The sequence below is a fragment of the Niallia sp. MER 6 genome (genome assembly GCF_023714395.1).
Classification (GTDB): domain Bacteria; phylum Bacillota; class Bacilli; order Bacillales; family Cytobacillaceae; genus Niallia.
Genome location: NZ_JAMAUK010000009.1, coordinates 1 through 115,343, shown reverse-complemented (window position 1 = coordinate 115,343; position 115,343 = coordinate 1). Strand labels below are relative to the sequence as shown.

Here is a 115,343-nt window from a genome sequence, read left to right as displayed (position 1 = left end):
CCCAGAATTGTGTTGCGATAGGAGAGTTTTGAATTACCCCTTTGCCGTACAGCAATCCGTTGATGATCGCTTCGCGGTCAACAGCATAAGCAATTGCCTGACGGACTTTTTGATCGGATAGCTTCGTATTTTCTGTCCATTTTGATGGATCGATAGATGTGTCGCCTTGTTCACGATGGTTAACCATCATACCTAATACTTGGTAACCGAAATCTGGCTGTTCAATAATTTCAACATTTTCATTTGCAGCAACTGTCTCATAATCTGCAGCCTGGATACCAGTTGGATCTGCTACAAAGTCCACTTCACCGCTTTCAAGCATACCTAGGATGACAGATTGGTCTACAACCTTCCACACGATGCTGTCAAGTTTAGGTGCACCTTGCCAGTAGTCGTCGTTTTTCTCTAAAACATATTGCTCGCCTTCTACAACGTCCGTTAATTTAAATGGACCAGTACCAACAATTTTGCCTGCTTTTGTTGTGCCTTCAGCTTTTGGCATGTCAGCAATGGCAACATCTTTAAAGATATGCTCAGGAATGATTGGGAAGCTTGAATCAGAAAGGGCCAATACATTCGGCTCAGCGAATTTGAATGTTACAGTGTGGTCGTCAACTGCAACAACACCTTGGAATTCATCTGTTTTGCCAGTAGAGAAATCCTCATAGCCTAACAGTCTTGAAACATATTGTGTACGCAGACCGCCAGCCTCTACATAACCAGGGCTTGCAATCGATTTGTATGTAAATACAACATCGTTTGCTGTGAATGGCTCGCCATCATGCCATTTCACGTTTTCTTCTAAGTGGAATGTCACTTCTGTTTGGTCTTCGTTAAATTCCCAGTCTTTTGCTAATTTCGGAATAAAATCAAGGTTCTTATCTTGTCCTAATAATCCTTCATGCGTTAAAGTTAAGATATTGTTTTCATATGCATCAGCATAGAAAATTGGGTTGAATAAACCAGCAGGAGCTGTATCCATCGCACCAGTTACCGTGCCTCCATCAACTGCTTCGCCAGGCTCAGAATTCGTGTCGTCGCTTGAGTTGCTGCACGCCGCCAAGATCCCGAATATTAAGGTAAAGCCTAATACAAGTAACCAATTTTTCTTTTTCAACGTCTTTCCCCCTTAAAATAATTATCTGTAGAAAAAGCAAACCAAACTCAAAATCGACACACCACCTCCTTAAACGGCAGAATACTCAGTCTTCCTTCGTGTATAAGTGACAAGCAACGAAGTGGCCTTCTGACACTTCCGTCAAATCAGGGCGCACGATTGCACATCTTTCATGCGCTTTCGGACAGCGTGTTCTGAATGTACAGCCTGTCGGTGGATTGGACGGGCTTGGCAAATCCCCTTTGAGGATAATCTTTTCTCTCTTTCTTGTTACATCCGTTGTCGGAACTGCGGATAAAAGCGCCTGTGTATATGGATGAAGCGGTGTTTCATATAGACCTTTTTTCGGTGCCAATTCCGCTATCCTTCCTAAATACATGACTGCGACACGGTCACTTATATGTTTAACAACACTCAAATCATGGGCAATAAATAGATAGGTTAAATTGAATTCTTCCTGAAGATCTGCCATCAAGTTAAGCACCTGTGCCTGAATGGAAACATCTAATGCAGAAACTGGCTCATCACAGACAATGAATTTAGGATTCAGCGCTAGTGCTCTCGCGATGCTGATCCGCTGTCTTTGTCCACCGGAAAACTCATGAGGATACTTCGATTTCGCATCTGCCCGAAGCCCTACCTTCTCAAGTAAGCTGATTGCTTTTTCTTCCCGCTCACGTCGGTTTAAGTTCGTCTGAACTAGCAGCGGCTCTTCAATCAGCTCTTGAACACTCATTTTTCCATTTAATGAGGCAAATGGATCTTGAAATACAATCTGCATATCCTTTCTAATGGGGCGCATCTTTCTGTTGTTTAAAGTTGAAATATCCTTATCTTCAAAGACAATGCTGCCTTCTGTCGGATCAAGGAGTCTTAGAATAACTCGTCCTAGCGTAGATTTTCCAGAGCCTGATTCACCTACAAGTCCAAGCGTTTCCCCTCTGATAACATTTAATGAAATATCATCGACCGCCTTAACGTTGCCAACTGTATGCTTTAGGACTCCGCCCTTAATTGGAAAGTATTTTTTTATGTTTTTCGCTTGAAGTATGTAATCTTCTTCTGTCTTTTTTCGTAAATCTTGCTCCATTAATGACATAAAATTTTATTCCTCCTATTCATACAGGTAGCAGCGCACCTTATGGTTTTGTTCCACATCTAGAAGATTAGGATTGCTAACACGGCATTTATCCATTACATGTTTACAGCGGTCAGAAAAGCGGCAGCCAACAGGAAAATCATAGGCAGGCGGTACTGTCCCTTTAATAACACCAAGTCTGCTTACGTCATCCTCTAATTTCGGCAAACTTTCCAGAAGTCCATTCGTATACGGATGCTTCGGCTCAATGAACATCTTGTTTACTTCCGCCTGTTCAACAATCTGTCCGCCATACATAACCATGACCCTGTCAGCATATTCAGCTACGACACCTAAGTCATGCGTTATCAGCAGTACTGCCATGTTGAACTTTTTCTTCATCTCATCTAACAAATCAAGAATTTGCGCTTGAATCGTTACATCAAGAGCGGTTGTCGGCTCATCAGCAATCAGCAGCTTCGGCTCACATGAAATGGCAATAGCAATCATCGCACGCTGACGCATCCCTCCGGAAAGTTGGTGTGGATATTCATTAATTGTCTCTTCAGCCCTTGGGAAGCCGACAATTCTTAATAGCTCAACGGCTCTGATTCGCGCTTCTTCCTTTGAGACTTTTTTATGCTTGCGAATTGTTTCCATAAGCTGATTTCCAATCGTGAAGACTGGATTTAATGCGGTCATCGGCTCTTGGAATACCATGGCAATCTCACTGCCCCGCAGCTTTGCCATCTGTTTGTTAGAAAAGGGGACAATATCCTCGCCGTTAAAGCGAATCTGCCCTCCCTTAATTTTTCCAGGCTTTCCGACGAGCTTCATTATAGACAGTGAGGTTATACTTTTGCCTGAACCTGACTCACCAACCAGCGCCACTGTCTCACCAGGATTTATAGAGAAATCAACGCCATCCACAGCTTTTGCAACTCTGTGTTTATCTACTTGAAAATACGTTTTTAAACCTTCCACTTCTAATAACGCATGTTTAGTCATATACTCACCTCTGCTAAAATCCTTGAATTATTGTGTTTTAAGTTTAATTTCTTGGGTAGTAATAAATTGGTAGGATGAAATCTGATAATTAATTTTGAATTGAGGGAACTTTTTAATTAAAAAAATTATTCTGAAAATAGAAACCGTTTTGATAAATAATATAATACCTTTCTATTATTCTTGTAAAGACAAATTTTTCAGAAAAATAGATTTTTTGTAGAATCATCTAGGTTTTTAGTAGAAATCCCCACTGTTTTCCTCCATTTCTACTATTGTAGATACAACTCTCTAAAACGAAATACAGTATACAAATATAATAACTATTCTAAACAGCTATCCATTCATGATTTAAATCCTGTGCAACTAACAACTAATATAATTATAGTGAAAACTTGATGTAACTGAATGAGAAACAAAAATCGACAATTAATAAAGACAATTGTTTCTTTAGGGTGGACAACAAATGTCCACAACTAAACCGATAAAATATATTGATATAACAATAAAACTCCTACTAAAATACCGTTTAGTCTTTCTAAACTTAAAATAATTAAATTATCCTTTTTATATATTAAAAAAGAAATTTAACTATAAATACGTCCAAACATTATTAAATATGTGTAAAAAAACGTTCAGGTGAATAATATTATTCCTTTTTATTGTTATCTATTTAAAGGATTAACGGGGAAAAGGAAGCCAAAAAAGCCTCCTTCATAGATAGGGGGAGGAGATAGTTTTGGATTATTGCAGTATGTATGTAAACTAAGAGATGATTATCGGGACATAAGCTTATCCATAATATCATCGCTAAGCTCCTTCATGATTTCCTGTTGTGAAATGAGGTCGGCGTCCTTCATCATCTGCAAATAAAGAGCCGTTTGCAGCAGCAAAGATTTTGCTTCCTCTTCCGAAAGGTCTTTTATGTTTTTTTGAAGCTCACTAATCATATATACCTCCATCATCAGCATGTCACTATATCGCCAATTACTTATTTTAACGAAATATTATAGAATTTTCCATTAGAAATGCCAACAAATCCTCTAGGTATTGCTTTAATATAGATAAATTATTTTGAGCAAAAAAAAGAGCCTATAGATAGACTCTTTTTCGTAATCTTATTTAAAAACGCCAAAAGGTTTTCCGATTGGCAGTACCGTTTTTCCAAAATGAGTATTCAGCACAATCGCGCCACATCCATAGAAGGATAACAGGGCAATACAAAGCTCTGCCACACCTGCAATCATATGTGTCACTTCATACATCACATCAAAAGAACTTAAGGACAATCCAATAAATAATATATCAATAAAAACAAAGATAAAGAATAATACCTTATGTGTTTCCATTGCCCCAATTGTCATGAAAAGGCTGAAAATTAAATAGCCGATAAATGCAAAGCCCAGCTGTTTAGGGTCAACATTTTGCGCCAATACCTCGCCAAACGCTCCAAGTTGGATTAACCAGGAAAAGCCTACGCCAAACCAGAATAGACCAAATGCTGCAAAAGCAGTTGTTCCAAAAATATTATTATGCTTCGCATCAAGCAAAGCAGCGATCAATTGAGCCAATCCACCCAAAAAGAACGCCCACGGCAGAATAAAAGATAACCCTTCTGTTAAACCAAGTTTTTGTGAAGATGCCACCAATGTCACCATTGCCAGACCGAATAGTCCAAGTGCAGATGGATCTGCCGTCACCATTTTTACTTGGGTATAGTTCTTGTTGCTCATAAATTCCTCCTATAATAAAAAAACATACTTATGTAATGTATAAGATTAGCAGGAGTGTGTCAATCCTATTTTTCATAAAAAAACATCCTTGCAATAGTTGCAAGGATGTTCAAACTTTAATAAAAGCTTTGTTCGAGTTCATCTATTAAGCTGCCAACATAAGCAACCGCTGTACTGATAGGTTCAGGTGTCGACATATCCACATTTGCAAGCTTCATTAATTCAAGAGGTTTTACTGTTCCCCCTGCCTTAAGAGCCGCAAGCCAACGATCTACAGCAGGCTGACCCTCTTTTTGAATCATTAACGCAGCAGCAGTGGAAGCTGTCAGACCTGCTGAATACGTATACGGATAAAGACCCATATAGTAATGCGGCTGGCGCATCCAAGTCAATCCTGCTCCCTCATCCAACTCCACACTGTCGCCCCAAAATGCTGCAAGCAGCTCGAGATTTTGTTCACATAACAGTTTGGCGGTTATCGGTGTTCCTGCTTCAGCAAGTTCATAAATACGGCGCTGCAGCTCTCCCTCCAATATATGTGTCACAAAATTATGGTAGTATGTCCCGAGTGATTGGAGAATAACCCAACGACGCATTCTGTCATTATCCGATTTTTCTAAAATATGTCTGCTGAGCAGCATTTCGTTCATGGTTGACGGTGCTTCCACAAAATACCGTGATGGACGTGTATTAGAAATGGACTGATTCTGTCCTGCCAAAACGAAATGTCCTGCATGTCCGAGCTCATGTGCAAGAGTAAATGCATTTCGCATGGAATTATTCCATGTCATCATAATATACGGATGTGCTCCATATGGACTTGAACAAAAGGCGCCAGATCGCTTGCCAATATTATCTGCTCTGTCTACCCAGCGGTTCTCCAGTCCTTGTCTCATAATTTCTGCATAATCCGTCCCCATTACCTGCAGTGCTTCAAGCACAAGCTCTGCTGCTTCATCATATGTCACTTCAGGATTAAAGTCTGAATCAAGAGGAGCTTTTAGATCACTGTACAGCAATTTATCAAGACCTAGTGCTTGTCTTTTTAATGCGGCGTAGCGGCGCATATGAGGAGCAAGCTCTGTTAATATTGTGTCAAGCTGGTTATGGTACATTTCCTTTGTTACTTGCTGTTCAAATAACAGCATATCTGTAACAGAATCATAGTTACGCAATCTGGCTTCAACCACTTGCTTCTTCACTTCTGTTGCATATGTAGCTGCATATGTATTTTTGTACTGATTTAATGTTTGAATGAAAGCGTCATAGGCATTACGGCGAATTTCCGTATCAGGCGACTCCTCATACTTTGCATATAAATTAAATGTTAAAGGATACTCTGTTCCATCTGCTGTTGTAAAAGATGAGAAGCTCATATCTGATGTTTTGCTGCGCTGGTAAATCATATAAGGAGCTTCATGAATCTCACTGTATGCAGCTAAGGCTTCCTCTGTTTCTGGGGAAAGTATATGAGCTTTCGCCTCAAATAAATCCTCCAGTGTTTTTTTGTAATCCTGCAACCCGCTTTCTTGATTCATAAACTCACGGACTTTCTTCTCCGATAGAGCAAGTATTTCTGAATCAATAAAGGAATTATTTGCGCGTGCAGCAGCATAAACAGATGCCGCAATCGCCTCATTTGCTTGATTATTAGGGTCTGTCCCATCGGCGGATTGAAGCAAGCTTGCATATGTAAGTACACGGGAAAGCCGTTCAGATAATGAATCCCTTTCAAGAAGGCACTGAAGTAAATTTATCGCACTGTTTCCAAGACTTCCTCTATATTCAGCAAACTTTTCCATGTCTTGGGTAATAGCATCGAGCTCCATTTTCCATGCTTTTTCACAAGGAAATAAATCGGTTAAGTTCCACGTTTCTTCAACAGAAACATCCTTCCTTGCCAGCGTCTTACCTTGCAGCTTATTCATGTAAGCTTCTCCCCTTTTTCATATATTTCGCCATTCGAAACGAATAACTTTATTATATAAGAAAACTGTAAATTTTCAAATAATTTACTAAATTAATTTATAATAGCAAATTCTTTACACTTTTCTACAACTTACTCCATATAAACATGTTATTTTATAAGAGCATTTAATTTTTGTATGGGAGGCAAAAAATGAAAAAAAGCTCAAAAATTTTTGTTTTGCTTGCAGTAATCGCTGCTATAGCGGTGTCGTCTTATTTCACAGTTTCACCGAGAGCAGCCACTCTTTCCGTAACGAATGCAATTAAAACTCAAAACGGGTCAGTTCAGACAGTAGAAGGTTACATAGTCGGAAAGCCCATTTCAGCTTCCTCCATTCAGACGAGCAGCTTCTCTGACGATTATGCCCTAGCACTCGCAGACAGTCCAGCAGAGAAAGCAACTGGCTCCATGCTTTATGTTCAAATTCCCTCCTCCTTTCGAGGAAGCTTTGGACTAAAAACGAATCCAGAATTAATTGGCACGAAAATAAAAGTGACTGGCAGCACTGCCGCCTACTTCTCTCATCCTGGTTTAAAAAATGTAACAGCTATGTCAATAAGTGCTGCAGGGGAATTGCCCGAAGAGCCTGAAGAAGATACAGGAAGCACACCTACACCTTCTGAGAACTATGAAGGTTACTATAACAGTGCCTCAGGTAAAACTGGCGAAGCTTTAAAAACTGCTTTACATGAGATTATTGATGATCATACAGAGCTTTCCTACAGCGCGGTTTGGGATGCGCTGCGTCATACAGATGAAGACCCTAACAACAGCAATAACGTCATTCTGCTTTATACAGGCAGATCGCAAAGCAAAACGACTAACGGCAGCGGTGTCGATTCATGGAACAGAGAGCATGTATGGGCGAAATCCCATGGTGACTTTGGCACAGCAATGGGAGCAGGAACAGATCTGCATCACTTGCGACCTACTGATGTTTCCGTTAATTCATCACGTGGCAACAAGGATTTTGATGATGGAGGAACTGCCCAAAAAGAAGCGCCAGATACATATGCTGACAGCGATTCTTGGGAACCGCGGGATGAAGTTAAAGGCGACATTGCACGTATGATATTTTATATGGCTGTGCGCTATGAAGGTGATAGCGGCGAACTTGACTTAGAGGTAACAGAAAGTGTGAATAACGGTTCTGCCCCGCTCCATGGCAAACTGTCCACATTGAAGCGCTGGAACGAACTTGATCCTGTTGACGATTTTGAAAGAAACAGGAATGAAGTAATTTATCAAGATTATCAGCATAACCGCAATCCATTTATCGATCACCCTGAGTGGGTAGAAGTTATTTGGTAAAAGCAAAACGGGCCGGCAAACAGCGGCCCGTTTTGTTATTGACGTTTTTTTGTTTTCTTATTATTAAGCTTTTCTGCTGCAGACAATGGTTCATTTGCGAATTCATGGTCGTAAGCTTTTGAAAAGTTCCCTTTTATGTCTTCTTGCTTATCACGTTTTTTTGTAGTCATAATCTTCACCCCCAAAGCTTATTGTACGTAACAAATTTTATTATTATGTACAGCATAAGCAGTGGGTGCGATTATCCTTTACCATGCATGACTTTTTTAAATACAGTCTGCTTTAGGCTGTCATCCTTCTGATAAGCAATCGCTGCTGCTGCCAGAAGCATAACCCCTGTCAAAATGAAAACACTATATGCAGGGAAAATACCTCCTAAAAATCCACCAACCATTGGACCAATCATACCGCCAATTTGGTTGGCCGTCTGGTTCAAACCAAAAGCTCTGCCGCGGAAATCCTCTGAAGTTGATCTAACGACAAGTCCGTTCAATGCAGGGAAAACGGCGCAGAAGAAAATGCCGAAGATAAAGCGGGTAATGGAAAAACCCCAAATATCTTGGAAAATGATTTGCGAAAATGTGCCTAATCCGCCTCCAAGGAGGCCGATAAATAATATTCTGTTGAAGCCGATCTTATCAGCCCATTTCCCCCAGTACGGAGCAAACAATACACTAGCTATCCCAGGCAAAGAGAAAACAACCCCCGCAAGCAAAGAAGCATTTTCTTTAGAGCCGCCAAGATCAACAATGTACAGCGGCAAAATAGGTTCAATCGAAAGGATTGAGCAAGAAGTGACGACTGTCAACAGCATGACAAGCATAAGCGGACGGTTTGACCACGCAACCTTAATGTCATTTTTGACAGAGCCCTTTTCCTTGCTAGGCTTGAAATTCTCTTCCTTCACAAAAAATATAATCAGGAATGTTGCAAGGAAAACAATGAACCCAGCACTCGCAAATGCCAGCCTGTTGCCGACTAGCTCTGAAAGCAGTCCGCCAAGCAGCGGACCGACTATTCCTCCTGTAGCACTTGCGGTGGAGATCATCGATAAAGCGTAACCTACTTTCTCTGTCGGTGTATTCGTCCCGACTAAAGCAATTGCCCCTGGAATAAAGCCGGAAAGAAGCCCTTGCAATATTCGTAAAACCAATAACTCATATGGGTTAGTCACAAAAGCAGCTAATGTGTAGATAATAAATAAAACGAAGCCTGCTCTGACTATCATTGGCTTTCTGCCATACTTATCTGCTATCCTGCCCCAAAACGGCGAGGAAAGCGCTCCTGCAAAAAAAGCCGAACTGAACAAAATGCCTGCCCATAATTCTGTATGGTCATGAACATTAATCTCCAGCAGGAAAATCGGCAAAAACGGGATGACCATATAAAAACTCGCTGCCGTAAAAAACACTCCGACCCATAAAACAAGCAAATTACGCTTCCACCTTAACATGCCGTTCGCGCTCCTAAGCTGCATCAGAGTATATCTGATGAGTAGTTTCAATATTCTCAATAATAACATATATAGGAATTACTTTCATTCTCGAAATTTATGTTTCACGAAGAAAAGGCTGCTGCAATGGTTACTCTGCCTACCTTTAGAAGCTTTTCGACTATTTTGTGAAAATTTTTCGTGTAAAAAAAATGTACAGAGCTGTCTGTACATTTCCCTTACATAATATTATAACTCTGAATCCTGTAAAGCCTTTTTCAGTTTCAATACCTCGTCCAAATCAAGGGTAACCCCCTTGCCCATTTTCTCATGATTTGGAGCCCAGTCCCGAATATCGTACTTCGGTTCCCGTCCATTCCAGCTAATTAGATTCAGCTCTTTCGTCCAGCCTTTCGGCGATTCAGACAGGACTGTAATATGCTCGGTGATTTCAAATTTTATCTCTGCCACAAAACTACCTCCTAATATGTATATGAATGCTTAAATTATTTAACGTATATATTCTTATATTATATATCTTCTGCAAAGATTTAGGCGCTTATTTACATGCAAATAAAATAGGCGGGCTCTTACCCGCCTAAGAAAAGGTTGTCCTTGGCTTTAATGACGCATTGTCAGCACAATAAATAAATAGTAGAGTATCCAAACTAAAGAAGGAAGAGCTTCAGGAAACATCATTTATTCCCCCTTCCTTTTATTATTAATACATCATATGTTCACCTCTACTGTTTTGTAAGCGTATTCCTATAGTTTTTCGACTAATTTTTTAAAAATAGGTTCAAAAAAAAGCACTCTTGGAAGAGTGCTTTGCAGCCTTTAACGATCTCTATTTACAAAGTAGTCTAATAAGTGCTTTAGGAAAGCCGGATTTCGGGGGGCCTGTTCTAATGACTCCACAGCAAGGCAATAATGCTCCCACATTGCTTTTTTCGCTCCTTCAATCCCGAGTATAGATACAAACGTTGTCTGGTTGTTGTCTGCATCAATGCCAGCCTGTTTGCCAAGCAAGCTAGTATTACCTTCCACATCAAGGAGATCATCCTTAATTTGAAAAGCGATGCCTGCATGGTAGGAGAATTTTTTCCAAATGTCCATTTCCGCTTCACTTGCTTGTGCAAGTATAGCCGGCATCAATAAACAAACCTCAAATGCCATGCCTGTTTTGTAAAAACTCTTTTTGTTCAATTCCGCAAGAGTCAGCTGTCTACCTTTCGAGTCAAGATCCATCGCCTGACCTTTACACATATCCGCCGTTCGTTGAGATGAATATTTAATCAGCTGCAGTACTGCCCGCGAATCGAAGGAGTCGATTGAGGTCTGCTCCTCAACTGCCTTTTGTGTCAGAAAAAGGCCCGTCAATTCAGCAACCGCCGTATTAGCAACTTGATGCAATGTTTCCTTCCCTCTGCGAATATTGGCATTATCCTGTGACGGCAGATCATCAAAAATCAATGATGCTGTATGCATATATTCCAAGGAACGCAATAGCGGCATCAGTGCTTTATCGTCCAAGCCATAGCCTTGTGTGCCCATAAACCATGTCATAATTGGTCTTAACCGTTTACCATCGCCAATAAGACTGTAGTTCGCCCCATCAGTAAGAGGCTCATGATGCGGACCGTCAGCTGATTTTGTAATCGCAAGTGCGCTGTTAATTTGACCTCGGACCTCTTTAACCTTTTCAAAAAACTCCTCCCGCTCCCTCTTATCGCTTTGGAGATTTTCAACCATATGATCTCTTAAAAGCTTATCAAAGAAATCAACATCATCAGCCTTCTTGACCATCTTTTGAATGAGACGATTAAACTCTGGCATACGAGAGGCAAAAAGCTCCATTGTTTCATTATATTTATCATTGCCCCACTTTTTCTTAAACCGTTTCAAGCCATTAATGGCCCTGTCTAATATGACCTCACATGTCTTTTTATCTGAATGATAGACGTTGTGAATCAAATGGGATATCACTGTCCAATACAATTCATACGGATTGACTAAGTCAGGGCGTACAGTATGATGCTTCATATAATACGTATACGGAGTCACAGCTCCTTCCTGCCAGTCATCAAACATATCAGCAAAATCATCTGCAAGCTGATTGTATATACCATAGAAAAACGACCGCTTTTCAAAGCCTTCTTCAAGCTCCGCACTAATCACAGACCTGACAATCAGCCGTGAAGACGCAGATTTTAAGATGACTGGAATAAACAACTCTTCATTTGTATATTCGCTGTTGGAAAGGTCCTTGTCACGATCAATCTCCTGTGAATGGAAAAACACATATGCCTGCTCTAAAAATGGCTGAATCGTTTCTTCACGCTGATTGGTCTTAATATATTCAAATGCTTCCCGCAGTTCAGTATGAACATAAGCAATCAATTCTGCATTGGCACCAGACCAGTCACCTAATTCAGGCACACTGCCTGTTGTCAGTGCCGTACGGATTAAACCTGCATATCGTCTTTCCTCATCTGGCGACAATATCTTCGCATCGAAAAGGTCATCAATAAACGGATAAGTTAAGCCATAAGAGTAACCAAGCCTAATTGCTTCTCCAAGTCTTTGGGAGCGGACAGCCTGAGCAGTATCTTCAGGCAAATCGTCAAGAACATGCATGATAACACCAGCAATAATTTTGATGAGCTTGCGCTGTGCATTTGCTGCATCCATTCCCTCTGGAATATGAATGGAGACGGACTCAAGCTTAGCCATAAGCCAAATCATTGTCGGTTCTATTCCTTCCTTTTCCGCAAACCGGTATAAGCCAGCCATGCTGAATACCCCGATTTTTTTCTCATTACTGCCAGTGAGATGCTTTTTTAAACTTTCAACAGAGCGACTTATGCCTCTAAGCGTTGCCTGTGATTCTAAAGATTTGCCCAAGTCCCTCATATAGAGGTAGGAAATGCTCCGATCGAGATAATTATCAAGCTTGCCTGTGTGCTTAAGCCACTGAATATAGGGCAGATATCCTGACGGTGATTGTTTGCCCTTGCTTCTTGAAAAAAAGGAGAAAAGAGAAGGATGGTGAATATGATTATGCTTCCATTGTTGAATATCATTAGTGAGGATAGGAATAAAAGCCTTTTTTGCAACCTGCCCATAAAGCTCCTGAAAATATAGAGACGCCTTTTGCTCCTCTTTAGAGAAACAAACCTCGGCATTAATTGTAAACTCCTTATTCATACGGTAAAGTACCTCAAATCTTTTCATTTAGCTATCTACTTAATAATATAGTACTAGAAAAACAGGTTTATAACCAGAAAGGAGTACCTAGCAAAAATACCCGTTTTGTTAGGGGTGAATTGAAAGCCTTACCATATCCAGACTATGTAAAATCCATTGCTTCGCTATAGCTTTTCGCTATATCCACTTATCTAAATTAACAGTTACTCTATACTTGCTTTAACATGCTATTATACAAGCACAATCTTACATAACAAGGAGAACAAAGAATGACAACAAAATCAACTACGCTTAAAACACGCAGCATCAACCCGTCTGATGTAATTGCGGCAAGCAAGTTCAATCGCTTTCATTTATTAGTTTATTTATGGTGTGTATACGCAATTGCATTTGATGGTTTTGATATAGCCATGTACGGTGTTGGCCTGCCATTAATGATGGAGGATTTTAACCTGACACCTGTCGAAGCAGGAGCTGTCGGGAGCTATACCCTTGTCGGAATGATGCTCGGTTCCTTCATTCTCGGTCCTGTAGCTGATATTATCGGCCGGAAAAAGGTGCTGGCAATCTGTATGTTCCTGTTCAGTGTATTTACACTTGGTTCTGGATTGGCACCTTCGGTTACTATCTTTACAATCATGAGATTCATCGCATCAATCGGAATGGGCGGACTGATGCCAAATGTTATCGCTATGATGACCGACTATTCCCCTAAGAAAAATAGAGCATTAATTGTTGCAACAATGTACTGCGGTTATTCTGTCGGAGGAATCTTAGCATCGCTGCTGGGCATGTACTTGCTGGAGGACTTCGGCTGGAGAATATTATATTGGCTTGGCATTCTGCCATTATTCACATTGCCAATTTTCATGAAGAAATTCCCTGAATCAGTATCGTACTACTTATTGCGCAAGCAAAATGACAAAGTAGCAAACATCTTGAATCAAGTAGACCCAAACGGCAATTATCAATCAACAGATAACTATGTAAGTACAACAGGAAAAGAAGCCGAAAGCGGCGCACCAATCAAAAAGCTGTTCTCAAACGGCCGTGCAATCAGCACATTCGCTTTCTGGATTTTCGTAGTCTGCAGTCTCTTAATGGTATCAGGCCTAAACACATGGCTGCCAAAAATCATGCAGGAATCCGGCTATGGCTTAACATCCGCCCTTTCCTTCACACTTGTGTTAAGTGTCGGCCAAATTATCGGCTCATTGCTTGGCGGCTATCTCGTTGACAAAATCGGCCATCGCAACGTGTTAGTATCCATGCTGCTGATCGGCGCAGTCTGCTTCGTTGCATTAAGCCTGACATCAAATGTAATCCTGCTGTACGTATTAATCGCACTAGGAGGAGCTTGCACAGGCGGAACCCAAAACCTGGCAAACCCGTATATTTCTGAGTTTTATCCGAAGGAAATCCGCTCTACAGGAGTCGGCATAACAGTAGGATTCGGCCGGATTGGCTCCATTCTTGCCCCGACCGTTATCGGCCTGCTGCTGGCAACAAATCTCGAACCGAAAAGCGCCTTTATGGCTTTTGCGATTCCGAGCATTCTTGGAGGAGCTGTCCTATTATTGGTGAGAGAGAAATACGGCAGCTTTGACCGACTCGGTGCTGCATCGCGTGATAATGTGGTGTTAAAGGTGACAGATGAGGTTGGGAGCAGATAGGCAACAGATGAAGGCAACGGCTAGTTCGTTGCCTTTTTTTATTACATATTTTTTAAGCTTAGCTATTCTGACTAAATGTTAAAAATTACTTGTCCTGCCACTTAGTAATATTCGCTACCTAAATTCACCATCGAATCCCGAGCTGCTATGTCCCATTTTTGAAAAGCAGCAACCCATTAATGAAGCTCCAAAAATTCACACCAATAAAAAACCCCATAAAGCAAATAAAGTTACCTCTATCCGCCTTATTGGAGCAGCAATTTTTATTTTTTATTTTGCATTTTCATCTGGCTGATGAATCCCAAAAACATTCCCCTCTGTATCCTTATAATAGCCTTGCCAAGCCATTCCAGGCAGGGCGTATTTCGGCAAAGCAACCGCGCCGCCATTTTCGAGAATGATTGCTTCAGTATGATTGTAATCTCCTACTCCCATCGTACAGGCAAAGCCGTTTAAAGCTTGATTTCCTTCAGGAGCTGAACCTTGCCGCTGCACTAGTGCTCCATTTATTCCCGGCTCTTCCTCTGTCCCTGTTACTGCCCCAAAGTAAGGCATTCCTGCATATCCCGTCCAATCCTGAAACGTCCAGCCGAAGACCTCTCCATAAAACTTCTTTGCCCGCTCCATATCACTTACATGAATCTCGAAATGTACTAATCTTCCCATGGTTTCCTCCTAGGTATATTAAAAATGAGACTGCTATTATTAATTCCGTATTTCTTATAATTTTTCCTATTCAAAATGCAGAGTCTTGAAAAGTTTTTCATCCTCTATTATTAGTTGAAAGGGCAATTTTAAAACCCCAATAAATGATTTATTGGGGTAATCCCGTTATCCCTTTAATAGACTCCAGAGATAAACAATAATTACGGGAAGATTATATGCTTCTGCCACCCTCACCGAATCGGAACACACAACTCACAATAATGCTCCTCAACAAGCTCAAGGCTGTACCTCTCCAACACAGGCCTCGTTTCATCATGCTTTAACCCTTGTTCATCTAATACTAAAGGAAATTCAACCCAAGCCTTTTGAACAGCTTCTGCAGTGTGGGCAATTTTAAAGACTGCGTACTTCCCTCCACTCATATGCCCAGTTTTGACTTCCTCCCTATCTGTTACAAACCCTTGTGGGACAATTAAGCATGTGTCGTATCGGCAATCTTGTGGTGCAGTTAACAGTGGATTGTCTTGGGCAATACCGAGAATGCTAGATTTCTGATTCAGTAAGTTATTAGCCTTCAGCCAGCCTTTGAACTTCTTCATTAATTGTTCGTTTCTACGTCCATACGGACCAATTTGTCTCATATAGGCTACTAGGCAAGACGGCATGTTTTCGATTCTAAGTTTCATTTCATATCCCTTTCCAATTAAAGTACATCGATGTCTGAACACATCGTATAATGTACTAAAATGGAAAACAACTGGAATTTAAAAAGTTTTCGTTTTTTTTACCTTCCGAGCTCGTCAGGAGCAGCGATTACTTGGATATTATGCTTTTCTAGCAGTTCAAGCATATTTTTCGGTATTTCTTTTTCCGTAATGACTATGTCGATGTCTTCTAAGCCGCATACTTTTTGAAAAAAGGTTTTATTAAACTTCGTAGAGTCTACAAGGACAATAACTGTATCAGCACACTTTACCATTTCACGGTTAAGAAGACCTTCCTCTTCAATAGATGTAGACAGACCAGTTTCAGATATACCGCAAGTTCCGATAAAGCATTTGTTCACTTTATAGTCTTGAATATCTTTCATTGCCCGTGATCCGTATATAGCACGGTGATTCTTTGACAGAGTTCCGCCTAACAGGTTAATGCGGATGTTTTCTCTTACTAATAATTCATTGGCCACATCCATTGAGTTCGTTACAATATTATGGTTCTGGCTTGTTAAGTATTTTGTTAAAGCGAGTACTGTTGTTGATGCGTCCAAAATAAGATGGTCTCCATCACGAATCAATGTGGCTGCTAGTTTGCCAATCTCATTTTTTGCTTTTAGTGCCATTTCTGCACGCTCATCGAAATTATAAACCTCGTTGGATAATTGTGCTCTTTTTGCTCCGCCTCTGATTCTAATTACTTTTTTTGCTTCTTCTAGCAGTATTAAATCTCTTCGTGCTGTATCTTTAGATACATGATTCATTTCACAGATTGTTTCTATATCAACTCTCTCATTTACATGTAAATATTGGACAATTGCTTCGAGTCTTTCATCTTGTAACATTATTTCACCTCGTTCTTTTATTATAAGTTTTTTTAAGTCAATTTGCAAAATATTGCATTTTATTTAAGTTTTTTTGCTTGAATATGCATTTTTAGTTCGTTATGATTACTGTAAACAACTATGTATAACTTATTTCTCCTTAACTAATTATCACAAAGAAAGTGGTGACACAATGTCTTCATCCTACTGGCTAACAAATGTATGTTTAGAAAAAGGGTATCGCTATGAACATGGGGCGATTATTGGCACAATAACGGAAAACTGCCACCTGTTTGTCGAAAATGGCAAAATCGCCAACATCATCTCTGCTGATACGTTGCTGGACGATCATTTACCAAAAAAAAATGTTCATAATTTATTAGCTTTACCCTCCTTTGTTGAAAAGCATGTTCATTTAGACAAGACATTACTTGGAGATAAATGGCGTGCAGTTACACCTGTTTCAAGCATTTTTGAACGGTTTGAACTTGAAAAAAACGTGTTGCCCACCCTTCCAACGACAACAAAAGAAAGGGCTCAAGCACTTATTGAAGTTCTGCTACAAGCTGGTTCTACACATATTCGCACACATGTGGATATCTATCAAGAAGCAGGCCTAAAAAACTTCTTTGAGGTTCAGGAAGCACTTGCAGAATATGAAGGGAAATTATCTTACGAGATTGTTGCTTTTCCACAGCATGGCTTGCTATTGAATAACTGCGCAGATTTAGTAAGAGATGCTGTCCGCAATGGAGCAGGCTTAGTGGGTGGTGTTGACCCTGCCAATGTTGATGGAAATATGGAAAAATCCTTACAGCAGATGATGGATATTGCTGTGGAAGAAAATGTAGGTATTGATTTGCATTTACATGATCCTGGTCAGCTTGGGTTAGCGACAATTAGAAGGCTGGCAAAACTGACAGAAGAGGCCGGCTGGCATGGACGAGTGGCCATCAGCCATGCTTTTGCATTAGGAGACATGGTTAAAGGGGAAGCTGATGAAATGGCACAGATGCTTGCTGAACTTGGCATTTCCATTATTACTAGTGTACCAATTGGCAGAACCATCCCCCCCGTCAGCTTTCTTCATGATAAAGGAGTTCAAGTTGCAGTTGCTTGTGACAATATTTTTGACTCATGGTCGCCCTTTGGCAATGGAGATATTTTAGAGAGAGCCAGCACATTAGCCCAGCTTTCCGGCAGATCAACAGAACAAAAGCTTGCAGAAACTCTTGGTTTTATAACAGGCGGAATTACACCATTGAACAAAAATGGAAAGCAGGTTTGGCCGAAAATCGGCGATGAGGCAAGCATTGTCTTTACAGAAGCAAGCTGCTCTGCTGAAGCAATTGCCAGAAGATCAAACCGCCCAGCAGTTCTGTATAAAGGAAAATTAGTAGCAGGTGGATTTACGAAAGGATGATTCATAGATGACACATTCTTCTTATTGGCTGAAAAATGTCCGTTTAGAAACAGGATATCAATTTAAAGACGATATAGTTACTGGCACAAACACATCCATTTTCCATATTCTCATTGAAAACGGAAAATTTGCTGAGATTGTTCCTGAGTCAACATTCATTAGTGATGATGTTATCAAGTATGATGCAAGAAAATCTCTAATGCTGCCAACATTTAAAGAAATGCATATTCACATTGATAAAACTTATTATGGCGGTCCATGGAAAGCTGTTACACCAGCAAAAAACATCTTTGATCGCTTTGCAGAGGAAAAAGAACTGCTGCCTCAACTGCTGCCGACTGCCAAAGAAAGAGCAATGAAAATCTTAGATTTACTGATTGGGTTCGGTTCAACCCATGTCCGCACCCATGTTAACATTGATCCTGTCATCGGACTGAAAAATTTAGAAGCTTCACTAGAAGCTCTTGCTTCCTTCTCGGGAAAGATTTCACATGAGATTGTTGCTTTCCCTCAGCATGGTTTGCTTCATTCTGGTGTAGCGAGTCTTGTCAAAGAAGCACTAACAAATGGTGCTACACATGTTGGCGGAGTGGATCCACATTCAGTAGACAGGAATATAGAAAAATCGTTGAATACGATTATAGAGATGGCCGTTGATACTAATTCAGAGGTGGATATCCATATCCATGACAGAGACCATTTAGGGTTGTTTACAATGAATCGATTGGCTGATTTAACGGAGCAAGCAGGTTTGCACAACAAAGTAACCGTCAGCCACGCCTTTGGATTTGCCGGTGTTCCTGATATAAAAGCTGCTGAACTGGCCGAGCGCTTTGCTCATCTTGGAATCGCAGTGACTACAACAGTCCCTATTGGTAAATTAATCATGCCTATTCCATTATTAACAGAGAAAGGTGTTCCAGTATTACTAGGCACAGACAGCCTTACTGACCATTGGTCCCCGTTTGGCAACGGCGATAATTTAGAAAAGGTTGGCCGTCTCGCAGAGCTTTACGGCTATGTGGATGAATGGTCTTTATCACAGTCACTGCGGTTTGCGACTGGGGGAAAAACACCGTTAAATAAGCAAGGCAAACAAGTTTGGCCAATTGTTGGAGATGATGCTGATATGAATCTTGTTAAAGCATCATGCAGTGCTGAAGCAGTGGCAAGACGGGCAACTAGAGAAGCAGTCTTTTATAAAGGAACATTGCTATCAGGGTCTCTTTCCCGCTAATACCGACAAAGGATAAAGGAGGGAAAATTCTTTTTGCGAACTCTATTAATCTTATTTTTAACCACAATCATTTTGGTTGGTTGTCAAGCAGCTCCAGAACAACAGAAAACGGCTAACCAAGACAAAGAGAACAACTCAGAAGAAACAATGATGAAACATAAGGAGGCTGACTCAGAAGAACCGATGAGTAATCAAGAAAAAGAGCAGTTTTTTCAAGCAGTGGAGACTGGCAATATATCTGAAATTACGAATTTCATAGAAAAGGGAATCGATATTAACAGTGTCGGTCAAGAGGGCCGGACTGCAGCAATGGTTGCTACTTACAACAATGATCCTGAAACAGTAAAGCTTCTGATTGAAAATGGTGCTGATGTTAATATTCAAGATAATATGAAAAATAACCCTTTCTTGTATGCTGGGGCAGAAGGATATTTAGAAATTGTTAAGCTGACTATAAATGCTGGAGCAGATCCAAAGCTGGTAAATAGATTTGGCGGAACAGCATTAATTCCTGCATCTGAGCACGGCTATGTGGATGTTATTAAAGAGCTTCTCGACAACACGGATATAGATGTTAACCATGTTAATAATCTTGGCTGGACAGCTATGCTAGAAGCAATTGTGCTTAGTGATGGCGGGGAAAATCAACAGGAAACAATTCAATTATTAATAAAGCATGGAGCAGATGTTAACATCCCTGACTCGAATGGGGTTACTCCCCTTCAACATGCAAAGGAGCTAGGTTTTACGGAGATAAAAGATATTCTTATAGATGCAGGCGCTAAAAAATAGGAAGAGGGGCAAGTTATAATTGGATAACTTGCCCTCTTCCTATTTTTTTGTGAATAAATTCACATAATATTATATTATGCTTCCTTCTTAAAAGACTTAACAACCGCTTGTGTCTTTTCTGAAATATTATACCAATACGCAGCACCTACAAAAACAGCGCCTCCGATAATATTGCCAAGTGTTACTGGCAGCAAATTAGCAAACATCCCCCCAAAAGAGACTGTCTCAGGATGCGGGATGATTAACGCAATAGATAGCAACGTCATATTTGCAATGCTATGTTCAAAGCCAGAAGTGATAAATGCAAAGAGACACCAAAATATCATAATTAATTTAGCCGTTTCATCCTTGAGCTTGACGGAGCACCATACAGCTAAACAAACTAATATATTACAAAGAATGCCGCGGATAAGCAATTCCATAAAAGGAGCATTCATCTTTGCTGCTGCTCCACTTGTTACAAAATCAGCTACACCGCCAATAGCTAAACCAGAATAACTGAATAATAATGCCACAAGGATAGAGCCGATAAAGTTGCCGATATAGCTGAATCCCCATACTTTGCCCGTGTCTTTCCAGGTCACTTTATTTTCCAGCATCCCAATTGTCATCACCATATTATTGCCAGTAAAAAGATCTGCGCCTGCCATAATCACTAAGCTCAAAGCAATACCAAAGGAGACTCCCATGATAATTTTTGTACCAGCAAACTCAGCTGGAGCCAGCATACCGCCAATTGTAAAAATAAGAATTATCCCTAATCCAACGAAAAAACCAGCAAGCATTGAGCCTACTATATACTTACTTTTGTTTGCATTAAGTGCATTTGTCTTCATTAATGCAGTGTTACTAAAAGCTGTAATTACATCTTTCATGTTAAACACTCCTCATCTTGCTTCATTTCCCCGTTCAGCCATTATTTGCTCTTGCATCCTTTCTAACAGCACCTGCTTCAGGCGTGAATCGTATTGCAGCGGATCACAAAGAATGACCTCTTGGCGGCTGTTCGCAACAGCACTTTCCATTCTTTTTAACAGCATACCTGTAAATAATAGATATGGGACAATATAAATTTTGCTGTACTCTTGCTGAAGTTTATTCAACTCATTAACAAAGTCCGGCTTACCAGCAGTTAAAAAGGCAGTATAGACAGGTGCATCTAATCTGCGGTAAATATGATGGCTCATTTCCAACAGCTTCAGAATTGGTTCAGGATCACTGCTGCCTCTGCCGACAATTAGAATACTTCCTTCATTGTCGATTCGTTTTTCTTGAATTCGTTTTATGACTAAGTCTATCATTTTGGGATGAACATCAAATGGTCTAGAAACATAGAAGTTTACCTCTGGAAATATCACTTTCATTTTAGCTAGCTCTTCTGGAATATCTCTCTTAAAATGAGTTGCCGCAAACAGCAAAACAGGAACTACTAAAATATCTTTTGCTCCGCCTGTAATTACCTTTTTCATTGTTTCGGAAATTGATGGTGAAACAAGCTCTAAAAAGGCAACTTCTTGAACCTGTATATTCACTTCTTTTTTTACTTCTTCAACAAACGTTGTAAACTGTTTGTTTCCTATAGGCTTAATGCTGCCATGTCCAATGTATACAATTGCGTCCATTCGTGATCACGCATCCATTCTTTTTTATCTAATTCTTGCTGGACCTTCTCATCTACACGCCTGAATCCCATTTGTAATGCATATTTTTTTACTGATTGACCTATTGCAGCAAAAGACAATTCCTTAGGATCTCTTTTAGTATAATAATTCCATTCTTGCAGAAAGAGATCGATTGAGCGTTTATTCGAAAAAACAACTGTTTCCCAAGCATCTTCTGTCAATAATCGTTCATTTATCTCATCAAATCTAGTATCGATATCCACATGATGACTTGGTATTACGAGCAAATTATTCGAAAATGTATTTTCAGTTAATGCCTGCATGTCACCAATTAAAACCGCTTTGCTTCTATCAAAGGATGCCTTATTACTGTGCACTCCTCTTTTTTGTAGCTCTTCACGGACTTTTTCAGACAGATGTTCAATCCGCCGCGGAAGATTCCTTATATCATACCCAGCCTTAAATAGCTGGGAGAATAAGATATCTATTCCTTCCGGAGAAGCAAAAATTAATCTTTCAGCTTCCATCACTATTTGCAATTCTTCATTTGAAAAGGAATGAGGGATTGTTAGTAAAGCAGGAAATGCATAAGCTTCTGCTCCGTTGATTGTAAAATGCCTTTCAAGGATGCTTTCTTCTTGGTCACCTGCAATCAGCAGCTTTCGTTGATAAAAAGGTTTTTTCTCAAACCAAGCAATGCTTGACCGCAGCTTGACCACATCACCAACTATCGTTAAAGCAGGGTTTTTCACATTTGCTTCCGTTACCTTTTCAACAATTGTCTTTAACGTGCCTTCTACCACCCTCTGTTTTCCTAAAGTCCCCCATTCAATAACAGCTGCCTTTGTATTACTAGCATAGCCTTCTAATAATAACTGCTCGCAGATGTCCGGCAAGCCTTGTACCCCCATATAGTACGCTAGTGTTTCTCCTGCCGCTTCCTGCTTAGGTAAGGATGTTAAACCTTCATTTTTCTTGCATCTATGCCCTGTTCTAATCGTAAAACTATTGCTGTAATCGCGGTGCGTTACTGGAATGCCTGCATAGATGCTCGCGGCAATGCTTGCTGTTATTCCAGGCACTATCTCAAACGGTATATTGTATTTGGCAATTGCTTCTGCTTCTTCGCCGACTCTGCCAAAAACAGAAGGATCACCGCCTTTTAACCGGACTACATATTTTCCCTTTAATGACTCCCTTACTAATGTTTCATTAATCTTTTCTTGCCGCATAATATGATGATTTGGCAGCTTTCCGCAGTATATGAAAACACAGTCATTCTTTGTGAAGCGTAAAAGCCGCGGATTGGCGAGACGGTCGTACAAAACAACATCCGCTTTCCGTAAGCACTCCATCCCCTTTGCAGTAATCAAGCCAATATCTCCAGGTCCTGCTCCCACAAATGCTACATACCCCTTGTTTGTTTTCATTTTTTACACCATTACATAAATTTCGTCGTCTTTTATTAATGTTTCATATACTTCTACACAGCCCTCGTCTGGTTTTTGCACGAGCCCTGTAACTAAAGAAATCTTCCAATCATGCAGCGGGCAGAAAACATACTCTCCAGACACAATACCCTCTGCCAAAGGGCCATTTTGATGTGGGCAGCGGTTCTCTATCGCTCTTACTTCACCATTAGAAAGATGAAATAAAGCAATTGATTTTCCTTTCAGATGCACTTCTTTGCCGATTTGAACTGGCAGATCCGCTTTTTTCATAATTTTCGTCCATTCTTTTGTTGCTGTCATTTTTACTTCCCCCTCCATTTTTATCCTTAACGATTATCCTTTAATTACTTCATACATTTCTCGTTTCGTTTCATCACTCAATATGGAAGACCAAGCCTCTTTATATGTTAATCGCGCCTTTTCAAAACGGCTTACAAACTGTTTAACATTCTCTTCATTTAATAGTGTTTCTTTCACCTTATCAGCGCCTGTGCGCTCTACCCATGGAGCTGTTCTTTCTCCGTAATTCGCATTTTCCCGGTAATATTGTACATATGCTTTTGCAAATGTTATAACCTCTTCTTCTGTTTTAACAGTAGTTAAGCTGTCACACTCTCGAACTTCGGTGCCTCCATTTCCGCCGAAATACAGCTGATAGCCATTTTCTACACAAACAACCCCAAAGTCTTTTGTCAGCACTTCAGCACAGTTACGCGGACAGCCAGTAACTCCCATCTTCATTTTATGCGGCGTATCCACCATCTCTATCGCTTGTTCAAGTTTAATGCCAAGCCCTAAAGAGTCCTTAGTCCCAAAACGACAGAATGTTGAACCGACACAGGATTTGACGTTTCGAAGTGATTTAGAATAAGCATAGCCAGAACGCATTCCTAAGTCTTCCCATACATGTGGTACATCCTCTTTTTTCACTCCGTACAGTCCGATGCGGCTTGCACCTGTAATTTTCACTAACGGAACATTATACTTTTTCGCTGCTTCGCCCAGTTTAATTAATTCGTCTGCCGTCGTTGTTCCGCCATACATCCGAGGGACAACAGAAAATGTACCATCTTTTTGAATATTTCCTTCCATCTTTTCATTCACGAATCTTGATGCTTTATCATCCTCGTATTCTTCCGGGAACAGCATGCGCATATAGTAATTCAAAGCTGGACGACATTTAGAACATCCTTCTTCACTTGCAAACTCAAGAACCATTCGCACTTCCTTCGGTGATTTCAGCTGCTTCTCTTTTATTTGCGCGACTACTTCGTCACGAGTTAATGCTGTACAGCTGCACATTCCTGTCTTTTGCAAAGATGCATCAAAACCGTCTCCAAGGGTATGTGCTAAAATACTCTCTACCATTGGTTTACATTTGCCGCAAGATCCGCCTGCTTTTGTACAGCCTTTCACTTCTTCAAATGTGCTTAGTCCTTGCTCTAGAATGGATTGGACGATTGTTCCTTTTGTTACCCCGTTACAGCCGCACACTGTATCTTCCGCACTCATGCTTGCAACTAAATCTTCTTCTCTTTCCTGACCCGCTTTACTCAAAACAGACGAGCTTGTGTATTCACTGATGTCTGCCTGTTTTTTCAGCATATTAAACAGGCGATTGCCGTCTGAAGCGTCTCCGTAAAGAACAATCCCCACGATTTTATTCTCTGTTACTAAGATTTTTTTGTATAATCCTGCAAATTGGTCATGAACAATAATTGCTTGCGTATTTTCATCTTCATGGATCTTTCCACCTGAAAATAAGTCACAGCCGGCTACTTTCAGCTGAGTAGAAAGCACACTTCCTTGATAGCCCTCACTCTGTCTCCCTGTTATATAATCAGCTAAGACAGTACCTTGCTCATAAAGAGGTGCAACTAATCCATATGCTATCCCGTTATGTTCCGCACATTCTCCGACTGCATAGATAGAAGGATCAGATGTTACCATATAATCATTAACAATAATTCCGCGGTTCACTTCTAAGTCAGCTTCTTTAGCAATTGCAATATTCGGACGAATCCCGACAGCCATCACAACAAGATCACATTCAACAGATGATCCATCTGTGAACGTTAAGCCTTGCACACGGTTCTCTCCATAAATTTCAGCTGTTTGTTTTTCCATCAAAAACTTCATACCTTGTGCTTCCAAATCTTTTCTTAAGAGATCCGCTGCTGCTGCATCCAGCTGCTGCTCCATTAAGGTCGGCAATAAATGAACAACATGGACATCCATGCCACGGTCAATTAACCCTCTTGCCGCTTCTAATCCCAATAAGCCACCGCCAATAACAACAGCCTTTTTATAGTTTTGAGCTGTTTCCAGCATTTTTTCTGTATCTTCAATCGTCCTAAATCCGATAACTCCTTCTAATTCACTTCCGGGAATCGGCAGGATAAAGGCACTCGATCCTGTAGCAATAATTAGCTCATCATAGTTAATGAGTTGGTTTTTATCTGTGATTAGTTCTTTTTTATTTCTATCAATCTTAATAACCTTTTCTCCCGTTATTAAGTGAATGTGATTTTCCTCATACCAGCTCCAGTCATTAATGTAAATATCATCGACCGTCGTCTTTCCTTGCAAAACATTTGAAAGCATAATGCGATTATAGTTTGGATAAGGTTCATCTCCAATAATGGTAATATCAAAGCTATCAGTATTTCTCTTTAGTATTTCTTCAACAGTTCGGACTCCTGCCATGCCGTTTCCAATCATGACTAATTTCTTTTTCATTGTCTTCCCCTCCAAGATAAGGACTAGAAAATCGATATGATTGTGAAATGAATCACATATATAGTTGTTACACTTAAACTATAAGTTTTTCAAAACTATATTGAATATTCCCCCCTAAATACAAAACCTTATAAAGAAGTAGTGGAAATGCATCTTTTATAGTTCCATTATATCTGCTTCATTAGGTAGAAAAGACTTAAAAATTCGACGATTTTATGACAACTACTTTCATACCGTTAACCTAATAAAAATTTCCAACGCCGAAAAAGCCTTTAAACACTATTGAAATAAGGCTTTTCATTAGAAATCTTGCGCCATGTTAGCCTATAATAAATAGAGGTTTATTATTCACACAATTGTCACAATATTTAGCACAGTAAATTGTAAGCGTTATTTTTTTAGAGGAGGTTATCATTTTGTCAAGATTAGCGAACAAAGTAGCCCTTATTACTGGAGGAGCAGGCGGAATTGGGAAAGTAACAGCAAAACGTTTTTTAGAGGAAGGTGCCAAAGTAGTTCTAGTAGATTTATTTCAAGAACCTCTTAATCAGGCAAAAGCAGAATTAGAAGCCTTCGGAGAAGTTATCGTTATACAAGCAGACGTATCCCAAGAGGAAGATGTGAAAAACTATGTAAAGAAAACTGTCGAGAAGTTCGGCAGAATAGATGTCTTCTTTAACAACGCAGGAATCGAAGGTAAAGTAGCTCCAATCACAGAACAAAAAGTAGAAGACTTAGACAAAGTTCTTGCCGTTAACGTTCGCGGCGTATTCTTAGGACTAAAACATGTGTTAGCCGTCATGAAGGAACAAGGAAGCGGAAGTGTTATCAATACTTCTTCTGTAGCCGGACTAAGCGGCAGCCCGAACGTAACACCTTATATCGCATCCAAACACGCAGTCGTCGGCCTAACAAAAGCCACTGCAGTAGAAGTTGCTCCATACAAAGTACGTGTCAATTCCGTTCACCCGTCCCCAGTGAACACAAGAATGATGCGCTCATTAGAAGAAGGCTTCGCACCAGGACAAGCTGAAGCAGCGAAAGCAGACATGGAAAAATCAATTCCATTAGGAAGATACGGAGAATCCGAGGACATCTCCAATCTCGTTCTATTCCTTGCTTCGGATGAAAGTGCGTTTATTACAGGTGTGCAGTATCGGGTTGATGGTGGTATGGGGGCTTTGTGATTTAAATAGAGAAATAGTCAGTTCCTCGTTTTTGTGGAGCTGGCTATTATTTTAATTACATGGAATTGTAATTCACTTAAACTTCACTTTTGGAAAAAAAATAGACACAACCCCTGCAAAGCTTTTACAGGTGTTGGTCTATTTTTTTATCATTATTAATTGTAAAAATATTATCTTATCTTAACTGAAAGTGTCGTCTTTTTACTTCTCTAGCAAGTTAACAGATTTCTCCATACTCTCTATCACTTCTTGCAGTGATCTATCTGCCATACTCGCTAATTTCAAATGATAATTCTCGAATGGAAGATGCTCTGTAATTTTATTTGGAACTACTACACAGTTTAGACCGGCTGCAAGTGCAGCTTTAGAACCATTAGCTGAATCTTCAAATGCTATTGCTTCTTGCGGATTAACTCCTAAAAGCTTGATTGTATTTTTATAAAGCTCTGGATCTGGCTTCACTTTTTTGACATCATCTCTTGTTTGAATAACATCAAAATAATGAAGGATGTCCAACTCCTTTAAAAAATGTTCAACCCAATCCCTATAAGAGCTTGATGCCAAGCCAATCTTTAACCCTAGCTCTTTAGCTGCTTTCAAATAATTCTCGATTCCATCTCGTGCAAAAGGCTTACTCAATTTTGCTTTATGTAAAACAGCTGATTTTTCGATGATTTCGTCTCTTGTTAAAAGCCCATTCGATTGGCTTTGGATAAAATTATAAAGGCTGCTAGAATCAGTGCCAATATGGACAGCATATTCACTTATTGGCAGTTTTCCTGGTTCCATTTCTAAAATATCACAAAAACTTTCATATAAAGCGTATTCTGTATCAATCGTTAATCCGTCAAAATCAAAAACAATCGCTTTTATCATCTGCTTCCCCTTCTTTCCACTTAATCCAAAAGGCTTTTATTTCCGTATAATTCATACCATTCTCTACTGAATGTTTCTACATTCTCTTTAATAGATGGAACTTTAAGAAATGCTTCAATAATGTCTGGAGAAGCTGTAACCCCATGTGCTCCTGCTAGGCAAACCTCTAGTACTTGTTGGGTATTTTTAAAACTTGCTGCTAATACTTCACAATTAAAATTAGATTTTACGAATATTTCTACTATATCTTTGACAACTTGGATACCGTTGCCTGTCAAGTTATCAATTCGGTTCACATATGGAGCTACATAGTTTGCACCTGCTTTGGCAGCTAAGTATGCATTTAAGGGAGTATAAACTGTTGTTGCTAATGTCCGAATTCCAATGCCGCTCAACAATTTAATTGCTTTTAAGCCTTCGCTTGTCACAGGTATCTTGATTACTATATTCCCTTGTAATGACTTCTGAATGTACTCTGCTTCTTCCACTATGTTTTCTGCCTTGTCAGCAATTGTTTGCACAAAAAGTTCCTTCTCTACGCCTAGACTGCTTTGGATTTCTTTTAGTAAAGGTAAAAAAGGTTTGCCTTCTTTAACGATAATACTTGGGTTTGTGGTTACGCCGTCAATAGAATAGTATTCAGTAAGCATTTTAATTTTGTTTATGTCTGCAGAATCAATGAATAGTTTCATATTTCCACTCCCTTTAGGAAAAAATAAAATAGCTTAACTTCCGACGACCATTTATCTGATTACCTAGAAATGTTAAGCTATTAACTTTACTGAAAAAAAATAATTAATATATTCGGATGATGTCGCCTTGCTTCACATCAGCTATTTCACTGTCTTCTAAATATAGAGTTCCTGGTAATTCTGGATTCTCCGATCCATCAAATTTGAGAGTGATATGTCCTAGGGCTGTCAGGTTTTTTTCCACAGCATCTCCGACCGATGTAATTGTATAGTTTTTATCCCCTAGTTGAAGTGTATCTCCTGCTTTTATTTCATTGTCAATATTATTTACCGTAATGGATAAGCAATAATCAGCAAGTTCTGCTGGTGCATTTTCTCCAAAAAGAATCAACATTTTGTCGCCAAGAAATGCGGATACTGAAGGACCTATTTTATTAATGACTGTTTCATATTTCTTTTGCATGGTTTTTTACTCCTTTTACTCTAAAATTTTTTGTGCTATTCAAACTGTGTTGTTATATGGTTATTCATAAAGTCCAAAACTAGCAAGCCAAGCGATAAAAACGGTTGGCGCTCCTGTCAAAAACCTGCCATACAGCACAGCCGGCACTCCGACTTCCACTGTCTCAGGCTCTGCCTCAGCTAATCCTAACCCTACGGGAACAAAGTCGGCTGCAGCTTGTGAATTGATTGCAAATAATGCAGGAAGTGCTAAGTGTGGTGGAATATTGCCTTTACCGATTTCTACACCAATTAGCGTTCCTACTACTTGAGCAATAACAGCACCAGGTCCTAAAAATGGTGATAACAGCGGGAAGGAACAAACAAGTGCTATCGCCATCAATCCCCAAACATTACCGATAAATGGTGATAAAATACTTGCAAAAAGATCGCCAATGCCTGTTTCTAAGATAATTCCAATTAGCATGGCAACAAAGGCCATAAATGGAAGGATCGTTTTAATTACGGTATCAATTGCATCTCGGCCTGCTTGATAGAAAACACTTGTGATATTCCCCATTCCCATGCCAACTCTTGCCATTAAACCTTTTGGTTTCTGTTGCTCACTAATTTTTTTGCTGGAATCATATTTATATTCTTTTTCTTCCGTTTTCTCAGCAGGAGTATTCGCTGTGTTTTGCAGCACTTCCCCGTCTGCAAGCTGGATATTATCTTTTTTTACACCTGACACATAGATGTCTTCCGTAATATGTTTCGCCAATGGACCACTTTGACCTGTAGGCATTATATTAATTGTTGGTATGCGTTTTTGCGGGTATAAACCACAACGCAATGTTCCGCCGCAATCAATAATGACACATGCCATTTCTGTTTCAGGAACACTTGTTTTAAAACCATTCACTAATTCACAACCAGTTAATTCAGCAATTTTATCTGCAATATCAGGTTTTTCGCCACCTGTAATATACACAACCTTATTTTTTTCTTCTGTTGGTGTAATGACTAATGGTCCGCCAAATCCGCCTGAACCTTTTGATATTTTAATAGCTTGATATGTTTTCATTTTCCTTCACCACCATTTATTATAGTTTAACAGTATCTTTTAATTTTACATTTTGTTGTTTAGCTACATAGGCTGTCATATAATCTGTGATCCAGCCTCGCAAGAAGTTCGTTACAATACCAACTAGGAAATAACGAAGAGCTAATTCTGCAGTATCAAAACCTAGTGCCGTAATCCCTGCTGCAACACCTAAGAAAACAAATAATTCTCCTGGGTTAACATGCGGGAATAACCCGTTATGAGTGTGGCATGAATAGGAAGCAGCTGCGTAATAGCTTGGCTTATATTTTTCAGGCAAGAACTTGCCTAATGATAATGTCATTGGATTAGCTAAAATAAATGTACCGATGATCGGTAAGATAAAATAGCGGGTAAATGGGTTTTTCGCAGACTTTCTTGCCAGCTTCTCCACCCTTTCTTCCCCTACCAAACGGACAAGTGCATTCATCGCAACCAGCAGCATGATTAACAAAGGAACAATATCTGTTACCATTCCTATAAATGTCTCGCCCCCATGCCGGAACAAGTCCATAAATTTCTCTGCGCCTTTAATTAAGATATCCATATACTAATCTCTCCTTTTCTGTCAGCTTTTTTTAGGAATTAGATAATCAATCCAGCCTTTTTTAACTCTTAACTCTCCGCCTTTAGAAATAACATCGTAGCTTTTTAAAGCATCTTCTATTGCATACTTTGTTAATTTGTTTATACCTTTATAATCTCCATCTGAAATTTTCAATAGATTTTTCCCTTCAAACCCTTTTAGTTCTCGCACTCGGGAAAACACCGTAACTCCTTGCATTTTAGCGGCTTTTATAATGTTATTTCGCTTATCAATGGCGAACATAACAACCGTTCCTGCTCTGAACATACCGGTTTTTTTGCCAATAGCTACACGGCCTAAGCGCCTTAATTCACTATACTTCCTATTGAAATGTTTAATTTGTAGAAAACCAAAAATACTTTGTAACAGCCATGCAATACCAATCAATATAATAAATCCTAAAAACATTTCCTTACCCCTTTTCATTAAATTCTCCAGCTGCAAAGATAAACGCTTACAAAATATTGCATAACGATTAACTAAACTTACTAATCTTTTTTAAACATTCTGATACATCCTCATAATTTGCTGCACTAGCTAGCTGGTTTATCACCTTTTCGTCATTTGCTATTCGAATAATTTCATCATAAACACTCACTAGCTGATGTTCGGTCATTTCAGATTGTGGTTCTGGAATGCCTAATAAGAAAATAAGTTTTATATCTTTTCCATCAGAGATTACTGTATCGGGGAAAACTCCTAGTGCCAGCTTAATTTGATCAGATTGATAATTAAAGGTATGTGGTATTGCAATGTAACGATCAAATACCATTGATCCTTTTTTCTCTCTTTCCTTAAGTCGGTTTATGAACTCATGATCCAAGTGTCCGGTCTTAACCAGTTCATCCACCATCGTGTATAAGTTATCATGATAATCAACCTTACTATTTAAAAGGAAGAAGCTTTCTTTGCTTATTAAATGATTTAAAATGGATGAATGCGAATTAGAATCAGCCTTTATCCTAAACGCTTGCATATATGCTACTTCGTCTATTTTTCGAGAAATAGCTTGTTCATCAAAGATTTCATTTATCAAAATAACCGGTTTGCTAGTTTGAATAGAAAGTTTTACTGTAGAAAAGATAATATCAAACTCATTTAGAAGTTCTTTTGTTACCTCTGTTTCTGAGAAAAGTTTTAATTCTGTCTCTTTATTGAGGATGCGCTGCAGCTGATTGGAGACTAGCTTAGCTGTTCCTCTTCCTGTTCCACAGATAACTGCTGCTTTTCTAATGCTTTTAACCTTCACTTCACTCTGCGAAATGAACACCCCAAAATAGAAAGCGATGTAACCGAGTTCATCATCTGAAACATCTAAATCATATTCCTTGTTAATGATGTCCCCTGCAATCTTTGCCATTTGAAAAGCTACTGGATACTTTTCTTTGACATCCATTAACATCGGATTTTCTATTCGCAAACCAAACATTAATCGGTTAATCATAAATGTTAAATGATATTGCAAATCGATAAAGAATGATTCATTTTCTTCGATAATATCTTTTTTGAAGCCAATATTTTCGACAATTAACTCTAGTAATATCTTAATCTCACCTGGTATTGCAATATTTTCTATTGAGCGATTATTTGTTGGCGTCCTTCTCCCCGCGATTGGAATAGTAATGAAAATTATCTCACTTTCCGGGATTGTGATTGGAAGACATTTTTCAATGACGGCGGCAATCTCTAAACCGATTTGATAATCATGCGTATGCTTGAGCTTTAAATGACTGTCCTTTACTTTTTTTAATGGTTGATTTTTCAACAGTCGATCGAGCATTACTATTACAAATTCCATCAATCGCTTTTGTGTACTAGATTCGAAATCGTGGCGGGCAGCAATTGTTGTTATTTCTTCTTCGATGTCTTGATCTAATGGATAGGACCTGTAAATCATTTCAAAGACATTATTGATGATAAAAAAGCGAATATCCAGCTCGACACCATCTAAGCTAATTCCTGTATTTGGTTTACCATGAATTTTAAGATTATAGGCTTCCAACGATACAGAAGCTTTTTTCAATTCATTTACGAGTGTGGTTCGGCTTATATTCATCTCGTAAGCCAGCTCATCTAAAGTGATTATGACCTCATTATTAATAAGCCTTTCAATGATATAAGCTATACGGCGCTTCGATGAATCCATTAAATTTTTTTTAGAGCTGATGTGATTCATTAGAAGGTCAAAGCTAGATTGATCTTGTATGGATAACCAGAAGCCTTTGCCTCTTTTGTTATCAAGACATGCAATGCCCTCTAATTCCTCATTTACCTTCTTGATATAGTTTCGGACAGATCTAGTTCCTACTCCTAAAGCTTCTGCTAAAAACTCTAAAGAGCTATAGTCTCTTTGTTGCGATAATTCTATAATCTGAATTACTTTATCCTCTAATGTAAAGTCAGACATTCTACCACCTCTTTGCTAAATGAATGCCAAAACAGCAGGTTAGAAAAACTTAAAGTGAATGACAGTCAACCTCGTTTTAAACAATCATTAAAGGCATTCTGACTTCACTGTTAACCTCTAGATTTTCCTCCTGAAATATTCAATGTTGTACCCGTGATATAGCTGGAACGATCGGAAGCTAAATAGGTTACCAAATCGCCAATCTCTGTTAGTTTGCCTTCTCTTCCAAGAGGAATGGATTTGCTGTAATCTGTGGATAATCCATCTACAGTAACGCCGCGAGTGTATGCTAACGCTTCATTATAAGCATCTGTTCTTAAACCTGTTGTTTCAATGATACCGGGAGCAATACCAACAACTCGGATATTAAACTTTCCAAGTTCCTTTGCCCATGCACGAGTGAAAGAAATAACGGCACCTTTTGTAGCAGAGTAACAGCTTTGCCCAGCAGAACCTTCTTGACCAGCTTCAGACGAAACGTTAATAATGACACCTTTCTTTTCCTTTAACATTTCCTTAGCAGCAGCTTGAGCAAAAAGATAAGGACCTTTTTGATTTACTGCTACCATAAAGTCAAAATCACCCTCGCTCAATTCATACTCCGGTCTTTCCCCTTTATCATCCACTAACAATCTTGGCAAGTTAACACCAGCATTATTTACTAAGATATCTACAGTGCCAAACATTTCAACTGTTTTAGAAACAGTTTTATCAACACTTTCTTTATTTGTCACATCACATTTTAGAAAATAAGAACCATCTTCTCTAGCTCCTTCTTCTCCATTTAAATCTGCAACTACAACTTTAACTCCATTATTTAAAAGTCCCTTCGTAATTTCCAAACCAATACCAGAGGCACCGCCTGTTACGATCGCAACTTTTCCTTTTAAATTTAACCATGTATCACTCATTAGTAATTCCTCCTCCACATTTGTGTTTTGAAAGCACTTTCTATCACTGATTTCAGTATAGGAGGAATACTAAAATAATTTAATACAGACTTTTTCACACAAAAGTGAAAAAGTCTGTATTATTACTCTGTTTAATTAAATACATGGTTAATTAGGCATTTTGTTAGTGAAACAATACTTAAAATAAACCCTACAATCGCAAATTATTTTACGAAAGCAGGGTCTGATTTGCTTTATGTGATTGTTATTTTAATACGAGCTGTGCCACACATTCAACGTGTGTGGAGTACTGACGGTAGATTAAAACACAAAAATTAATGAGATGTAGTGGTGCATCTTTATTGTTAATTTGCTTTATTCATAATGACTTAATAAAATAAAATAAATTAATTTAATTCAACTAAGCTGATTTTAGTTTTAAGGATAACGACTTAGGACTTTTTTATATTAATTTCTGAAATTTAAACCTATTATATTAACTCAAATTAGTTCAAATACATACGGTACTACCTTTAAAATTATTATTTTATTTTCCCCGCACTTTAAAATACTTCAAAATAAATATTAATTAACTGTAAAGCATAGATAGTGCTTGTATTGCTCCTGTATTCCCTTGATTCGCCGCTTCTTTCCACCACTTCTCCGCTAATAGTGGATTTTTAGCAACACCTCGTCCATTTATATAAGATAATCCTAAATTAAATTGTGCTTCTGAATTCCCTTTCTCTGCTGCAATCTTAAACCATTCAACTGCTTTTTTATAGTTTAAATCACAACCAGTTCCAGTAGCATAGAATGACCCTAAAAGGCTTTGAGCTTTCATATTGTCCCTCTCCGCCTCCTTAACCAAGATATTAAACGCTTTTCTTGGATCTTTTTTTGTTCCTATCCCCCTTACTAATAAGTCTACCAAACTGACATTGGCATCCTGATCTCCACTTTTAGCAGCTAATGAGATATATTTAAATGCTTTATCAACGCTTTTCTTTACCCCTACACCTTCAAAATACATAGTTCCTAAAATATATTGTGCTGAAGCAATTTCTTGCATTGCAGCCTGCTCCATATATTTAAATGCTTTATTTAAGTCTTTTTCAACATTAATTCCAAATCTATATAACAATGATAAAACTATTTGGCAGTTCCCGTTATTGTCTGTATCAGCTACAAATTTTAGGTAATCAATTTGTGTATGATTTAATGTTTCAAGCGTGAGACCCTCAGTATCAGTTAACTCTAAGTATCTATTTAAAATGCTTAATAGAGGATTAGCTTTAGTTTTGATATCTTTTTTAATTTCTTTATTTACTTTATTCATAACGACTCCCCCATTATATATTGTTATTTAAATTTAAAAGCTAAAATAAAATAAGTATATTTTGTGTTAAAATACTGAATATATTTTTCTTTGATACAGTTTAAATAATATATAATTTTGTTCTTTTATTCTAACTGCAAATTGCTTATATGGAATAAGCTTTGAGTAATTACATTTTTCTAAATCATTCAACGAAGCAATCGTTACATTTAAAACATTTTAATATTTTCAGATGAATACGATGTTAAACAATTGTAGTAACACTAATTGTTTATTGTACGCTAACTAAAGATATCATCTAAAAAATCTTTAGCGCTTTTTTTCTGATTTGCTTTTTCTCGATGAATATCTACATTAAATGTTTCTAGCAAGCCTTGCCATTCATATCGGTTCTGATCAAAGCTATGAAAACTTTCCTTAGTAGAATGCTGCTCGAATAAACTAGTAGCTTTAACGGTCACTTTGTTATTGTTAAAAAGCATCAATAGATCTCTGGATTGAGTATCATCCACTGTAAACAATTCATAAATATGAATAGGTTCATTACCTTTATAAAAACATCCTGAAATAAATAACGTTTGTTTTAATGCATAATCATAATCAATTAACGAATAAATCTCATTCCCTTGCTCTTTAACACTAGAACTTGGTGATAAATAATGCTGACGATACAAAATTTGTCCGTCCATTTTTGTTACAAAATAAGAAATATTTCCAACCATTCTTATCCCATATTCTTCTTCTAACACTGTTAAGCATTTAACTAATTGATTTGCATCATCAATATGCCATCCAAACTTCAAAATTGCTTCGTACTCTTGTAAATGGTCATAATTTTTCGTACGTGCTAGTAAGTTATTACATTGTTGGATTTCTTCATTTTCCCCGGCTTTCGTAAAGGCATCAATTGCTTGCTCATATTTTCCTAATAGTTTTAATTGAAATCCTTCTTGTAACCATTCTTCCTTCGATGTTTCTGTAGCTGGTTCACATAAGAGTGAATCTAAACTTGTTTGTTCTAGATATGGCATTTGTACATTTAATAGGCCACTTGTTTCCACTTCAATAAAACAAAGCTGTTCAATAGCTCTTGAAGCTGCTAAATATAGTTGATTAAGATACACACTATTTAGTTGTGCATGTTTCCTCGGTGTTTCTTTTAACTTCAGATGTTTATCACTAAATTTCATTATATTAATGCAAAATACATTTTCATACTGTAGTCCTTGTACCTCATCAATTATAAAAATTCGGTCAAAACCATATTGTTTTATTTTTTGTTTTTCGTTTACATTCGCTACAATCACAATTGCATTGGCGTTTTGATTTATGTGGGTAGCCAAGCTTTGCAACTTTATCGGATTAATGATTACTTTTGGTATGTTGCTTTCACGAACAGCTACTTCTTTTTCAGGAATTATTGAGGGATGATATGACTGTTTTAATTGTTTAATTTCATTTAATAGTTTGACAGTGTTAGAACCCGACCTGAAGTTTTTCGAAATTGATATAATTTCGTAAGGCCAAGCTTTTTCTGCTAGATGTTGTTTTAGTTGCTCAATAGAAAACTTATAATTCTGCAACACTTGATAGTAATCACCAAAAACCATTAATTGATTCGGTCCATTTGCCAAATGGGTAATACTGTCTAATTGTTTTTGGGTTAACTCCTGCATTTCATCAACAATTAAACTGATATACTGTCCTTTATTCTTCAATACCATAGTTGCAAGATCATTTAAATCAACGTATTTATTAGTTTGTAGCCATTGCTGATAAAGACTTACTATGAAATACACAAACTTTTTCTCTGTAATGGATAAAACAGACGAGCTAACTAAATATTCATCTAAGCTAAGTAATTCTTTCTGTTTGGCCTCCCCCTTTATCACTGTATTAATTTCTAGAAAGACTGCTTGTGGGGTTAAAGCAATTTGCTCATTTTGTAATCTATTTTGCTCATACCATTTTATAAAGTCTTGTAAACTTACAACTGTAAACTTTCTTTGTAAAACACGTTCATATAGTTGCTGTAACGAACAAAACGAGATGTGTTCGGGCTTGCTTATATAAGAAAAAAATGTTTCCTTCACTGTATTCATTAAATATGATGAATGACTTACATATATCGTTGGAATAGCCAGTTCTTCGTTTAGGAGTAATTTTCGTAATCCAATACTTGTTTTCCCACTTCCGGCACATCCATGTATTACTACGACCTTTTCCAAAAATGTAAGACATTCAAATTGTTCTCGTGTTAATACGTTAGATGTATGCAACAATGGATTTTCAATCAATAAGGAAATATATTCTTCATCTAATACATCTTGTTGCTCAATTACATACAATTTCGAGAGCAATTCTTGTGTTGCATACTGATCAATTTTGATGTCAATGTCTTCATCTGCATATTCTGCCATGTTAATTTCATACGCTTCTAAATCCACATCCTGAAATGATCGAGCAGAACGTACTTGATCATCATGCGTTTCATAGCTCAAGAAGTTGATAGTTCCATCAGATTCGCCAAAACGAAATAAAATACGGTCTCCACTATTAACACGAAACTTGTAAATATTCGTTCCAATAATTCTTCGAATCCAAAATCCTTTCGGGACATCTGAAAACACTTTGGATTTTGTTATAGCTTCAGCAAATTGATTCAATTTATTTTGGACAATTTTTCGCTTTTCTATTGGAACATGCTTGTAAAAGTCTTTTGCAATCTTCATATTATACCTTCTTATATCTCTACTTGTTCATTCATATAAGATATAGCTGATTGTACACATCTCTTATCATATTCAGTCATTTCAGACTCTTTTGCACGTTGTAATTGTAGTCGATAATATGGATCTACCATTTTACGATACGTTGCGACAATATGAGCCTCTTTTTCGCTTACATCCTGATCGATTAATGCATGTCCTAAATGACGCATTGTTTCTGTTTTGTCATAACCTAATTCCAAAGCTGTTTTAAATGATTTAACAGCAGCTTTATACTCTTCCTGAATATATAGTAATTTCCCTAAGTTATAGTAAGCAATAGAACGCTTTGGATATAACTGAATTGCTTTAATATAATATTTACGTGCTTGATCGTAATGTCCAGCACGTTTATACATAATACCTCTATCTAAAATAGCTACATAATTATCATCTTCAGTTATATTCATTGTCAGCTTTTGACTTTGACTTCCGTTCATACAGCATTTTTTATACTTTTTCCCTGATCCACATGTGCAGAGATCGTTTCGTCCTACCATTTTGAAAACCTCCTTATGATTTTTATTTATTACCCTCTATAAATCGAACATATTTAACTGTTCAATATTTTCTTCTAAAATTTGCTTTGATATTTTTTCTTCTTTTTCAAAACGCTCCTTGTGTTCCCTATCTAACCGTAATTTGTATTCCTTTAGCTCTTCATGAATAAATTCGTAAGACTCTTTATCTTTTAATACGGCAATTCCATTTTCAATCAATACAATATTACCTTGAACAGCATTCTCATGTTCATCTTGTTTTAAAGGAATGGGTGTAAACAAATAGCGTTTTTGTTTTCTTGCAAATTCAATGGTATGTTGAGTACCACTTTTTATTGGAGTTTGTACTGGACAAACGCCCAAAGATAATCCACTTTGAATGCGATCTCGCTTCACAAAATTGCCTCTAGTATTTGCCTGACCGATTGGGGTTTCAGAAAGCCATAATCCATTCCGTTCTAATATTTCCATTGCGAGTTTTTTATTTTTTGCCGGATAAATTTGCATTAAGTCCCCTGCCAAAACCGCAATAGTTTTGCCATTTTGTACTTTTAATGCTCCTTCATGACCAGCTGTATCTATACCTAATGCTAGCCCACTCACAATTGTATAGCCCATTGTAGCAAATGTCGCCGCAATCTTTCCTGCAGCCTTTATACCTATTGCAGTGGGTTCTCTAGTTCCAACAATGGCGATTGTATTTTCATCTTTTAATAATTCTAAATTCCCTTTTGCATATAAAATTGTTGGCGGATCTTCAATTAAGCGCAAATATTTAGGATACAATTCGCTAGAGATCGGTATAACCTCTATTTTTTTTTCTTCATGTGATTTAACTAAATTTTCAGCACGTTTCTTAGCAAATTCAATATTCTCAACTGTTAGCAATTTGATTAAACTTTTTTTATTAATAGTATTTATATGTTCATTGAGATTATCAAAATTTAACATTGGATAATTTTCATATAGTTCAATTACAGTTTTATTACCTACTCCCTTAATACAACTAATTGTTATCCAAAATAAATCATTCAAGTTTTTCACTCCTATTACGTTGCTAAACCTTGTTTTTTATAAATTATTTTTTCTAATACATTTGTCGAAATTACTGTATTAATGTCTAAATTCATCATTCTAGCATTATTTCCAGCTTCAATATCCGACAGTTGGTCTCCTATATTTAATACATATTCTGGATTAACCTTTAGTTTTAAAGCACATTTTAATAAAGGATCAGGAGAAGGTTTGCTCCTTAATGTATCTTTTGCTGCAACTAAATAATCAAATGGATATTGACAGGCTGATAACAACCTTATAGCGTAATTTCTAGGGGAGCTTGTAACTACCCCAATACGAATTCCTACATGTTTCAACCTCTTCAATAAACTAGGATCTATAATAATATGCCCTTTATTGATAAGAGATAAATTTTCAATACCTATATTTCTCTGTCTATAAAGTTCTAAATGATCCGTATGTATTAATGTATTATCTAAATCAAAAATAATTGCTTTCACTTCTTTTTTATCAGTATATTCCTGCGTCCAACCTAGTTTAGTAGACCAATAACCATGATATTCTAGGTATTCTTTGTTTACTAAATGAAAATCCCGATAATTATATACTCCATTATCATTTTTACTATACCAATATGCGCCTGAGTCATTATTTCGAAAACCTATAAAATACTCATTAGCTTCTGAATCAAAAATTACTGGCATAATAGATTGCTCGTGATAATTCACAACTTGAGTAAAAGCCAATGGTAAAATGGTAACTTTATTAGCACCAGCTTTATATAAAACTCTAGCACATTCAGCAGTAGTTGCTCCAGATGTAAAAACATCATCTATTAATAAAACATGCCCGGCAATTTTTCTTTTACATCCTATATTTCCATAAACACATTGATATTTATCTACAAATGTAGAATATTTTTTTGGAGATGGATAATCATTAATAGAAAACAATAAATCATACTCCAGATTTCTATTAGTACGAACAAAATTTTCTAAACCCATAAAACGGCTATTTTTATTGGGTCTTGGTGGTACAAATGTTATATGAGAAACTGTAGAATCATGCATTAAAGTACTATCTATCAATTGACCAAATGTTCTCTTGACTGCAGTAACACAACTTGATAAATTATTTTTAAACCCTATGATGGCCCTAGAAAGTGGATGATTATAATTTCGATTGTCTTTCAATGTAAAGTATCGTCCTGTAAAAATAACATCAGATTTGTAATTAGTATGGGGTATATGCATAATATTTGAATATCTAATTAAATTGGTTTGTGGCAACATAATATTCGGGAATCCTGTTTTTTCACTGGTGTAGGTTAATCTATAATTTGTATTATCTACAAAACTATTAAAAGTATTATAATTCCAAACTTCATCAGGCATATAGCCCCACTCTTTGTATGACTCCCAGTTGTCTGTCAATAAAACTGTATTGAAACCTAATTCTATCCACCTTCTAATATGCGCGATATTATTTGAAATTATTAATATACCTGATTGATCAGTATCCATATCATCAAAAATAATCTGGGTCATACTATCTACTGAATCCACAAAATTATAGTGTGACTCTGGCAATATTCCCTCTATGTAAATATTGCTTACATAAACAATACTCTTTTTTTGAGCCAATAATGATATTTGCGCTAAGAAACCTTCATTCGTATTCCAATTATCTGAACCAGTTAAATCTAATAATATTTGGAAGTCTGTACCACAATATAAAATCATTTAGTCAGCCCCTTATATTCCCCATATTAATGACTAAAACACTTTTTAGCAATATGACGCCGAAACTAATGGTCAATTGACTGTATTCTTAGTCTTATAATTTGGTATGTTGTTACTTTAGTTATCGGCAAAGAAATGAAATTAGTAAATATAAATTTACCAACAATAACCACAAATGCATTCTCAGTAATATCCTTTTAGGTATTATGATATGAAATTATGACAATTCCTTCAAATTAAGAGCTAAGTTTAGTATGGTAATTGAAGATGACTATATAAATCAGCAACTACTAAAATGGTTAGAAAACATACAGTATAAAAAAATTAAACACCTTTTAGCAGGAGCAAGTCTATTAACATGGAGGATTTCATTCTGTGATTTCTTTATCAAATGCTAGAAAAGAACACTAAATTAAACCCAACAATAGGAGCTTATGCTACAATACCCCTTTCAAGAAAATCTAGGAGGGGAAGCTATTTGTAACCGCTATAAATTTTAGCAAAATAAAATTCAATTTATTAATGAGGTATATCATGATTGTAATAGAAACTAATGTAAAAAGTATCGTGAAAGGTAAAACTTCTAAATTTACTGTTAGTTATATAGAAAACGACTCGAATTCAATAGTTAAGGAAATATTTATTCTGCACGTTTATAAAGGTCTACTTTCTATCGAATGGAATGGAAGAACAATTCATTTACAACCTATCACCGTAAACTGGGGTACTAGATGCTTTCAATTGAGAAATGTGCATAGGTTGGGAAAACCCGAATTAAAAGTCGAAGAAATTAAAGATAAGCTTAAAACATTAAAAGGAATAGAGAAAAAGGATTTTGCAATATACTGCTTAGAAATTCTAAAAATATACAAGTATATTGTAGAATTACTAGGTGAATATAAAATTGAAAGGTCAGATGACGAGTGGTCTAAACATACTTGTGTTCAACTTCGTACGCCCTACTCCACAATTGAGATTGGTTCGATACAAGGAAGTATGTCTGGACTAAATCCTTCTATTGATCGGATGCAAGACCTATTCATTAAAGAGTTAAATATTAAATAGCACTCTGCTACTAAGTAAATTAGCAGTACAAGAGCTAGTTATTAATATTAAAAAAGGCGAGTGCTATAAAATAGCCCTTATCGCACTTTGTTATATTTATTAAACTTTATCCGAGTACTATCATAGCCCATTTGGCAACCTCACTGCATTAAATAGTTATTTAGTGTAGTGAGTATATTTCTCTAGATGTTTTCATCCCAAGAAATTTCTAAATGCTCACTTCTTTAAATATACCTTTTTATCATTAAAAATAAATACTAATCTTGTATTTAACCATCAAAAAACAGACAGAATACAAATTTTCTGTCTGTTTTGTTCATTTATTGGAATTCTTAAATACTAGTAATACTGGATGCCTTTAACCACCTATAAAACTATAGAGCAATCTCTATCTAATTAATTTAATTTTGCTTGTATGTTTCAGTAATACACACCATACTAAAGAGCATTAATTCACTAGATTACCCTTTTTGATTAAGTCAAGGAGTCCATCAGCTCGCTTCTGAAACTCACTTATTTTTTCTTCTCTTACGCTTCTTCGTTCTTCCATTATTGTATTCATTGATTTACTTTGATCTATACTTCTTGGCCACTGATTAATATTAACTATCTTCTTGTACATCCCTACACATCACTTTCTAAAAAAAGTCTCACAGTTCTTAGGAATAACAAAAGCAGTGAACTCCTTACCGATTCCTTCATTCGGTTGATCTTTAATTGCTTGTATAAATGATGGGTTAGAAAATCCAAGAGGTACCGCAGACTTTCCCGTATATTCAGCAAGCTGCTGGTTTATATATTTCCCCTTACTTCTTCCGCAACTGCAACTCTTTTCTGACAGGTCTAGATTAAATATATCATTACATTCAAGGCACATTAGAAGCTTCATTTGCATCCCTCAATCTTTATTAGTGTTCTTTTCCTTATCAATCATTTCTTGAATGTGGGTTATTACTTTGGGATCTTTTCTATACTCTGTTATTTTTTCAGTTATTAGCTTGTTTTCAAACATGCCTCTTAACAGCCTATAGTTATTAGCTTTCATTTTAAAATTATAAGAGTCATCGAGTATTAGCTTTGCAAGTAACGTCATAATAAACTCTTCTTCCCGAATTCCTACAATCCATAGCCAAGCATCTTCTGTAAGAAACATCCGAAACTTTTCAGTAAGCATCTTTCCCAGTATTAGCTTCATCGATCCAATTTCATACCCATACAACCGTTCTTTAATTTCAGGATTTTTGGTTAAAAATTTTTCAATGCTATATGCTACTGTTTTTAAATGAAAGTCCTGCTCTTCGGAAAGCAAAACTGAATGATTATTAAAATAAAGAAAAGCATCTTCATTATCCAAAATACTACCTTCGCTTTCCTTCTCATTATTAAGAGCCAACATAGGAGCAATACTTCTATAGAATTCCTGAAGTTCTTCTTCTATCTTACTATTACCTTGTTGCAATAGAAGGCTCGCTTTATTATCCCATTCCGGAAAACAATTGATAAACTTCTCCATAACCTCATTTAAAGGTATATAGGTTTTAATTTCCCTGCCCGGAAATTTGATATCCATTACCATCATTCCAAATGTTCTTTCAACAATGGCTGGATGACCTTCAATTTTGCGAAAGGCTTCCAAAAAATCGTAGTTTTGTGGAGGGATACTTACCCAAGTAAGAGTAATTGCCCTTAACATTTCTTCAGGTTTATACTTGGGGCCACCTTCCTCCTTGCAAGCCATAGAAATCAAACTATTAATATCCCTAACTAGATTCAGATAATAGACTAAGAGCTTAACAGCTCCAATTTGTGTTGGAGAAGAGTACTTAACTAATTTTTCCTTAATCCACTTGTGGAAAGTTTCTTTATCAGAGTACGTATAAACTAGTTCTAAGATTTTTTCCTGATCTGCAATTGTCCATTTTTCAACCAATTCTATTTTTTCACTTTCATTTTTAGGAGAAAATCGGTTAAGCAACTGCCGTGGATCAACGCGTACCGGTAACTTTATTGGGGTTGAGAGATGAGTGTCTGCCCATTGTTTTGCTTTTACACACTGCAGATGGTCTATATCTCCACTTACACTAGCAAATTTGGGGAACCGGCTCTCAATTAGCATAGCTATGGCTAATATATAAAGATGGTATGGATATCCTTGAGTCTTAGCATTATAAACAACAACTGAGCTTTCGTATCCCTTTAAAATATCTGTTTCATTATTAGAAGCTGGCGTAGCCTCCCTATACATTTTAATATCAGAGTAAAGCCTGAAAGTTTCTGCAAATTTCTTACTGCCTAAGTTCCCACATGTTCTCCAATATCGAGAAGGCTCTTCATGTTCTTCGGATTTAACATATACAGGGATCTGAATATCAAATAACTTTTTTTCTCCTAACTCTGCAAAATCATAAACTTGCAGTAATTTCACTGTTTCTTTATAAACATTTATCCAATCATGTTGTGAAATCTGATGAGGAAGAATAGACAGACGAACATACGTACTCACCCAAAACCACACCCCTTTTTTCAGTTACAATTAAAAGAGAACTCTCTTCTCCTTTATTGCGATGTTTTAATATCGCAATAAAAAGGCTATCTCAACATTAATAAGATAACTTTTTGTTGTGTTCTAGAATTGCCTGCACAGCCCAGAATTATAAAAAGCTGCAAGCCCTATATTATTTGCACAATGTTACTCAATTGTATAAGTTTCTCTATTGGCTTTGTTATATACTCGTTGTACATCTTTCTTGGATTGTTCTACATATGACTTAATCATTGAATAATCGTTCGGGTTAGCATCTTCTACTTTCTCCAATGTTGCTCCTACACTTCCAGCCAAATATCCAGCTGCCCCCAGTATTGTTCGCAGTTCTTGTGTCACTTCTGAAGTTAATGCTTCATGAGCATTATTTTTCATAATGTTTTCATCTGCATCATCAACAATTGTTGCTAAATCTATTATCAATTTTCCTGAATATATCTGCACTTCAGATACCTCCCTCATATTACTATTTTATAGTCTTCCCTAGCGCTCACCTTTAATAGCGAATATACTGCTTTTTTCAGCTGTTATTTTCCCTCTCTATTCTCTTACCTGCCTTTATAAGTGACAGGTGAAAAATATCCTTTTTCTTGCAGTCTTCACTACTAGTAAAATTAAAAATAAAGTTATCCGTTACAACCTCGTACTTTGCTAGGACGGTTATTATATCATCTAAAAGTTCATCATAAATATCAGTACGAGGATCCTGAAATATTTCTGTAATTCTATATAAGTCGACTTGAATAAATCCTAAATGTTTAGAATATGCCAAAGATAAACCTCCCATTAAAACATTTTCTGCGGATTTACTAATGTGTTTATAGCAAACACAAGGGCATCATTAAAAGCAGTGCGATATGCTAATTTCGTTTGGATATGTACCTGCTCAAAAATGTTAGCTCTAATATCATCAATAAATTCATCTTTTTTTGTTTCATCCTCAAACTTCCCAAATTGGGCAAGTTTTTCATCTAGATCTTTATGAAGTAATTCTGAATACATCACATACTCATCACTTGTGATAATTTGTTCGAGCCTGTCTTCAATTAACCTATTCACAACCTTTTGAAATCCATCAATCATAAAAAAACCACCATCCTTTATTCTAATAAAGAATATATTCATAATTAGAATATAACACGATATATATTGATTGTAAAATTCAATAACGATACGATTACTAATAATGTTGTGTAGAAGGTTGGAATTGAAATATGAGTGATTTATTAATTGGAAGACTAATCAAGGAACTTAGAAAGAAAAATAATATGACAATGGTTGACTTCGCAAAAAAAATAAAAATATCACAACCGTCCTTATCTAAGATTGAATCAGGAAGACAAGAAGTAACGTTTTCCCTGTTGGAATCTATATGTAAGGAATTTGGAATTACAAGAAGTCAATTTTTTCAAATGCTTGAAAGGGATAATATATATCACCAAACTTCTTTGACTTTGAATTTCGAGGAATCTGTGGATGCAAACAAAGAAATTGAACATAAAATAGGAAAGTTAGTTTCAAAGATGACGTTTGAACAAAAAAGAGCATTGTTCATTTTTTTATTTTCCAATAGCAGGGAATAGTAATACTCTTCAAAACTTTAACTTTTTATATCAACAAGACCTAAATCAACGGAACCTCTTTATCCGTGATTCAGGTCTTTTTCTTTTGCAGCATTGTTCTATTCTATCCGCATCACTCCCATTGTTACCCAGCATTTAAGGTATTTAGGGTACTTTCGTAAATGTTACTCCCCCTAACTTCTCTCCTTGATAGACTTACTTTCAAGTGCAATTAGGGTACTTAGGACCCTTTTAGTGAAAAAAACTATATTTTTTTATAAAAGGGGTTCGAACGAAAAAAGACTGGTGGTATCGTATTACAGCTTCGGCAAACAATATATTACTATCAGAAAGGTACGGTTTAACTAATGAGAAAAGAAAACGTAGTAAAAAGCCAAAAAGAATATTTAACAGTCGATGAGAAGTTGGCTATGCAAGAAAACAGAAAGAAATCAGAAGGAAATACTGAACTCTTTAATGATGTCGTAAAGGCATTGGAGACAGACCGTGTAAGTAAACCATCTTTATCTGAAGAAGAAGAGTGGGCAATGCCTGTAACTTTTGATGAGTACGATACAATTCCATTTCCAATCGAAATTTTTCCAGCCACCATTCAAAAAATGGTGAAAGCAGTGGCTATCGATACTCAAACTCCAATCGATTTAGCGGCGATGGTTTGCATTGGAGTGTTATCGACTGCATTAAGTAAGAAATTCGCAATTGAACCAAAAGCCGGTTGGAAGGAACCATTAAATACGTATACAGCAACACTTTTACCTTCGGGATTAAGGAAATCAGCTATTTATAATGCTATGACGAAAGTTTTATATAAATATGCCCAAGAACTTTATGAAGAGATGGAACCAAAAATCGAAAAAAGGAAATTAATGAGGCAGGCTCTCGAAAAAAGGATTGATAAACTTCAAACCGATTATGCAAAAACGAATAATCCTGAATTACTACAAGAAATTGAAGCCATCAGCGACGAACTGCAAAAACATCCAGAGCTTTCAGCGCCTAAACTAACGGTCGATAATGAAACTTCCGAAAATTTGGTTATAGAATTAAAGAAGAATAACGGAAAAATTTCTATTATGTCCCCCGAAGGTGACTTATTTATTAAATTTAATGATCCAGCTGAAAAAGGAAAGCATGATGTTTATCTTAAAGGATATAGTGGAGATCACCTCCAAGTAGGCCGAGTTTCACGACCGGGGGAAATTTTAACTGAGCCGTTATTGACCATCTGCATCGTAGCGCAGCCAACAGTAGTTCAAAATTTCCCATCCTACGTCCATGAAAGAGGAATACCTGCAAGGTTTCTATTTTCTATGCCAAACGATAATCAGGGCTTCCGTGAGCCTTTTCCTCCTTCAACAGCAGTTGAAATTTCTAGGGCATATAAAGAATTGATTAGAAAGCTGCTGATGTTTACGCCGAACGAAACAATTTGCTTACGGTTAAGTGAAGACTCTATAAACATTTTAAAAGATTTCATTATGGATATTGAAAAAGAGTTCAGAGACAATGGCATTTTCGAAGGTCATCTAAGGTTTTGGGGAAGTAAATTGGTTGGCCAGATTTTACGGGTAGCTGGGTTATTGCATGTTGCTCATTCAGCTGATTCTTCTAATCTGGAGGAAATAACATCCGAAGTCAGTCTGGACATTTGCAAAAAGGCCTTTTTGCTAAAAGATTACTTCATTACTCATGCACAAAAGGTATTTGGGGTGATGAAACGCAATGATACATTCAATGACGCAATTTATTTACGTGATAAAATCTTAAATGAGAAAAAACTAGTAGTCGATAAACAGACAATTCATCAGAAGACGAAAAAGAGAATTCAAGGCAAAGACCGGTTTTCACGTGCTTATGACCTGCTTGAATATCACTCTTACATTAAACAAGTGAAAGGCGGTAAATACGGAAACAAGGGAATGATCCTAGTAAATCCTGCTCTATTGAAAAATGATAGCAATTAAGGTCCTATTCCCCCTAAAATACTGTAAACTATTGATATCCCTACTCAAAAACAAGGGGATGAGAGAATCCTAAAGTTCCCTCATTCCCCTAATTTACATAACGGAAAATGTATTTCTTAAACTACTAGGAGGATCAACAATGAAATTCAAGTTCTTTAACGATACTGGCAGAATAGTAACAATACATCAAGCTACATATGAACACGGCTGCTATGTTGATAATAGTGATGCAATTATGCCATTACAAGAACGCTTATTTTTTCTGCCAGACGGTACCTATCCCTTCGTCAAACTATGGAACTACGGGGCAAGAAATGGACTTCAGCTACTCGTTTCACCAATAGAGTAATAAAGCGTTGTCATTTGAGGCTCCTAAGTATAACTTTTCTAAATATCTAAAAAGGAGCGCTTTTCAGCTGCCCCCTTCAAAAAGTATTTAAAATCCTAATTGCTTCGCAACCCACTCTTGACCAGCTTTCCCTTTCATATCTTCCCATCCGGAAAATCTACTATGGTTTCGTACGTACTCATCAAGCTCACTTTCATTAATTTTATCAAAGTCTTCTTCAGTCAGAATCTCAAAAGGACTCTTATCAAAGAATTCATCAATATTATTAAATTTAGTGTGTATCTGCATGAACCGGTCGTTAAATAAGTCTGTAAAGCTTACTGTTGTTCCTTTTTCCAATTCTTTTGCTTTATTACCCATTTTCTTTAATCGTTTGTTGAAATCGTCGAAACCCTTTGTTTTTACACCCATTCAAAATCCTCCCAATTTTGTTTTAGAAGAAAATATCCTCAGATGAAATCACTATTTCTAGTATATCGCATAGAATTGGTGACATTGCAACTTTTAGAAAGGGGATTTTTGAATTTCAATCTAATCGATGTCTTAACTGCTTTAGACTTTACAAAGTCTAAAGAAAGTTTGAATGTATAACTGGATTTTCTATGGCAGTGCGAAACTAAAATACTCTCTCCCTTATTGATGAATAGGAAGGGAATTCAACAAATAATTCCATATTGATAGATCCGTAAGTCCTTTGAAAATTTTACTTTTGAGTAAATTACCGTTCCGATAGAATTTATTAACTACCTGAAACACTTGTTAAACATCAAATCTAATTAAAGTTAGCTATAACTTAAATGAAATTAAACTGAATCTTAATTAAGTGAACTAGAAACGATTATTTTTCATTTGATTTAAATATAACTCAATAATAGTTCAACCTAAATTTTAATTTAAGCCAATATTTTTTATTCCTGCTCTTCGAATAGGCTTAATTCCAAGCTAAAATGTTTTTACCTTTAAGTGAAAGGAGGGAATAATTAAAATGGAAATAGACATCGATAAAGCAACTTTACAAGATATCATTTCACTAATTGAAGGTGGAACTACAGAACAAGAAATCTGTAACTCGAAAGGCTACAAAGCCGCTTCGACTGTTTCTAAAAGATTAAAAGCCGTTGGAGCCACCTGTGAGATTAACGGCGCATGGAACTTCACCAAAATTGATCCAAGAATCCTTACTAAGCAATTTTGGACAATATCTTATTCAAAAGATAGATCAAAAACCACCTTTGAAAATTTCGATTTGAATGAACAGGAAATAACCACCCTAAAGAAAATTGCGGAAGAATATATAAAAGGGAATTATGAAAGGAAGACTGAAACGCTAAAATACGAATTGTTTGGAAAACTTCTGTTTGAACATGCTGCTTATAGGAATACAGATTCCTTAACAAAACAGCTGAACGTTCCAGTCCAAGAGCATGTAATGCAGCGACTAGACGACTTTGCCAACACTAGTGGACTTGAGAAGAAGTTTATTGTTAACAAAGCACTTGAGACATTTTTAGATTTATATGATGGCAATTTCCAATAATAAACTTATAGTGCAAAGAGGCATATAAAAGTTAAATCAAGCATGCTTTTCAAGCAACAAAAAGGATAAATATGCACGTTGAAGTATATCCGTTAAAGGGGTCCGTTCAACGAGTATACTATCTCTTTCTCTAATACCAGTAATATCAATGGTTTATGTGCCATATGGACAATCCTTTTAAATTCCGACTATATAGAAAAAGAATGACCTTTTTGATATAAATTAAACCTACACAAATTAATCGCATCCAATAACCTTTACTAGTTTGTTACTAGGATGCTCCTAATTTATAATCGGGAAATATAGTCAGAATATAATTTAAGGGAGGACAGCTCATGGACTTCAACAAAATAATACAATACGCTAACATCCTAGGTATCTGTTTTACTGTGGCTCTGACATATACAATTGTGGTAACATTTTCGTTGGCCTCCCTGTTCAGCCTGTTGCTGTTGCTATGCTTGCAATTGGATATGTAGTCATGATAAAAAGAAATACACTATTTCAAGAACTTCGGGATAGGTGGTTCTCCGGCAGAAGAAAGTAAAACACTTTTTAACTTCCTTTAAGTGACATGTCATTTTAATTAAACCATTCATAAAATCGTCGTTACGTGTAATTTATATAAATTTAAAATGGAATAAGGGAAAGCCCCATTGCTGAGTTTAAACGAACGTTCTATTGCGTTTAAACATCATTATGGGGTTTTTATTTTTGCTTAAAATATATTGGAGGAATCTATGTGATATTAAATAAAAAGGATTATGATGCGCTTTACGAAGAGCTAATGCTAATTAATGAAGAGAATTATCAAGGAAAATTTTATGTAACAAATGTTAAGGATCTAGAAGAGCAAGCGTTGCAATTTTTAATCGATGAAAATTACATTGATGAGAAGGACAAAGATATTGATGAGAACCTTTCCTTGAAAATATCTTGGAAAGGGGAAGGCATGTACTGTTTTTCTGGGCTTGGATTCATTCATGAATATTCACTTAAAAATGTTATCGATCTTTTCGAGACTGAAACTGAGGTAAGCCACAAAATATTTTTAGGTGACCATAATGAAATTGAGAAGGCAAAGAGTAAATTCACAAATGTATATGTCGAATGGAATATAGATATCTTCAGTCAAACCTTCTCTATCAAAGAAATTATTGAAGATAAAAAAGCCATCAATAATTCAAGATCCCTTAGCAATAAAGAAAACAGTCAACAAAAAAATTGCGAATTTGAAAGCATAAAGGAAATGGATAATAACACCTTTTATGAGTTTTTAAAGCAGTATAACAAACACTTGCTAACTTCATAGAGAACGAATAACCCGATGGCACATTTTCCTCTAGAGATTGTGCCTGTATCTTTTGTAAGGAAAAAAGGAGAATAGGAATTTGAAAGTATATTATTATTTATCTAAATCGAAAAAACGGCGTATTCAATTAGAAAGCGTCGATATATACGCACTTCTTTTCTTGAACGAACAGGTCATATTATCACAACCTCAGTTTTATGAATTTTATTCTCTCTTAAAACATATAAGTGATGCTGCTTTCCGTAGAAAAATGAGTCGGTGGGACAATGCTAACATTATAGAAAAAAGTAAAGAAAAAATGCAAAATGGATATGAAATTGCAATTATCAACTTAACACCTGCAGGCCAAACAATTCTCAAAAAACTCGGCTACTTGGGTATGGAAGAAAAACTGAAATATCAAGCAAAAAGCAACTTAGATCATACCCTCGCTATTAAACAATCGGTTATAGAAGTTTTAAAATGCGTTAGTCAAAAAGAGCCTTTTTATATTGCTGATGGAGGAAAATATGTTATTCCGTTCAGAGAAGATAAGGATGAAGAGTTAGAAGAACCTATCATTATTTTTAAGAAGCAAAACTTCGGTAATGATTTTATTCCTCCATTAAAATCGTTATCACAGTACAAGGCTACATTTATCGACAGACACAAAGAATTAGATGTGCTACAATCTTTTGTCCCACAGGAATTCACCCTTATTAATAAGCAACTTGGTGAAAAGACTAGATTAATACCAGATTGGATATTCAAAATTAGGGACACATACCTCTACATCGAAGTGGATAGTGGAAATGAAAAAATAAAAACTAAACGTGATCATACCAATACTATAATCGAAAAGCATGATGTTAAATCTATCGAAGGAAAATTGTATCGCTATGAAAAGTTGGCTAAGAGCGATAGGGAGCATAACCACAAAGTCATCTTCGCTTTAATGGATGATAGTGACGTGGTAATAACCAAGAACATCCATAGCAACAAAGACATTCGTATTGCCAACTTAAAACATGAAATTGCTCATATGAACGACTACAAAGACTGGAAAATTGAGGTTTATGTTACCGGTATGAAAAGATTTTACACAGTTGTTGAAGCAGTATATCTAGAACTGTTCAATAACATAAAATCATATTCCTATGAAGTTTACAAAAAAACATTTATCACTTTAATTAAGGCAGGGTTGAAACCAAATTGGAAAAATTTAAAGTTTATGGTTGTCACTAAACACTTTTATCCAACTCTTGGCATATCGACAAACAGTCTAAACTTTATTCCAGATTTTTTGTTTAGATACTATCAGGATTCAGAAGATAAATACGAACAATACTTTATTCCTGTATTTATTAGAGAAGGAAGCGTAAAAGACATGGAGAGGTTGGCTTATTATACAATTCCTACAGCAAATGGCCGGTTCAAGTACAATGCAAAGATCTTGGCATTGTATGAAAGAAAAGAAGAACTATTCAATGATGTCATTAGGAAAACAAAGAAAGTAAATACCATTAAGATAACGAGAGAAATAGTTGATAATAACGGAATGGATATAGACAATATAGTATTCGCTGCTATAGATGAAATATCCAACGGTAAACTCCTTCTTTACAATGCTAATAAGAAGCAAATCGATAAAAGCCAGTTATTCTAGTCTTATGAATAACTGGCTTTTGTATATACTTCTTCCTAAAAAGTTCTCCATTTTGGTGTACTCTCTTGCCTTGTAAACACCTCGCTGGCTGGTAGTAGTTGAACGGTTTTTTATCCATGAAGTACTCTTTTTGTACATTTTCTCTTAAAAAGTTCTCCATTTCGGTGTACTCTCTTACCTTATAAACATCCGGCTGATAGCATTTATAATAGGTTTTTTCCCTAAGATCTCTCTTATCAGCGCATTTTATCTTAAAAAGTTCTCCATTTTGGTGTACTCTCTTTACCTTATGTACATCCGCTGTTAGCAATTATTATGGATTTCCCCCCCCTAACATATGTATTATCAGCGCATTCATCTTAAAAAGTTCTCCATTTTAGTGTACTCTCTTTACCTTGTGCATTTTGCTAAAAGGTTTTATTGCTAACAGACAATTTATGTAACTGAATAAAATAAGAGTGCGATAATAACTACTTTCGCACGCAAAGTTCTCTACAAAAAACTAATTTACCTAATATACTTTATATTAAAGGCCAGTACAATTTTTAATTTCTACTTGTGTATAAGCAGCTTTTTTCTTTCCTCTTACGATCAAGGTTCCAGAATATAAAGTATAATGTTCAACTTTCCTAAAAATTTCTTCATATGAAGAGATATTTTCAAATTCACAAGAATCTGCAAGAATGGTCGCACCATTACTATTCCCACCAATAAAGTAGTTAGAAAGTCCCCAATCACTACCCTCTAAATCAATGTTTTTAAATATACAATCCTTGAATAGACTATTTTTTCCAACCTCTATTGGTATTGAAACAGAATAATTATAATGATGTAGATATGGGACTGCCTTTTCTAGGTTCCAATTAGTTAATATACAATGTTCCATTGTTACTTGCTCACGTGTTTGAAGAATCATAAAACCTTCATTAATTGTAGTGTTCCTCATGTAAAATGGTCTTACTGCATTACTTAACAATCCTTTACAATTTTCTAATCTACAGTCGATAAACTTCACAGCATACTTTTCATCAAAACCCTCACCTGTAAAAATATCTACACAATTTTCAAAATAACTATCTGTTATTAAAATTTCTTTAGCACCACCATTATCACAAATGGCCCCGTTACAGTTTATGAAACTAGAATCAGTAATCTCAATCAAATCAATCGAATCCATATCGTTTGGATTAAAATTAAAAAAGGTAATTAGACTTGGAATATCAAGAACTCCATATTGAAAGTTAGAAAACTGACAATTTCTAACCACTAGGTTAGGTGCTGAGAATGCATATTGACGATTTTCATAAAATTCTCCGTTACCATCATTCGATGAAATAAAATCACAATCTGTCAACCGCAAGATATTTCTCTTCATGTCTGAAGTCACCTGAATCCCAAGATTATTACTTACACAATGGCTAAATTCAATTACGGTATCCTCTGTTGTATGACTAAGTAATCGATGACAGTCTACCAATTCAGTGTTCTGAATTAATAATTTGGAATTTTTCGCCGTAAAAAACTGTTTATCATCAAGCCCAAAATAGTCAATAACGCATCCTGAAATAATGACCTCCGCATCATCTGATAAAATGGCTGTATCCAAGGTCCTTTTTGTTTTTATTGTACAATTATTAATTACTAATTTACCACCTTTATTGACCGTTATACATTCTTCAAAAAGGAGATTAAGATTTTCAAAGGTTTTAGTTTCGCTCGTATTAACTGCCAAACCTTCTGAAATTTTAAGGTTTGGAAAATCAGAATAGACCCTTTTTTCACTACCAAGATAATTATTATTAGTATTTTGAACCGGCTCTTCTGGTACATATCCATAATTTTCAGCAATACCTTCTAACCCAGTTGCTTTATATATTTTATCAATACAATCCTGAATTTCTCTTATTCCTTTTTTGTTAACACTAAAATATTCCATCACATCACTGTATTCGTCCATATATCCATGACTAGCATTTTCAAGAAAAAGAAATTCCATAACAGTCTGAAGAATAGCCTTTTGGTCATTAAGATTTTCAATATTTTCAATGACCGATAAATCAATAGACGATTGCCTACCTATGACCTGAAGATGATTTTTTACTGACCTTAAAAACGCCTGTTGGTATTCTGTTACATATTCTGTCATATCTACTAACGTATATAAAATAGCCATTAAAAGCTCTTTTTCATCATCGCCTAAGTTGGCGATATCAATTAACGTATTTAAATCATATAGACGTTTCTTTTCCATTGCATTTAATTCATCAATAATTCGATCGTTTGTAAAACTAAAGTCATCAAGCTTATTGTTGATAGATTGAGCTAATTCTTCAAAAGCCTGAGACTGTTTTTGGAATTTCTCTTCAAATGGTTTTGCTGCTGCTTCCATTCCTTTATAAAAATCTTTTCTTGACATATCTTCTCCACCTAACCCTCCAAATTAACCTTCACCCATAACAATATTGTAAAATTCCTGTTCTAAAAACTCTTGCTTGACCTCTTTAATAAATTTATGGTCATTGACAATGCGATAAATTGTTAACATTATTCCACCAATATCCAAATAATTAAGTGATTTCTTCACCATAGCCGGATTTTCAGTAAATATCCCTATTCCAGAAGCTATAGCAACAGCAATAACATTACTTGTTGTTGCTAAAACATTTGAATAGCTCAATATTTTTCTAGTTTTCACCGAATACATATTCCAGCTGCTATATTTACTTTCATCATAAAATAAGCCATGAATCATCGCCACTAATGAATTTATTAACACCGCATATCCAGCTTGTTTCCCTACTTTCAATGTATTTCCCATATCTAAACCATAAGTAGCCAATTTACGCGCGAATTCCACTGATATTGGAGAAATTAAAGGCAAAGGTAGACTTGCTGTTGAATATAAATCAGACTTTAAGTGTAATGCTTCCTTTATCAATGAAGCGCCAATTATTTCTTTTCCCTTTTTTCCCTCGTCCATAAGTTTACTTTTGGAATAAGCAAAAACTTTAAGAGTGTCTGCATTACTATGAATCTTATCTCTTGCATCACCACGCGCTGTTTTCCCTGTCTTAATATGATATGATTTCGGGATTCCTAAATCAGCAACTGTCATTGTACTTGTTGCAATGTTCATTGTTCCGAATATCCACCCTAATATTGGATCATGGCCTAAAGTTTTAGCTCGATGAGTAAATCCACCACCTATTCCTAAATTTAATTCTTTACTGCCAAAAATTGCATCAAACGGAACCGGATTTGTAAATATTTCTTCTATACTTGGCTTATATAATTGGTGTGACCTGTTAGATTGCTCTTTTTCATAGCCCTTAATTTTTTTTGCAGCAGTTTTATCATCAGTCCTTTGTGTAATAGTTCCTATTATGTATTGTCGTACACATTGAAGTGCAGTTGCAAAGAATAGAAATGTTATATCTATGCCATCTAATTTTGTAGCTTGTTCAAATTGTTGATCTAGATTAGTAATAATGATGTTTACATTCTTACTTATTTCGGCTACTCTTTTAGACTCTGTACCAAGTTTTTGAATGTTATTTGTTCTGATCTTTAAATCTGATATGGCATCTTCCTTTTTCTGTTTTAATTCATCATATTTCCGCATAAAAACACCCTCTATATTCGTTGTAAAATAATTTAACCATAATACTACATATTACCATTTAATCATATAGCAGAATTAGTGTAATTACAGAATTGCGCCGTAGTCTTATCTAGTTAAAAAAACGAGTTTTTATGTACGTTTAAATACTTTGATACTGAGATTGATTATGTTATTTAATAGAAAACAAGAGTGCGATAATGGTAATTTTCGCACTCTACCTTTTCTACTATAAAAATGAAGGGTTGGTAAACCACCCTACATTTTTGTTTTCTAATTCTAATAAAGTTATCCAGCGTTTATCTCTTTATATACTTCCGCAATAATCTTATCAATGAAGTATGACTGGAATTCTTGATCGCCTAAAATTTTATGTGTGTATTTTTCATTTGCTTCCATACGATCAATAACAAAATCAATGATACGTTCTTTCATTGCTAATCTAAAGTTATCATATGAATTGTTTTTAGCTCTTACTTGTACATCTTCACTCTTTGTCATCGTTGACACTACTTGTTCATCAAACAATAAATCTTCTTCAGTAAATTCTGTACCAAATCGGTCATTTAACTTTTCCAATATACTAGACAACTTAGTTTTCTCATCTTCTACTGCTCCACCAGCACCATGTCTTTGTGGATCTAATTCAAAGCCACCTGTTTTTTCAAGCTCGATGCTCCCTTCAAATACTTTTTGATTGCGGTAGTATTCTAGTGCAACATCATCTGCTAAATACACGTCTTTATCGTTTTTGTCACGCGGAAGTTTGCGTAGTAGGTAGTTTAAATAGATATATAACTTGTGTAGGTCTACATCAATAAACGTCGCAATTTGCAAAATGAACCCATACGTACGAGTGAACTTTGTTGCAGCCGTTTTAAAGGCCTCTTTCTCAGCTATTGAAAGTTTTTTAAATCGTTCAACACTTTTATCAATTTCCGCATTTAACGCGGTTTGTGCTGATGTAGATTTCTTTACACCACCATTTAGTTCTATCTCGTTTACCTTCTGTACTTCTTCTTCCGTAAAGATTTGATATGGCTCTAATTCACCTTGTAAGTCATATAAAATGTTGGGATCTGTAACTTCCGAAAGACTTGTTGACTCATAATACGGTTGGAACGACGCCTTAATATCTTCTGGATCATTTACAAAATCTAAAACAAATGTATCTTCTTTACCCGGACAAGTACGATTTAAACGAGATAATGTCTGTACAGCTTTAATCCCACTTAACGGTTTATCTACGTACATAGTATGAAGCAATGGTTCATCAAAGCCTGTTTGATATTTCTCTGCTACAAGCAACACTTTATACTCATCTGAATTAAACTTTTCAGGCAATTCTTTTTCAGAGAATTTGTTCATATCCGGCTCTGTATAAGAAATTTCGCCGTCCTTTACAGTACCCGAAAATGCTACGACTGTTTTTAAATCATCGTAACCCTTTTCATCAATGTACTTATCAAACGCTAATTTATACCTCACTGCATGTAAACGACTCGCTGTGACCACCATCGCCTTTGCACGACCACCAATTTTACGTTTTACAAAATGGCGGTAATGTTCGATAATGATTTCCGTTTTCTGTGCAACGCTGTGTGGATGCAATGAAACATACTGAGCTAGCTTTTTGGTAGCTTGTTTTCTTGATACTTCTGGATCATCTTCAATCGTCTTGGCAATTTTCCAGAACGTTTTATATGTTGTGTAGTTTTGTAAAACGTCTAAAATAAACCCCTCTTCAATGGCTTGACGCATCGTGTACTCATGAAACGCACGTGGTTTTCCATTCATGCCAAGTGTACCGAATTTCTCTAATGTTTTTGGCTTCGGTGTAGCGGTGAAAGCAAAGAACGATACATTATCTTGCTTACCACTTTTCATAATGGTTTCGATAATTTGTTCATCAAGAGATTCTAAATTTTCTTCGGCAATACGATCTTCATTGTAGGCATCTTCTAATGTCTTGTCCGATAAAATATTCGTTAATGCCGTTGATGCTTTTCCTCCTTGTGATGAATGGGCTTCGTCAATAATCACTGCATACTTTTTACGATCTAATCCCGCTACTTTTTCCATAATGAATGGGAATTTTTGTAGAGTGGTAATAATAATACGTGTTTCATTACTAATCGCATTGGCAAGCTGCGCAGAGTCTTTATTAATACGTTCGACCATCCCCGCCTTATGCTCTAACTGATATACAGCATCTTGTAATTGCTTATCTAATACACGACGATCTGTAATCACTATAACGCTACTAAAAATCGATTCGTTATTTTCGTCATGCAGCTTTGCTAAACGATGGGCTAACCATGAAATCGAATTTGTTTTTCCGGAACCTGCACTATGTTGAATTAAGTAATTATGCCCAACAAGACGTTCTTTTACATCTTCTTCAAGTTTACGCACTGCATCTAACTGATGGAATCGAGGGAAAATCAACATTTTGCGTTCCTCAATTGTTTCACCGTTTGAGTCTAAAATATCGTCCTTCTTAATAAAGACAAAACGGAATAAAATATCCAACAAGCTATCAGGTGCTAATATTTCTTCCCATAAATAATGCGTACGGTAGTTTTCATATACAAGTGGATTTCCTTTTCCACCTTGGTTCCCTTTATTGAATGGTAAGAAATACGTTTTCCCTTTTTTCAGCTCTGTCGTCATAAATACTTCATCTGGGTCAACCGCAAAATAAACAACAACACGTTCATTAAATTTAAACAACTGCTCTTTTGGGTCTCGATCAAATTTTAATTGTTTCATTGCATGTTCGACTGTTTGGTTTGTTAATGGGTTTTTCAGCTCCATTACCACAAGCGGTAGGCCATTTAAAAACAGCACCATATCTAAACTATTGTTATGTTTGTCGCTATAGTAGACTTGGCGAGCAACATTAAAACGATTTTTCGAATACCACTCATTCGTTAATTGATTCATCGTTGTAGCTGGTTTATTGTAAGCAAATTTTATTGTCACACCACGATCTTTAATCCCTTTCCGTAAACATTCCACAAGCCCTTGCTTATGTAACTGATCAACAATACGTTTTAAAACCTGCTCTTTATAATCTGGACCGTACGACTTCTCTAAAGCACGTAAAGACTTGGCTTGCGTACCTTCTAAGAAAGCAAATAACTCTTCTACATCAATCGCATACTGTTTAAAAAGCACACTTGCCCGACCTTCAAGCACTCGCTTTTTATAACCATTTTCAATCAATACTGCTTCAATATTTGTTTCAAACCCTTTTTCCGACGTATCCACTGCCATCTAAACTCACCTCACTTAATTAAGTTCCAATTCACGTACATCAATTTTTCCTGTTACTGCTTCGTAGATTAATGATTGGCGGTATTCTTTGAGTTTTTCGATCTGTTTATTAACTAGCGAAATACTCTCATCAATTGAATGGGTTTTCGATTCTAAATATGACGCTATTTGCTCTTGTTCTTCTAATGGTGGTAAAAGCACTGTAAAGCCTCGAAGTAATCCTTGTCCTAATGAAGCCCTAGTAACAAGATTCATTTCTTTTACAAAATAACGTCTACCTAAATTGCTTCTAAAATAAAACCTTGCAAAATGAGGACTTAATCTATTTGTTGTAGGTCTAAAACGGATTAAAAAACCTGCAAATGTAGCATCTTCAATAGTTTGAAGACAGGTCGAAGCTATGCCAATCTCGTCTACTGTTTCAGAGGTGCGAGTAAAGAAAACATCGCCATATTGCACTGAATATAATTTTCTATCCTCTTCAGATGCATTTACTAAACCACTAGCTACAGTAGGTAAGACTTCATTTTTATATACATCTCCATAGCTAACGAAAGGTGTTCCATAGCCAAATTCCTCTGAGGATTTACTAATACCATTTTGTAGTCTACCTAAATAACCTATTTTACTAAAGAGCCAATGCTCAGGAATCTCACCAATCCACTCAACACCTGAATCTTTCATTTTCACATTTGGATTTAATCCTTTTGTAACAGCTTCTGTGATAATTGATTGGCGTTGATCACTAAGCATTTCAAGTTGATTTTCCTTTAAACGTATTAAAGTGTTTAAACTTTTTTCTTTGTAGTCCAAATATTCACCAATAATCTTTTGTTCACTAAATGGAGGAATAGGTAACTGCAAACTACCAAAATCATCTTTTCTCGTACTCCATAAATCTGAAACAATCCCCCTTCCCCATCTAAAAAACTCTTGAGAGAACATATTGTTTCTAAATAAATAATGCATATACTTTTCATGTAAGATATCTTTATACCTTGCCTTTAATACGTGACAGATCATTGAAACAGAACCGTCATAATTAGAGATACCACAAGCACCCGGTCTATCTGCACGACTATTTATTACAAAATCCCCTTTTTCTACACGTTTTCGAGAATCTCCATTTTGAGTTTTAGCTACATTCTCCATTTGAGGTGTGATTCCATACTTACTACTTACTGTTAACGCAGGATATTCAGTATCGCTTACTTTTACACTAACAAATTCGTAAACTTCTTTAACTTTTTTCACACTCCAATTAACGGGAATTTCTTTAATCCAGCCAGCATTAACTTCTTTTAACTTTAAACTCATCCCATCACCTTCTTCAACTGCTCAGCAATCTCCGCCTCTAGCATTCGGATTTCTTCCATAATCTCAGTTGAGCTGCGTAATGCTGTATATTTATAAAAATGACGAGTAAATGGAATCTCGTACCCAATCTTTGTTTTGGATTTATCAATCCATGCATCTGGAATATGTGGTATTACTTCACGTTCAAAGTATTCATGAACATTTTCTTTAAGCGGTACATTTTCTGTATCACGTAAGTCGGTATCCGGTTCCATTTCTGTTTTATTTTTCATACAAGGATCAGCTGTTTCATCTTTCTCAGAAAGACCATTTAAAATCGCTTTTAATACTGGCGCACCTACTGTAATTCCTGCTTCTTTAAATGCATCTTTTAATATTTTTGTAAATGCTTCACGATTTTTATATAATTCATTACTCACTAAGCTGCGTAATACATTAATAATTTGTGTTTGCAATTCTTTTCCTGCTTCAATTTCTTTAAGCCCCGCTTCACCTTTTTTCTTCGATGTCGCAAGATTCATAAACCCTTTTTCTTCTGTAATCCGTGCAATCCGTTCTTCGTTTACTTGGAAATTTAAGCGTAATGGACGTTCTACTGTAATTTTGGCATAACCGAGATCTTCATTATCAAAGATTTTTACATATTCTCCTTCTTGGAAATCTCCATATAAACTAACGATTCTATTAATTTGTTCTTCTGTGATTTCATTCCGTTTGCTGCCCATACTTTTCTTCATTTTCCTATAGAAATCAACTGCATTGACTAACTCTACTTTCCCTTTACGTAATGGTGCTTTATTATTCGTCAAAATCCAAATATATGTGGCAATCCCTGTGTTGTAGAATAAATCGTTTGGTAATGCGACAATGCCTTCTACTAAATCGTTTTCTAACACATACTTACGAATTTCGCTTTCCCCTGATCCTGCATCCCCTGTAAATAATGGAGAGCCGTTCATAATAATCGCTAAACGTGACCCTTGTGGATTTTCAGCAGTGACAGGTTTCATTTTAGACAGTAAGTGCAGTAAGAATAATAATTGCCCATCACTTGTACGCGGTGTACCGGGACCAAAACGACCATTAAATCCCTGCTTCTCATGTTCATCAACAATAGGCTTTTGATAGGATTTCCAATCTACTCCATAAGGTGGGTTACTAATTAAATAGTCAAATTTATCATATGGGAATTGGTCATTCGATAATGTGTTCCCTAATCGAATGTTCTTTGCATCTGCACCTTTTATTAAAATATCTGCTTTACAGATTGCATACGATTCACCATTAATTTCTTGTCCAAAGAATTCTAAATGTGCGGAAGAGTTTACACTTGATAAATATTCTTGAGCAACTGAACCCATGCCCCCTGTTCCTGCTGCACAGTCATATAGTGTTTGTGTTAATCCGGGCTTTGCTAAAATACTTGCATCATCATGCAAGAATAATAAATGCGTCATTAAGCGAATCACTTCACGTGGGGTATAGTGGTCCCCTGCTTCTGCATTCTCATTGAAACGACGAATTAATTCTTCAAAAATATAACCCATTTCTACGTTAGAAACGACTTCTGGATGTAAATCAATTTCACTAAAACGTTTTATCGTCAAATATAACAGATTATTTGTTTCTAACTTGTCAATTTGTCGGTCAAAATCAAAATGATCCATAATATCTCGTGCCGTTTTTGAAAAGCCATTTATGTAATCACGCAAGTTATCTGCTATGTTATCGGAATCACTTAGTAATTTGTTGAAATCATATTTACTTATATTATGGAAATTTTGTTTTGCTACACGGTTTAAAATTGGCTCTCGTGCCTCCTCATTCATGGAGGCAAACTTTTCTGTCGAAGCTAATATTTCTTCTTTTGTACTATCTAATACGCAGTCAAAACGGCGTAATACAGCTAACGGTAAAACCACTTTCCCATAATCTTCTGGCTTGTATGGACCTCGCAAAATCTCTGCAATGGACCAAATAAAACTTACTTTATCCTGAAAGTTAATCATGTTTTCTCATCCTTTAAATATATTTATATTTATATTTTACATTTATTGAGTAGTTCTTAAAAGCTTTAAAAAAAGTTAGCCAAAATCCCCAACAGACGGGGGGAATTTCCAACGAGGACGAACATCCGTTAAGCACAAACCTACTAGTCTATCTAACCGATAAAATTTTTTGCTACACCAATATAAAGCACATATTTTTGAACATAAGTATTGATTATGCTTAACAGCCTAATCTATAGTACTAGGAAATCATGTTCAATACTTTGGAGTTTTGAGCAAATATGTAGACCTTTTCACTTAATTCTTCAAAGTTATAAACAAAAAAGGACTGAAAAGGATTCAGTCCATAAGGTTGTTAAGCTTCTTTTTTCTTCACTTTGTAAAATAAACCGCCAAAAAGGCCAATTAAACCTCCCAATGAAAGAATAAGAAATGGAAATGTAAAACCATGAGTAATTATATTGTACATCCCGCTAAATAATAGAAGGAGGCAGCTAATTATACTAATAAGATATCTTATCAATTGTTTTCCCCCTTAACTATTTGTTCTAGCTTAAATGATTTGTTATGATTTTTCTCCCGGTAAGTGAACCACTTATTGAAACAGACACTTTTCAAGGAAGGTGATTTTAATTCAAAACTTCTATTGAGAAAATATTATTTTTCTCGAAATCAGTTATTATTTCCGGAGACAATAGTAATCTCAATTGTTCTTTAGTGGCCCACTTGAAACTAGAATGTTCCTTAGAAAGAATAGCATTACTACTATTACTACGACATAGATAAGTCAAAATAACAACTTGTCTTGTTGGGTCAGTTTTGAAGGTAGTAGCATATAAAAGTTTCTCTACTGTAACAGATAATCCTACTTCTTCTTTAATTTCTCGTAAGAGTGCAGATTCTAAGTCTTCTCCAAACTCTATTTTTCCACCAACACATTCCCAAGTCCCACCGCCGATTTTATCTTCTTTTGCACGTTGAACTATTAATACCCTGCCTTCATTTACAATAACACCTTTAACAGCAACAACTATTTTATTTGAACTTTTCATTCTTCATACTCCTGTTTATATTCTTATCTCGGTTAGTAACTATGGGGCAAAATTTTGCACAACATCTCTGATAAACATAATTCCACCAATAGTAAGCAGAAACAGTATAACAGCTAAAACTAGGGCTAATTTTTTATTGTTTCTCTTTATAACAATTAGAATGATTAATACCATAAGAACTAAGAAAAATAGTAAAAAATACATATCCGCCCTCCGTCCCCCTCTTACTTTATAAAAAGAAATCATATAATTGTCATTTTAGAGCAGTAAATAAATAATCCACCCCGCTACACTTTGAACCGTTAGGGTGGATTATAATGCTCTAAATCCACAATGGCACAGCCATTTGGATAGCAAGGGGTTTTATCCCTTACTTTCCTCATTTTAACATTTTATATCACCCCTTTCATCTTTTTAAAAATCTTTACAGTCAATTTATGCGAATATAGATTTCCATAATATCATCCATAAAAGTAACTCAAAGAAATAAAAAAGAATCACTCCCTTTATTTCTTACTTTCATTTTTTAAAATATCTGAAAATAAAAATTTTTTATCCCCTATTAAAATATATAAAATCCGAGAGTATCATGTTTCAGCTAGATCAGAAAGCCGGCTGAAACATCTAGCCACCAAACTTAAATGGAGGCTAAGTTAAAAATGAAAGTAGAAAGAATTTATTCTGGAGAAATTACAATAGATAAAATCTTAAAGGAATTATTAAACACACAAATTGATAACCTTATTAAAATTCAGTCAAACAATAATGATGCGAATCACGATTTCGTTAAAGGAAGTGAAAAATCATGAGATTCGCAATGGCAAATGATGTATACAATGACAAAGCTAATAAAATACTTGAAGATTATCTATTAGGAAAGCCTTTGCGGGTTGCTGTAATAATAAGGGTATCTTCTACTAAAGAGGAACAAAAAACATCTCTTGCAAACCAAGAGAAATTATTTAAGCAAATGATTGCGGAAAAAGGATGGATTTTATATGACTTCTATGCCGATGTCAAATCTGGTACTAAATACAATAGAAAAGGCCTAGATCAATTAATTCAAGATGCTAAGGATGAAAAATTTGATTTAATTTTATCTAAAGAACTTTCACGTTTAGCAAGAAACGTACCACTTTCTTACAAATTAAAAGATATAATTAGCAAAAATAATATTCATATCAAAACACTTGATGGGGCAATTGACACTTTAAATAATAATCAAGATAACTTCGGATTATACGCTTGGCTTTATCAAAAAGAATCTCAGAATACCAGTGATAGAATTAAACAAGCACTTCGAACTAATGCAAAAGATGGCGAATTCATAGGTTCACTAGCCCCGTATGGATACTATGTAAAAAATAAAACTCTATATATAAGAAATGACAATACGCCTGAAATTGTTAGACGTATTTTTCGAGAATATATAGAGGGTCGCGGATTTGATGCTATTGCAAGAAATTTATATAACGAAGGAATCCCCACACCATCTCAAATTAGTGAGAAAATTAATGCTAGCGATAAATGGCATGGCTCGACCATCAAGAAAATATTAATGAATCCTCATTATATTGGGATGCTAGTTCAATGTAGAGATACAAAACCATCAGTAATTGATGAACGGAAAAAAGTACAAGAAAAAGAATATGCAATTAAAGAAAATACGCATGAGGCAATAGTGTCTCCTGAAATTTATTGGGCTGCACAAGATTTAATCATTTCTAGAAGCCGTACAAAACCACAGCAAGAAAAACACTTTTTCACTAATACAATTTTTTGTGAAGATTGTGGTAGAGGAATGCATTATAAAAAAAATAGAAAAGGGTATGTATGCGGTAATTATAATAAGCATGGTGAAAAAGCTTGCACACCTCACTATATTAAAGAGGATCAAATAATTAATGTCATCTTGAATGATTTATCAAAAGTTTCTTTACAAATAAGATTAGAAGACAAGTTTGATATCATTAAAAGTAAAATTAATAAGAAGATTGCCAACGAAACTAAAGAAATAGCTCGTGCGGAAAGAGAATTAACAACTTTGAAGAAAGATATCATAAAACTAACAAAAGATTACTCAAAAAAGAAAATTCGTCCAAAGGCTTATGAATTAACAATCAACGATATAGAAGAAGATATCAATAAAATCGAAAAGAAAAAACTTGAACTAGAACTCAAAATTTCTAATATTAAGCAAAAAATCAATATCAATAAAATTCAAGATGAAATCAATGATTATATAAGATTTGATCAATTAACTTCCGAGTTAATACACTTGTTAATTAATAGAATTGAAGTAAAGGATAATGGTGATATTAAAATTTATTATCGTGTATCCGAAAAATCATTTATGAATTAAATAAAAAAAATTATTAGATCCACTCGTTATCGCTTGTTATAGAGATTCGAGTGGTTTTTTATTTTCAGCTATAACGCCCATTATCTAAATTGACGGAATACAAATAAGTAATTATGATTACTATACACCACTACATCTCATGAAAAACGAAAGGACAGAAATTTCATGAGATGCGCTATAGTAGTAAGGGTTTCAACAGGACGTATAGAACAAGAGTCGTCATTAGAAAATCAGCAAAGAATGTTTTACAAATATGTTGCTGATAACGGTTGGGATATTTTTGATTTTTACATTGATCAAAAATCCGGTACAACTGAAAAACGTGAAGGGCTTCAAAGACTATTTGAAGATGGTATTAATGGCAAATACGATATTATTTTAGCAAAAGAACTATCTAGGCTAGCGAGAAATGTTTCATTAGCATACAAAATAAAAGATATGGTTGAGCAGCATAATTTGGATTTGATTACATTAGACGGCGCAATCAATACCCTTGAAAAAAAGGGAAATATGTTTGGATTATATGCATGGATCTATGAACTTGAATCACAAAACACTAGCGAACGCTTAAAACTCATGTTTAAAACGAAAGCACAGATGGCTGAATTTAATGGTTCTAATCCTCCGTATGGTTATGAAGTCGTAGATAAGAAACTTAAAGTCCGCAACGATTCAACACCCGACACAGTAAGAAGAATCTTTTCAGAATATATTGCTGGAAAAGGCTTTGATGCAATAGCAAGGGGATTGTATAACGAAGGGGTCACTAGTCCCTCGCAGCTTGCCCGCAAAAAGAACGCTACTGACAAATGGCACGGATCTTCAATAAGAAAAATTCTCGAAAATCCTCACTATACTGGGACACTACAACAATGCAGAGAATATAGACCGAGTGTTACCAGTAAAAGAAGAAGGTCAGTTAATGAGGAAAACCAAATAATTATTGAAAAAAGCCACGAACCAATCATACCTTTAGAAGACTTTCTTATTGTACAAGAGATTTTAAAAACTAGAAAAAGAAGGAGACCTCAAGCTGAAGTACATCTCTTTACAAATACTGCGGTTTGCAAAGATTGCAGGAAGTCAATGCATTTTAAAAAGAATCGAAAAGGTTATATTTGTGGAAGTTATAATAAACATGGTTTAAAAGCATGTAGTAATCATTACGTAAGTGAAATAGATTTAACTGATAAAGTAATATCCAACCTAAATAGGATATATTTGAAATTCAGTAAGGAAAATTATTTTAAAGAATTAAGTGAAAAAGCGTTAAAGTATAAAGAAAAAATCGAATCTAAGATAATCGAAATTAATGAAAAATTAAACGATAAAAAGAGAGATAAATCCAATTTAGTTATCTCTCTTGCTAATGGTGTTATATCTAAAGAAGATTATCAATTAGCCATAAATATCACCAATGAAGACATTTCAAATTTTGAAACTACCCTTCACCAACTATCTAAGGAGCTAGAATTTCAAAAGATTGAAAAAGAAATAATTGATTTTAAAAAGAGCTTAGATAAATTCATGAAGGAAGGTACACTTACCCCTGAAATGCTTCATTTGTTAGTAGATGAAATAGAAGTACATGCAAATGGAACCATTGAAATCAATTATCGTTTTAGAGAACCAACAGTTCCATCAGCATAGATTTTTGACTATTTATTCTTTTAATTTTATCAACGCACAGCACTCCACATGCGCTGTGTGCGGGAACATGTCCACAGGCTGCAAATACTCTACCTTATAATCCTTGCTCAAATAATCAATATCCTTCGCCAATGTTGATGGGTTGCAGGATACGTAAATAAACTTTTTCGGCTTGACCTTTTTGATGGCGTCAAGCAGCTTACGGTCACAGCCGGTTCTTGGCGGATCGACTACTACTACGTCTGGGCGCCAGCCTTCTTCGACCCATTTTGGAAGCCAGTGCTCAGCTGTGCCGGTTACGTATGTGGCGTTTTTGATGCCGTGTCTATCGGCATTTTTTTGGGCATCGAGAACGGCTGCTTCGATTGTATCCATGCCGCGGACTTCGCTGGCACCGTCTGCAAGCCATAAGCCGATTGTTCCGACTCCGCAATAGGCGTCAGCAATCTTCTCTTTGCCTGTCAGTCTGGCTGCTTTTTTAACTTCGTCGTACAGCTTGACTGTTTGCACTGGATTCAGCTGGAAGAAGGCGCGGGCTGACAGCTCAAAGTTCAAGTCACCGAGTGTTTCCTGGATAACTTCCTCTCCTCTTAGATGAATCGTTTTCTCGCCAAATATTAAGGATGTTTTGTTGCCATTAATGTTTTGCACGAGTGACTTCACTTCAGGCAGACGTTTTTGAATTTCCGCCATAATTTGCTTTTTGCGCGGCACTTCTTTTTGGGTCGTGATTAAGACGACCTGTACTTCTCCTGATTGGAAGCCTGCTCTTGTTACAATGGTACGGACGATGCCTTTTTGGGTCCGTTCATTATAGATTGGCACCTGTAGCTCTTCTAAGATGTTGCGGACTTCTTCTGACACTTTGTTAGTGAGCGGGTGCTGAACCATACAGTTTTGGATTGGCACAAGGCGATGGGAATCAATACCGTAAAGCCCTGCGATCACTTTGCCGTTTTTTTGCTGGCCGATTTGGAATTGGCTTTTGTTACGGTAATTCCATGGGTCTTCCATACCGATTGTCGGACGGATTTCGAGATTTTCAATTTTCAGCTTAGTATGTCTTTCAAGTGATTGAATAACAATATCGCGTTTTTCGCGAAGCTGCTGATCATAAGCCAAATGCTGAAGCTGGCAGCCGCCGCATTGTTCATAAAAAGGACAAGGTGCCTGTACACGGAATGGTGATGCTTTGCGGATTTTTTTGACCTTTGCCTCTGAGAACTTCGGCATAACTTTTGTTGTCTCAACAACAACCTCTTCCCCTGGAAGGGCGCCTGGGACAAAAACGACTTGCCGTTTAAAATAACCGACACCTTCTCCGTTAATTCCGAGCCGCTTAATTGTCAGTGGGAAGGTTTGTCCTAGCTTTATTTTTACCGTGCTTGTTTGTTTAATATCATTCATTCTTTTGCTCCTGTAATTAGGTTCTATTTTTTATTCATTATAATCAGTCTAATCTGCAACCTTTATACTAATACTTCTTTATTCGATAATCTAGTTATCCTGCAAATAAAAATCCCTCAAAATGAATTCTTTGAGGGATTTTTTTCTTATTCTATTCTAGCCCTTTTCTTTTTAAAAAGAAACGCACATGCACCAATCACAATCATGGCAATACCTGCCAGTAAATAATTGAAGGTATTTGTTGCCGTATTAGGCAGTCCATGTCCTTCCCCTTTCACACTGTCCTTCTCACCATCTTCCGTCGTATTACTGCTTCCTTCTTCGTTATCATTCGTGTCATTGCCGCCACTTTCTTGACTGCCGTTATCGTCCGGTTTATCTGTTCCATCTTCTGGACTTGGCGTGCCGTTCTCATCCGGCTTGTCTATTTCTTCTTCATCATCTGGAGCTGGTGTTTCTGGTTCCGCAACTACTGGAATTGTTCCAGTAGTGTAATAGTCCTTAACCGCATCTTCTGTCAAAGCAACAGAATCATACACAAGCACTTCATCCATCAGCCCTTTGAATGGGGTGTCCCAATAATTCACACCTAGAGCGAACAGGGCATTTTTGTCTGTGAAAACATTAAAGAATTCTGTGCCGCTGAATGCTTTTTCGCCATTGATATAAATATTGATTTGTCCGTTATCAACAGTAAAGGCAATATGAGACCATTCATTGACGGGAATTTGTGTGCCTGCATCTGCATCATACCAACCGTCGCTATTCGACCAGATCATGCTGTTATTGCTGACAGCATCATTGCCTTTCGGTACAAAACTAATCCAGTTTGCATCTGTTTTGGCTCCAAAAAACGCAGACGTATAATTAGTAAGCTGCTCAGGGTTCAGCCAGAAGGATACGCTGTATTTATTGCTGGAAATCAGTCCCTTTGGCAATAGTACGCCTGATGCACCGTCAAAAATTGCACCTTGGCCAGTTTTACCTTCTGTGTAAGAAATTGTACCACCTGTGTTAGAAATGAGATTTCCTGTTGGCTGTCCATCTGCTTGCGTGCCTGTGCTGTCCTTTAAATCGCCTTCAAACGCATAGTGTGCAGCAAGTTTGCCTTGTTCCTCTGGCAAGACCGTAATCTCAAAGGCTTTACTAGCCGTAGCTTCCCCTTTTGTGATTGTTGCCGTCAATGTCACTTTAACAGCCTCTCCATTAGTCGGTCTTGTGACTTTTCCTTCACTTGTGACAACCTCTTCATTGGAGGAGCTCCAGCTAATAACCGCACCGCGCAGCCCTTCTGTTACAAGCTTCAAGTTGCTGATAACAGCTGTTGTATCACCTAAATCAAGACCAGCTTTCACTGCCTCGACTATTTCTTCATCTGATTTACTTTCCGCTTTGCTGCCCCAGACAGATACACCTTCATCTGATGTAGCTGTAAATGTCATTACATTCGATTTCGAAGTTGGGTCCCACTGGCTGACAAACACGCCATTGTATACCTTACCGTCAATCGTCAGCTCTGCTTTATTAGAACCTTGTTCCTTCCACGTACCTGAAACCTGACCGGTAATGCTTCCATCATTGTTCAAACTTATTAAAACAGACTGTTTAATGTCTGCTGAAATATCTTTGCCATGGTTAATAAACTTATAGTCGCCGGATATATCCGCTGCAGCTACATCCTGCAGGCTTTCACCAGCATATTCATATGGAGACACAACAGGCCAAGCCTCGTCGTTCATATACATTTTGTGAACACGAAGTTCATGCTGCTCTCCTCTTTCAGGAAAACGGGTATGGAAAATTAAATATTGTTCATCTGTGCTTTCATCGTAATAAACAGAGTTATGTCCTGGTGAGACATAGCCTGTGCCAATTCCTGTTCCGCTTTCCCCAATCTCTCGTTTGAACAGGTAGCTGCCCATCAGCTTAACGCCATACGGTTCAATTGATTTGTCGTCGAATAATGGCAATGTCGGATCTGCCTTTACATTCGTCATATCATTGCCTGCCGCGTCATAATACGGACCATCTGGAGTTTTTGAACGGACGACCCTCATGTTGTAGCCGCCAGTCGAATCCAATCCTCCAAACGACAAGTACATATAGTAATAATCTGTTTCCTTGCTGTATTGAATATAGGCGCCTTCAATTCTGCTGTGATTGCCGCCAAGAAGCTTTTTCCCATAGCCTTGGCCTGGAAGCTGCTTGCCTGTTACCGGGTCCATTTCAAGGATGAAAATCCCGCCGGAATAGGAGCCATACACCATCCAAAGCTTGCCGTTTTTATCGAAAAACACATCAGGATCAACAGCATTCGGATGCTTTGTCGCATCATAAATCGTGCCGTCCTCGCTTTCCTCATCCCACATGCCTGATTTCAAGATAATGCCAAGATCCTTGTATGGTCCATCTACACTATCAGAAACGGCAACACCAAGTGCTGAACGGGGAGAATCACCTTTACAGGCATTATAGTACATATAATATTTTCCATCCTCAAGCTGGATAACATCTGCCGCCCAGAGTGTATCGGACTCTGCCCAATCAAATGTTTCCTTCAGCTCTTCTAAAACATTCTCAAACAGAGGATTTTCTGCAGACACAGTGGAGGAGACTTGCTCCCATTGCATAAAATCCTTCGTTTTTGCAGAGGCAAGATGAGAACCGAAAACATAAAACTCCCCATCTGCCTCAATAACAGAAGGGTCATGAACAGAAGCCCTTTTAAAGACCGGCTCTGTGGCAGCCTTAACTACTGCTGAATTTGTGCTTAAAAGAAAAAACTGCGGAATTACGAGAACAACTGCCAAGAAAAACATCAAAAACCTTCGAGATCCATTCCTTTTCATTGTGAATTCCTCCCTGCCGTGTCAGCTTTGTTGAGTAGCATTTATACTTGTCCATTTAAGCCAATACGGTTTCTCTATTATTGCTACGAAAGCTTATCCCCTCTTGCTTTAGCTCTATTATGTAAACACTTTCATAACTTTGATTATCGTATTACACATATACGTACGTGTCAATATATCAATTATAATTGTTCGTACATATTTACGAATAAAACAAGGAACTTATACGAATGAATTATCAAGAAAACACCTTTTTCTTTAGGTTTTTTTACCATTAAATAGACAATATAACAATAAAAGAGTAAAATTACACTAAAATGGAGGTGTTGTAATATTGGCTAAAAATTTATTTGTTTTTTTAGTTTCGCTTGTAATAATCGGATTTTCGGTCTACCTATATGGAGAATTATACGGATTTTCTTGGATGGAAAAAAAGTCTGAAACAGCTGTGTTGCAATATTTAGAGGCTAACGGAGAACTTGAGGAAAACATCAAAAAAATAGAACCGTGGTATGATGAAAAATCAGGTCATTATTACGTCACTGTCGTATTTAAAGATGAAAAGGGTTTAAACTATGAATTTATATATAGACATAAAGAAGCAATCTTTATTAATACGTATGATAACAGCAACAATGAATATGAAGGCAAGCATCTTCAATAAAAAAACAGCTCATTTGAGCTGTTTTCATTTTTATTTAGCTGGATGAAACACTATTTCAGTTCCCTTCTTAGCGGCTTCCTCTTTGTCCATGCTTTCTTGGAGTGCAGCCATTTTCTTTAGTGACTGAATAGCTGTTTCAAGATGTTCTGCGGCAGGTTTCGTTGTGAAAAGAAGGTACTGCAGACCATATCCGATAAAATAAATCGGTCTCAACAGCTTCTTCACATGCTTGTTTCGGATGATGTACAGCTCATATGCAAGTGCCAGTACAACGAAAAGCACAACAATACCGTCGATTTGATTAGAATAGGGAATAAGCCAAACCGTTACACTGAAGAGCGCAATAAAAATGACAAGATTCAAATGGCAGTCTTCGCTGATGCGGGACTGGCTTTGCACATTTTTTAATGTAAGGTCTTCTCTTCTATTAAAACAGTTGGCTGCCATATGTTCGGCAGCATGGTACTTTCCGAGCGGTGTGAGCTTGTAGATCAGTAAGTATAAAATTATAAGTAGTATAACTGCTGTTTCGATCTCTGCTGCACTTAAACCTCCGATTGACCAGCTTCCTTTGGACATGACAAAAAGAAACGTAAACCCAAAAGCTAATATAGACAAAAACGACTTCCATGTATCAAGGAATGATGTGATGAAAAACCACATACCTCTGACTATCGGCACTCTTTTTAAATATTTATCGATATCAAAGTCATCTATATCCTCTTCTTCCCTCCCCTTTATTTGGTGGGTTGTCGTAATCTTGCCATCTTTTCGGATTGATTTAACACTAACATTTTTTGAATGAAACTTTACGCCATTAAAAAGCGCTTTTCCTCCATAGTTCATAAATGTCTCCATTTTTCACAAGATTTTTTTCTCTTCCTTTATATAATATATTCCCGAATTGCACAATACATGTGTTACCATAATCATGTTTGTCTAATTTTATAGACGTAAAGGCTTATCCGTTGGTTTCATGAAATCATTCAATACTTCGCCATAAATATAAAGAAGCATAGCTTAAATATGGCTCCCAAGCCGGAATCATTGCCTCCATTTGCTCTTTTGTCGGCTTGGCCTTTAAGCCAAGCAGCTTTTTTAAGGCATTTTGGATGCCGATATCTGCAATCGGGAACAGATTTTTCCTTCCTAGCCCAAACAGAAGCACATTTTGAATTGTCCATTGCCCAATTCCTCTGTACACTATCAGTTCTTTCATAATTTCTTCCTCTGTTTTATCATGCAGACTCTCTATATTCAGTCTTCCTAAAGCAATCTCCTTCGAAATATCAATGATGTATTCAGCTTTTCTTGTACTGAATTGCAGCTCTCTTAAGTTTGCCACTGTAAGGCTGGCAACACGTTCTGGTTCCGGGTAAAACCATGCTCCGTCTTTTTCAAATCCATATGTTTTCACAAATCTTTCTGTCAATATATGGGCAAACTTTAAATTAAGCTGCTGATGGATAATGCACTTCACAAGACAGTTATATGGATGGAAATCAAGGACAAGCGGTGTTCCGAAATGGCTGTTAAACAGCTCGTGTAATTGTGTGTGCTGGAAATGTTCATGCACCTCGATAAGAGAGCTTTCCCATTGAAAAATCCGCGTCAGCTCTCGAATAACACTCTCTTCAAATTCGTCCGTATAGCCTTCTATTTGGAATGCTGGCTTCTCTGTTGTGCCAATCGCTTTTACAGTTGTAACCATTTGCTTTTGACCAATAACAAGCGGAACTTTAACAGACCTCTCCTGAAAATCTATTTGCTGCAACGGATCTAACGCTAATCGGCTTAACACAAGATCAAAATTATATGGTCCTGCAACTGGAAGAATATGCAATAGAATCACCTGTTCTGTTTTCCACTCATTATAGCATGGATATATGTGGAAGTTCTATGCATTAACTAATCTTTACAAAAAAAGAAAAAAGCCCGATTTAATTCGGACTTTTCTCTTTAGCTTTTTGCTGCTTTTCCATAAAGTCATCAAGGCTTTTAAAAGTATAGCCTCTTTTCTTTAAGTCTTTAATCGCAGCTTCTAACGCATCTGCATTATCTTTTGATACAGTATGCAAAAGCATTATGCAGCCAGGATGCGCCTGCTTCATCATATTGTCGTAGCTGTATTGCCAGCCCCTTTGCTGATCGGTTTTCCAGTCAACAAACGCTAAAGACCAGAACACTTGTGTATAGCCGAGATCTTTAGCAAGCTTCAAAGTACGTTCACTAAATACACCGCGGGGAGGCCGTAAGTATTTCATCCCTTTTTTGCCTGTAATCTCTTCTGTTTCTTTCGCCACCTTATCCAGTTCCTCTTTTAGTCTAGAATCAGATACTTGTGTGAAATCAGGATGATGGTACGAGTGATTCCCGATAATATGCCCTTCATCAGCCATTCGTTTCACCAAATCTGTGGCGCTTTGTAAGTAATGTCCTGTTACGAAGAAGGTTGCTGGTACCTTTTCTTTTTTCAGCACATCAAGGATTTTCCCTGTATAGCCATTTTCATAGCCATTATCAAAAGTTAAGTACAATACCTTCTCATCGGTGCTGTCCTTATAAAATGCTCCATATTTCTGGAGAAGTTGATCAAGCGGCTGCCCTGCTTCTGCCGGCTGCTCATTGCTTGATTTTTTGAAGCCCCAATGCTGAGGCTGGTTGGAAACGTTCGCCAGCACAGGATGCTGTACTAGCATAAATAATGCAAAAAAAGCACATATTAGTTTAAACTGCTTCACCTTTCTCCCTCCTTTATAAGCTATCTAAGCTTATTATTTGTTGTGACAGAGGGAGTATGATTGGTAAATTAAACAATCAACTATAGACAGCTTCCTTGAACTGAGAAAGTTTTTCCAATGATGACTTCTCTATATCCTCGTGCAAGGAATTGCCGTGTGAATCCATTGTTACAACGGCACGAAAATTCTCGACTTGAAGATGCCACATTGCTTCCGGTATGCCGAATTGCATCAGATCAACACCTTGAACAGACTTAATGCAGTCAGCGTAATATTGAGCAGCTCCGCCGATTGCATTTAAATAAACACCGCCATGCTCGCCTAATGCTTTTAAGGTTTTGGGACCCATTCCGCCTTTACCCATAACAGCTCGGATGCCGAATTTTTTCATAATATCGCCTTGATACGGCTCTTCACGAATACTCGTTGTTGGTCCTGCTGCCTTTACATGCCATACATCATCTTCACTTTTAAGCATAACCGGACCGCAATGATAGATAATTTGTCCATTTAAATCAATTGGTGAATCGTTTGTGCTCAAATATTTATGGATTGCATCTCTGCCTGTATACATCATTCCGCTGATTTCAACTACATCGCCGACCTTTAAGGAACGGATTTTTGCTTCTGTTATTGGTGCTGTCAGCTTAATAACTTTATCCTCTTCTTGTGAATCAGCTTCTTGTTTGCCTGCAAAGTTTATTTTCTCTCCATCATCATATTTCCACGCAAGTATACTGCCTGATATGGCGTCAATCTTAATTCCTAAGCGGCGGAATGCCCAGCAGTTATAAGCGACAGAGACAAAGAAACTTGCTGGAATACGGTTCATCACACCAATCTTGCAGCCAAGCAAGGTTGTTTCACCGCCAAACCCCATCGTACCGATTCCAAGCTTATTAGCATTTTCCAAAATATACTCTTCTAAGGCTGCAAGCTCTGCGTTTTCATTGATATCATCTACGGAACGGAAAAGCTGCTCCTTAGCCAGATCATAGCCGCTTGAGCGGTCGCCGCCGATGCCGACACCGATAAAGCCTGCACTGCAGCCTTGCCCTTGGGCCTGGTAAACAGAATGGAGGATGCATTTACGGATACCGTCCAAGTCTCTGCCAGCTCGGCCAAGACCATCAAGCTCACAAGGCAGGCTGTACTGGATATTCTTGTTTTCACAGCCTCCACCTTTAAGAATAAGGCCAATGTCTATGTAGTCTTTTTCCCATTGTTCAAACTTAATAACAGGCGTTCCTGCTCCTAGGTTGTTGCCGCTGTTATCTCCTGTCAGTGAATCAACAGAATTCGGGCGAAGCTTCCCCCTTTGTGTCGCCAATTCCATGCACTCATAGATTACAGCTTTTATTTCAAGCTGATTTGTACCGACTGGTGTCTTAATTTTAAAGGTAGGCAGACCGGTATCCTGGCAAATGGGCGATATTTCCATATCTGCCATGCCTATATTGGCTTGAATTGTATCAAGGCTCATTGCCGATCTTGTTCCTGCGTTTTCCCTTAGCGCTGCCTTTTTAATAGCCCGGCGGACATCTTTTGGAAGATTTGTGGATGTTTCTTCAATCAACTGATAAATGCTTGTGTTTAAATTCTTGATATTCACTAATTTTCTCCCCCTCAACCCTTTTAACGATCTTTCTCTTAAATTATACTCTTACATCGGAGTTTGTGAACAGTGTAATGAAATCGTTTACATAAATACTAACAAAAAAAGCCCCAACTGGAGCTCTTCGCTAATTAAATGTCTCTATGTTTAAATTCATTGCATTTCGATTCAATATCGTCAATCATTTCAATCAAGCGGTCAATATCCTCAAGCTCCGCTTCTTCTGGATCAATCGCATCCAATACATCAAGAAACATATTTAATCTCGTTTTTAAAAAATCAACTTGTTCATTTTTGTCTGTAATCGAACTGCCCAACAAAAATCTCTCCTTTCACTCTCATATCCATCGTACCGAAAATATTAGCTTCCGGCAATCTTTTTCCTCTATTCTATATGTTTGCTCAATTCCGCTGATTTTACACCTGTGCTTCTCTTTCCTTTCTAAAAAAAGTCACCTATAGGCATTATAGGTGACTTTTTTTATGTTAAACTATACTATACGTGCGTCTGCTCACATAATTATAGGGTAGCCTTTTCCCTTTCCATCAGGGAGTGGTCCTGTGCGACTACTGGCAACAGCTGATTGTCACTGGATGAGTTTCCGTTCATGCCAATCTGTTCTTTTGTCTGTTGCAATTTATGTTGGATAGACTGATATTGGCGTTTCGATTGAAAGTAAAGCTGCTTGAAATCGCCTGCTATTTCTTTTAAATCTTGTGTCCTTGCATTGATTGTGTTTTGAATATGCTGAAACATTGTTTGGCTGTCATTCATAACCTCTCGCATTGTATCACTTAAATAATGCAGTTTTTCACTAGTATCTTGCTTTACCTGACTAGGGTTTTCTCTCAGCTCATGCACAAGCTGGTTGGTTGATTCCTTCCACTGCTGCACTTTCACCTTAGCATTTGTCCTTGTTGTACGGTCCATGAGGGATAATGTTGTCCCAATGACACTTCCAATGACGATTCCAGCCAATAGTTTACTGTTTCCCTTGTTTTCATTAGACATAAGATCATCTCCCTTTTTATTATCATTACTTGTCTTTTCCCGTCTAATGAATACTTAAACAAGCGGGCGCTTTATTTCGCAATTTTTTTAAAGGAGCAATATCATGATTTCTCAAAAAAATCCGATTGTAAACCCTAAGAATGATCCTTGGGAAGCTTATATGGATATAACTCAGCATGGAGGGCTGACACTCTCCAATATAGAATTTACGACAACAACATTATGTAATATGCGCTGTGAGCATTGTGCTGTCGGCTACACACTTCAGCCGAAAGACCCGAATGCATTGCCGATTGATCTGCTTTTAAAGAGACTTGATGAGATTCCTCATCTCCGCTCTATGAGCATCACAGGCGGTGAGCCGATGATGAGCCGCAGATCTGTCGAAAACTATGTTGTTCCGCTGTTCAAATATGCCCATAGCAGAGGTGTAAAGACACAGATTAACTCCAATCTGACACTAGGTCTTGACAGATATGAACCAATCATTCCATATTTAGATGTTTTGCATATATCTCATAACTGGGGTACGGAAGAGGAGTTTGCTGAACGAGGCTTTGCGATGATGGCAAGAAAGCCGTCTTACGAACAAAGAGGCAAACTTTTCAAAAATATCATTACTAACAGCAGGGCATTAGTGGAAGCAGGTGTGGTCGTTTCTGCAGAAACGATGCTGAATAAACAGACACTTCCTTACTTAGAGCATATTCACCGTCAAATTGTTGATGAGATGAAATGTCAACGCCATGAAATACATCCAATGTATCCATCTGATTTCGCTTCAACGATGGAAACATTAACACTGGAGGAAATGCGTCAAAGCATCCATCACTTGCTAGACATAAGAGATGAAAATGTCTGGATGCTGTTTGGAACACTGCCATTTTATCCATGCAGCAGTACAAAAGAAGATCAAGAGCTGCTGAAACGCCTGTATGCAAGTAAAAATGTTACTGTCCGCAACGATCCTGACGGCCGTTCCCGTCTGAATGTTAATATCTTCTCAGGAGATGTTATCGTTACAGACTTTGGGGATACACCACCATTAGGTAATATTCAAACAGATAACCTGGAAGATATATTCCAAAAATGGCTGGCAACAGATTTAGCCTCTTCCCTTAACTGCCACTGCCCAAGTGTGCAATGTTTAGGTCCAAATGTGCTTGTTAAAAACAGCTATTACCGAGATATTGATTTCTCGAAAAAAGCAGCATTAATTCAACGTTAAAAAAGTGAGCAGCTAATTAGTCTGAACTAATGCTGCTCACTTTTTTTATTTCGGCTTTTCGCTAGCCACAAATCCGAAGGAAACATGATCTTGAACTGGAATCCATGCACCAATACCTTGGGACGTTACATTTTTAACGACAATTGATTTCTTTCCGCCCTTCAGCATTAAATACACTTCTCCATAAGTGACCTTTCCTTTTTCATTCACAGCAGGTGCGTATCCATATAAATAGCCTAATCTTTTGGCAGGAATATTATAAATCTGGTCTTTTTTCGTGCCAGTTCCTATCACTGTTTCAAAAGCAAGCGGCAGCCCGGAGTTCTGCATTGCTTTGAGCATCATCATTTTTTTGACTTCCTCTGCATTCGGAATTTTTGCAGTCAGGCCGCCTCTGATGATTTTCTGAGACTCTTGCACATAGTGTATTTGATATGGCGCTTTTCCGCCTCTGTTGTCATAAAAGTTTGTGTTTATCTTTTGATACTCCCAGTTAGGGGCTGTTTCTGTTGATTCATAATTTAATGGCCATTGACCCAAATAGACAATCGCCTTATATCCTATCGCAAATGGTGTGCTGTTGACCGTTGTCTCATTCAGCATGCGAATTAAGTCAGGATTTTCAATTTTCACCCTTGAAGAATCAATAAGCGTCTGTGTCAGCTCACTCGGCTGCAGCTTCGGCAAGTCCTGCGAAGGATTCGGATATGTGTTTTCCTTTGTGATGTTCATAGCTGAATTCGGAATGGCAACCAGTTTTGATTTTGGCATATCTTGCTTGTCTTTCGGTTTTTCTGCAAATGCTGGCGCAATGTTAGGCAGCATCATTAGAAAAGCTAGTAGAATAATACCAATTCGTTTCAACAAATTAAAGAACTCCTTTCAAACATAACAGTAATATTTACTGTTATTTTTTTCGGAGTTCGCCTAGATTATGCTTCCTGTCAAAAACAATTTTTTGCATATCTTTATTTAAGCGCTAATTTGTCCATTATTCCACAGCAAAGCGGATGAAACACTTGAATGGCAGGTCCGATTCCAAGAGCAATAATCACTGTTCCGACCCCAATTGGTCCGTTGACTAAAAAAGCAAATACTAATGCCAAAACCTCGCCGATCAGCTTGGAAGCCATGATATTAAGTCCAAATCGCTCTTGCAGGCTGACCATGAACTCATCAATCGGATTCAGCGGAAAGCTTGCCTGCAAATAGGTAGCAATCCCTAAGCCGATAATAGCGAGTCCAGCAATAAGCAGAAGCAGCTGATTAAGGAAAAGAAAATAATTAAAGACATTCGTAAGATGCGCCATCCAAAAATCTACGAAAAAACCTAAAATGAACACGGTGAATAATGACAGCAGCTCAGGTTTTCTCATCAATAGAAGTGCATTGACAAATATCAGCAAGATGCCGATAATAACTATCCAGCTGCCAATTGTCAAACCTAACAGTGCTGACAAGCCTACATTTAAAGCATCCCATGGCCCTGCCCCTAAGTTTGCCTTGATTGTCAATGTCGCGCCGAATGACAAAATCAATAGTCCGATACCATAAAAAAGACTGCGGTAAACCATCGCCATTCTCCTAACTCCCCTCCCGTTTTAATGCTCGTCTTTTATACTTATGCGCACGTCACAGCAAACTTGTACAAAAATGTAAAAAATAAATTATCAGAATATTTACATTTATTTAAATTTATATTATACTAGGCTTATCAAACAAAAGGAGGGCAGCTAATCAAATCGCTTATCACAAAAGGAGGATAGACCATTTTTGGCAAAGCATCAGTTTAGTATGTACAGTATTGTCTACTTAAAAAGAATTGGTGGTGGTCTTAATGGAAGCGACTTGATTTTGTCCCAGAACACATAAGCACACAATTATATACTTATCTTTTCATTTAAACTTAAAGGAGAATGCCTTCTAAAAAAAAACCGTCCAGCTGTAAAGAAAGCTGGACGGTTTTCTGTTTATTTAGGCGAAAAAACTTACAACAAGTAGAATCCTACTCCCATAATCAAGTAGGCAGCAAGCAATGTTGCTCCTTCAAACCAGTTTGTTTCTCCGTCATTCGATATAATAATCATGAGCAGTACAGCTGATGCCATGGATACTAATTCTGGAAGGCTAAAAACAAGGGACAAGTTTGTCGGGAATAAAAGGGACAGCAGTACAAGCACCGGTGCCACAAACATCGCAACCTGTAAGGTTGAACCGATTGCGATTTCAACAGAGATGTCCATCTTATTTTTATACGCCATAAGCACTGCCGAAGCATGCTCTGCCGCGTTTCCGACAATCGCGACAATAATAATCCCGATAAACAGCTCTGACCATCCGAATGATTCAGCTACAATCTCAAATGTATGTACAAGATTTTCAGAGATATAGGCTACCGCTAATGTGGCAAGTGCAAGTATTAGGACACTGCGCTTCACGGTCCACTCAGGCTCCTCATGATGGCTGCTTTCTGTACCTTCTTTGTTCTCAGATTGGTATACTCCCCTGTGTGTAACAAGCTTAAAGAATAGTGCTGCTAAATATAACAAAATAAGGATAATGGAAATTCCCACACTTAACGTTAAGGTTTCTGAGTCATCCATTGATACGGAGAAGACCTCTGGAATAACAAAGGCTACGATAACAGCAAACATCAGCAAGCCAGAATTATGTCTTGCATCAAACACATTATATGTTTGGACCTTGTACTTAAGGCCCCCAATAAAGAATGACAGCCCTGCAACAAGAAGCAGGTTTCCAAGAACGGATCCTGTTAAGGAAGCTAAAACAACCTCTGTCAGTCCTTCTCTCAAAGCAAAAATTGCAATAATCAGTTCGACTGCGTTTCCAAACGTGGCATTCAACAGCCCGCCGATTCTCGGTCCAGCGACAATTGCTAAACTTTCAGTTGCTCTTCCCATAAAGCTAGAGAGGGCAATGATTGTTAGACAGTACACGATAAACATTACAATACTCGGCCAGTGCAGCAAAGAACCAATAATAGATATTGGAACGCCGATGAGGACTGCCACGGTAAAGATTTTATTCACCATTTTCCCCACTCCTTTTATTTTTAACAATTAACATTCCCCTGTTTATAAATTTCCTAAACATTTTTTAAAAACTTCTCCTCTTTTTAGGCTGTAATACTCCTTTATAATCCGCATTACAGACCAATATATTTCAGCTTTATCTAAACCATTCCATAATATACCAACAAAATCAGCTTTTTTCAATAGATAATAGGGTATATAAAATATAGACAAACCACCCATACTAACTAAGAATGGAAAGGAGTTTTTTTATAATGAATGACGCATTACAATCAAAAATACTGGAACTGCTCGATAATCACAAAATAGGCACATTGGCAACCATACAAGACGATAAGCCGTACAGCCGGTTTATGCTGTTCTTTCACGATGAATTGACTCTTTATACAGCAACGAATAAGGAAACACATAAAGTCGATGATCTCGGCCAAAACCCTAATGTCCATATACTGCTTGGTGTTCAGGATGCTGGATTTTCTGGTGCCTACTGTGAAATTGAGGCAACAGCTACAATTGAAGATTCTAAAGAGAAAAAAGAAAAATATTGGAGTGACAAGCTTAGCAAATGGCTGGGCGGTCCAGATGATCCAAATTATGTGCTGCTCCACTTGAAGCCGCAAAAAATCCGCTATTTCGCTGATTCTAGTTCTAAAGCAGAGGTTTTAGAGCTGTAATAAGATAAGAAAGCTGCCGCAAATTCTGCGGCAGCTTTTTCTTCATTATAGGGATAATTTTCTTGTTGCCAATACTTCCCTTTTTAAGTTACCATCATTTAGGGATACTAAATTTTTTCTACCACCATAAGGAGTATTTTACATAATGACTAAAAATAAATTTGCGATTTTAATCAGCATTGTCTCCATCTCTGGCTTTAGTCAAGGAATGCTGCTTCCGCTGATTGCTGTCATCTTTGAAAATGACGGCCTGTCCTCCAGCATGAATGGATTAAATGCGATAGGCTTATATATCGGCATCCTGCTCATCTCACCATTTATGGAATACCCGCTTCGCAAATACGGATACAAACCAGCTATCGTTTTCGGCGGATTGCTCGTCATTATTTCCTTGGCTTTGTTTCCACTATGGAAAACATTCTGGTTTTGGTTTTTACTGCGTCTATTTATCGGCATTGGCGACCACTCTCTCCATTTCGCTACACAAACATGGATCACTACTGTATCCTCTGAAAAGAACAGAGGCAGGAATATTTCCTTATATGGAGTTTTCTTTGGAATTGGATTCGCCGTAGGACCACTAATGACACCATTAGTGAAAGTAAATGAAGCATTTCCTTTTATGCTTTCATCTGCTCTTTGTTTCACAGCGTGGATTTTCACTTTGTTCTTAAAGAACGATTTCCCTGAGCAGACAGCTGAAGCTAATAACTTCAAAGAGACGATTTCCCGTTTTTCTGCTGCTTTAAAATATGCCTGGGCTGCTTTTCTTCCACCGCTTGCATATGGTTTTCTGGAATCAAGCCTAAATTCAAGTTTTCCTGTTTACGGACTCAGACTAAATTTTGAGGTTTCTGAAATCTCTATTTTATTAACCTGCTTTGCGATAGGAGCGATTGTGTTTCAGTTTCCCCTTGGTATTTTAAGTGATAGTTTTGGCAGAAGAAGAACTTTAGTTACAATCCTTTTTGTCGGCTTTGCCTGCTTCCTGACAGCAAGCATGGTGGAACATACCTTTATTGGTCTCGCTATCTGTCTGTTTGCCGCAGGTATGGCAGTAGGCTCTACCTTCTCTTTGGGTGTCAGCTATATGACTGATTTAGTTCCGTCGAGTTTATTGCCGACAGGAAATCTTTTGTGCGGGATGGCATTCAGCATCGGCAGTCTGACAGGCCCTTATCTAGGCGGACTGTTTATAGAATATGTGAATCATCTTAGCTATTTCATCGTCATAAGCATAATGCTATTAATCCTAGGCTTAATCATCTTTATTTCTGGCAGTCAGAAAATCCAGAAAGAAGTAAATTCAGTCCCAAATTAAGGCAAAAGTATACCAAGTGCTTCCGTTTTATGTTAGGATAGGAATAACTAAATAGTAACGAACAGCAGGAACCTCTATTTTTCTATATGAGAGCCTGCATAAATTTTGCTGTCACCTATACAGGTGGCAGCTTTCGTGTTTTTTAAGGGTAATGAAGCTGATTATCTTTCTCATGTACAGATGATAAAACTAAAGGAGGAATAAATATGTTGACGGAAACGAAACCACTTGCACATAAGGGTTCTGAATCACCTTCCCTATTTTCCGAAAAGATTATGCCGCATCTTGAACTAATTGCGGCAGGTATAAGCGGTCTACTCATTTTAACTGGGTGGTTTATGGCCCATCAGGAGGAACAAACATTATCTGTTATCTCCTATGTGCTCGCCTTTATTATCGGCGGTTTTGCTAAAGCAAAAGAAGGCATTGAAGAAACCATTGCCAATAAGGAATTAAATGTGGAAATGCTGATGGTTTTTGCTGCAGTTGGTTCTGCGATAATTGGCTATTGGACAGAGGGTGCCATTCTTATTTTTATTTTTGCAGTTAGCGGAGCACTGGAAACATACACGATGAATAAAAGTCATAAAGAAATATCTGCATTGATGGATCTACAGCCTGAAAAAGCCTGGAAATTAAATACTGACGGTACAACAGAATTAATTCCTGTCGCTGAACTCTCCATCCATGACAGAATATTGATTAAACCAGGTGAAAGAGTGCCGGCTGATGGAAGAATATTATCTGGAACAACTTCTATTGATGAAGCGGCAATTACGGGGGAATCACTGCCTGTTACAAAAGACAGCTCTGATGAGGTTTTTGCGGGAACAGTGAATATAAGCGGCTCTATCACAGTAGAAATTACGAAAAATGCACATGAGACACTCTTTCAAAAGATTATCGCTCTAGTTCAGTCAGCGCAGAGTGAAAAGTCTCCTTCGCAAGCATTTATTGAAAAGTTTGAGGGCACTTATGTTAAGGTCGTTTTGAGCATTGTTGTTATTATGATGTTCCTGCCTCATTTCGTACTAGGCTGGAGCTGGAATGAAACATTTTACAGAGCAATGATTCTTCTTGTGGTCGCATCCCCTTGCGCCCTTGTTGCAAGCATCATGCCAGCTACTTTATCCGCTATATCTAACGGAGCACGAAACGGAATATTATTTAAAGGCGGCATTCATTTAGAAACTTTAGGTGCAGTGCAGGCTATTGCCTTTGATAAAACTGGAACACTTACAAAAGGAATGCCTACAGTAACAGATATCCACGTTAAACAAGGATATTCCGAGGAAGAAATTCTTTTGTATGCTGCAAGTATTGAAAATCACTCTACTCATCCGCTTGCAAAAGCAATTGTCGAAAAAGCTGCCTCAACCATCAATAAGCCGCTCCTTACGCTTGATAGTGTTCAAAATCTGTCTGGCTTTGGTGTAACTGCACAACTAGACGATAAAGAATGGAAAATCGGGAAGGCAGAATTTGTTGGTCAAGACAGTGCTCTAAGCTTTAACCCTACTCTTTTTAATCAGTTGTCAGAGAGTGGGAAAACCGTTGTGTTCGTCAAAGCTGGAGATGAGATTATCGCTTGCATCGCCTTAAAGGATATTGTCCGAACAGAGGCTAAAGCTGCCATTCAATTATTAAAGGACTATCAAATTCATACTATCATGCTTACAGGTGACAATGAAAGAACAGCGAATACAATCGCCAAAGAAAGCCATGTTCAGGAATATATTGCAGAATGCCTTCCTGAACAAAAGGTTAGTCATATAAAAAACCTTAAGGAGCGTTATCCGATTGTGGCGATGGTCGGTGACGGCATCAATGATGCCCCGGCATTAGCGACAGCAAATGTTGGTATCGCCATGGGTGGCGGCACAGATGTTGCCCTTGAAACAGCTGACATTGTCTTAATGAAAAATGACTTGCCAAAGATTGCTGAAGCGATAAAATTGTCAAAACGAATGAATGCTATCATTAAGCAGAACATTATATTTTCGATATCTGTAATTATGCTGCTTGTAATATCAAATCTTCTTCAAGCAGTAGACCTTCCATTTGGGGTGATTGGCCATGAAGGCAGCACCATTCTTGTTATATTAAACAGCCTCCGTCTTTTAAGAGGCTAAAAAAAGGCAGCCAATTGGCTGCCTTTACTTATTTAGTGATAACCATTTTGTCCATTTGAAGAACCAGATGTTTTATGCTTCGGCTTACTTTTACTGTTTTGTTTAGTCTTTTTGCCCATTCGTTATCACCTCTTCAGTAATAGTTTCCCCAAGCTTAGTGTGTGATGACGAACAGCTTTTATGATAGGTAAAAACCGGTTAGCACTGTAAAGTATGCCAAGTTTAGCAAGGCTTCTTTTTACGGCTTGTGAAAATGGCATTAACGATACCGCCGATAATAATAATGATGCCTGTCAAATAAAACCAGATCATCAATACAATGATGGCGCCAATCCCGCCATATGTTGCCGAATAATTACCGAAGTTGCCTACATAAAAAGAAAAGCCTAATGAAACTGCAACCCAGCCCACTGATGCAAAAATAGCGCCTGGAACAGCACTCACACAAGTGATTTTCTTATTTGGTGCAACCCAATATAATGCTAAAAATACAATGAATAAAATTACTGGAGTCACTAAAAATCGCAGTGCTCGCCAAACACTTAAAAACTCATCCGATAAACTAAACTGAGAAAATAAAAACACTCCTATCTGTTCGCCGAATACTGGCAGCAGCAGTGCAATAACCACTACAGCAATCATACCTAATGTCAGTACAACAGACATCGCTCTTGCAACGATAAAGGAACGTGTTTCTTCTACTTCATAAGCTTTATTAAATGCCTTGATAATAGCATTTAAACCATTTGAAGCAGACCAGATTGTTGCGATGATACCAAAGGACAGCAATGTCCCATTTCTGTTCAGAACCTGCTCCAGGTTTGTTTCAATAATATCCATACTTTCCCCTGGAGCAAAGGTTGAAATTAAGTTTAATAAATCATCCTTTGTGATAGGTAAATACGGCAATAACGTCATCATGAAAATGATCAGCGGAAAGATCGACAGCAAAAAGTAATATGCGAGCTGTGCCGCTAAATCAAATACATCATCATTTTTTATTTTTACTGCCAGCTGCTTAACAAAGCCCATTGCCTCTCCCATAAAACTCCACCTGCCTATATATCGGTTTAGCTAATAATGTTCTTTTCCCCTACTTCATGCAAGGACAAACCTTTTATCAGCATTTATCCCCTCACTAGGCATATAAGCTGTTTAGTGTGTATACTGCGGCAAATACTGCGTGCTGGAAGTCAAACCTTGTGGCTTGTACTCTTCCTGAGTACCCTCAGTAGTAAATGCTTCCTTCGTTTCTTTCACAATGCTTGCAATTGTCGGTGTAACTTCTTTCAATTCTTCTACCTTATCCAAAATGAAAGCCACATCATTGGAGACCTTCTCTGCTGTTTGCTTCACCTTCTCAGAAGTTTCTGTAATGCTCGAAGACATCGTGTCAAAGTCAGTGATTGAAGTCGTTAAGCGCTTCATATTGTACACGGAAGCCTTCCTTGTCCGTTTATCAAGCATACTCAACGAAGCTCCTATCAAACCGCCCAATAAAAGTCCTTTTACTAAGCTAAGCTGTGCCATTATGCATCTTCCTTCCTTTTAAGAGTTAGCGGCAATCACAAATGGTATTTACTTCTAATATCCTGAAGCAAGCCTTGACAGCCCACCGTTACCATCTGGAATACCTCATCGAAATTGCCTGTATAATAAGGGTCAGGCACTTCATCATATACCCGAATTTCGGCAAAATCCATCAACAAATGAACTTTATTTTCCTCGAGCTGCTCATTTAGAAGCCTGATATTTTCACGATTGCTGTTATCCATCGCTATTAAATAATCAAAGCTTTCTAAATCAGCTGTATGAAGCTGCCTTGCTAGTATTCCTGCATCACTTATTAGATTCTTTTTTAGAATCTCCCTTGTACCTCTATGCGGCGGATTACCAATATGCCATCCACCAGTTCCTGCTGAATCGCATGTAATGCTGTCCTGCAAATTTTCTTTTTTTACAAGATCCCGAAATACTGCCTCTGCCATTGGTGATCTGCAAATATTTCCTAAGCAAATAAATAACACACGAACTTCCATCCTATTTTCCCTCCAACTTATTTAGAACATACATCATTTCATTTAGATGTTTTGTTTTTAGCTTATCGTAATTTACTTCCAATTGAAAAGGCAAAATTAAATTGACATTTCTCTTTACACATGAAAAGATAGAAAAAAAAGTGGGACATAGATTAAATATGAATCAAGGCCTGCATAAAGGAGAGATATCTTTTGAATTTAGATGTTAAATCGACTGAAAATGTGGAATACATGATTGAACAAATAAAAGAAAAACTGAAAGTACTGAACCTTGGAGCGATTAAACCAACACATTTCGATGAAGAAATGTATACAGAACTGAAGGAAATTTATGATCATATCATGAAAAGAGATTCCTTCAGCCCGAATGAAATGCAAGCATTAGCAGAAGAATTGGGAAATCTCCGCAAAAAATAAAAGAGAAGGCTATCCTTCTCTTTTTTATATACCTTCTTCCTGGTCTGTCAGGATAATCGGCCCGTCCTTCGTTATGGCTATTGTATGTTCATATTGTGCGGAGTATGTACCATCTTTTGTCCGGGCAGTCCAGCCATTTGCGTCCATTTTGACAGGATATGCTCCGATATTAATCATTGGCTCTATGGTGAAAACCATGCCTTCTTTAATTCGCGGTCCTTTACCTTTCTCGCCAAAATGAGGCACCTCAGGTTTTTCGTGAATAACAGCACCAATACCATGGCCGATGAAATCTCTTACAACAGAGTATCCCTCTTCTTCTGCATATTGTTGAATGCTAGCGCCAATATCACCAATCCTGTTGCCAATCTTCGCTTGCTCAATTCCAATATACAAAGCCTTTTTTGTAACTTCCAGCAGCTTTTCCGTTTCATCAGATACTGTTCCAACCTTGTATGTCCACGCAGAATCAGCCAAGCCTCCATGTAAATTCACAACCATATCAACTGTGATAATATCACCAGACTTTAGCTCCTCCTCTCTAGGAAATCCGTGACAAACCTCATCATTAATGCTTGCACAAATGGCATAAGGGTAATCACGATAGCCCTTTTGCTCAGGCGTAGCACCTCTTTCCTTTAAGAAACCCTCAACAAACTTTTCTATCTCCATTGTAGTAATCCCAGGCTTTATCATTTTTGCAATCTCTTTATGACAGGCAGCTAAAATTCGGCCAGCCGCTTTCATCTTTTCGATTTCTCTCATTGACTTCAGTACAATCATGAATAATATTCTCCTTTTTTAGCTGCATGTTATTATTTTCTTTATTGCATATCTTTATCAAGATTATAAGCAAAAACGAAAAAAAATGCCTGCTAGTAAACTAACAGGCACTTTTTTTAAAAACCTTTATTTTTCGAGCAGCTTTAATGATTCTCTTGTGAAAGCAGGAATATCTTCTGGCGTTCTGCTTGTTACAAGCTGTCCGCCGCATACAACAACTTCTTCATCCTTATATGTTGCACCAGCATATTCCATATCGACTTTGATAGATTTATACCCGGTAGCATTTCTGCCCTCTAATGTCTTTGCTGTGATTAACAGCTGCGGACCATGGCAGATTGCAAATACTGGCTTTTTGCTGTCCATAAATTCTTTTGTAAACGCAACAACACGATCATCACCGCGCAGCTGGTCAGGAGAAAATCCTCCAGGAATAAATAAAGCATCAAAATCACCTGCAGAAACCTCATCAATGCCTTTATCAATCTTAACCTCAGCTTTGTTCTGTTTGCCTGTCACCGTTTTGCCGGCCTCGAGTTCAATTGTTACTACTTCATGGCCAGCTTCCTTGAAGGATGTTGCCGGCTCCGTATACTCTGAATCCTCGAACATATTAGTTATTAATGTTGCAATTTTACTCATATAGGGAACATCTCCTTCTATTTTTGATTTCAGAGATAAAGTTCCCTTATTGGACAAGATAAAACATCCTTTAATAAATTTTATTCATTTCTTCTTGCAAAATCTACAAATCGAAACTTATCTGGCCTGTGTCTGGATTCTGTATATTGAAAAAGGGCAGCGTTTTCAAAATAAATATAGTTTTTAACGACCACAATGGCCTGAAACCCCTCTAAATCAAGAAGGCGATAATCCTCCTCAGTAGGTGTTTCCACCGTGAATTCCTTTCTCGCAAAGCCGATTTTCAATTTTAAATCCTTTTCAATATAGTCAAAAATAGAGCGTCTGCATATTTCCTTTGTCAGACCTGGTACAAATTTTTCAATAATATAGTCTTTATCCAGGATAATCTTTTCTTTATTAATTTCCCTTATACGTAAAACTTCCCAAATGGATTCATCCTTCTTCAAGTTCATTTCCTTTTGAAGAACAGGTGACGGGTTCTTTCTTTCAAAGCTTTCAATATGTGTCACCGAACTGGAGCCCATTTTCTCTGCTAGTTCTTTAAAGCTTACAAGACCGGATATTGGGAATTGCAGTTTCTGCATATCCAGGACAAGCGACCCTTTGCCGCGCAATTTCTGAATATATCCCTTCTGAGCAAGAATGTTCAACGCCTTGCGAATTGTTTCGCGTGAAGTGTTATAGCGTTCAGCCAGTTCATTCTCAGAAGGTAATATGCTGTTTGGGGCATAACTGCCGTTTCTAATTGCTGTTTCGATTTCTTCAAATATAATTAGGTATTTATTCATCCTTATCACCATCGCTCAAATCTTCCTCTATCTTCGCCTTTATTCTACCTTTTTTATACGAGCTTGTCTAAATACGAAAAAAATAAAATAATAATAAAAAAAGGTTTAAACGCTAACAGAACAGGGTATTGGATACGATGACACTTTATAAACACTGCTCTTATTAAAAGTGGAAGCATTAAAATTACCAGCAAATAAGGAATAATTGTATATTTTATGAATTTTTTTTGGTAATATTAACAAAACCATCGAACAATTCGTTCTTTATATGGAACTTTTGGATTATATTTGTTATGATATTATTACATATAGTGATAAGGTGTGTGAGACTGTATGATCGGTGATCGTGTAAAAAAACTTCGCTTAGAAAAAAGAATGTCCTTGTCAGAACTTGCTGAACAAGCAGGTGTTGCAAAATCTTATTTAAGTTCCTTGGAGCGGAATCTCCAGTCAAATCCATCCATACAGTTTTTAGAAAAAATAGCTACTGTTTTTAATGTTCCTGTAGATCATCTAATTAATGAACAGCAAAATAAAGATGATCTTGATTCAGAATGGCTGAAAATTGTTAAAGAGGCAATGGACTCAGGCGTTTCCAAATCTGAGTTTCGCGAATTCCTTGAGTATAATAAATGGAGAATTGAACAAAAAAAATAGAACTTTTCACAGTTCGCTTAAATAAGATTACTTAAAGACACAAATATTTTGTGTCTTTTTTATTTTACACATGCACCTAAAGGGAGCAGAAATAACTTTCTTGCCCCTTAAATATTCTGAATATTATAATAATTATAAGCGCAGTTAAATGAATGCATTCATATTGTCTTTAGGGTGTACAGAGTTCTCATTAGGATACTATATTAATTAAGCAATCTCTTAATCGTTATGGATGAAATTGCGCACATCTTGTATGTCCAGCCCGATACTTTTAGCTTCCTTCATTAACTGAATCCATTCTGTGTCTAGTTCTTCTACCATTAATTTTTCTTCAATCACTTAATTATGCCCCTCTCCCAAAAATACTTTTCTTTGTACTTTGGCAGTCCGGCTGTCATTGTTCAGAAACATTAGACCCGTGACTTTGCGTCCCAATCTTTCGAATTGGTTTGCCCTTCAATCTTTTATGCATTTAATTATATATCTTTTCTTTTTTCATATGTGCAAAATTTTGTAAGAAATTTATACATTTTACCAAATATTTTTCTACTTTTTTCTACAACAATACCTTTTCTTATTACAATATAACGTTAATTTTGTGGGGAATTGTTATATTTTGTCGAACTCCCCCATGAATCCTCTGGTTTCTTTTTTAATATATTGGTTTCTATAGGACGACAATACTTTTTTAAAAGAGTAATTAATATGAATTTTTTCAAAGGTCATTGCATCAAAAAATGGGTATTTTGTCAGGTCATTGTTGCACACCGGACAGAACCATTCCCCTCTTTCTGCGCTGCTGTAAGATGGTCTGTTGCACTTATCGCAGTTTTTTCTATACATAATCCACCTGCTAACCTATTAGTTTCAAATATATGCTTTATGAATGAACAAAATTAGTTCTTTTTAAATGATTTTTCGTTCTTTTTATCGAACCGATGAGTTTAGTATAGTTCAATTATCTCATTTTGGAAAATTCTAAAATCCGCTATTTTTTCTCTTTAGAGAACGGTTATCGTTCTTTTTCTCGAATTTTCTCGTGAATGCTAGCTTTTTTGTATTTTTTATTGAACAATTCGTTCGTTATAATGAAAATGTGTTTAATAATACATAAGGAGATTATTCTATATGGTTGGTGCTGCACTAAAAAGACTGCGGTTAGAAAAAGGCTATTCCATTAACGAGCTATCTGACCGTGCAGGTGTTTCGAAGTCTTATTTGAGTTATATTGAGCGAGGCATCCAAAAGAATCCCTCTTTACAGGTCCTTTCAAAGCTTGCTACCACGCTTGATACTCATGTGGAAGAACTCCTCGAAACAAATTCTAACGGGGCGGAATACTTAGATTCAGAATGGATTAATTTAGTAGAAGATGCTATAAAAGAAGGAATTACAAAGGAAGAATTCTCATGCTACTTAGAATTCATTAAATTCAAGAAGACATCTGCAGATTAATGACAAGGCTTTTGGAATCGTTTCCTAAAAAAAAGGCATATGGAAGCTTCCCTGTTAAAGAAAGCACCATATAGCCTTTTGCCAGTCATTTATTATTTATTTAGTTCAACAGCAATCTTAGAGCCGACCTCAGCATTATTTTTCACTAATGCGATATTAGCTGTCAGACTTGATCCTTCTGTCAGTTCCTTTACTTTGCTAAGCAAGAATGGTGTAACATTTTTCCCGCTGATGCCGTTTGTTTTTGCTTCATTCAATGCAGTTTCAATGATGTTCGTTATATAGGATTCTTCCATTGCATCCTCTTCTGGTATCGGATTAGCAATTACCACACCGCCTTTTAAGCCAAGCTCCCATTTCGTACGAATCATGTCAGCCGCCAAACCTGGCTCATCAATACGGAAGTTTACATTAAATGGGCTTGTTCTTGTATAGAATGCCGGCAATATTTCAGTGCCATATCCAACAACCGGCACACCAAATGTTTCTAAATACTCAAGTGTCAAGCCGATATCAAGGATTGACTTTGCTCCTGCACACACAACTGCCACACTTGTGTGAGCCAATTCCTGCAAATCAGCAGATATGTCCATTGTCTGTTCTGCCTCACGGTGGACTCCCCCGATGCCTCCTGTAACGAACACTTCAATCCCGGCAAGCTCAGCACAGATCATTGTCGCAGCAACAGTAGTTGCACCATTTTTCTTATTGGCAATCAAATATGGCAAATCTCTTCTGCTTGCTTTCTCAATATCATCGCTTTTCGCCAAAAATTCAATTTCATCATCTGAAAGCCCGATTTTAATCTTTCCGTCAATAATGGCAATCGTTGCTGGAACTGCTCCATTTTTGCGGATGATATCCTCTACTTCTTTCGCTGTCTCCACATTTTGCGGATAAGGCATACCATGTGAAATGATTGTCGACTCAAGGGCTACAATCGCTTTATTGTTCTTCTTTGCTTCTAATACCTCTACTGAATACTCTAGCCATTCTGTTTTCATTTATAATATCTCCTTTAATCAAAGTATTTTTTGAACGTGTCTTGCAATTTCTTCTGATTTAATAACGGGTTGACTGTTTCATGTGATTGCAGTGTCATTAATGAGCAGGCAACCCCAATTTTACAGGAGTTTTCCGTATTTAATCCTTTTAAATACGAGTACATGATTCCGGCAACTAAAGAATCTCCTGCACCTGTTACATCTGCAACCTCAACAGGAGGCGGCAAAATAACACCGGCTTCTCCAAGCTTCGTAAAGAATATTAAGCCCTTGTCACCACGGGTAATTACAACCCGTTCAACACCCTTTTTCATGATGATTTCAGCTGCTTTAAAGAAGTCTCCTTCTTCATAGATTTTCATTTCTGACAATGCCTCTGCCTCGTCCTTATTGGCAATCAGCCATGTCACCCCTCTTAAGTCACTTGGAAGCTTCTTCACTTTAGGAGAAGAAACTGGAGTAACACAAAGCTGGAGATTTTCCTTCCTGCATCTGACAATGATTTGCTCTAGCACGTCTGCAGGGAAATTAGTGTCTAATATAATCAATTCAGATGACGCAATATGCCCCCAGCGTTTTTCAATAACGTCTTGTGTCATACTGTCGTATATCGACATATCAGCTAAAGCGACAGTCATCTCCCCTTCTACATCAAGAAGAGCAGTGTAAGTGCCTGTTGCATACTCTTCTGAGATAATAGTCGGCTTCATATCAGCATAGAGCTTCGTATAATCGATGATCCAATCCCCGCCATGATCTGCTCCAACCATAGTCAATAAGGAGCTGTCCATTCCAAGCCGGCCAAGATTCTCCGCAATATTCCGGGCAACCCCGCCACAGGACTGACTGGTGCTGGCAGGGTTGGAGGTTCCAAACTTAATTCTTTCCTCCACTTGAATCTTCCTGTCAATATTAGCTCCACCAATGCAAATAACTTCTTTTTTCTGCGGCAAAACATAAGCACGCCCAAGAAGTTTTCCTTCACGTGTTAAAGCAGAAATATACCCGGCAACCGCTGATCTGGATAACCCTGTTTTTTCTGCTAGTTCATTTTGTGTTAGAAAAGGGTTCTCTTGGATAAGCTGCAAAATGGTAATCTCTTTTTCATTCATATTTTCACCCCCGAACAGTATGTATCAGCTTTTTAAACTTTTGTTTATATTATAAACTTTTGTTAATTAGAGAACAAGTCTTAATTTCTAATTTTTCCAATTCACTGTTTTTTCACAAAAAAAAGAAGACTATCTCTAGTCTTCTGAAACGGTTCTCGGCTGTATTAAGATTTCAACACGTCTGTTCTTTTCTCTTCCTTCTTCTGTTTTATTGCTGGCAATTGGCTTGAATTCTCCATAGCCTTTTGCACTAAAGGAACTTGGGTTCAGCTTGTTATTATCCATTAACAGCTTCATGAAATTGATTGCTCTTGAAACACTTAAATCCCAGTTTGAATCAAATTCAGAATTTTTGATTGGCACATCGTCTGTATGTCCGCTGACTATGATGCTTCTCGGCGGGTCCATAACTAATAGTTTAGAAATCTCGGAAACTAGATGTTCGTCTTTTCCGCGGATATTGGCGCTACCAGAGGCAAACAGAACATTATCTCTGATGGAAACAAGCAGGCCTTCATCTGTTAACGAGGTTTCCAGCTTGTCCTCCAAATTGTTCTTTTCTATATAACTATTAACTTTATCTTGAATACCTTGCAATTCTTCTTGATCCTGCTTTTGCTGAGCTTCGGTTAACTCTTCTTCTGACACTTCTTTATTAGCAGAGGTTTTTTCTTCTGCAGCGTCACCTTCGGTTTTATTGTTCTCATCTAAGTCAGACTTCTCTTCTACTTCTACAGGAGTAGGACTTGGATATTCAAAGATACCAGTACCTGCTTGAAATTCTTGATTAAAAACTTCTGCCAATGCAGCAAACTTTTTCTGATCAACAGAGCTCATTGCATAAAGAACGATAAACAATGCCAGCAGTAGTGTCAGCAAATCTGCGTATGGAACAAGCCATGATTCGTCTACATGCTCCTCATGATGCTCCTTTTTCTTTCTTTTTTTACTCATTAGCGCTCACGCTGCCTTCCAGTTCTTCTAGGAATTTTTTCCTTTCAGAAATCGGCAAATAAGATGCTAGTTTTTGTTCGATAACACGTGGTGCTTCCCCTTCTAGGATAGAAAGGATACCTTCAATCATTAAATATTTTTGTTTCGCTTCAATTTTTGATTTTCTTTTCAACTTATTGGCAAATGGATGCCATAATACGTACCCTGTAAAGATACCAAGCATTGTTGCAACGAACGCAGCAGAAATTGCATGTCCCAATCCTTCTGAATCATCCATATAACCTAGTGCAGCAATAAGACCAATAACGGCCCCAAGCACTCCAAGTGTCGGTGCATATGTTCCTGCTTGTGTAAAGATTAATGCGGAAGCTTGATGGCGCTCTTCCATTGCTTCAATTTCTTCTGATAGAACATCACGAATATACTCAGCACTTTGTCCGTCTACTGACATAGACAAGCCATTTTTCAAAAATGGGTCTTCTACTTCGTCAGTTTTTGATTCTAATGCCAAAAGACCTTCTTTACGAGCTAATTGTGCCCACTCAGAAAACATGCGGATTAATTCCTTCGTATCTGGAACCTTTTGTTCCTTAAAGATGATGCCAAATAATTTAGGAACCTTTTTAATTTCACTAGTAGGGAAGGCGATGACAACTGCCGCTATAGTCCCTAATACGATAATCAGAAGGGCTGCTGGGTTGGCAAGCACGGAAGGACTTACCCCTTTGAAGACCATTCCGACCCCTACTGCAACGATTGCTAGTATGATACCAATTAATGATGTTTTATCCATAAAAACCACCTATCTTACAGTTTATTTCTTCTATCTTTTATTACTATTGCTTTTTTGTTTCATTACAGTTTGATTACTTTCTCTTCCTTTTCTTCGACATTTCCCAGCAAATTTTTAGAAAAAAAGTGATTTTTATTTATATGATTTTTGTGAACTTTTTTTGAACACTGTTAAAACACAAAAAAAAGATGCCTATTTCAGCATCATCAGAGTATGAACTTAGCGGGTCAGCCTATCTTCTACCTTTTGCTGGTAGCTGCCGAAAAGTTTTGAATGGCTGTTCCCTGTCCGTTTTTTCATCATTTTATGGAATTGTATCTGCTTCTGGTTATATTTCGTCTGCAATTCGGCCGCTTCATCTTTATCAGCACATGCCTTCAAGAGATTCTCTATTGTAAGCAGCTCTTGCTTTAGTTCATTTTCTTCCAGAGAAAAGCCGCTGTTTTTCAAAATCCGGTAAGCCATGCGCAGTTCCTCTGGCACTGCTGCCAAGCTGTCTTTAGGCAGCGGTTTACCAAATCCCGGCAAATTATTAAATTCACCTTCTTGATACGCTCTTTTTATCTTGTCTTCCGAAACGATTGTAGAGAAATCCATGATTTGCTCATCCTTTCCTTTATTTTTATTATAACTTACAACCTATCTTAAAATGCTCGATAATATCCATTTAAAAATTGTTTCGTACAAGAATAGGAATTCTTATTTTTCAGGACAATATAAAAGAAAAGAAAGGGGTGTAATGATGGCAAGAGGAAAAGATTTCGAACATAAGAAAAAACATCATCCTGGTCCGCTTCCAGAGGGTGTAAGAAAACATACACATGCAGAGGATGCACCTGAAGACGAGGAATTTATCGTCACACAAGAAGCATTTAAAAATCGTATAGAAGAAGACTGACTGCTTGGCAAGCCGGCTCCTTGCCGGCTGCCCTTCCCTCATAACCAACCTCCCTTTTATCACTTCCATTACAACAAATGGTATACTATTGTTGATAAGACCTAAAAATTGCAAGCTAACTTAGCTTGTTTATTAGAAAAACAGGTGCTGGAAGGAGCAAATATGAAATCACTTGTACTTTGTGAAAAACCGAGTGTGGCCAGAGAGATTGCCAGAGTTCTCGGATGCCAAAAGACAGCGAAAAGCTATATAGAATCAGACAAATATATTGTGACATGGGCATTAGGCCATTTAATTGAATTAAAGATGCCAGAGCATTATGACCCTAAATATAAAACTTGGAATTTAGACGACTTGCCAATTATTCCTATAAAGATGGATCTTAAAGTTATGAAGCAAACTAGCCACCAATATAAGGCGATTGAACAGCTTGCTAAAAGAAAAGACATTAAAGAGTGCATCATTGCAACAGATGCTGGGCGTGAAGGAGAATTAGTTGCGAGATGGATATTGGATAAAATCCGCTTCCAAAAACCGATGAAGCGTCTCTGGATTTCTTCTCAGACTGACAAAGCTATCCTTGACGGTTTCCGCAGCTTAAAGCCAAGCAAAGAGTTCGACCGGCTTTATGCTTCCGCTGTTTGCCGAGCACAAGCTGATTGGCTGATTGGCTTAAACGTATCCCGAGCTTTAACAACAAAGTTTAATGACCCGCTTTCTGCAGGAAGAGTGCAGACACCTACTCTGTCTCTAGTTATTGAAAGAGAGAAACAAATTCAAGCATTCGTTCCAAAAGAATATTGGACAATTAGTGCAAGAATCGGTGAATCAACTGCTCACTATGAAAAGAATGGCGAAAAGCGAGTTTTCTCAAAAGAACAAATGGAAGCCATTATTAACAGTACAAAAGATAAACAAGCAAAAGTTGTCTCCATGACACGCAAAGAGAAAACAGAACACCATCCGCTACCGTATGACTTAACAGAACTACAGCGCGATGCGAATAAGATTTTCGGCTTCTCAGCGAAAAAGACATTAAATGTCCTTCAAAAGCTGTATGAGCAGCATAAATTAGTGACATACCCAAGGACAGATTCCCGCTACTTAACTACAGATATGAAGGATACGATGTTTGACAGACTGCAAAGCGTGTCAGCCGCTTATAAAGAAGAAACTCAAAAGCTGCTTGTTAAAAAAGGCAAAGTGGAAGCTCCTAATATATTTAATAATGACAAGGTCTCTGATCACCATGCCATCATTCCGACAGAACAGCCAGTATTCCTACACAAGCTTGATGGAGACGAAAAGAAAATTTACGATTTAATTGTGAAAAGATTCTTATGCCTGTTCTATCCGAAGCATAGATATGAGGTTATTGCGACAACACTGACAATTGGCGAACATCAATTTGTCATCCACGATACGAATGTTATCGAACCAGGCTTTAAAGTATTAACAGGTGCAAAAATTGCAAACAATCCTCTGCTAAGCTCCGTGAAGCAAGGTGAGGAGGTCCGTGTTCATTCTATAAAAAGCGAACAAAAGTGGACAGAGCCGCCGCTTCGCTACAGTGAGGCTGATATCCTCGGGAAAATGGAGAAATTCGGACTTGGTACACCAGCAACAAGAGCAGAAATTATTGAGCGTCTTGTCGCCACAGAGGTTGTAGAACGACAAAACGGCCGCTTTTATTCAACTCAAAAAGGTAAACAACTCCTTGAACTTGTCAATGATGACTTGACGTCGCCTGAGCTGACAGCACAATGGGAGCAAAAATTAGAAGATATTGCAAAAGGCAAAGCAAATCCAGATAAATTCATGGAGGAAATCAAGCAACAGACAAAGCAGTTTATTTTGGAAATCAAAAATAGCAATAAAGCCTATAAAATCCAAAATCTGACTGGATCAAAATGTCCTGAGTGCGGATCTTTCTTGAAAGAGAAAAACACGAAAAACGGCAAACTTCTTGTCTGCTCAAGCATGGATTGCAATTTCAGCAAACGGAAGGACCCTAAGCTTTCCAACAAGCGTTGCCCGCAATGCCATAAGAAAATGGAAATTCATAACGGAGTAGCAGGAACATACTTCCAATGCCGCTCATGTAATGTAGTTGAAAAGGCTGCTGACCGTAAAAAATCCGTCAGCAAAAAGGAAGAACGCAAACTTGTGCAAAAGTATACGAAGGATGCAAGCTTCGGTAACAGCCTTGGTGATTTATTAAAGGCCGCTATGAATAAGGATGAAGATAAATAAAAAAAGTAGACCCTATGGTCTACTTTTTTTAATGAGAAATCCGGTCCACGTGATGAAGATGTTTTCTGCCTGTTGCAACAGTTACCATCGCAAGCAATACAAACACTGCTCCAACTATAAACGGCACATGAGGTGAATAAACCTCTGCCAATTTATTTGCAAGCCATGGACCAACCGCACCACCAAAAAAGCGGACAAAGCTGTAAGCAGCTGAGGCTGTAGCTCTTTCAACAGGAGCAACCTCCATAACGGCTGTAGTAATCAGTGTATTATTTGTGCCTAAGAAAAGACCTGCCACAATAACAGATAAGATAACCACTTCCTTGCTGTCTGTCCAAATACCCATCGTAAGTAAAGTCAGCGCAAATAACAGCAGCATAGCAGTCATGGATTTAATTGTACCGAATTTTTCCTGCAGCCTTGGCGCAATCAAGACTGATGTAATTGCGAGACATAATCCCCACCCTAAGAAGACATATCCTAAACCATGTTCATCTAATTCCATTACGAATGGTGAGTACGCCATCAATGTAAAGAATCCAATATTGTATAAAAAGGCAGTCAGGCCTAACCGAAATAAGCCTGGGTATTTAAGTGCCTTGATCGGATCTAATACAGAGCTTTTTACCTTCGGCTTTTCTAATTTAGGCATTTTCAGCAATAATGCCAAAAACGCAATAATCATTAATATGCTTACACCGAAAAATGGGCCTCTCCACGAAATGGAACCCAATTCTCCTCCTAGAAGAGGTCCTACTGAGATCCCCAGTCCAATGGCTGCCTCATATAAAATTATCGCTTTTGCCGTTCCACCAGTTGACAGGCCTACGATAGCGGACAACGCTGTTGCGATAAATAAAGCATTCCCAAGTCCCCATCCACCGCGGAAACCGACAATCTGCCAAATACCGTTAGACGATCCAGCTAATCCAGCAAAGACAATTGTAAACAAAATTCCTGTCAACAACGTCCACTTTATACCAATTCTGCTTGAAACCACTCCTGTAATCAGCATAGCAATTCCTGTAATCAAGTTATAGCTGGAAAACAATAAAGACACCTGGCTTGGTGTCGCATCCAATTGCACAGCAATCGCTGGCAGGATTGGATCAACCAGCCCAAGTCCCATAAAGGAAATGATGGTTGCAAAAAAGATGACCCATATAACAAGCGGCTGCTTGTTTGGTGTTTCTAATGACGTAACAGTCTCCCTGCTCATTCATATCAACCTTCTTTTTATAATTTAATACATTTAATAATCCAAATAAAAGTATAGACCTAATTAACGTTTACGTCAACGTTAATGTTTGTCAGTGAATCACTTGCTCTTTTCTTTTTAATATGCCAAAGTTATTAGTAAGATTTAACGCAATACTGCTGCCTGAATGGGAGCATTATCTAAAAGGAGCAAGAGCTATGGAACTGCTAAAAATTGATGATGTAGCAAAAATGAGCGGATTAACGAAGCGGACCATTCGTTATTATGAGCAGATAGGATTAATTCCTTCTCCACAAAGAAGCGATGGCGGATACCGTTTATATACAGAAGAACATGTGTCACTGTTAAAAAAAATAACGAATGCTAAGGATGTTCTCGGTTTTTCTCTTCAGGAGCTCCAGGATTTCATTGCCTTAAGTGATGCTTTAGAGCTGCAAAAGCTAGATTACCGCCAAGTAAAGGGAACGAATCTGCAAAGAGAAAAGCTAGAGAAAATTTTAGAAACAACATTAGAGCAACTGAAGCTGATTGAACAAAAAAAGCAAAATATCCTTAAAGTAGAGGAAGATATTTTGTCACTGAAGAACCGAGCTGAAGCTGCTTTAAAGAAGTGGGCCGAGGAAGACAATAAATAGAAAAATCCAGCAAAGTCTATGCTTGCTGGATTTTTTTTATCTGTTTGCAAACCTGCGCAGCAGTTCATCAAGGGTCAAATGATCCGTGCTTGGCACATTCCACTCCGCCTGCTTTAATTCAACTGATCTTCCGATGCTCACAGAGAACATTGGTGTCGCCATAATGCCCTGCAATCCTGCCTCACCATCTTCCACTGCAGCACAGCAGTCATAGGGAATACCAAGGCAATCTGCTGCTGTAAGGAATATTTCTGGGTCTGGCTTGCCTTTTTTCAGCTTATGAGGATCAACGATACACCCAAACCAATCCTTGATACCGAATTTCTCTAAAAGAAATGGAGCATTGGAGCTTGAGGAGGCAATCCCCATCTTGATGCCCGATTCCTTCAGACTAAACAAGAATTCATACATGCCTGGAAGCATATCGTCCTTCGTAAAGCCGGTAATCAGTTCTCGGTAGTATTCCCCTTTTTTATTGCCAAGCAACAGTTTCTCCTCCTCTGTCACTTCTCTTGCACATCTATTGGCAAGCTCGTCCATTAATATTTTTCTTGGTATCCCCTGAAAACGAAGATTATCTTCCATTGTATAGGACACCTCCAGCTCATCAGCAACTCTTTTTGTTGCCTCATAATAAAGATGCACAGTATCAGCAATAACTCCGTCAAAATCAAAAATAACAGCTTTTAAAGATGGGTTCATGATTTCCTCCGAATCGTAATAGTCTTTATATTATAGCAAAAACCTGGAGGTGACGCCTTCTGTTGCGATTATAAGAGTGAGTTTGTGCAAAAGCATTATCGGAACATAGCTTTCATCAACAAATAAATCTGCAACTATTAGACAAATCAGTTTATTTATATGTATAAACAAGCTACAATGGATGAAAGGATTTCCTATGTCATACATTATACTGATAAAGTGGAACGGCTTTTCTAAAATTCCAAAATAGGCAATCATTACATACTAGCTCTTAATAAAGGAGAATGGGTCATGAGTACATTTCAACAAAATTTAGAAAAATATGCAGAACTTGCAGTGAAAGTTGGCGTCAATATTCAGCCGGAACAGACTTTAGTCGTAAATACAACAATCGATGCAGCTGAATTTGTTCGTCTTGTTGTCAGAAAAGCATATGAAGCAGGCGCTAAAAATGTCGTTGTAAATTGGACGGACGACATCGTTACAAGAACGAAGTACGAGCTTGCACCAAGTGAAGCATTTTTAGAATATCCTGAATGGAGAGCGAAAGAAACAGAAGAGCTTGCCAAAGACGGAGCTGCATTCATGTCAGTCCTCTCTTCTAGCCCTGATTTGCTTAAAGGCATTTCAACTGAAAAAATTGCCAACTTCCAAAAGGCTTCTGGAAAGGCATTAAGCACTTTCCGCAAATATGTGCAATCAGATAAGGTCAGCTGGACAGTAATCGGTGTTCCTTCTGTCGCATGGGCTAACACTGTTTTTGCCAATGAGCCGGAAGAAAAGCGTGTTGACCTGCTGTGGGATGCTATCTTCAAAGCATCAAGAGTGGACCAAGACGAACCAATCGAGGCATGGAAGCAGCACGATAAAAATCTTCATGAAAAAGTAGATTACTTAAACAGCAAGTCATACAAAAAGCTGCACTATACAGCACCTGGAACAGACTTAACAATTGAGCTTCCCGAAAACCATCTATGGTGCGGAGCTGGAAGTGTTAATGAAAAAGGCTTCGAGTTCATGGCAAATATGCCGACAGAAGAAGTGTTCACAGTTCCATTCAAAACAGGTGTAAACGGTACTGTTTCAAGCACCAAGCCGCTAAGCTACGGCGGAAATATCATCGACCGCTTTTCGGTTACGTTCAAGGACGGCAGAATTGTGGATGTAAAGGCAGAACAAGGGGAGGAAATTTTACGGCAGCTTGTGGAAACAGATGAAGGCTCCCACTATTTAGGTGAAGTGGCGCTTGTGCCCCATCGTTCCCCTATTTCAGAGTCTAATATCCTTTATTACAATACATTGTTTGATGAGAACGCATCAAACCATTTGGCAATCGGCAGCGCCTATGCATTCTGTATTAAAGGCGGAAAAACAATGTCCAGCGAAGAATTAGCTTCTGCAGGCCTAAATGAGAGCATCACGCATGTAGACTTCATGATTGGTTCTGACAAAATGGATATTGACGGTATTACAGCTGACGGTAAAACAGAAGCTGTCTTCCGTAACGGAGATTGGGCTTTCTAATATAACCAACTCAACATTAAGAACCTAGCAGGAGCTACCTGCTAGGTTCTTTTTCATTTGCTGTCCTGTTTTTTCACAAGCTGAATCGACTGGACATGCTGATTGCTGTCAAGAATAAACTTCATTTCATAATGGTTAGCCGAATATGTGGCAATATAACCGTTATTTTCTTTGTTTGCTGCGATGGCTTCCGGCTTGCCTAATGCCTTATTGACTGCAGACATGTCGGCCTTTAAACGCATGCCGGGAATGGCGATAGAGTTTACCTGCTTTGTCTTCCCATCATAATAGTAGGTAACTTCTGGATATTCGACCATCATTAATCCATCATTTTGCTCTGTTTTTATATATTCATCATTTGATTTTGTTATTTCGCTAATACTTGTACCAATCGGATACTGGCTTCCCATCAGCATCCCCTGTTCTGCTATAGTCAAAATATCTTTGGATATAGTGAGATTTTTGAACGGCAAATAATAGTCTTCTTCCTCCACCCATCTCTCTATAGCCTTTTCATTGTCAATGGACGTCTTGTCTGCCTCTTTGAGCTGAAGACGGCCTGAATCTAATGTCCATGAAGTCACTTCATATACGTTATCCTGCTTTTTTTCTGCTGTTTGCAAGTAATTTTGCTGGATGCTCTTTATTTTCCGTTTTAACACTGGAATTTCAGTTGTAGTAAGGGATGTAAGCTCCCCATCGTCAACTGCATACAAAGAGGCAACTGTATTATCCTTAGACTTCGTCTGATAGATTGCAATAATACTATGCTTATTTACAGTATAAGTACTGATATTTTTATTTTTTGTGTTAAAGATAAGCGGATTTCTGAGCTTAATCACTTGTTTATATTCTTTTGTATCATCTTCTGACTCTGCTGTTAAATACAGCGAAAAAGCCCCCTCGACAATGGTATCATCCTTGTCACCAAGAAAATTGTCTTCTTCTAGCGTATATTTCTCTGTTTCATCGCCGATCAAGTATGCTTCATATACTTCATTATCTTCTTTGATTGTTATAGACGAAATGGCATTTTCTATAATCCAATTGATTTTTTTAGTTTCACTTGCTTTAGCAGAAGCTTCACTCTCTTTATTCTTGTTAATACTATATTGGATTGTCCCAACGACAATTAAAACAGCACACAGTATAAGCATGCTAATGTATATATATGGTTTCATTATTTTCTCCTGATTTTAAAAACACGTAATTTGCTTTATTTAATTTGCTTTATTAGACGTACTTATTAATATTAACAAAATGGCTTCCTTTCTACAAATCTAGGTTTTTCCATCTTTGCAAACCTTTTGAATTGGCAATTTCAACATATGCCAAGTCCCGATTTGGCCGAGCTCACTTTTATGTTATCCTATAGTTAGCATTCCTAAAAACAATAATGGAAGGAATAATTATTATGATTCAATATCATCTTGCCATCACTGGAAAGGTTCAAGGAGTCGGCTTTCGCTATTTTGTACAAATGAAAGCAATCGAATATAATGTAAACGGCTGGGTCAGAAACAAAGACAACGGTTCTGTTGAAGCAGTTATCTCAGGACCAAAGGAGACACTAGCCTCTTTTATAGACGACATAAAAAAGGGAAACCGCTTTGCGGCTGTCCATCAATTCGATATTACGGAGCAAGAGCCTGAGCACTTCCGCTCATTCAGCATCCGTTACTAGATTTAAAAACGAAAATAAAGTTAGGAGTTTAACAATGTGGAAAGAATTTAAAGCCTTTGCGGTCAAAGGCAATGTGATTGACTTAGCAATCGGTGTTATCATCGGCGGAGCATTCAGCAAGATTGTCAGCTCTCTCGTAAATGACATTATTATGCCTATTGTCGGGGTCCTCCTCGGCGGTGTTAACTTAACAAATCTTAAAATAACATACGGTAAAGCAACTGTGCTTTACGGACAATTCATCCAGACAATTCTAGATTTCTTTATTGTGGCTTTCTCCATCTTTATGGTTATTAAGCTGCTTTCCAAGTTTAAAAAGAAGAAAGAAGAAATGGCTGAAGAAAAAGCCCCTTCCATTGATGCGAAGGAAGAGCTGTTGATGGAAATCCGCGATCTTTTAAAGAAGGATCGCGTCAGAGAAGAAGAAAATTAATGCTTTTTTGAAACCTTCTCCGCTATTAAACGTAAAAATATTAAAATAATATCAACGGAGTGACTTTATGTACACACATAGTATGAAAACGGATCATTTACCTGCCGTGTTAAGGACATTTGCCTTATCATTAGGAATTGCTACTATCGGTACTTTAGCAGGGAATTTCGTTCCAGCTTCTCTGTTTTTACCATTGGCTATATTGGAGCTCGTATTGCTCTTTATCGCTTTCTTCTTGAGAAGAGGAAAGTCTATGTCATACTCCTTCCTTTATGCCTTTACCTTTATTTCAGGTATTACAACATATCCAATCGTGTCCCATTATGTTTCTACAATAGGCGCGAATGTCGTCATTATGGCATTAGGAACAACAACGATTGTATTTGCTGGACTGGCTGTTTATGCAACAACGACAAAACGTGACCTGTCCTTCCTTGGCGGCATGCTGATGGCAGCCTTGCTGGCATTAATCGTCATTGGAATTTTCAACATAATCTGGCCAATCAGCTCAACAGCAATGCTTGCTTATTCCTTTATCGGCGTGCTTGTATTCAGTGGATATGTGCTGTACGACTTTAATAGAATGAAGCATTATGGCGTAACTGCAGAGCAGGTTCCATTAATGGCATTGAATCTGTATTTGGATTTTGTTAACCTATTCATCAACATCTTGCGAATTTTTGGGATTCTCTCAAGCAAGGACTAATAAAAATGCTGCCTGCTTTTCGGCAGCATTTTTTATTTTCTTAATTTCCCCTTCACTTGACGGATGAAGTCAGCTGGATCTTCTTTAACAATAAAAGAGAAAACACCTTTATTTGTATGCAAATAAAGAATTTGATAGAGGTTATTTGTTTTTTTAACAGATATGTCATAAACAGATTCTAAATAAAAGGCTGCATTTTCAGTCTTGATTTTGTCACTCGATAGAATCAAGCATTTTTCTACTTCATCTATAACCTGCATGTTGAACTCAATTCTTCTTGTCACAACATAATAAGCCAGTTCTGCCATTATAACCTCCTGTTCGGTTTATCATCCATTCCGTTAGTCAAGGAATCATAAATATTCGTTAGAAGCTCCATTCCATTCTTGATTTCCTGCTCATTTAAGTAGGAGTAGCTGAGCCTTATATATGGAATATCTCTTTCAAGAGGATCACAAATATAACCTGGTACATAGGAAACAGAACTTTCAAGCGCCTTGTCTTTCAACGCGGTTTTATCAATGGCATCATGAAGGCGAACCCATAAATTAAGACCTCCGCCTGGACTGTCCCATTTGAAATAACCCTTTAGTTCCTCTTCCATTGTCTCCTTTCTTATCTGCAAAGCTATCCTCAGTTTTTCCATATGTGTACGGACTCTATCCGAAGTAAGATAAAATAAAAAGGCCTTTTGGTTAAGCAATGGTGTTCCGTTATCTGCGAGCGCCTTTCCTTTAATGAGCCATTTCGTTAAACTCGGATGGGCAACCATCGCACATATTCTTAATCCTGGAGCCATGTATTTGCAAAAGCTTCGTAAATAGATGACATATCCTCCTGTATCATAAGAGAAAATCGGCGGCGGCGGCGGTTCGTGGAAATAGATTTCATGGAAAGAATCATCTTCTAAAATAATACATTGATATTTTTCGGCAAGCTCTGCAAGCTGCTTTCTTTGCTCAGTCGGAACCGTATAGCCTGTCGGATTATGAAAAGTTGGATTTGTATAGAAAAGCTTTGGCTTGTGCTTCTTCATAAGTAATTCTACTTCCTCAAGACAAAAACCTGCTGAGGTTATCGGAACAGGAATTAGTTTTGCGCCTCTGTTTACAAATATATCTGCTGCTCCACTGTATGTTGGGCTTTCAATCAGCACATGATCATGTGCCTGAACGAATACCTTGGCAATAATATCAATGCCCTGCTGTGCTCCGGATGTGATAATAATTGAATCCTCATGTATGTACAATCGGTCATACTTTTGAAAATAAGCTGACAAACCTGCAATCAGTTCTTCATCTCCCTTTACGGGTGCATATGTGCCTAGCAAATGAGGATATTTATCGAATATCTCCTTTGCATGCTGAGATAGGTATCTGTTTGGCAATAAAGTCGGGTCAATGACAGCAGCAGAAAATTTAAAAAAGGTTTGCTCACGATGAATATCTGACAAGATGCTGTTCTGTATATAAGAGTAGATGGCAGGCTGTTCTCCTGGCCCGCTTAAAAGATTACTATTTTTACAATAATAGCCTGTTTTGTCCTTTGCATAAACATGACCTTCCTCCTTTAAAAGCTGATACGCTTTTAAGATGGTCAAGCGGTGAACCCCCAACAGCTCTGCAAGACTTCTTACCGAGGGAAGCCGTCTGTCTTTTTCCCACTCTCCTGTTTGAATACGGGTCAGCATATATTCATAAACTTGCTTGTATAGTGCAGTATGTTCCGATTTTATAACCATTTCCAACCCCTCCTACTTATTATTATTGTACCATTTCCTTAAATCTGTTCTACATGAATTCATCTGGTCTGTCCTGTCTGGCTTACAATTAGGGCAGGAGGGATTATGATGACCATTTTTTTATACAGTCTGATGTGTTTTATTTTCGGAACAACATTCTTAGCTATCAAGGTAGGTGTCGACGAAGGCTTTCCACCATTCCTGTCGGCTGGAATACGCTTTATGGCAGCAGGTGCCATTCTTTACGTATTATTGCTTGCCCGAAAAAAGACGACATGGAAGCTCCTTTGGCGCAAAGAGCTTATGCTTACAGGATTATCTTTAACTTTCATTACCTTTGCCTGTCTATATTGGGCCGAACAATTTATTTCCTCAGGAATTGCAGCCGTCTTGTCTGCTTCAGCACCAATCATGATTATCCTAATTCAGACTGCCCTTTTGCGGGTTAAAATTACTAAAGCAAGTATCTGTGGTGTCCTATTAGGATTTCTCGGGGTAGTATGTCTCTTTCTGCCAGGATTGTCGATTGCTTGGGACATCCATTGGATTATCGGGTGTGGAATCATCCTTATTGGTCAAATTGGCTATGCAGCAGGCTCCATCTATTCTGGAAAGACCGTTGAAACCTTCAAAGAAGAAAGCCCAATGGCTTTAAATGCTGTACAAATGATATACGGAGGGCTGCTGTTGCTGCTTTTATCCTTATTCACTGGAGAAACAGCACCTGCTATAACGATGCCGGGTTTTTTATCTATTGTTTATTTAACTCTAGCAGGGTCCATGATTGCCCATACAATCTATTATTATCTTGTAGCAAAAACGAATGCGTTTCTACCTTCGACATGGCTGTACGTGTCGCCGCTAATCGCCTTAACTATCGGCCGCCTCTTCTATAAGGAAATTGTTCATCCAGTCATGCTTATTGGGGTAATGCTGATTTTATGCAGCCTTGTTTTAGTAAACCTCGAGAAAATTATGCAAATAATTTCAATAAAAAAAATGGCATCCTCTAAATGAGGATGCCATTTCACATTTCGCCTAGATAAGACAATGGAAGGCAAAAAAGACATCATTCCAGAAATATCATCATTTCCTGGAAAATAATTTGCCAATTTCGACAGCATTACCTGTCAGGTCATGCCTTTTGAGTGGCAGATTAACGTCATTTTGACTTATATTTCCGAGCAAGCTCCTGTGTTTCTGCTTTCCTGTTTCTTCTCATCTGGGCACGCACTTTACCTGATTCAAACAGACTGATTTCTTCTTCTGTTTGCGGGACAACCTGCGGCACCGCTGTCGGTTTGCCATGTTCATCTATAGCGACCATAGTTAAAAAGCTGAGAGCACAGAGATTCTTTTCCCCTGACAGCAAGTCTTCTGCTGTCACCTTTACAAACACTTCCATAGAGGATGTTCCTGTATAAGTGACAAATGCTTCTAAGCAAACTGAATTTCCTTCTTGAATTGGATGAAGAAAATCGACTGAATCTGTCGAGGCTGTTACAATATGTTTTCTTGCATGTCTCATGGCAGCAATAGCAGCCGTATCATCGATGTATGCCATCAGTTTCCCTCCGAACAAAGTACCGTATGTGTTCGTATCTGTAGGGAAAACAATGCTCGTTTTTATAACGAGCGACTCACTGCAATATTTAGAACCTTCCATATATCCTCCTTAGAGTAGCTTTCGCGGATAATAACTTACTAATATTATTATATGTAATTTACTATTTGCCGTCTATTGTGCCTTCATGCTACTGAAAAAAAGAATTTTTCTTTTTGGCTCTTAAAAGATCGCCCATCCAGCCCCGTGTTTTCAAATAAGCATAAATAATGACAGTAGTCAGGACGATTAAGGCTAGGGAAATAGTATAGCCGTATTTCCAATCAAGCTCAGGCATGTATTTAAAGTTCATACCCCATAATGCTCCAAGTGCCATGATTGGCGTGCAAAGGGCAGTAAAAACCGTTAATGTCTTCATAATTTCATTTCCGCGGTGCTGGGAAACAACCTCTTCAAAGTGGACGAGATTATTTAATTCCTTTTCATATTCATCTACTAAAGTAAGGCCTCTTTGAATTCTTTTAGAAACACGCTTATAATCTCTGCCATTATTCACAGCATCACCAAATGCTTCCTCTATCGCAAACTTCAGCTCTAAAAACGGCATCATTACGTTTTTCCAAATAAGTATTTCATGGCGAGACTGATAAATCTTATCTAATGTATTTGTACTGTTTTTTTCTTTTACATCCCAAATTAGCTCATCAAGCTTTTCCTCATATGCATCAATATGATACAAAATGTCTGTCATAATATTGCCAAGTATCACCATAAAGCCATCAACAGAGGACTCTGCGTTTTTTGCCGCACGAATAATAGTAGTCCTGTCTTTTAGATGGAGGCTGTTATCATGATAGTCCAATGTTATAAGCGTATTGCCGCATATAAAGAAGTAAAACAGCTCATAATCGCCTCGTTCCTCGATCTTTCGATTATAGATAAGGGACCCGCTCAATGATTCCTTGCCAATTATTGAGGTGTCCATCTCTAAATAGTTACCTTTTTTCTCATTAATGATTTTACCCCAGTCTTCCATCTGTAAATTCAGTTCTGCCTCTATTTGATCGATCTCTTCCATCTTTTCAAGTGCATACCATACCCAGTTGCTCATGTGATACTTTTTCAAAAAGATCACTCCGATCACGTTTTTTCTTATCTTTCCCTCATTTGGTGGAAAAAAAACTTAAATGTATAGGCAGGTTTCCCTTCAGCTACTCTTGGGTAAATAAAGACTAGTAAAAATTTTGGACAAACTTATCGGAGGGATGAATAATGAAAACGATGCGTACATTAGCTGTTGTTGGTGCAGGAGTTGGGAGTTACCTTCTTTTTACCTCAAAAGGGAAAGAAATGATGCAGCGAGTCACTCAGAAGTTTAACTCCAAACAGGACGAGCCACTTATGGTAAAAACCGGCAATCCTGATCCGCAAGATATTGGGGATAACAATATGGTCAGTGAAGGTGCCATGTATTCGGTTAACTATTATAACAAGCAGCGGGAAGATTGAAGATAAAAAAAGGTTTCCATACTAAATGGAAACCAGTTTATTTACTTTAGGACGAAGCTGTTCTTTTGCCCTTTTCATTCGTGTTTTCACAGTTGAAAGGGGCGTTTTTGTTTTGTCGCTAATTTCAAGCAGTGTATTGTTATGATAATAGAATAATAGAAGTGGCTCCTTATACATTGGCGGCAGCTCTTCTAATGTATCAATCATTTCCTCATGTGCACATTTATTCATAATTGTATCCTCTGGCGGCAGGGAAACAGAAGTATCCCTTACGTATGTATATACGGTCTCCTCCCAGAACTTCTTCGATGTCTTTTCTTTTCTCCAATAATCACGGCATTTATTTATTGCTATTTTGTACAGCCAGCTTTTTGCTTTGCTGTAATCTTCGAAGGAAGAAAACGACAGATAAGAGGATATGAGTACTTCCTGGTAAATGTCTTCAGCTAGTTCTTTATGTTTGACCAATGAAAAAATATAGGCATATATAGCATTTCCATGTTCTTTAATTATTTCTTCATAACAGGTTTCTTTACAATCACCTGAATATTTATTGTTTAGGGGTTTCATCATTGTCCTCCTTCCCCTAGGACGCTTTCCTATACAATAAACGAAACGGCATCCTTCAACCCCTACACTTTTTTCAAAAAAATTTTTTTTAAAAGAAATTTTTATTGATGTACTTGTTTACCTGGTGAAAGCCAAATCGAAAAGCCGATTTTTTTGCAAATGGTCAAATAATGGAGCAGGGCTAATATAACTGCACCTAAATTCATGCCGATTGCTATTCCTCCCATCTGCAAATGGCTTAACGAGCCAAGATAATAGATGGCGGTATACGAAAACACTGTAGCCCATATAGAGTGGAAAACGGCATCCTTTAAAAGGCCTAACCCAATCAGGAATGCCTGCATTGGAATCGTAAAATAATGGAGGAAGAAATACGGCCACAGTAACTGTACAATCGAAGCTGCTTGTGATGAGTGAAAGAATTTCATTGTCAGCGGTTCTGCATAGAAGTAGAAGATGCTTACAGCAACGGATCCGTACCCAAGAGTTATCAGCATCACCTGTTTAAGCAAATTCTGCAAATGCAAGTAGTCTCTGTCTGCATAAGCCTTTGAAACGGTCGGAATCAGCATTGTCATAAAGGAATGAGCAATGAATGCCGGAAAGAAACCGATAGTTAACGCAATTCCTGCAAGCATCCCAAACTGCTCTGTTGCATTGGCAGCGGTAATTCCAGATGACACTAATGCCCCTTTTATTAGAAACGGCTGGACAGCATGGGACAATGCATGAAAAATCCGCAGACCTGTTGTTGGAATAGATACACTTAATAGGTCCTTCCAAATAGCCTTGCCGCCCATGTTCTCATTGTTTCCTTTTCTAATGCGCTGATATTGGACAAAGAACATATGAAGCAAATATAAAAACACAACTAAGTCACTGCCTACAATCGTACAAAAAGCGATTAGGACAGAGGTCTCCAAATCAAAAGAAAAGCATTGGAACAAGAAGACGAGCATTCCCAGCTGAACAATTTTACGCAAGAAATTAGATGCAGCAATCTTCCCCATCTGCTGTTTCCCCATAAAAAATCCTCTTGCAATCGAAGTAAAGGAGATTATCGGCAGCAGCAACAGCACAAGCCATCTTAATATTGGATGATAGTCTTTGAAAATAGGAATAAATGGGATAACAAAACCAGCAATAACAGTCAGTACAATCGTAAAGATGATTGTCCATTTTATCACCTGCTGAAGCATGCTGTGATGATAGACTGAGTCTTTCTCTGCAATAAATTTAGAGATAGAGACTGGCAGCTCAAAGCTTGCAAGCAGAACAATAAGAAAAATCGTCGGCAGGATAGTCATAAAAAGCCCCAGTCCTTGTTCCCCCAGTTCTCTTGCCATTACCATATTGATTAAAAATTCAATGCATTCGCCAAAAAACGCCGTAACAATCAGTAGGAACGTACCTTTATAAAATGAACTCATGGACCTCTCCTTACAATAAAAATGGATTATTTTTATTTGCTTTTCTTTCATCATATGAGACAAGTTATAAAAATATATTTACAAGTTTTAAAGTTTATTATTAATCAAACGTTTGTTTAAAAGACCTAAACACCGACTTTAACACCTTTTATCCGAATAAAAACAAAAAATCCGCAAGGTTTTAAAATGTACCCTATAGAGTAGACACTAAAAAAAGTCTACCTATAGGGTGCTTTTTTGTATAATAAAGAAACACAACTAGAGAAAAAACAACATGGGACTGGAGATTTTTTATGAGTAATAGGATT

At 37.3% G+C, this 115,343-nt stretch carries 108 protein-coding genes, 1 pseudogene and 1 riboswitch (1 of these 110 running past the window's edge); of the genes and pseudogenes, 34 read left to right on the top strand and 75 right to left on the bottom strand.

Annotation, left to right across the window (positions count from 1 at the left end; all coding sequences use genetic code 11):
* The 6 genes from M3600_RS13625 to pepF form a co-directional block, all read right to left on the bottom strand.
* On the bottom strand, nucleotides 1-1,117 hold the 5' portion of the coding sequence (locus M3600_RS13625) for a peptide-binding protein (protein ID WP_233316354.1). 617 nt of this gene lie to the left of the window's left edge; 1,117 of the gene's 1,734 nt are visible here — the first part of the coding sequence; it begins with the start codon at nucleotides 1,115-1,117; its stop codon lies beyond the left edge, outside the window.
* Between the two features lie 85 nt (nucleotides 1,118-1,202).
* Nucleotides 1,203-2,207: an ABC transporter ATP-binding protein gene (locus M3600_RS13620; RefSeq protein WP_233316418.1), complete on the bottom strand. Its 1,005-nt coding sequence runs from the start codon at nucleotides 2,205-2,207 to the stop codon at nucleotides 1,203-1,205.
* Nucleotides 2,208-2,231: 24 nt separating this feature from the next.
* Nucleotides 2,232-3,203: an ABC transporter ATP-binding protein gene (locus M3600_RS13615; protein ID WP_233316353.1), complete on the bottom strand. Its 972-nt coding sequence runs from the start codon at nucleotides 3,201-3,203 to the stop codon at nucleotides 2,232-2,234.
* Nucleotides 3,204-3,976: 773 nt separating this feature from the next.
* The gene (locus tag M3600_RS13610; protein WP_233316352.1) at nucleotides 3,977-4,150 is read right to left on the bottom strand and encodes a hypothetical protein; all 174 of its coding nucleotides are present in this window, start codon (nucleotides 4,148-4,150) and stop codon (nucleotides 3,977-3,979) included.
* Nucleotides 4,151-4,318: 168 nt separating this feature from the next.
* The gene (locus M3600_RS13605) at nucleotides 4,319-4,933 is read right to left on the bottom strand and encodes an acetate uptake transporter (RefSeq protein ID WP_237940711.1); all 615 of its coding nucleotides are present in this window, start codon (nucleotides 4,931-4,933) and stop codon (nucleotides 4,319-4,321) included.
* Nucleotides 4,934-5,049: 116 nt separating this feature from the next.
* Complete coding sequence (pepF, locus tag M3600_RS13600; RefSeq protein ID WP_251646406.1) at nucleotides 5,050-6,861, bottom strand: oligoendopeptidase F; 1,812 nt, start codon at nucleotides 6,859-6,861, stop codon at nucleotides 5,050-5,052.
* A 191-nt stretch (nucleotides 6,862-7,052) separates the two neighbouring features.
* On the opposite strand from pepF, the gene M3600_RS13595 reads away from it, so the two are divergent.
* Complete coding sequence (locus M3600_RS13595) at nucleotides 7,053-8,213, top strand: endonuclease (RefSeq protein ID WP_251646404.1); 1,161 nt, start codon at nucleotides 7,053-7,055, stop codon at nucleotides 8,211-8,213.
* A 35-nt stretch (nucleotides 8,214-8,248) separates the two neighbouring features.
* Here the strand turns inward: M3600_RS13595 and sspO are convergent, their stop codons facing one another.
* The 4 genes from sspO to M3600_RS13575 all read right to left on the bottom strand — a co-directional run bounded on the left by sspO (nucleotide 8,249) and on the right by M3600_RS13575 (nucleotide 12,852).
* Complete coding sequence (sspO, locus tag M3600_RS13590) at nucleotides 8,249-8,383, bottom strand: small acid-soluble spore protein O (protein WP_233316348.1); 135 nt, start codon at nucleotides 8,381-8,383, stop codon at nucleotides 8,249-8,251.
* Nucleotides 8,384-8,454: 71 nt separating this feature from the next.
* Nucleotides 8,455-9,666, bottom strand: coding sequence for an MFS transporter (locus tag M3600_RS13585; protein WP_233316347.1), 1,212 nt, complete (start codon nucleotides 9,664-9,666; stop codon nucleotides 8,455-8,457).
* A 228-nt stretch (nucleotides 9,667-9,894) separates the two neighbouring features.
* Nucleotides 9,895-10,116, bottom strand: coding sequence for a YdbC family protein (locus tag M3600_RS13580; protein ID WP_233316346.1), 222 nt, complete (start codon nucleotides 10,114-10,116; stop codon nucleotides 9,895-9,897).
* 366 nt (nucleotides 10,117-10,482) lie between these two features.
* A complete protein-coding gene (locus M3600_RS13575) occupies nucleotides 10,483-12,852 on the bottom strand; it encodes a polyprenyl synthetase family protein (RefSeq protein ID WP_251646438.1) in 2,370 nt (789 codons plus the stop codon).
* A 269-nt stretch (nucleotides 12,853-13,121) separates the two neighbouring features.
* Between M3600_RS13575 and M3600_RS13570 the strand changes: the two genes are divergently transcribed.
* The gene (locus tag M3600_RS13570) at nucleotides 13,122-14,525 is read left to right on the top strand and encodes an MFS transporter (protein WP_233316345.1); all 1,404 of its coding nucleotides are present in this window, start codon (nucleotides 13,122-13,124) and stop codon (nucleotides 14,523-14,525) included.
* Nucleotides 14,526-14,795: 270 nt separating this feature from the next.
* Here the strand turns inward: M3600_RS13570 and M3600_RS13565 are convergent, their stop codons facing one another.
* The 3 genes from M3600_RS13565 to M3600_RS13555 all read right to left on the bottom strand — a co-directional run bounded on the left by M3600_RS13565 (nucleotide 14,796) and on the right by M3600_RS13555 (nucleotide 16,749).
* Nucleotides 14,796-15,191: a VOC family protein gene (locus tag M3600_RS13565; RefSeq protein ID WP_251646402.1), complete on the bottom strand. Its 396-nt coding sequence runs from the start codon at nucleotides 15,189-15,191 to the stop codon at nucleotides 14,796-14,798.
* A 230-nt stretch (nucleotides 15,192-15,421) separates the two neighbouring features.
* Complete coding sequence (locus M3600_RS13560; protein WP_237940705.1) at nucleotides 15,422-15,877, bottom strand: AraC family transcriptional regulator; 456 nt, start codon at nucleotides 15,875-15,877, stop codon at nucleotides 15,422-15,424.
* A gap of 98 nt (nucleotides 15,878-15,975) precedes the next feature.
* Nucleotides 15,976-16,749, bottom strand: a complete 774-nt coding sequence (locus tag M3600_RS13555) for a DeoR/GlpR family DNA-binding transcription regulator (protein ID WP_233316342.1) — start codon at nucleotides 16,747-16,749, stop codon at nucleotides 15,976-15,978.
* 172 nt (nucleotides 16,750-16,921) lie between these two features.
* Here M3600_RS13555 and M3600_RS13550 point away from each other — a divergent pair, with 172 nt between their 5' ends.
* Genes M3600_RS13550 through M3600_RS13540 form a run of 3 tightly spaced genes read left to right on the top strand, consistent with a single transcriptional unit; the run spans nucleotide 16,922 to nucleotide 20,180 of the window.
* On the top strand, nucleotides 16,922-18,151 hold the full coding sequence (locus M3600_RS13550; RefSeq protein WP_251646400.1) for an amidohydrolase: 1,230 nt from the start codon (nucleotides 16,922-16,924) through the stop codon (nucleotides 18,149-18,151).
* Between the two features lie 7 nt (nucleotides 18,152-18,158).
* Nucleotides 18,159-19,388 carry an amidohydrolase family protein gene (locus M3600_RS13545; protein WP_233316340.1) on the top strand — a complete coding sequence of 410 codons (1,230 nt, stop codon included), beginning with the start codon at nucleotides 18,159-18,161 and terminating at the stop codon, nucleotides 19,386-19,388.
* Nucleotides 19,389-19,421: 33 nt separating this feature from the next.
* Nucleotides 19,422-20,180, top strand: a complete 759-nt coding sequence (locus M3600_RS13540) for an ankyrin repeat domain-containing protein (protein WP_396953810.1) — start codon at nucleotides 19,422-19,424, stop codon at nucleotides 20,178-20,180.
* Between the two features lie 74 nt (nucleotides 20,181-20,254).
* Here the strand turns inward: M3600_RS13540 and M3600_RS13535 are convergent, their stop codons facing one another.
* From M3600_RS13535 to nirB, 5 genes are read right to left on the bottom strand one after another with little or no spacing between them, the layout of a single operon-like run.
* Nucleotides 20,255-21,055, bottom strand: coding sequence for a formate/nitrite transporter family protein (locus M3600_RS13535; protein WP_233316339.1), 801 nt, complete (start codon nucleotides 21,053-21,055; stop codon nucleotides 20,255-20,257).
* Between the two features lie 12 nt (nucleotides 21,056-21,067).
* Nucleotides 21,068-21,802, bottom strand: coding sequence for a sirohydrochlorin chelatase (locus M3600_RS13530; protein ID WP_251646398.1), 735 nt, complete (start codon nucleotides 21,800-21,802; stop codon nucleotides 21,068-21,070).
* Entirely contained in the window at nucleotides 21,757-23,232 is a 1,476-nt protein-coding gene (gene cobA / locus M3600_RS13525; RefSeq protein WP_233316337.1) for a uroporphyrinogen-III C-methyltransferase, read from the bottom strand. Before cobA ends, M3600_RS13530 begins: the two co-directional genes overlap by 46 nt.
* Nucleotides 23,233-23,235: 3 nt before the next feature.
* Nucleotides 23,236-23,553, bottom strand: coding sequence for a nitrite reductase small subunit NirD (gene nirD / locus M3600_RS13520; protein ID WP_233316336.1), 318 nt, complete (start codon nucleotides 23,551-23,553; stop codon nucleotides 23,236-23,238).
* Between the two features lie 33 nt (nucleotides 23,554-23,586).
* Nucleotides 23,587-25,992, bottom strand: a complete 2,406-nt coding sequence (nirB, locus tag M3600_RS13515; protein ID WP_251646396.1) for a nitrite reductase large subunit NirB — start codon at nucleotides 25,990-25,992, stop codon at nucleotides 23,587-23,589.
* Between the two features lie 416 nt (nucleotides 25,993-26,408).
* Here nirB and M3600_RS13510 point away from each other — a divergent pair, with 416 nt between their 5' ends.
* Nucleotides 26,409-27,179 carry an SDR family NAD(P)-dependent oxidoreductase gene (locus tag M3600_RS13510; RefSeq protein ID WP_233316334.1) on the top strand — a complete coding sequence of 257 codons (771 nt, stop codon included), beginning with the start codon at nucleotides 26,409-26,411 and terminating at the stop codon, nucleotides 27,177-27,179.
* 201 nt (nucleotides 27,180-27,380) lie between these two features.
* Here the strand turns inward: M3600_RS13510 and M3600_RS13505 are convergent, their stop codons facing one another.
* The 13 genes from M3600_RS13505 to M3600_RS13445 all read right to left on the bottom strand — a co-directional run bounded on the left by M3600_RS13505 (nucleotide 27,381) and on the right by M3600_RS13445 (nucleotide 41,539).
* A complete protein-coding gene (locus M3600_RS13505) occupies nucleotides 27,381-28,052 on the bottom strand; it encodes an HAD family hydrolase (protein ID WP_251646435.1) in 672 nt (223 codons plus the stop codon).
* 23 nt (nucleotides 28,053-28,075) lie between these two features.
* Complete coding sequence (locus tag M3600_RS13500; RefSeq protein ID WP_251646394.1) at nucleotides 28,076-28,747, bottom strand: transaldolase family protein; 672 nt, start codon at nucleotides 28,745-28,747, stop codon at nucleotides 28,076-28,078.
* A 103-nt stretch (nucleotides 28,748-28,850) separates the two neighbouring features.
* A complete protein-coding gene (locus M3600_RS13495; RefSeq protein WP_233316332.1) occupies nucleotides 28,851-29,210 on the bottom strand; it encodes a PTS glucitol/sorbitol transporter subunit IIA in 360 nt (119 codons plus the stop codon).
* Nucleotides 29,211-29,270: 60 nt separating this feature from the next.
* On the bottom strand, nucleotides 29,271-30,272 hold the full coding sequence (srlE, locus tag M3600_RS13490; RefSeq protein WP_233316331.1) for a PTS glucitol/sorbitol transporter subunit IIB: 1,002 nt from the start codon (nucleotides 30,270-30,272) through the stop codon (nucleotides 29,271-29,273).
* Nucleotides 30,273-30,291: 19 nt separating this feature from the next.
* Nucleotides 30,292-30,837 (bottom strand): PTS glucitol/sorbitol transporter subunit IIC, encoded by a 546-nt coding sequence (gene srlA, locus M3600_RS13485; protein WP_233316330.1) that lies wholly within the window; start codon nucleotides 30,835-30,837, stop codon nucleotides 30,292-30,294.
* Between the two features lie 21 nt (nucleotides 30,838-30,858).
* A complete protein-coding gene (locus M3600_RS13480) occupies nucleotides 30,859-31,284 on the bottom strand; it encodes a transcriptional regulator GutM (RefSeq protein ID WP_237940694.1) in 426 nt (141 codons plus the stop codon).
* A gap of 67 nt (nucleotides 31,285-31,351) precedes the next feature.
* Nucleotides 31,352-33,283, bottom strand: coding sequence for a BglG family transcription antiterminator (locus M3600_RS13475; RefSeq protein WP_251646392.1), 1,932 nt, complete (start codon nucleotides 33,281-33,283; stop codon nucleotides 31,352-31,354).
* 110 nt (nucleotides 33,284-33,393) lie between these two features.
* The gene (locus tag M3600_RS13470; protein ID WP_251646390.1) at nucleotides 33,394-34,194 is read right to left on the bottom strand and encodes an SDR family oxidoreductase; all 801 of its coding nucleotides are present in this window, start codon (nucleotides 34,192-34,194) and stop codon (nucleotides 33,394-33,396) included.
* A gap of 568 nt (nucleotides 34,195-34,762) precedes the next feature.
* Nucleotides 34,763-35,512 carry a tetratricopeptide repeat protein gene (locus tag M3600_RS13465; RefSeq protein ID WP_251646388.1) on the bottom strand — a complete coding sequence of 250 codons (750 nt, stop codon included), beginning with the start codon at nucleotides 35,510-35,512 and terminating at the stop codon, nucleotides 34,763-34,765.
* Between the two features lie 281 nt (nucleotides 35,513-35,793).
* Nucleotides 35,794-38,244 carry a UvrD-helicase domain-containing protein gene (locus M3600_RS13460; protein ID WP_251646386.1) on the bottom strand — a complete coding sequence of 817 codons (2,451 nt, stop codon included), beginning with the start codon at nucleotides 38,242-38,244 and terminating at the stop codon, nucleotides 35,794-35,796.
* Nucleotides 38,245-38,255: 11 nt separating this feature from the next.
* Nucleotides 38,256-38,780 (bottom strand): YecA family protein, encoded by a 525-nt coding sequence (locus M3600_RS13455; protein ID WP_251646383.1) that lies wholly within the window; start codon nucleotides 38,778-38,780, stop codon nucleotides 38,256-38,258.
* 36 nt (nucleotides 38,781-38,816) lie between these two features.
* Entirely contained in the window at nucleotides 38,817-39,815 is a 999-nt protein-coding gene (locus M3600_RS13450) for a DNA-processing protein DprA (protein WP_251646381.1), read from the bottom strand.
* A gap of 14 nt (nucleotides 39,816-39,829) precedes the next feature.
* Nucleotides 39,830-41,539: an HAD-IA family hydrolase gene (locus M3600_RS13445; RefSeq protein WP_251646380.1), complete on the bottom strand. Its 1,710-nt coding sequence runs from the start codon at nucleotides 41,537-41,539 to the stop codon at nucleotides 39,830-39,832.
* A 534-nt stretch (nucleotides 41,540-42,073) separates the two neighbouring features.
* On the opposite strand from M3600_RS13445, the gene M3600_RS13440 reads away from it, so the two are divergent.
* Nucleotides 42,074-42,604, top strand: a complete 531-nt coding sequence (locus M3600_RS13440) for a hypothetical protein (protein WP_251646379.1) — start codon at nucleotides 42,074-42,076, stop codon at nucleotides 42,602-42,604.
* Between the two features lie 631 nt (nucleotides 42,605-43,235).
* Here the strand turns inward: M3600_RS13440 and M3600_RS13435 are convergent.
* The 5 genes from M3600_RS13435 to M3600_RS13415 form a co-directional block, all read right to left on the bottom strand.
* Nucleotides 43,236-43,493 (bottom strand): hypothetical protein, encoded by a 258-nt coding sequence (locus M3600_RS13435; RefSeq protein ID WP_251646378.1) that lies wholly within the window; start codon nucleotides 43,491-43,493, stop codon nucleotides 43,236-43,238.
* A gap of 9 nt (nucleotides 43,494-43,502) precedes the next feature.
* Nucleotides 43,503-45,107 carry a hypothetical protein gene (locus tag M3600_RS13430; protein ID WP_251646377.1) on the bottom strand — a complete coding sequence of 535 codons (1,605 nt, stop codon included), beginning with the start codon at nucleotides 45,105-45,107 and terminating at the stop codon, nucleotides 43,503-43,505.
* Nucleotides 45,108-45,293: 186 nt separating this feature from the next.
* Nucleotides 45,294-45,590, bottom strand: a complete 297-nt coding sequence (locus tag M3600_RS13425) for a hypothetical protein (RefSeq protein ID WP_251646376.1) — start codon at nucleotides 45,588-45,590, stop codon at nucleotides 45,294-45,296.
* A gap of 76 nt (nucleotides 45,591-45,666) precedes the next feature.
* Nucleotides 45,667-45,918 (bottom strand): hypothetical protein, encoded by a 252-nt coding sequence (locus M3600_RS13420; protein ID WP_251646375.1) that lies wholly within the window; start codon nucleotides 45,916-45,918, stop codon nucleotides 45,667-45,669.
* Between the two features lie 14 nt (nucleotides 45,919-45,932).
* Nucleotides 45,933-46,229, bottom strand: coding sequence for a hypothetical protein (locus tag M3600_RS13415; RefSeq protein ID WP_251646374.1), 297 nt, complete (start codon nucleotides 46,227-46,229; stop codon nucleotides 45,933-45,935).
* Nucleotides 46,230-46,360: 131 nt separating this feature from the next.
* Between M3600_RS13415 and M3600_RS13410 the strand changes: the two genes are divergently transcribed.
* The 3 genes from M3600_RS13410 to M3600_RS13400 all read left to right on the top strand — a co-directional run bounded on the left by M3600_RS13410 (nucleotide 46,361) and on the right by M3600_RS13400 (nucleotide 49,042).
* Nucleotides 46,361-46,729, top strand: coding sequence for a helix-turn-helix domain-containing protein (locus M3600_RS13410; protein ID WP_251646372.1), 369 nt, complete (start codon nucleotides 46,361-46,363; stop codon nucleotides 46,727-46,729).
* A gap of 347 nt (nucleotides 46,730-47,076) precedes the next feature.
* On the top strand, nucleotides 47,077-48,693 hold the full coding sequence (locus M3600_RS13405; RefSeq protein WP_251646370.1) for a YfjI family protein: 1,617 nt from the start codon (nucleotides 47,077-47,079) through the stop codon (nucleotides 48,691-48,693).
* Between the two features lie 139 nt (nucleotides 48,694-48,832).
* Nucleotides 48,833-49,042: a hypothetical protein gene (locus tag M3600_RS13400; RefSeq protein ID WP_251646368.1), complete on the top strand. Its 210-nt coding sequence runs from the start codon at nucleotides 48,833-48,835 to the stop codon at nucleotides 49,040-49,042.
* 87 nt (nucleotides 49,043-49,129) lie between these two features.
* Here M3600_RS13400 and M3600_RS13395 read toward each other — a convergent pair whose 3' ends face one another.
* Nucleotides 49,130-49,453 carry a hypothetical protein gene (locus M3600_RS13395; RefSeq protein ID WP_251646366.1) on the bottom strand — a complete coding sequence of 108 codons (324 nt, stop codon included), beginning with the start codon at nucleotides 49,451-49,453 and terminating at the stop codon, nucleotides 49,130-49,132.
* A 574-nt stretch (nucleotides 49,454-50,027) separates the two neighbouring features.
* Between M3600_RS13395 and M3600_RS13390 the strand changes: the two genes are divergently transcribed.
* The 3 genes from M3600_RS13390 (at nucleotide 50,028) to M3600_RS13380 (ending at nucleotide 53,536) form a co-directional block, all read left to right on the top strand.
* Complete coding sequence (locus tag M3600_RS13390) at nucleotides 50,028-50,579, top strand: hypothetical protein (protein WP_251646364.1); 552 nt, start codon at nucleotides 50,028-50,030, stop codon at nucleotides 50,577-50,579.
* Nucleotides 50,580-51,321: 742 nt separating this feature from the next.
* Entirely contained in the window at nucleotides 51,322-51,891 is a 570-nt protein-coding gene (locus M3600_RS13385) for a hypothetical protein (RefSeq protein ID WP_251646362.1), read from the top strand.
* 79 nt (nucleotides 51,892-51,970) lie between these two features.
* The gene (locus M3600_RS13380) at nucleotides 51,971-53,536 is read left to right on the top strand and encodes a replication-relaxation family protein (RefSeq protein ID WP_251646360.1); all 1,566 of its coding nucleotides are present in this window, start codon (nucleotides 51,971-51,973) and stop codon (nucleotides 53,534-53,536) included.
* Between the two features lie 526 nt (nucleotides 53,537-54,062).
* Here M3600_RS13380 and M3600_RS13375 read toward each other — a convergent pair.
* From M3600_RS13375 to M3600_RS13350, 6 genes are all read right to left on the bottom strand, one after another.
* Nucleotides 54,063-55,952, bottom strand: a complete 1,890-nt coding sequence (locus M3600_RS13375) for a hypothetical protein (protein ID WP_251646358.1) — start codon at nucleotides 55,950-55,952, stop codon at nucleotides 54,063-54,065.
* A 24-nt stretch (nucleotides 55,953-55,976) separates the two neighbouring features.
* On the bottom strand, nucleotides 55,977-57,158 hold the full coding sequence (locus tag M3600_RS13370) for a hypothetical protein (protein ID WP_251646356.1): 1,182 nt from the start codon (nucleotides 57,156-57,158) through the stop codon (nucleotides 55,977-55,979).
* 285 nt (nucleotides 57,159-57,443) lie between these two features.
* Complete coding sequence (locus M3600_RS13365) at nucleotides 57,444-60,434, bottom strand: type I restriction endonuclease subunit R (protein ID WP_251646354.1); 2,991 nt, start codon at nucleotides 60,432-60,434, stop codon at nucleotides 57,444-57,446.
* 15 nt (nucleotides 60,435-60,449) lie between these two features.
* Complete coding sequence (locus M3600_RS13360; protein WP_251646352.1) at nucleotides 60,450-61,751, bottom strand: restriction endonuclease subunit S; 1,302 nt, start codon at nucleotides 61,749-61,751, stop codon at nucleotides 60,450-60,452.
* Nucleotides 61,748-63,760, bottom strand: a complete 2,013-nt coding sequence (locus M3600_RS13355) for a type I restriction-modification system subunit M (RefSeq protein WP_251646350.1) — start codon at nucleotides 63,758-63,760, stop codon at nucleotides 61,748-61,750. Before M3600_RS13355 ends, M3600_RS13360 begins: the two co-directional genes overlap by 4 nt.
* Before the next feature lie 629 nt (nucleotides 63,761-64,389).
* Nucleotides 64,390-64,812, bottom strand: coding sequence for an NUDIX hydrolase (locus M3600_RS13350; RefSeq protein WP_251646348.1), 423 nt, complete (start codon nucleotides 64,810-64,812; stop codon nucleotides 64,390-64,392).
* Nucleotides 64,813-65,471: 659 nt separating this feature from the next.
* Between M3600_RS13350 and M3600_RS13345 the strand changes: the two genes are divergently transcribed.
* The 4 genes and pseudogenes from M3600_RS13345 (at nucleotide 65,472) to M3600_RS13330 (ending at nucleotide 68,824) form a co-directional block, all read left to right on the top strand.
* Entirely contained in the window at nucleotides 65,472-65,621 is a 150-nt protein-coding gene (locus tag M3600_RS13345) for a hypothetical protein (protein WP_251646346.1), read from the top strand.
* Nucleotides 65,618-67,174 carry a recombinase family protein gene (locus tag M3600_RS13340; RefSeq protein ID WP_251646344.1) on the top strand — a complete coding sequence of 519 codons (1,557 nt, stop codon included), beginning with the start codon at nucleotides 65,618-65,620 and terminating at the stop codon, nucleotides 67,172-67,174. Before M3600_RS13345 ends, M3600_RS13340 begins: the two co-directional genes overlap by 4 nt.
* 165 nt (nucleotides 67,175-67,339) lie before the next feature.
* Nucleotides 67,340-67,762: pseudogene (locus tag M3600_RS13335) on the top strand (recombinase family protein); the annotation flags it as partial.
* The gene (locus M3600_RS13330; RefSeq protein ID WP_311315914.1) at nucleotides 67,751-68,824 is read left to right on the top strand and encodes a recombinase family protein; all 1,074 of its coding nucleotides are present in this window, start codon (nucleotides 67,751-67,753) and stop codon (nucleotides 68,822-68,824) included. The pseudogene M3600_RS13335 and the gene M3600_RS13330, both read left to right, overlap by 12 nt.
* 12 nt (nucleotides 68,825-68,836) lie before the next feature.
* Here M3600_RS13330 and rlmD read toward each other — a convergent pair whose 3' ends face one another.
* Nucleotides 68,837-70,231 (bottom strand): 23S rRNA (uracil(1939)-C(5))-methyltransferase RlmD, encoded by a 1,395-nt coding sequence (gene rlmD / locus M3600_RS13325; protein WP_251646342.1) that lies wholly within the window; start codon nucleotides 70,229-70,231, stop codon nucleotides 68,837-68,839.
* Between the two features lie 146 nt (nucleotides 70,232-70,377).
* Nucleotides 70,378-73,080 (bottom strand): arabinan endo-1,5-alpha-L-arabinosidase AbnB, encoded by a 2,703-nt coding sequence (gene abnB, locus M3600_RS28965; protein WP_285854789.1) that lies wholly within the window; start codon nucleotides 73,078-73,080, stop codon nucleotides 70,378-70,380.
* Between the two features lie 334 nt (nucleotides 73,081-73,414).
* Between abnB and M3600_RS13310 the strand changes: the two genes are divergently transcribed.
* Nucleotides 73,415-73,744, top strand: a complete 330-nt coding sequence (locus tag M3600_RS13310; RefSeq protein ID WP_233316325.1) for a DUF3139 domain-containing protein — start codon at nucleotides 73,415-73,417, stop codon at nucleotides 73,742-73,744.
* A 30-nt stretch (nucleotides 73,745-73,774) separates the two neighbouring features.
* Here the strand turns inward: M3600_RS13310 and M3600_RS13305 are convergent, their stop codons facing one another.
* The 6 genes from M3600_RS13305 to M3600_RS13280 all read right to left on the bottom strand — a co-directional run bounded on the left by M3600_RS13305 (nucleotide 73,775) and on the right by M3600_RS13280 (nucleotide 79,112).
* The gene (locus M3600_RS13305) at nucleotides 73,775-74,590 is read right to left on the bottom strand and encodes a DUF1385 domain-containing protein (protein ID WP_233316324.1); all 816 of its coding nucleotides are present in this window, start codon (nucleotides 74,588-74,590) and stop codon (nucleotides 73,775-73,777) included.
* A 136-nt stretch (nucleotides 74,591-74,726) separates the two neighbouring features.
* On the bottom strand, nucleotides 74,727-75,587 hold the full coding sequence (locus M3600_RS13300; RefSeq protein ID WP_192486423.1) for a DNA-3-methyladenine glycosylase family protein: 861 nt from the start codon (nucleotides 75,585-75,587) through the stop codon (nucleotides 74,727-74,729).
* 97 nt (nucleotides 75,588-75,684) lie between these two features.
* Complete coding sequence (gene pdaA, locus M3600_RS13295; protein WP_251646430.1) at nucleotides 75,685-76,443, bottom strand: delta-lactam-biosynthetic de-N-acetylase; 759 nt, start codon at nucleotides 76,441-76,443, stop codon at nucleotides 75,685-75,687.
* Nucleotides 76,444-76,561: 118 nt separating this feature from the next.
* Complete coding sequence (locus M3600_RS13290) at nucleotides 76,562-78,097, bottom strand: fumarate hydratase (RefSeq protein ID WP_311315910.1); 1,536 nt, start codon at nucleotides 78,095-78,097, stop codon at nucleotides 76,562-76,564.
* Nucleotides 78,098-78,231: 134 nt separating this feature from the next.
* The gene (locus M3600_RS13285; protein ID WP_192486424.1) at nucleotides 78,232-78,417 is read right to left on the bottom strand and encodes an SE1561 family protein; all 186 of its coding nucleotides are present in this window, start codon (nucleotides 78,415-78,417) and stop codon (nucleotides 78,232-78,234) included.
* Nucleotides 78,418-78,620: 203 nt separating this feature from the next.
* Nucleotides 78,621-79,112 (bottom strand): YtxH domain-containing protein, encoded by a 492-nt coding sequence (locus tag M3600_RS13280; RefSeq protein WP_192486425.1) that lies wholly within the window; start codon nucleotides 79,110-79,112, stop codon nucleotides 78,621-78,623.
* Between the two features lie 103 nt (nucleotides 79,113-79,215).
* On the opposite strand from M3600_RS13280, the gene yfkAB reads away from it, so the two are divergent.
* Nucleotides 79,216-80,340: a radical SAM/CxCxxxxC motif protein YfkAB gene (yfkAB, locus tag M3600_RS13275; protein WP_192486426.1), complete on the top strand. Its 1,125-nt coding sequence runs from the start codon at nucleotides 79,216-79,218 to the stop codon at nucleotides 80,338-80,340.
* A gap of 45 nt (nucleotides 80,341-80,385) precedes the next feature.
* On the opposite strand, the gene M3600_RS13270 is transcribed toward yfkAB, so the two are convergent.
* From M3600_RS13270 to cax, 3 genes are all read right to left on the bottom strand, one after another.
* The gene (locus M3600_RS13270) at nucleotides 80,386-81,111 is read right to left on the bottom strand and encodes a YfkD famly protein (protein WP_396953811.1); all 726 of its coding nucleotides are present in this window, start codon (nucleotides 81,109-81,111) and stop codon (nucleotides 80,386-80,388) included.
* A gap of 197 nt (nucleotides 81,112-81,308) precedes the next feature.
* The gene (locus tag M3600_RS13265) at nucleotides 81,309-81,920 is read right to left on the bottom strand and encodes a YczE/YyaS/YitT family protein (protein ID WP_192486427.1); all 612 of its coding nucleotides are present in this window, start codon (nucleotides 81,918-81,920) and stop codon (nucleotides 81,309-81,311) included.
* A 408-nt stretch (nucleotides 81,921-82,328) separates the two neighbouring features.
* On the bottom strand, nucleotides 82,329-83,393 hold the full coding sequence (cax, locus tag M3600_RS13260; protein WP_192486428.1) for a calcium/proton exchanger: 1,065 nt from the start codon (nucleotides 83,391-83,393) through the stop codon (nucleotides 82,329-82,331).
* Between the two features lie 254 nt (nucleotides 83,394-83,647).
* On the opposite strand from cax, the gene M3600_RS13255 reads away from it, so the two are divergent.
* From M3600_RS13255 to M3600_RS13245, 3 genes are all read left to right on the top strand, one after another.
* Complete coding sequence (locus M3600_RS13255; protein WP_197974718.1) at nucleotides 83,648-84,067, top strand: pyridoxamine 5'-phosphate oxidase family protein; 420 nt, start codon at nucleotides 83,648-83,650, stop codon at nucleotides 84,065-84,067.
* Nucleotides 84,068-84,212: 145 nt separating this feature from the next.
* On the top strand, nucleotides 84,213-85,388 hold the full coding sequence (locus M3600_RS13250) for an MFS transporter (RefSeq protein WP_251646340.1): 1,176 nt from the start codon (nucleotides 84,213-84,215) through the stop codon (nucleotides 85,386-85,388).
* A 206-nt stretch (nucleotides 85,389-85,594) separates the two neighbouring features.
* Complete coding sequence (locus M3600_RS13245) at nucleotides 85,595-87,520, top strand: heavy metal translocating P-type ATPase (protein ID WP_285854787.1); 1,926 nt, start codon at nucleotides 85,595-85,597, stop codon at nucleotides 87,518-87,520.
* A gap of 222 nt (nucleotides 87,521-87,742) precedes the next feature.
* Here the strand turns inward: M3600_RS13245 and M3600_RS13240 are convergent, their stop codons facing one another.
* From M3600_RS13240 to M3600_RS13230, 3 genes are all read right to left on the bottom strand, one after another.
* Complete coding sequence (locus M3600_RS13240) at nucleotides 87,743-88,564, bottom strand: YihY/virulence factor BrkB family protein (RefSeq protein ID WP_233316320.1); 822 nt, start codon at nucleotides 88,562-88,564, stop codon at nucleotides 87,743-87,745.
* 111 nt (nucleotides 88,565-88,675) lie between these two features.
* Nucleotides 88,676-89,050 (bottom strand): YtxH domain-containing protein, encoded by a 375-nt coding sequence (locus M3600_RS13235; protein ID WP_251646338.1) that lies wholly within the window; start codon nucleotides 89,048-89,050, stop codon nucleotides 88,676-88,678.
* 35 nt (nucleotides 89,051-89,085) lie between these two features.
* The gene (locus M3600_RS13230; RefSeq protein ID WP_233316318.1) at nucleotides 89,086-89,559 is read right to left on the bottom strand and encodes a low molecular weight protein-tyrosine-phosphatase; all 474 of its coding nucleotides are present in this window, start codon (nucleotides 89,557-89,559) and stop codon (nucleotides 89,086-89,088) included.
* Nucleotides 89,560-89,751: 192 nt separating this feature from the next.
* Here M3600_RS13230 and M3600_RS13225 point away from each other — a divergent pair, with 192 nt between their 5' ends.
* Entirely contained in the window at nucleotides 89,752-89,976 is a 225-nt protein-coding gene (locus M3600_RS13225; protein ID WP_233316317.1) for a DUF1128 domain-containing protein, read from the top strand.
* A 24-nt stretch (nucleotides 89,977-90,000) separates the two neighbouring features.
* On the opposite strand, the gene map is transcribed toward M3600_RS13225, so the two are convergent.
* The 3 genes from map to treR form a co-directional block, all read right to left on the bottom strand.
* Complete coding sequence (gene map, locus M3600_RS13220; protein WP_233316316.1) at nucleotides 90,001-90,759, bottom strand: type I methionyl aminopeptidase; 759 nt, start codon at nucleotides 90,757-90,759, stop codon at nucleotides 90,001-90,003.
* A 126-nt stretch (nucleotides 90,760-90,885) separates the two neighbouring features.
* Nucleotides 90,886-91,401: a type 1 glutamine amidotransferase domain-containing protein gene (locus M3600_RS13215; RefSeq protein ID WP_237940683.1), complete on the bottom strand. Its 516-nt coding sequence runs from the start codon at nucleotides 91,399-91,401 to the stop codon at nucleotides 90,886-90,888.
* 80 nt (nucleotides 91,402-91,481) lie between these two features.
* Nucleotides 91,482-92,192, bottom strand: coding sequence for a trehalose operon repressor (gene treR, locus M3600_RS13210; protein ID WP_237940681.1), 711 nt, complete (start codon nucleotides 92,190-92,192; stop codon nucleotides 91,482-91,484).
* Between the two features lie 333 nt (nucleotides 92,193-92,525).
* On the opposite strand from treR, the gene M3600_RS13205 reads away from it, so the two are divergent.
* The gene (locus tag M3600_RS13205; RefSeq protein WP_233316313.1) at nucleotides 92,526-92,849 is read left to right on the top strand and encodes a helix-turn-helix domain-containing protein; all 324 of its coding nucleotides are present in this window, start codon (nucleotides 92,526-92,528) and stop codon (nucleotides 92,847-92,849) included.
* Nucleotides 92,850-93,068: 219 nt separating this feature from the next.
* On the opposite strand, the gene M3600_RS13200 is transcribed toward M3600_RS13205, so the two are convergent.
* Nucleotides 93,069-93,188, bottom strand: coding sequence for an anti-repressor SinI family protein (locus M3600_RS13200; protein ID WP_311315909.1), 120 nt, complete (start codon nucleotides 93,186-93,188; stop codon nucleotides 93,069-93,071).
* A gap of 39 nt (nucleotides 93,189-93,227) precedes the next feature.
* Nucleotides 93,228-93,313, bottom strand: a riboswitch (cyclic di-GMP riboswitch).
* 664 nt (nucleotides 93,314-93,977) lie between these two features.
* Here M3600_RS13200 and M3600_RS13195 point away from each other — a divergent pair.
* Nucleotides 93,978-94,304 carry a helix-turn-helix domain-containing protein gene (locus M3600_RS13195; protein ID WP_233316312.1) on the top strand — a complete coding sequence of 109 codons (327 nt, stop codon included), beginning with the start codon at nucleotides 93,978-93,980 and terminating at the stop codon, nucleotides 94,302-94,304.
* Nucleotides 94,305-94,396: 92 nt separating this feature from the next.
* Here the strand turns inward: M3600_RS13195 and M3600_RS13190 are convergent, their stop codons facing one another.
* The 5 genes from M3600_RS13190 to M3600_RS13170 form a co-directional block, all read right to left on the bottom strand.
* The gene (locus M3600_RS13190) at nucleotides 94,397-95,308 is read right to left on the bottom strand and encodes a pseudouridine-5'-phosphate glycosidase (protein ID WP_251646337.1); all 912 of its coding nucleotides are present in this window, start codon (nucleotides 95,306-95,308) and stop codon (nucleotides 94,397-94,399) included.
* Nucleotides 95,309-95,322: 14 nt separating this feature from the next.
* Nucleotides 95,323-96,420, bottom strand: coding sequence for a carbohydrate kinase (locus M3600_RS13185; protein WP_192486524.1), 1,098 nt, complete (start codon nucleotides 96,418-96,420; stop codon nucleotides 95,323-95,325).
* A gap of 135 nt (nucleotides 96,421-96,555) precedes the next feature.
* Nucleotides 96,556-97,374, bottom strand: coding sequence for a flagellar motor protein MotB (motB, locus tag M3600_RS13180; RefSeq protein WP_192486525.1), 819 nt, complete (start codon nucleotides 97,372-97,374; stop codon nucleotides 96,556-96,558).
* Nucleotides 97,367-98,167, bottom strand: coding sequence for a flagellar motor stator protein MotA (motA, locus tag M3600_RS13175; RefSeq protein ID WP_192486526.1), 801 nt, complete (start codon nucleotides 98,165-98,167; stop codon nucleotides 97,367-97,369). The genes motB and motA overlap by 8 nt, the downstream gene beginning before the upstream one ends.
* 219 nt (nucleotides 98,168-98,386) lie before the next feature.
* Nucleotides 98,387-98,764, bottom strand: a complete 378-nt coding sequence (locus tag M3600_RS13170) for a DnaJ family domain-containing protein (protein ID WP_192486527.1) — start codon at nucleotides 98,762-98,764, stop codon at nucleotides 98,387-98,389.
* A gap of 142 nt (nucleotides 98,765-98,906) precedes the next feature.
* Here M3600_RS13170 and M3600_RS13165 point away from each other — a divergent pair, with 142 nt between their 5' ends.
* Together M3600_RS13165 and M3600_RS13160 are read left to right on the top strand one after the other, a co-directional pair.
* Nucleotides 98,907-99,065 carry a hypothetical protein gene (locus M3600_RS13165; protein ID WP_233316311.1) on the top strand — a complete coding sequence of 53 codons (159 nt, stop codon included), beginning with the start codon at nucleotides 98,907-98,909 and terminating at the stop codon, nucleotides 99,063-99,065.
* A 162-nt stretch (nucleotides 99,066-99,227) separates the two neighbouring features.
* Nucleotides 99,228-101,318 carry a DNA topoisomerase III gene (locus M3600_RS13160; protein ID WP_251646335.1) on the top strand — a complete coding sequence of 697 codons (2,091 nt, stop codon included), beginning with the start codon at nucleotides 99,228-99,230 and terminating at the stop codon, nucleotides 101,316-101,318.
* Between the two features lie 28 nt (nucleotides 101,319-101,346).
* Here M3600_RS13160 and M3600_RS13155 read toward each other — a convergent pair whose 3' ends face one another.
* A complete protein-coding gene (locus M3600_RS13155) occupies nucleotides 101,347-102,537 on the bottom strand; it encodes an MFS transporter (RefSeq protein ID WP_192486529.1) in 1,191 nt (396 codons plus the stop codon).
* A gap of 197 nt (nucleotides 102,538-102,734) precedes the next feature.
* Here M3600_RS13155 and M3600_RS13150 point away from each other — a divergent pair, with 197 nt between their 5' ends.
* Entirely contained in the window at nucleotides 102,735-103,172 is a 438-nt protein-coding gene (locus tag M3600_RS13150; RefSeq protein WP_192486530.1) for a MerR family transcriptional regulator, read from the top strand.
* 36 nt (nucleotides 103,173-103,208) lie between these two features.
* On the opposite strand, the gene pgmB is transcribed toward M3600_RS13150, so the two are convergent.
* Nucleotides 103,209-103,874, bottom strand: coding sequence for a beta-phosphoglucomutase (gene pgmB, locus M3600_RS13145; RefSeq protein WP_192486531.1), 666 nt, complete (start codon nucleotides 103,872-103,874; stop codon nucleotides 103,209-103,211).
* Nucleotides 103,875-104,165: 291 nt separating this feature from the next.
* On the opposite strand from pgmB, the gene M3600_RS13140 reads away from it, so the two are divergent.
* Nucleotides 104,166-105,398, top strand: a complete 1,233-nt coding sequence (locus tag M3600_RS13140; protein ID WP_251646332.1) for an aminopeptidase — start codon at nucleotides 104,166-104,168, stop codon at nucleotides 105,396-105,398.
* Nucleotides 105,399-105,451: 53 nt separating this feature from the next.
* On the opposite strand, the gene M3600_RS13135 is transcribed toward M3600_RS13140, so the two are convergent.
* A complete protein-coding gene (locus tag M3600_RS13135) occupies nucleotides 105,452-106,579 on the bottom strand; it encodes a DUF4309 domain-containing protein (protein ID WP_233316308.1) in 1,128 nt (375 codons plus the stop codon).
* Between the two features lie 233 nt (nucleotides 106,580-106,812).
* Here M3600_RS13135 and M3600_RS13130 point away from each other — a divergent pair, with 233 nt between their 5' ends.
* From M3600_RS13130 to M3600_RS13120, 3 genes are all read left to right on the top strand, one after another.
* On the top strand, nucleotides 106,813-107,082 hold the full coding sequence (locus M3600_RS13130) for an acylphosphatase (protein ID WP_233316307.1): 270 nt from the start codon (nucleotides 106,813-106,815) through the stop codon (nucleotides 107,080-107,082).
* Nucleotides 107,083-107,116: 34 nt separating this feature from the next.
* Nucleotides 107,117-107,515 (top strand): large conductance mechanosensitive channel protein MscL, encoded by a 399-nt coding sequence (gene mscL, locus M3600_RS13125; protein ID WP_192486534.1) that lies wholly within the window; start codon nucleotides 107,117-107,119, stop codon nucleotides 107,513-107,515.
* A gap of 67 nt (nucleotides 107,516-107,582) precedes the next feature.
* Nucleotides 107,583-108,221, top strand: a complete 639-nt coding sequence (locus M3600_RS13120) for a Bax inhibitor-1/YccA family protein (protein WP_192486535.1) — start codon at nucleotides 107,583-107,585, stop codon at nucleotides 108,219-108,221.
* A gap of 32 nt (nucleotides 108,222-108,253) precedes the next feature.
* Here M3600_RS13120 and M3600_RS13115 read toward each other — a convergent pair whose 3' ends face one another.
* Together M3600_RS13115 and M3600_RS13110 are read right to left on the bottom strand one after the other, a co-directional pair.
* Complete coding sequence (locus M3600_RS13115) at nucleotides 108,254-108,529, bottom strand: hypothetical protein (protein ID WP_192486536.1); 276 nt, start codon at nucleotides 108,527-108,529, stop codon at nucleotides 108,254-108,256.
* Complete coding sequence (locus tag M3600_RS13110; RefSeq protein ID WP_233316305.1) at nucleotides 108,529-109,962, bottom strand: aminotransferase-like domain-containing protein; 1,434 nt, start codon at nucleotides 109,960-109,962, stop codon at nucleotides 108,529-108,531. Before M3600_RS13110 ends, M3600_RS13115 begins: the two co-directional genes overlap by 1 nt.
* A gap of 105 nt (nucleotides 109,963-110,067) precedes the next feature.
* Here M3600_RS13110 and M3600_RS13105 point away from each other — a divergent pair, with 105 nt between their 5' ends.
* The gene (locus M3600_RS13105; RefSeq protein WP_311315908.1) at nucleotides 110,068-110,979 is read left to right on the top strand and encodes a DMT family transporter; all 912 of its coding nucleotides are present in this window, start codon (nucleotides 110,068-110,070) and stop codon (nucleotides 110,977-110,979) included.
* Between the two features lie 145 nt (nucleotides 110,980-111,124).
* On the opposite strand, the gene M3600_RS13100 is transcribed toward M3600_RS13105, so the two are convergent.
* Nucleotides 111,125-111,628, bottom strand: coding sequence for an acyl-CoA thioesterase (locus M3600_RS13100; protein WP_233316304.1), 504 nt, complete (start codon nucleotides 111,626-111,628; stop codon nucleotides 111,125-111,127).
* Between the two features lie 88 nt (nucleotides 111,629-111,716).
* Nucleotides 111,717-112,652, bottom strand: coding sequence for a magnesium transporter CorA family protein (locus M3600_RS13095; protein WP_285854786.1), 936 nt, complete (start codon nucleotides 112,650-112,652; stop codon nucleotides 111,717-111,719).
* Between the two features lie 146 nt (nucleotides 112,653-112,798).
* Here M3600_RS13095 and M3600_RS13090 point away from each other — a divergent pair, with 146 nt between their 5' ends.
* On the top strand, nucleotides 112,799-113,035 hold the full coding sequence (locus M3600_RS13090) for a hypothetical protein (RefSeq protein ID WP_233316303.1): 237 nt from the start codon (nucleotides 112,799-112,801) through the stop codon (nucleotides 113,033-113,035).
* A 21-nt stretch (nucleotides 113,036-113,056) separates the two neighbouring features.
* Here the strand turns inward: M3600_RS13090 and M3600_RS13085 are convergent, their stop codons facing one another.
* Entirely contained in the window at nucleotides 113,057-113,608 is a 552-nt protein-coding gene (locus M3600_RS13085) for an RNA polymerase sigma factor (protein ID WP_237940672.1), read from the bottom strand.
* Between the two features lie 98 nt (nucleotides 113,609-113,706).
* Entirely contained in the window at nucleotides 113,707-115,035 is a 1,329-nt protein-coding gene (locus M3600_RS13080; RefSeq protein ID WP_233316301.1) for a polysaccharide biosynthesis protein, read from the bottom strand.
* Nucleotides 115,036-115,343 lie beyond the last annotated feature (308 nt).

What these genes read in the sequence shown, in the direction of transcription:
- M3600_RS13570 (WP_233316345.1), top strand. Translation starts at nt 13,122, where the DNA reads ATGACAACAAAATCAACTACGCTTAAAACACGCAGCATCAACCCGTCT.
- M3600_RS13190 (WP_251646337.1), bottom strand. Translation starts at nt 95,308, where the DNA reads ATGAAAACAGAATGGCTAGAGTATTCAGTAGAGGTATTAGAAGCAAAG.
- M3600_RS13350 (WP_251646348.1), bottom strand. Translation starts at nt 64,812, where the DNA reads ATGAAAAGTTCAAATAAAATAGTTGTTGCTGTTAAAGGTGTTATTGTA.
- cobA (WP_233316337.1), bottom strand. Translation starts at nt 23,232, where the DNA reads ATGAAAACAAACAAGGGGTATGTAGCATTTGTGGGAGCAGGACCTGGA.
- M3600_RS13475 (WP_251646392.1), bottom strand. Translation starts at nt 33,283, where the DNA reads ATGTCTGACTTTACATTAGAGGATAAAGTAATTCAGATTATAGAATTA.
- M3600_RS13170 (WP_192486527.1), bottom strand. Translation starts at nt 98,764, where the DNA reads ATGGATTTCTCTACAATCGTTTCGGAAGACAAGATAAAAAGAGCGTAT.
- M3600_RS13185 (WP_192486524.1), bottom strand. Translation starts at nt 96,420, where the DNA reads ATGAATGAAAAAGAGATTACCATTTTGCAGCTTATCCAAGAGAACCCT.
- M3600_RS13360 (WP_251646352.1), bottom strand. Translation starts at nt 61,751, where the DNA reads ATGAGTTTAAAGTTAAAAGAAGTTAATGCTGGCTGGATTAAAGAAATT.
- M3600_RS13215 (WP_237940683.1), bottom strand. Translation starts at nt 91,401, where the DNA reads ATGAGTAAAATTGCAACATTAATAACTAATATGTTCGAGGATTCAGAG.
- M3600_RS13455 (WP_251646383.1), bottom strand. Translation starts at nt 38,780, where the DNA reads ATGGTAGGACGAAACGATCTCTGCACATGTGGATCAGGGAAAAAGTAT.
- M3600_RS13205 (WP_233316313.1), top strand. Translation starts at nt 92,526, where the DNA reads ATGATCGGTGATCGTGTAAAAAAACTTCGCTTAGAAAAAAGAATGTCC.
- cax (WP_192486428.1), bottom strand. Translation starts at nt 83,393, where the DNA reads ATGGTGAATAAAATCTTTACCGTGGCAGTCCTCATCGGCGTTCCAATA.
- M3600_RS13550 (WP_251646400.1), top strand. Translation starts at nt 16,922, where the DNA reads ATGTCTTCATCCTACTGGCTAACAAATGTATGTTTAGAAAAAGGGTAT.
- rlmD (WP_251646342.1), bottom strand. Translation starts at nt 70,231, where the DNA reads ATGAATGATATTAAACAAACAAGCACGGTAAAAATAAAGCTAGGACAA.
- M3600_RS13395 (WP_251646366.1), bottom strand. Translation starts at nt 49,453, where the DNA reads ATGGGTGTAAAAACAAAGGGTTTCGACGATTTCAACAAACGATTAAAG.
- M3600_RS13245 (WP_285854787.1), top strand. Translation starts at nt 85,595, where the DNA reads ATGTTGACGGAAACGAAACCACTTGCACATAAGGGTTCTGAATCACCT.
- M3600_RS13240 (WP_233316320.1), bottom strand. Translation starts at nt 88,564, where the DNA reads ATGGGAGAGGCAATGGGCTTTGTTAAGCAGCTGGCAGTAAAAATAAAA.
- M3600_RS13160 (WP_251646335.1), top strand. Translation starts at nt 99,228, where the DNA reads ATGAAATCACTTGTACTTTGTGAAAAACCGAGTGTGGCCAGAGAGATT.
- treR (WP_237940681.1), bottom strand. Translation starts at nt 92,192, where the DNA reads ATGAATAAATACCTAATTATATTTGAAGAAATCGAAACAGCAATTAGA.
- M3600_RS13150 (WP_192486530.1), top strand. Translation starts at nt 102,735, where the DNA reads ATGGAACTGCTAAAAATTGATGATGTAGCAAAAATGAGCGGATTAACG.
- M3600_RS13140 (WP_251646332.1), top strand. Translation starts at nt 104,166, where the DNA reads ATGAGTACATTTCAACAAAATTTAGAAAAATATGCAGAACTTGCAGTG.
- M3600_RS13460 (WP_251646386.1), bottom strand. Translation starts at nt 38,244, where the DNA reads ATGAAGATTGCAAAAGACTTTTACAAGCATGTTCCAATAGAAAAGCGA.
- M3600_RS13390 (WP_251646364.1), top strand. Translation starts at nt 50,028, where the DNA reads ATGGAAATAGACATCGATAAAGCAACTTTACAAGATATCATTTCACTA.
- M3600_RS13265 (WP_192486427.1), bottom strand. Translation starts at nt 81,920, where the DNA reads ATGGCGATGGTTTACCGCAGTCTTTTTTATGGTATCGGACTATTGATT.
- pepF (WP_251646406.1), bottom strand. Translation starts at nt 6,861, where the DNA reads ATGAATAAGCTGCAAGGTAAGACGCTGGCAAGGAAGGATGTTTCTGTT.
- M3600_RS13365 (WP_251646354.1), bottom strand. Translation starts at nt 60,434, where the DNA reads ATGGCAGTGGATACGTCGGAAAAAGGGTTTGAAACAAATATTGAAGCA.
- M3600_RS13545 (WP_233316340.1), top strand. Translation starts at nt 18,159, where the DNA reads ATGACACATTCTTCTTATTGGCTGAAAAATGTCCGTTTAGAAACAGGA.
- M3600_RS13270 (WP_396953811.1), bottom strand. Translation starts at nt 81,111, where the DNA reads ATGCCAAAATCAAAACTGGTTGCCATTCCGAATTCAGCTATGAACATC.
- M3600_RS13470 (WP_251646390.1), bottom strand. Translation starts at nt 34,194, where the DNA reads ATGAGTGATACATGGTTAAATTTAAAAGGAAAAGTTGCGATCGTAACA.
- srlE (WP_233316331.1), bottom strand. Translation starts at nt 30,272, where the DNA reads ATGAAAACATATCAAGCTATTAAAATATCAAAAGGTTCAGGCGGATTT.
- M3600_RS13465 (WP_251646388.1), bottom strand. Translation starts at nt 35,512, where the DNA reads ATGAATAAAGTAAATAAAGAAATTAAAAAAGATATCAAAACTAAAGCT.
- M3600_RS13575 (WP_251646438.1), bottom strand. Translation starts at nt 12,852, where the DNA reads ATGAATAAGGAGTTTACAATTAATGCCGAGGTTTGTTTCTCTAAAGAG.
- M3600_RS13115 (WP_192486536.1), bottom strand. Translation starts at nt 108,529, where the DNA reads ATGGCAGAACTGGCTTATTATGTTGTGACAAGAAGAATTGAGTTCAAC.
- M3600_RS13535 (WP_233316339.1), bottom strand. Translation starts at nt 21,055, where the DNA reads ATGAAAGATGTAATTACAGCTTTTAGTAACACTGCATTAATGAAGACA.
- M3600_RS13235 (WP_251646338.1), bottom strand. Translation starts at nt 89,050, where the DNA reads ATGGCACAGCTTAGCTTAGTAAAAGGACTTTTATTGGGCGGTTTGATA.
- sspO (WP_233316348.1), bottom strand. Translation starts at nt 8,383, where the DNA reads ATGACTACAAAAAAACGTGATAAGCAAGAAGACATAAAAGGGAACTTT.
- M3600_RS13165 (WP_233316311.1), top strand. Translation starts at nt 98,907, where the DNA reads ATGATGGCAAGAGGAAAAGATTTCGAACATAAGAAAAAACATCATCCT.
- M3600_RS13135 (WP_233316308.1), bottom strand. Translation starts at nt 106,579, where the DNA reads ATGAAACCATATATATACATTAGCATGCTTATACTGTGTGCTGTTTTA.
- M3600_RS13440 (WP_251646379.1), top strand. Translation starts at nt 42,074, where the DNA reads ATGATTGTAATAGAAACTAATGTAAAAAGTATCGTGAAAGGTAAAACT.
- M3600_RS13110 (WP_233316305.1), bottom strand. Translation starts at nt 109,962, where the DNA reads ATGGTTATAAAATCGGAACATACTGCACTATACAAGCAAGTTTATGAA.
- M3600_RS13340 (WP_251646344.1), top strand. Translation starts at nt 65,618, where the DNA reads ATGAGATTCGCAATGGCAAATGATGTATACAATGACAAAGCTAATAAA.
- M3600_RS13330 (WP_311315914.1), top strand. Translation starts at nt 67,751, where the DNA reads ATGTTTAAAACGAAAGCACAGATGGCTGAATTTAATGGTTCTAATCCT.
- M3600_RS13495 (WP_233316332.1), bottom strand. Translation starts at nt 29,210, where the DNA reads ATGCAAAAGAAATATGAAACAGTCATTAATAAAATAGGTCCTTCAGTA.
- M3600_RS13370 (WP_251646356.1), bottom strand. Translation starts at nt 57,158, where the DNA reads ATGCGGAAATATGATGAATTAAAACAGAAAAAGGAAGATGCCATATCA.
- M3600_RS13155 (WP_192486529.1), bottom strand. Translation starts at nt 102,537, where the DNA reads ATGAGCAGGGAGACTGTTACGTCATTAGAAACACCAAACAAGCAGCCG.
- motB (WP_192486525.1), bottom strand. Translation starts at nt 97,374, where the DNA reads ATGAGTAAAAAAAGAAAGAAAAAGGAGCATCATGAGGAGCATGTAGAC.
- nirD (WP_233316336.1), bottom strand. Translation starts at nt 23,553, where the DNA reads ATGACAGCAACAAAAGAATGGACGAAAATTATGAAAAAAGCGGATCTG.
- map (WP_233316316.1), bottom strand. Translation starts at nt 90,759, where the DNA reads ATGATTGTACTGAAGTCAATGAGAGAAATCGAAAAGATGAAAGCGGCT.
- M3600_RS13100 (WP_233316304.1), bottom strand. Translation starts at nt 111,628, where the DNA reads ATGGAAGGTTCTAAATATTGCAGTGAGTCGCTCGTTATAAAAACGAGC.
- motA (WP_192486526.1), bottom strand. Translation starts at nt 98,167, where the DNA reads ATGGATAAAACATCATTAATTGGTATCATACTAGCAATCGTTGCAGTA.
- pdaA (WP_251646430.1), bottom strand. Translation starts at nt 76,443, where the DNA reads ATGCTAGTACAGCATCCTGTGCTGGCGAACGTTTCCAACCAGCCTCAG.
- M3600_RS13105 (WP_311315908.1), top strand. Translation starts at nt 110,068, where the DNA reads ATGATGACCATTTTTTTATACAGTCTGATGTGTTTTATTTTCGGAACA.
- M3600_RS13130 (WP_233316307.1), top strand. Translation starts at nt 106,813, where the DNA reads ATGATTCAATATCATCTTGCCATCACTGGAAAGGTTCAAGGAGTCGGC.
- M3600_RS13345 (WP_251646346.1), top strand. Translation starts at nt 65,472, where the DNA reads ATGAAAGTAGAAAGAATTTATTCTGGAGAAATTACAATAGATAAAATC.
- M3600_RS13595 (WP_251646404.1), top strand. Translation starts at nt 7,053, where the DNA reads ATGAAAAAAAGCTCAAAAATTTTTGTTTTGCTTGCAGTAATCGCTGCT.
- M3600_RS13400 (WP_251646368.1), top strand. Translation starts at nt 48,833, where the DNA reads ATGAAATTCAAGTTCTTTAACGATACTGGCAGAATAGTAACAATACAT.
- M3600_RS13195 (WP_233316312.1), top strand. Translation starts at nt 93,978, where the DNA reads ATGGTTGGTGCTGCACTAAAAAGACTGCGGTTAGAAAAAGGCTATTCC.
- M3600_RS13555 (WP_233316342.1), bottom strand. Translation starts at nt 16,749, where the DNA reads ATGTTACAAGATGAAAGACTCGAAGCAATTGTCCAATATTTACATGTA.
- M3600_RS13445 (WP_251646380.1), bottom strand. Translation starts at nt 41,539, where the DNA reads ATGATTTTATATTGTGGTACAGACTTCCAAATATTATTAGATTTAACT.
- abnB (WP_285854789.1), bottom strand. Translation starts at nt 73,080, where the DNA reads ATGAAAAGGAATGGATCTCGAAGGTTTTTGATGTTTTTCTTGGCAGTT.
- M3600_RS13605 (WP_237940711.1), bottom strand. Translation starts at nt 4,933, where the DNA reads ATGAGCAACAAGAACTATACCCAAGTAAAAATGGTGACGGCAGATCCA.
- nirB (WP_251646396.1), bottom strand. Translation starts at nt 25,992, where the DNA reads ATGAAAAAGAAATTAGTCATGATTGGAAACGGCATGGCAGGAGTCCGA.
- M3600_RS13560 (WP_237940705.1), bottom strand. Translation starts at nt 15,877, where the DNA reads ATGAAACTTAGAATCGAAAACATGCCGTCTTGCCTAGTAGCCTATATG.
- M3600_RS13355 (WP_251646350.1), bottom strand. Translation starts at nt 63,760, where the DNA reads ATGATTAACTTTCAGGATAAAGTAAGTTTTATTTGGTCCATTGCAGAG.
- M3600_RS13405 (WP_251646370.1), top strand. Translation starts at nt 47,077, where the DNA reads ATGAGAAAAGAAAACGTAGTAAAAAGCCAAAAAGAATATTTAACAGTC.
- pgmB (WP_192486531.1), bottom strand. Translation starts at nt 103,874, where the DNA reads ATGAACCCATCTTTAAAAGCTGTTATTTTTGATTTTGACGGAGTTATT.
- M3600_RS13500 (WP_251646394.1), bottom strand. Translation starts at nt 28,747, where the DNA reads ATGAAACTATTCATTGATTCTGCAGACATAAACAAAATTAAAATGCTT.
- M3600_RS13615 (WP_233316353.1), bottom strand. Translation starts at nt 3,203, where the DNA reads ATGACTAAACATGCGTTATTAGAAGTGGAAGGTTTAAAAACGTATTTT.
- M3600_RS13230 (WP_233316318.1), bottom strand. Translation starts at nt 89,559, where the DNA reads ATGGAAGTTCGTGTGTTATTTATTTGCTTAGGAAATATTTGCAGATCA.
- M3600_RS13435 (WP_251646378.1), bottom strand. Translation starts at nt 43,493, where the DNA reads ATGAAGCTTCTAATGTGCCTTGAATGTAATGATATATTTAATCTAGAC.
- M3600_RS13280 (WP_192486425.1), bottom strand. Translation starts at nt 79,112, where the DNA reads ATGTCTAATGAAAACAAGGGAAACAGTAAACTATTGGCTGGAATCGTC.
- M3600_RS13250 (WP_251646340.1), top strand. Translation starts at nt 84,213, where the DNA reads ATGACTAAAAATAAATTTGCGATTTTAATCAGCATTGTCTCCATCTCT.
- yfkAB (WP_192486426.1), top strand. Translation starts at nt 79,216, where the DNA reads ATGATTTCTCAAAAAAATCCGATTGTAAACCCTAAGAATGATCCTTGG.
- M3600_RS13480 (WP_237940694.1), bottom strand. Translation starts at nt 31,284, where the DNA reads ATGTTTTTAGGATTTATTATATTGATTGGTATTGCATGGCTGTTACAA.
- srlA (WP_233316330.1), bottom strand. Translation starts at nt 30,837, where the DNA reads ATGGATATCTTAATTAAAGGCGCAGAGAAATTTATGGACTTGTTCCGG.
- M3600_RS13090 (WP_233316303.1), top strand. Translation starts at nt 112,799, where the DNA reads ATGAAAACGATGCGTACATTAGCTGTTGTTGGTGCAGGAGTTGGGAGT.
- M3600_RS13120 (WP_192486535.1), top strand. Translation starts at nt 107,583, where the DNA reads ATGTACACACATAGTATGAAAACGGATCATTTACCTGCCGTGTTAAGG.
- M3600_RS13610 (WP_233316352.1), bottom strand. Translation starts at nt 4,150, where the DNA reads ATGATTAGTGAGCTTCAAAAAAACATAAAAGACCTTTCGGAAGAGGAA.
- M3600_RS13375 (WP_251646358.1), bottom strand. Translation starts at nt 55,952, where the DNA reads ATGTCAAGAAAAGATTTTTATAAAGGAATGGAAGCAGCAGCAAAACCA.
- M3600_RS13585 (WP_233316347.1), bottom strand. Translation starts at nt 9,666, where the DNA reads ATGTTAAGGTGGAAGCGTAATTTGCTTGTTTTATGGGTCGGAGTGTTT.
- M3600_RS13255 (WP_197974718.1), top strand. Translation starts at nt 83,648, where the DNA reads ATGAATGACGCATTACAATCAAAAATACTGGAACTGCTCGATAATCAC.
- M3600_RS13085 (WP_237940672.1), bottom strand. Translation starts at nt 113,608, where the DNA reads ATGATGAAACCCCTAAACAATAAATATTCAGGTGATTGTAAAGAAACC.
- M3600_RS13620 (WP_233316418.1), bottom strand. Translation starts at nt 2,207, where the DNA reads ATGGAGCAAGATTTACGAAAAAAGACAGAAGAAGATTACATACTTCAA.
- M3600_RS13565 (WP_251646402.1), bottom strand. Translation starts at nt 15,191, where the DNA reads ATGGGAAGATTAGTACATTTCGAGATTCATGTAAGTGATATGGAGCGG.
- mscL (WP_192486534.1), top strand. Translation starts at nt 107,117, where the DNA reads ATGTGGAAAGAATTTAAAGCCTTTGCGGTCAAAGGCAATGTGATTGAC.
- M3600_RS13415 (WP_251646374.1), bottom strand. Translation starts at nt 46,229, where the DNA reads ATGATTGATGGATTTCAAAAGGTTGTGAATAGGTTAATTGAAGACAGG.
- M3600_RS13410 (WP_251646372.1), top strand. Translation starts at nt 46,361, where the DNA reads ATGAGTGATTTATTAATTGGAAGACTAATCAAGGAACTTAGAAAGAAA.
- M3600_RS13080 (WP_233316301.1), bottom strand. Translation starts at nt 115,035, where the DNA reads ATGAGTTCATTTTATAAAGGTACGTTCCTACTGATTGTTACGGCGTTT.
- M3600_RS13530 (WP_251646398.1), bottom strand. Translation starts at nt 21,802, where the DNA reads ATGGACGCAATTGTATACATTGGACATGGCAGCATTAAGCCTATAGGA.
- M3600_RS13305 (WP_233316324.1), bottom strand. Translation starts at nt 74,590, where the DNA reads ATGAACTATGGAGGAAAAGCGCTTTTTAATGGCGTAAAGTTTCATTCA.